Here is an 89761-nt window from a genome sequence, read left to right as displayed (position 1 = left end):
GGCATAAACATATTACCGAAGCTATGGATTTATACCTTAGGGGTATATCTGGTAGGAGAGCATTCTGTTTGCGCCGAAGCAGTATCGTGAGGTATTGTGGAGCGGACAGAAAAGAAAATGTAGGCATAAGTAACGATAAAGGGGGCGAGAAACCCCCTCACCGAAAGACTAAGGTTTCCTCAGCCATGCTAATCAGCTGAGGGTTAGTCGGGACCTAACGCGAACCCGAAAGGGGTAGTGGATGGACAATGGGTTAATATTCCCATACTTGCTCACACTAAAAAGGGGACGGAGTGACGTAGCTACTGGAGACTGACGGAATAGTCAAGGCCTAGCCTTCGGGCGAAGCTGCTGTAGTGAACTCGCTTCCAAGAAAAGCCGAAGTGAAGCAACCCGTACCAAAACCGACACAGGTAGTCGAGGAGAGAATCCTAAGGTGCTCGAGTGAGTCGTGGCTAAGGAACTAGGCAAAATAGTCTCGTAACTTCGGAAGAAGAGACGCCATCAGCAATGGTGGCCGCAGTGAAGAGGCCCAGGCGACTGTTTATCAAAAACACAGGACTCTGCTAAATCGAAAGATGCTGTATAGGGTCTGACACCTGCCCGGTGCTGGAAGGTTAAGGAAGGTGCTTAGCGTAAGCGAAGGCATTAACTGAAGCCCCAGTAAACGGCGGCCGTAACTATAACGGTCCTAAGGTAGCGAAATTCCTTGTCGGGTAAGTTCCGACCTGCACGAATGGTGTAACGATCTGGGCACTGTCTCAGCCACGAGCTCGGTGAAATTGTAGTATCGGTGAAGATGCCGATTACCCGCAATGGGACGAAAAGACCCTGTGAACCTTTACTATAACTTCGTATTGACTTTGAGTAAGTAATGTGTAGGATAGGTGGGAGGCTTTGAAGCCGGCACGCTAGTGTTGGTGGAGCCAACGTTGAAATACCACCCTTTACTTACTTGGAGCCTAACTTCTTTTTAGAAGGACATTGCGTGGTGGGTAGTTTGACTGGGGTGGTCGCCTCCAAAAGAGTAACGGAGGCTTTCAAAGGTACCCTCAGCACGCTTGGTAACCGTGCGTAGAGTGTAATGGCATAAGGGTGCTTGACTGTGAGACCTACAAGTCGATCAGGTGCGAAAGCAGGACATAGTGATCCGGTGGTTCCGTATGGAAGGGCCATCGCTCATAGGATAAAAGGTACTCCGGGGATAACAGGCTAGTCTCCCCCAAGAGCTCACATCGACGGGGAGGTTCGGCACCTCGATGTCGGCTCGTCACATCCTGGGGCTGGAGAAGGTCCCAAGGGTTGGGCTGTTCGCCCATTAAAGTGGCACGCGAGCTGGGTTCAGAACGTCGTGAGACAGTTCGGTCTCTATCTATTGCGGGCGTTAGATGTTTGAGAGGGCTTGATTCTAGTACGAGAGGACCGAATTGAACAAACCTCTGGTGTATCAGTTGTACCGCCAGGTGCACCGCTGAGTAGCTACGTTTGGAAGAGATAAGCACTGAAAGCATATAAGTGCGAAACTCGCCTCAAGATGAGACATCTTTTAAGGGTCGTTGGAGATGACGACGTTGATAGGCTACAGGTGTAAAGCTGGTAACAGCATAGCCGAGTAGTACTAATTACCCGTAGATTTATAGCCTATGGTTGCTATATAATTATTTAATGATTAAAAATTTAATGATTAAAAAATACAACAAGTTCTTTTGTGCGCAGACAAGGTTTTGTCTTTGTGAAAGTTTTTATCGATTAAAACAGGTAACAGATGTTAGTTATCAGGTAGCAGGGAAAACCTGCAACCTCTTACCAATAACCTGCGACCTTATATACCTTCTTTAGGGTGGTTTTAGCGGTGGGGCTCACCTGTTCCCATTCCGAACACAGAAGTTAAGCCCACCAGCGCCGATGGTACTGCGACAAGCGGGAGAGTAGGCCGCCGCCAGTTTTTATTTAAAGTCTCATACAGTTTTGTGTGAGACTTTTTTTTGTTATATACACCATCCTATAAATGATAAGTGATGAGTGATAAGTAATGGGTAATGGGTAATGAGTAATAGATGATAAATGATACAACTAATCTATGTAATTTTCCCTAATCCCTAATCCCTAATCCCTGATCTCTGCCATAAGCAATTCAAAGACGGTGAGCTCCGTAGGAGCGATCGGTTAATAGCATATGATATGATATGATATGATATGATATGATATGATATGAATGTTTTAGATTTATTTACCAGCCCTGTAAGGGCGAGCTGTTTATTTTCCCTTTACAACAACAGAGACAAATAGAAGGCTTAGCCAAAACTTAAACTACTTCCAGGCTGCTCCGAATACTCTTTTCAATAACGGATCCGTGCCATCTGGGTGATCTGTGCGAAACTAACTTCTTTTTTTACTGTCTTTACCTTCACGGGCTTCTTTCTCTATAAATATTAAGAACAGACTTTACTAAACATCTGCTTGATCTGCTCAATCTGCGAGAGCATTAACATACTGTTCAAAATAACCAGGTATCTTTATGTATTGACAAACGGATTGTTCTTGCCTAAATCCTAGTTTACAACTCTGTTTACCTTAATTCAATCTTCTCTCCTCTTGCTAAAATCTGTGTTATTGATGCAAATCTTCAACACTTTCATCTACCATCTTATTCCCGCTCCTGTAATTTTTTCTGAGACATAAGGCTGGCTCTTCCCATTTATATAGATATAACTACTCATTGTTGATAACTCCCTTTCCTTTGTAATCGACTTTAAATAAGCTCTTTATAAGATGACTTATCCACAATATGAACTGGAAATAAATTTTATGTTAACTAGATTTGTTTTGTGTAGTAATAAGGGTGTATCTTTGCCCCACTGAAAACGAGAGTAGACAGTAAGCGCAGAAGAGCTTTTAGATAAGCATTAAGTATTTAAAAAAGCTTTAAGAGGATAAGAAAGGATAGCCTTAAATTTTTAGAAATAAAAGTTGCCGGGTTTAAAAATTTTCCTATCTTTGCAGTCCGGTTAAACGGGGAGCAGAAGCGATAGCGATTAAGGTTTAGTAAAGAGGTTAAGGTTACTTAAAAAACTTTAAATTTTCTTTGAAAAACATTTGGTCATTTAGAAATAAATAATTACTTTTGCAACCGCAAATAAGGAGCAGAACGACAGAAAAAAGTTCTTTATAAAAGCGGAAAGAAAAAAGATCATTGACATACAATATAACAACCAAGTAAGGAAAAAAACTAAAGCGTTAAATAACTTTGAGAGGGTCAGGAAAAACATACAATGGAGAGTTTGATCCTGGCTCAGGATGAACGCTAGCGGGAGGCCTAACACATGCAAGCCGAGCGGTAGAGTTCCTTCGGGGACTTGAGAGCGGCGCACGGGTGCGGAACACGTGTGCAACCTGCCTTTATCTGGGGGATAGCCTTTCGAAAGGAAGATTAATACCCCATAATATGTTGAATGGCATCATTCGACATTGAAAACTCCGGTGGATAGAGATGGGCACGCGCAAGATTAGATAGTTGGTGAGGTAACGGCTCACCAAGTCTGCGATCTTTAGGGGGCCTGAGAGGGTGATCCCCCACACTGGTACTGAGACACGGACCAGACTCCTACGGGAGGCAGCAGTGAGGAATATTGGACAATGGGTGAGAGCCTGATCCAGCCATCCCGCGTGAAGGACGACGGCCCTATGGGTTGTAAACTTCTTTTGTATAGGGATAAACCTACTCTCGTGAGAGTAGCTGAAGGTACTATACGAATAAGCACCGGCTAACTCCGTGCCAGCAGCCGCGGTAATACGGAGGGTGCAAGCGTTATCCGGATTTATTGGGTTTAAAGGGTCCGTAGGCTGATGTGTAAGTCAGTGGTGAAATCTCACAGCTTAACTGTGAAACTGCCATTGATACTGCATGTCTTGAGTGTTGTTGAAGTAGCTGGAATAAGTAGTGTAGCGGTGAAATGCATAGATATTACTTAGAACACCAATTGCGAAGGCAGGTTACTAAGCAACAACTGACGCTGATGGACGAAAGCGTGGGGAGCGAACAGGATTAGATACCCTGGTAGTCCACGCCGTAAACGATGCTAACTCGTTTTTGGGTTTTTAAGATTCAGAGACTAAGCGAAAGTGATAAGTTAGCCACCTGGGGAGTACGTTCGCAAGAATGAAACTCAAAGGAATTGACGGGGGCCCGCACAAGCGGTGGATTATGTGGTTTAATTCGATGATACGCGAGGAACCTTACCAAGGCTTAAATGGGAAATGACAGGCTTAGAAATAGGCTTTTCTTCGGACATTTTTCAAGGTGCTGCATGGTTGTCGTCAGCTCGTGCCGTGAGGTGTTAGGTTAAGTCCTGCAACGAGCGCAACCCCTGTCACTAGTTGCCATCATTCAGTTGGGGACTCTAGTGAGACTGCCTACGCAAGTAGAGAGGAAGGTGGGGATGACGTCAAATCATCACGGCCCTTACGCCTTGGGCCACACACGTAATACAATGGCCGGTACAGAGGGCAGCTACACAGCGATGTGATGCAAATCTCGAAAGCCGGTCTCAGTTCGGATTGGAGTCTGCAACTCGACTCTATGAAGCTGGAATCGCTAGTAATCGCGCATCAGCCATGGCGCGGTGAATACGTTCCCGGGCCTTGTACACACCGCCCGTCAAGCCATGGAAGTCTGGGGTACCTGAAGTCGGTGACCGTAACAGGAGCTGCCTAGGGTAAAACAGGTAACTAGGGCTAAGTCGTAACAAGGTAGCCGTACCGGAAGGTGCGGCTGGAACATCTCATTTTAGAGCGTTGAAGAACGTTAAACAAAATTAGGTACTTCGGTACCATTGACTTATCTTAAAGTTCAAGCTTTAGTTTTTTATTTGGTTGATTTATATTAAAAAAATACACACCCACTAGAAATTAGTACAGGGAAAGAGATACAAGAGCCGAGAGCCAAGAACCAAGACGAATGAAAGTCTTGTATCTAGCATCTTGGATCTGAAAGTCCACAAGACAGTCTCGTAGCTCAGCTGGTTAGAGCGCTACACTGATAATGTAGAGGTCGGCAGTTCGAGCCTGCCCGAGACTACTAATTGAAAAGACGGGAAGATAAAAGAGCCAAGAGCCAAGACAACGAATTGAAAGTCTTGAATCTAGCATCTTGAATCTCTTAGTCTGACTAGAGGGGAATTAGCTCAGCTGGCTAGAGCGCCTGCCTTGCACGCAGGAGGTCAAGGGTTCGACTCCCTTATTCTCCACCAAGTTATAGAAATATAACAAGAATAGAAGATATTTATACATAAGATCAAAGGATTATAGCCGTTAGGGGCTAGAGCGTCCCGATTCATCGGGAAGGTCAAGGGTTCGACTCCCTTATTCTCCACAGTTTGTATTGGTATATTGGAAGTATGTATGCTCATAATGATGAGAGCCATCATTAATACATAAATACGATGTACAATAATACAGAAGATATTAAGATCATTGACATTAACGGTAAAGACATCACAAAGAGAAAACCGAGCGCATAAAAGCGCTTGAGTAACCAAAAATAGGAAAGAAATCGTTAAGGGCGTATGGCGGATGCCTAGGCTTTCAGAGGCGAAGAAGGACGCGGTAAGCTGCGAAAAGCTGCGGGGATCGGCACACACGAATAGATCCGCAGATATCCGAATGGGGCAACCCGTCATGTTGAAGACATGTCATCCCTTAGGGGAAGCAAACCCGGAGAACTGAAACATCTAAGTACCCGGAGGAAAAGAAATCGAAGAGATTCCGTAAGTAGCGGCGAGCGAAAGCGGATTAGCCCAAAAGCTTTTATATGTTTAATAGAATGTACTGGAAAGTGCAGCCATAGAGGGTGATAGCCCCGTATATGAAAGGCATATTTGAGTGATAAATGAGTAGGGCGGGACACGTGAAATCCTGTCTGAATATGGGGGGACCATCCTCCAAGGCTAAATACTCCTGAAAGACCGATAGTGAACAAGTACTGTGAAGGAAAGGTGAAAAGCACTTCGAATAGAAGGGTGAAATAGAACCTGAAACCGTACGCCTACAAGCGGTCGGAGCCCACAAGTTGGGTGACGGCGTGCCTTTTGCATAATGAGCCTACGAGTTAATGTTACTAGCGAGGTTAAGGACTTCAGGTCCGGAGCCGGAGCGAAAGCGAGTCTGAATAGGGCGCTTAGTTAGTAGTATTAGACGCGAAACCTTGTGATCTACCCATGGGCAGGTTGAAGCTCTGGTAACACAGAGTGGAGGACCGAACCGGTTGACGTTGAAAAGTCTTCGGATGACCTGTGGGTAGGGGTGAAAGGCCAATCAAACTGGGAGATAGCTCGTACTCTCCGAAATGCATTTAGGTGCAGCGTCGCAAATGAGTTTATTAGAGGTAGAGCTACTGATTGGATGCGGGGGTTTCACCGCCTACCAATTCCTGACAAACTCCGAATGCTAATAAATGTTCTGCGGCAGTGAGGGCATGGGTGCTAAGGTCCATGTCCGAGAGGGAAAGAACCCAGACCAACAGCTAAGGTCCCCAAATATATGTTAAGTTGAAGCAACGCGGTTGGACTGCATTGACAGCTAGGATGTTGGCTTGGAAGCAGCCATTCATTTAAAGAGTGCGTAACAGCTCACTAGTCGAGCGGTCCGGCATGGATAATAATCGGGCATAAACATATTACCGAAGCTATGGATTTATACCTTAGGGGTATATCTGGTAGGAGAGCATTCTGTTTGCGCCGAAGCAGTATCGTGAGGTATTGTGGAGCGGACAGAAAAGAAAATGTAGGCATAAGTAACGATAAAGGGGGCGAGAAACCCCCTCACCGAAAGACTAAGGTTTCCTCAGCCATGCTAATCAGCTGAGGGTTAGTCGGGACCTAACGCGAACCCGAAAGGGGTAGTGGATGGACAATGGGTTAATATTCCCATACTTGCTCACACTAAAAAGGGGACGGAGTGACGTAGCTACTGGAGACTGACGGAATAGTCAAGGCCTAGCCTTCGGGCGAAGCTGCTGTAGTGAACTCGCTTCCAAGAAAAGCCGAAGTGAAGCAACCCGTACCAAAACCGACACAGGTAGTCGAGGAGAGAATCCTAAGGTGCTCGAGTGAGTCGTGGCTAAGGAACTAGGCAAAATAGTCTCGTAACTTCGGAAGAAGAGACGCCATCAGCAATGGTGGCCGCAGTGAAGAGGCCCAGGCGACTGTTTATCAAAAACACAGGACTCTGCTAAATCGAAAGATGCTGTATAGGGTCTGACACCTGCCCGGTGCTGGAAGGTTAAGGAAGGTGCTTAGCGTAAGCGAAGGCATTAACTGAAGCCCCAGTAAACGGCGGCCGTAACTATAACGGTCCTAAGGTAGCGAAATTCCTTGTCGGGTAAGTTCCGACCTGCACGAATGGTGTAACGATCTGGGCACTGTCTCAGCCACGAGCTCGGTGAAATTGTAGTATCGGTGAAGATGCCGATTACCCGCAATGGGACGAAAAGACCCTGTGAACCTTTACTATAACTTCGTATTGACTTTGAGTAAGTAATGTGTAGGATAGGTGGGAGGCTTTGAAGCCGGCACGCTAGTGTTGGTGGAGCCAACGTTGAAATACCACCCTTTACTTACTTGGAGCCTAACTTCTTTTTAGAAGGACATTGCGTGGTGGGTAGTTTGACTGGGGTGGTCGCCTCCAAAAGAGTAACGGAGGCTTTCAAAGGTACCCTCAGCACGCTTGGTAACCGTGCGTAGAGTGTAATGGCATAAGGGTGCTTGACTGTGAGACCTACAAGTCGATCAGGTGCGAAAGCAGGACATAGTGATCCGGTGGTTCCGTATGGAAGGGCCATCGCTCATAGGATAAAAGGTACTCCGGGGATAACAGGCTAGTCTCCCCCAAGAGCTCACATCGACGGGGAGGTTCGGCACCTCGATGTCGGCTCGTCACATCCTGGGGCTGGAGAAGGTCCCAAGGGTTGGGCTGTTCGCCCATTAAAGTGGCACGCGAGCTGGGTTCAGAACGTCGTGAGACAGTTCGGTCTCTATCTATTGCGGGCGTTAGATGTTTGAGAGGGCTTGATTCTAGTACGAGAGGACCGAATTGAACAAACCTCTGGTGTATCAGTTGTACCGCCAGGTGCACCGCTGAGTAGCTACGTTTGGAAGAGATAAGCACTGAAAGCATATAAGTGCGAAACTCGCCTCAAGATGAGACATCTTTTAAGGGTCGTTGGAGATGACGACGTTGATAGGCTACAGGTGTAAAGCTGGTAACAGCATAGCCGAGTAGTACTAATTACCCGTAGATTTATAGCCTATGGTTGCTATATAATTATTTAATGATTAAAAATTTAATGATTAAAAAATACAACAAGTTCTTTTGTGCGCAGACAAGGTTTTGTCTTTGTGAAAGTTTTTATCGATAAAATCAGGTAGCAGATGGTAGCTATCAGGTAGCAGGGAAAACCTGCAACCTCTTACCAATAACCTGCGACCTTATATACCTTCTTTAGGGTGGTTTTAGCGGTGGGGCTCACCTGTTCCCATTCCGAACACAGAAGTTAAGCCCACCAGCGCCGATGGTACTGCGACAAGCGGGAGAGTAGGCCGCCGCCAGTTTTTATTTAAAGTCTCATACAGTTTTGTGTGAGACTTTTTTTTGTTATATACACCATCCTATAAGTGATGAATGATAAGTGATAAGTAATGGGTAATGAGTAATAAATGATAAGCAATAGCATCATCGTTCATTATCGATCACTTATTCTTTCCAGAGCAAATAAAAAATCGTTTCAGTTCTCATTTATGGCATTTCGATTTTCAATCATTCTTCAGAATTCTTAATTGGCTCCAATTGTGAAAACGATCTGTGTACTATATGCTGCTGCAGGAATTGTTACAGAAACACCACCTATCTCCAGCTGTACATTAATACCTGAATAGGTTACACTGTTACTGAGCCCTAGAACTCCAGTAAAGGTAATTGTTGAAAGTGTTGCGGCGGTTGCTTGCGGTATTTCTATATAATTAGCCGTGCCACCGTTAATTGTAGCAGTACATAGTACACAAAGGCCATTGATTGTTGCTGTACCTCCACTTCTTTTTGCGTAAAGTTTCAGAGAGCTGTTCCAGGAAGTAGGAACAAGTTGCATACTGATTCTGGCTCCGGCACTTGTAAGAAGATTCAGAAAGGATCCTGGTAAATTACCGGATAATGTTAATAAGCCTGGATTATCATAAGTCCCGGCATAATTAGTTCCTGCCTCTGTAATAGTGGGCACACTGGCAGTCCAGCTGGTTCCTGCAATATTTATAGTTTGTCCTTCAAGATAGCCACCAAATATTAAAGCAATGATATGCAGATACCTTTTTATGTGCTGTTCTTTAAGAAAGGGACTTTTAATTTTCATTTTTAAGTTTTATTCTGTAATGGTATAGGTGATGACGATGGCTGTATTGGACTGTGCCTGTAAATTAGCATATGTATTCGTAGCAAGTGAAAGTGTAAGGGCATGGCCGTTGTTAATCCCATTCCCTGTATATGCGCCTCCAATACCGGAAATAATAGTAACAGGAGTGGTTGTAAGGATAACCTGTCCTGAAGATGTCCCCAACGTCCCTGCACCAGCTCCGGAGGCTGCCGCGGCCTGAAGTCTTATATTGACTCCTGCTATCACTTTATTTACAGAGGCTGTAATTCTTCTGGTAAGTCCGCCGGGTGTAATGGCAGAAGTATAATTGAGCCATTTTGATGTATTGGGAGTTGGTGCTCCAAGCGCATTTCCTGCCTCAGTAGGAGCTGTAAAATTCAAACTAATACTTCCTGAAGGTTCAATGTCCATTAAAGTTACTACGGGTAAACTAAGGCTGACAGTAGTACTTGCAGTCTGGGAATAGATTGAACCGGATGCAATAAGCGATGCTGTTAATACTATGGAACGGATCAGAATCATTTCTTCTTTTTTATTTCATTATATCCTACTTTCAAGGATTCCTGTTGATATTTGATTTCTATCTGATGTTTGACAACGTTGATGGTCAACTTTTTTGTTTCTGAAGGATTTAAAGTAAACATAAATTTATCTGTAGAGATTTTATAACGTTTATCTAATCCATTACGGTAAACCTTAAGAGTCCAGTCTCCCGGCCGGAGATATGTGAAATCAAAATCTTCTTCTATGTAGCATACCTTACGGAATGTCTGATCATTATTGGTTGCTTCTACAATGATACTTTCTCTTTTCTTCTTTCCTTTTCCGGGTTGTAGCTGCTCAACATCTACCTGGTCCTTTTCTCCTGTTTCCAAGAATCTGACGTGCCCCTGAACATTGGCTGCAGTTGTTAATCCGAAATTAAAAGTATTTTCTTTATTCATCAGTGAAGGGGTAGCTGGAAAAGTTTGCGTCGGAATGTCATTAATTTCTGTTGTAGAACGGTCAATTTCAAGAAAATAGTTACCCGGAATAATATTTTTAAACATATAATTTCCATCTTTGTCCGTAACAGACAGATAACTTCCAAGCATTAATCTGATTCCTTCGGTCTTTTTGACTCCCAGGTTGCCGACATTACCCGACAGCGAAATATACTCAGCGGTTTTTTGCACCGGGATATTGGGGCGCCATGTATAACGCATAGAAAATATAAAATCCTTATCACCGATTTCTCCTCTTTGCAGTGCATATCTTCCTGAAAGGTCAAGTTCGTTTCCCGGAAATAACTGCTGGTGAAAAAGAAGCTCAAAGAGATTTCTGTCTTTAAAATATTCCTCAGGCATATAATTGTTCTGATAAAAAATGCTTAGGCTGCTCTTATCGGAGAAACGGCTTAATATCCTTGCCCCGTAATAAAGATTTTTTTGATTTTGAAGCTGATATCTGGAGCTGATGGCATAACTTCCAAAGATGTTAAAAGATGTCCGGAATTTTTGAAACGAAAGATTCGCGGAATAGAAACTGGAATTACCACTAAATCCCGTCAGATAATTATCCGTTTTACCAAACTGTCCATCAAGATTGACCTGAAATACCCCGATCTGCTGATTAATACTTACTTTGAAATAACGTTCATAATAGTCAAACTGCTTAGGCTCTAAACGGTCTTTATAAGCCTGATAACCATTATTAAGGATGATGAAACCACTAGGCAGATATTTGTACTGTACCCCATATTGAAAATATTTCCTGTAAGGTGCCGCAAGCAGCAGGGTATCTCTTTGAAAATTTTTAGCATCCTGCATATAATTGGCAAAGACACTGAATTTTTTCGATAGGTTATAGTAAATATTACTATTAAAGGTATTCGTATTGGTAAAATATCCTGCAAATTCAGGACTGGCTCTCATGTACATTAAGCTTCCGTTAAACTTTTGAAAAGTAGCTTCAGCCTGTAGTAAATATGCTGTTCCATCGGCCTTTTGTGTTGTGCTGTAAGCTAATTCTCCGGAAAGATTAATGTTTTTTGATACTTTGAATTTTCCTTTGGCATAGGGAAGATGAGCCTCCGAATCAAGTTTTACGTCTCCGTACCTGATTTCTTCCCTTCTGGGATTTTTGTAAAGATATCCTATAGAAATTTCAGACTCTTTACGGATTTTAAAGGCTGAATAAAAATTAAACTCATCTTTTATATCTCTGAAAAACCTGGGATGGTTATAGAACCCGCCAAAACTCACTTTATTAAAATCATACCGGATTTCTGCACCGCGCCCGTATCTTGCAAACTCTGTGAGGTAAGAGGAAGAATATGTTTTATCACCGAGATGAAGAAAAAGTCTGTCCCGTTTATAATTTACAAAATATTCCTCATACTGGGTGAAAGTGTTAAGCTCTACAGGATTATGGGTGACAGCCCTGAATTCAATCTGATTTTTATTGTCTTGATCAAGAGTTCCCTTACCGTAAATTTCACCCTGGAAACCGTTATGGTAAACTCCCATATTCTGCATTCCGATGAAAGATAAAGAAAAAGTAACAGGAAGCCTATGATAAATATCCTTCTCAGAAGGTTTTACGGATATAACCTGGGTGCTTGAATAAACATCCTGGTTTTCCTTGAGACTTCCTTGCGGATGTACCGAAAGATTTAGATTCTGAAATTCATTTTGAGTGAGATCCGGGCTCGTGACCTTGTGAATGGTGATGATTTTTGATTCATTGGGAGCCAGTACGAGTAATGGCTCATGGTCAACCACTGCATTTTTACTTTCCAGTGCAATGCTTTCAGTTACATTACCATTATTTTTTAAGAGAAAAGAAGCCCTGATCGTTTCTCCGGCTCTTACAAACTCGGGGAGTCCAAAATTGTAACTAAAAGATTTCTGCTTCCAGAAACTGTGATTTCTGAAGTTTTTGTAAAGGATATTCCGTTGTTTCGGTCAGTAATATTCAATGTGACAGAGTAAGTGCCCTGTCCTGTTTCAGATGCGACGCGTAATGGAACCAGATATGCTGATGTTTCATAAGGAGCAAGCTGAAATTCGCCTTTAGCTAAAATAGGATGAATAGATGCACTTGATGTACTGACTGAAATATCATACGTTTTGTTTTCTGCCGAATGATTTTCTAAAGTGAAGGGAACAGAAGTGGACATACCCGGCATTAAACTATCTTTTTTACTGGTCAATCGGTTGGATTGCTGTTGAGAAAAAATAAATACCGGGAATAATAATATGAAAATAAATAATGTCCAAGTTCTACTCATTTTTTACTTCTAATTCCACATTGAGGGCAAATGCATTCTCCTCTTCATCTGTAGCTATTATGGCAGCTCTGTATTTATCCGGAGGGATTGTATTGATATCAATGTAAAATGTTTTAGAGGTGTCTGGTAACAGTCCCATTGTTAAGCTTGAGTACGTTCCTACTTTTTCACCTGTTTTGCGATTATAGATTTCAATGGCGGCTGTAGGTTTACAATACAGATTACCATTGTTGGCAATAGCGATTTTAACCATTTTTTTCCTTCCTGTTTTTCCACTTTTACGCTTTCAAACTTAAGGTCCGGTTTGGCTTTTTCTGTTTCAAAGTCTGTAATGACCTGAATGGCATACCGTATAACAGAAGTGATACTTACCCCCGGTTTATTGTCGCTAGGCTTTATGTCTTCTACAGGTTCTACCATAATAACACTCCAATAACTTCCCGGATCCATTGCCTGATTCGGAACTGTTATTTCATAAAATACTTCAGTCTTTTCTTTGCCTTTAAGCGTAACCAGATTGGTATTGAGTTTCAGCCACTCTCCATTACTGCGTTTATTGGTATGTAGTGCTGTGTAATTGATCGTTCCATCAGCATGGTAGGTATAATCCTGTAAAAATATTTTTACACTTTGAGGATTATTACCCGTGTTTTCAATGGCAACTTTTCCTTTGTAAACTTTTCCGTTTTCTATTTTGTAAGAATGCGTAAGTCCGTTGAGAATCACAATGCCGGCACGTAAAAAGCAGAACTGCAAACTCAGGATGACCAAAATAAGAATACGCTTCATCATATATAAAATTGAGAGTTAAATCATAGTAATACAAAACCAGGAAGAAATTGATAACAACTTCTTCTTGTTTTGAATGAAAAATAGAACTTTAAATTCTAGTTATCTGAAATGGTATAAGTAACGGTAGCTACTACAGTGGCTGTTGCCTGTAAATCTGCGTAGGCTGCTACTCCCCCTGGGCCGCTTCCTGCAGCAAGTGCATAGGTAAGATTGTGACCGTTGTTGGCACCGTTTCCTGTATAGGCGCTTCCAATTCCGGAAATAATAGTTTGGTCAGCCGCACTTAAGGTCAGCAGACCTGCAGATGTTCCTAACGTTCCCGCACCTGATCCTGTTGCTGCAGCCGCAGTTACGTGGATGTCAACTCCCGGAATGATGGCGTTCATTTTTACACTCACGTTACGGGTAGGGTCTGCAACGGATTTAATGGAAGAATAATTAAGCCATAAAGTAGTGTTGGCTGCGGCAGGAATAATAGGGTTCCCTGCTTCTGTAGGCGCTGTAAACCCAAGAGTAATGTTTTTTGTGGCTGCTGGCTCAATATCTACCAGTGCAACTTCAGGAATAGAAACTGTAACCGTATGGTTATCTGTATTGGTATCCTGCGCACTTAGATTCCCTGATAAAGCAAGCGCAAATAGAGACGCTGCAATTGTTAAATTTAATTTTTTCATGACATTGTTAATTAGTTAAGTGAAGATAAGAAAATTCAGTATACTGTGAAAAAAATACACGTCATTTTTTATATGAGTGCTTATTTGTTATATGTAATGCATTATAGTGTAAAATAACTCAAAAAAACCTATACAATTTTTGTATAGGTTTTTATCAATATTATAAGCTTTTTTATGCCCAGTGCGGATCCGAAATGGAAATTTTTCCCGTTTCTGTTCTTCCGGCAAAATGCCAGATATGGTCGTTAAGTATTATCTTTAAATCGTACCAGCCTTTATTTTTGTTGAGATCAAGGGTTAATTTCTCTTCTGTTTGATGTAAAGAAACCGTCTTTTTATTATTCTCATACAAATCTTCCACTACCAATGAGAGATTCCCTTTTTTATTTTTGAAAATCAGCTCCGCTTCATTTTTTGAGCTGCTGCAGATCAGCTGAACTTCTATTTCAGGCATACTACTTCCGCTGAATTTTCTGAAAAAACCATTAGGCCCAAAAACTTCATAATCGTATTTTCCAGGATTCACGGGATGGAAAAGCTCCTGTTTTGAATACAGTGCATAGGAAAAATAATATCTGCCGCTGTTCAATTGCGTTCTGTCATAAATTAATAAAGGAATGCCTGCCTCTTTCACATTCGTCATTCTAATCTTCCCGTTTTCGAGATTGACATGGTAATGATAAGGAAGCGGGTTGGATGGTTTGGTTCCTTTCTCCTGAATGTCAAGTAAATTTTCATTCAGTTCATTTTCAGAATACCATTTCAGATGGGGAACAGGTTTACTCCTGGCAGCGTTGATGGTTTTTGCAAAATCTTTCTGATCAAGGTAATCCATTTTTGGAGCTTTGGAATTTGAAGAATTAAAGGCGGAAGTTAAATCTCCGCAAATAGTTCTTCTCCAGTCACTGATATTGTCAATTTTAATGTCTTTATTATATTTTTTCCGTATAAATTTCTCCAGAAACTGCAGAACAGAAGTATGGTCCGAAACTTCGGAATTCACAAAGCCGCCTTTTGTCCAGGGAGATGCGATAATCATCGGAACCCTATAGCCTAAGCCGACAGTTCCTTCTATTCTTTCATGATCTTTCAGAGGAAGGGCAGACATATATTCCTGGGATTTATCAACATATTCCACCCCTTCCTTACTATTCATATCTACAGGCTGGCTTGGATTGAGCGGTGGAGCAAAAGGAAGAACATGATCAAAATATCCGTCGTTTTCATCATAATTGATAATGAAAATTGTTTTTTTCCAGGTTTCAGGATCCTGGGTCAGTATATTTAAAACCTCTGAAATATACCATGCTCCATACCATGGCGATCCGGGATGATCGGAGAAATGTTCGGGAGCTACCAGCCAGGAAACTAATGGAAGTTTCTTCTCTTCCACATCTTTCCGGAACTGGAACAGCACATCTCCTTTCGGAACGACCAGTCTTTCCCCATTTTCATCGTTTCCGGTCTCCAGATTCCAGTAATCGGGATCATTGATATTGGTCGTAAAAGCTTTTTCGTGAAGGTTCTTTTCAAACTGAGAAAGTTTAGAATAATTTTCAGGGGTATATTTTTTCTGGTCTTCTTCCAGTTCAGCGATCATTGTTTCCAATCTTTTCTTCTGATCAGGATTTTTCGCAATCTCTTTTTTCAGGGAAACAATGATGTTAGGAATATTCTGATGGTAACCTTTTGAAAACTTAACGTTGAATTTTGAAAACCATTCAATCGGATTGTCTGTGAAATTACTCAGCCAGGCTTCCTGTTCGCCGGACATCCCTTTCGGAAGACTGATTTCGTTCTGGTAAATTTTCCATGAAACATTCTGTTCCTCTAAAATTTCGGGAAAGCTTTTCCAGTGTGCCTGTCTTGCCTTATCATAGTCAATATTTTCATTGTAGACATTGGCTTTTACCTTTCCGTTCTGCTGTTCACGGAGCGTTCCCGACCAGTGAAAAAGCCTGTTGGGCGTTGTTCCTGTAAGCGAAGAGCAGAAATATTGGTCGAATATCGTAAATGCATCCGCAAGCTGATAATAAAAAGGAAGGTCTTCCCGGTTATAATAGCCCAAAGTAAGCGGAATGTTTTTATAATCTTTATTTCCGGACGCTTTAAACTGAAGCCATTTGTCGTATTTTCCTTTATTTAAAGCTTTCTGCTGATCTGCCCATGAATGAGGCAGAGAGCTCATCCAGGTAGATTTTGTATTTCTAAGATCTAATCTTGCGGGGAAGCATATTTTCCGCCATCATCTTTCTGGAAAAAAACGGAATGGCCATCTTCCTTAACGAAAGCCCTTTTGTCAAGAAATCCCCTGACCCCTTTTAATGCTCCGAAAGCATGATCAAAAGAACGGTTTTCCTGCATCAGGATCACAACATGTTCGGCATCATAAAAGGTAGACATTGCAGCAGGTTCAATGGCCAGTGCTTTTAAAATAGCAGGGTGAAGAACACTCGAAGTTCCCAGCCCTGCCAGCAAAAGGCTTGATTTTTCTAAAAATTCTCTTCTGTTCATATTCAATCTTAATAAGAAATAAACCGCAAGTTAATTGGATTTTCCTGCGGTTTACATTTTTTATATTACTATTTATTTGTTACTGAAGCCACCACGGTTTGGAATTGATATTGTCATTTCCTCCGTATTGAGCCGCCAGTGCCGCTTTGAGGTTGGTGCTGTTATAATTATATTCTGCTTGCGGATACCTGAATCTGAACGGTGCAGAAACTCCCGTCTGTAAAGGATAGTTTGGATATCCTGTTCTTAAATAATCATAGTAGGATGTCCACTGGCTCTGGTGGAACATCGTCATATATTTCTGGGTCATAATTTTTTCCAGGCGGTTCTGAAACGGATCTGCATCACTGTAAACCACTAGTGGAGACGCCAGGTACTGATTCACATCAAACCCTGAAAAATATTGTCCCGGATTTTTTACGTAAGTCTGATAAAAGCTGAAGCTAGCTTTAACAGCATTGTCATAATGCGGTTTTGCCGATCCGGAGATCCATCCTCTGGCAGCCGCTTCGGCCAGTATAAATTCCAGCTCCGGATAGCTCAGTACAGAAGAAGGCTCATTGGTGGGATCTTTGTAAAAACGGTCATTGACTTTAGAAATATTTTTTGCCGTAATCAGAGCTGCATTGTCTGAATAGGAAGAAACGGGATTTCCTCCGTTGTAGCCTGTAAAATCGGTGATGGGTTTTCCGGCTTCCTTTGCGGCAGTAGTCTGTGCTGCAAAAGTGAAAAGACGCGGGTCCTGTCTTGCTTTAAAAAGGTTGATGAAATAATCGGCCATGTATAAACTAGATCCGTAGCCGCTGTTGTTAAACATGGTGTATCTGCTGTCCGCCGCATCGGCAAATTTAATCTCTCCATTATCTGCAATAGAGGTCATTAAAGCCTGGCTTCCTGCAATTGAAGCAAATTCATTGGCGACATTATAGCTTCCCAATGTCGTTTTTTTAGACATGGTGATTAAAATTTTAAGACGGAAAGAATTGATCAGCTTTTTCCATTTTGTGGCGTCGCCGTTATAGATAATGTCGCCTTCGATTTTATCATTGGAATTAATCAGGTCATTGGCTTCTTTCAATTCGGATAAAATTCCTGCCATTACTGTTTCCTGGCTGTCATATTTAGGCTGGGTAATTCCGGCTTCTCCTTTGGCGGCTTCGGTGTAAGGGATACTTCCGAATTTTAAGCTTAAATTAAAGAAATAATAGGCTCTGTAGAATTTGCCGATGGCACTGTAGTTCTTATTGTTGATCTTTTCGGCTTCCTGCATCATTTTTACCGTATTCAGAATACCTTTCGTGTATACTTCAAAGGAGGCATCGTTCCATTTCATATACTGGTAAGTATTTTCTCCATCCGTACCGATCATCATTCTGGAAGCATACATATTGTCGCCGTTTACCTGGAAAGCGTCTTTTGAAACATAGGTCAAAAGGACTTTGGGATCTACACTTGCCTGGTCATTAGGGTTTTCATTGATTTTGTCAAGGTCGGTTTCGCATGAGGCTAGGATCAGAAGTCCTGCCACAGCAATAGTCTTTATACTGAATTTTTTAGCGATTTCGCTGCAACATTTATATTATTTTTCATTGTTCAGGATGCTTATTAATTAAAATTTAAGATTAAAACCTATTCCTATCCATCTGCTGGAAGGGTCCTGGATATCATTGCTGTCTTTTTTGAGCTGATAATCAGGATCAGAATAAAGGTTTTTAGACTTTTTCCACATCGCCAGATTATAAGCGGAAATATTGGCTGTGAAATTTTTGATCATTCCTTTAGGATTCAGGAGGTACGAGAAATCGTATTCCAGAACTACAGATCTCAGTTTAATGAAAGTTCTGTCGAAAACATTCGCAAATAATTCACTTTCATCCTCCGTTACCCTTGCCTGATAAGGATAATTCTGTGCCCAGTCCTGAAAACTGATCGGTTTTGTATGTTGTGTGTAAGTTCCGGTAGCTGCATTATAATTTACCCCGTCCGGTACAAAATAGTAGGTTCCCGGATTGGCATATTCAAGATCCCTGTAGGCTGTTGAGTTCGGATGTTTTCCGCCCCACCACATTTTTTCCACGACCTGGGATCTCATGACGCCTCCTATGCTTCCGTCGATTCCGATATTCAGCGTAAACTTTTTATATTTAAAGGTATTGTTAAAGCCAAATGTCCAGTCCGGATTGAAGTGGCCAAGGTTACTTGGTGCATCGGCCCTTGTAGGCATACCTGTAGCAGCGTTCAGGATTACTTTTCCGTCCGGGGATTTCTTCCAGGTATAATCGTAGTAGCTGTCCATTCTTTCGCCAAGCCTGATGTTGTTGTAATTCGGCATATTGTCGTAAATGGAAGTCAGCTTTTGTTCATACGTACTCCAGTTGATTAAAGACCTCCAGGTAAAGTTGGTTGTTTTTACAGGAACTAATCCTAAAGAGATTTCCAGACCTTTCGTGGTATATTCGTTTCCGTTTACATACTGAGAGGTAAATCCTGATGAAGGTGCTGCCGGAAATTGCAGAATGTTGTTATAATCCAGCGTTCTGAAATAAGTAACATCCAAAGTAATCCTGTTTTTAAATAATCCAGCGCTCAATCCCAGTTCATAAGATTTCGTCTGTTCCGGTTTTAAGGAATTTTCAACATTGAGGATGGTAGGATAATTATACATCGGATTTCCATTGAAAGTAGCTCCTTCATTGTTCAGATAATAGTTTCTTATGGAATACGGCTGGAAATCATAGGCAACCTTGGCCCATGAAGCTGAAAGTTTTAAAAGATTAATAGCTTCCGGCATTTTAACAAGGTTTGAAATAACCGCAGTTACCGAAGCGGAAGGGTAAAAGTAAGACCTGTTGGCTTTCGGAAGGGTAGAAGACCAGTCATTACGCCCTGAAATGTTGATGAAAAAAGCATTATACAATCCGATGTCAATGGTTGAATAAGCACTGTAGATCAGCTTTTCTTTCAGATAATCGTAATATTTCACCGCTCCGGTTGAGTTTTCCAGCGTGTATAATTCAGGGATTTTTAATCCGTCTGTGGATGCATTATCCACATTGTTTTTATAATAAAAGGTAGAACCTCCGGCGTTGATCGTAAAATCAAAATTCTCCGATATTTTCTTCTTGTAGGTAGCAAGAATGTCGGAGTTCAGGTTCCATGTTTTGGTATCATTCAGAAGGTAACCTCCACTTCTCGGAGCGCTGTAGTTAAAATAAGAATACGGACTCAATATCTCTTGCTTGTTGTGGTTTTCCACAATGGATATCTTTCCTTTTACGGAGAAATCTTCAGTGGCCTTATATTCCAGGCCGGTTTGTGCATTGATGATATTGGTTCTGTTTTTATTTTTATAATATTCTGCTCCGAACCAAGGATTGTTGTACCATGCATAATTCCAGTTAGCCTGGGCGGTTCCTTCTTTTCCCGGGATCCACATATGGTTTTTAAGGTCCCTTCCGTCTACATCTGCTCCCATCCAGATCAGGATGGTGTACATATGGCCGCTTGGATTATATTCGTAGTTGGGAATATTGGGCGTGAAGGTTTGGTTGAAATTAAATTTAGTATCAAAAGTTAATTTCTCTCCCAGATGATTTTCAGACGAAAAGTTGACGCCGTAACGCTGCAGATACGAACTAGGAATCCTGTCATCATAATTCATGAAATTTCCGGACAGCCTGTAAATATCTTTATTATTTTTATAGCTTACCGCGAAACTGTTATTATTAATGACTGCAGGCTTTAAGAAAATATCTAAGTTATCATGATACTGCCAGTCTATAGGAACTCTTTCATATCTTGACTTGTCATTATATTGGGTTCCTGCTACTGCTCCGTACCACGGAATTACCTGGCCTGTCAGCTTATCCCTGATCGGGCTGTTCCATTGGGCAATTTTCAGTCCGGGAACAAATTTGGGTCCCCAGATCATATCACCGTCATTCACCCCGCCGTCGGCACCGTCCCAGAATTCGTACTTTCCGTGAGATCCGTTACCGTATTCGTTCTGGGTTTTCGGGAGGTTGGTAAATCCTGCCGTTATCATGGTATTTTGTGAAAACTCTACAGAAAAGCCTTTTTTCCTGGCATTTTTTGTCGTAATCAGGACGGCTCCGTATCTTCCTCTGGAACCATAGAGTGCAGAAGCGGTTGCTCCCTTCAGGACGTTGATATTTTCAATATTATTGGGGTCCAGATTCTGGAAAACTTCTTTTTCCACAATCACGCCATCGATTACGAAAACCAGATTGGAGTTCCCTCTCAGTGTAAACTGTGGCGCCTGCTGCATCCCTGTAGGATTGGAAACATTAAGACCAGCCACCTGTCCGGAAAATAAATTTCCTATACTTGGTGTGGTAATGGTCTCAAATTGTTTGGTTCCTACCTCCTGAGTCGCATAGCCTATCTTTTCCTTCTTTTTGGCAATCCCTAAAGCAGTAATCACGACCCCTTCAATCTGCTTTTCATTGGCTTTTTCAAAACAACAGAATACTGTCTTCTGGAAGAAACTTCTACAGTATACATGGAGAAATCCGGTGCATAAAACTCAAGGATGTCTTTGGGGTTGGCTGATATGGTGAAATTACCGCTTTCGTCGGTTATTGTTGTTTTTCCGGTGTTTTTGTCGGTGATGTTTACGCCGGAAACACTGGAGCCATTTTCGGATTTTACATTTCCGGTAATGTTGATTTCCTGGGCAGTGAGATAAAGGGGAGTAAAAAAACAGCAAAAGTAGCTAAAGTCTTCTTCATTTTTTTGAGAGCAAATTTAGCGGTGTACTGTTACCTGAATTTTAATGTGGTATTAAAATAAAAATACTTTTTTAATGTTTTTTAACATGAATATTTAACATAATAATAAAACTGAAAGGACTGCTTTATTTTAATATTCTTCTATGCAGGATTTTTTGACTGAATGCTAGTTTTTTTAAACGCAAAGTTTGAATTACTATGATTTATATTTTAGGGTGCAAAGACGGGAATCAATTTTAATTGATTCGATGAAGCTTGTAGATATAGAGCGCCCGCTTAATCAACGGCGAAGCCGATATCTCTGCTCTACTTAAAAATAATAGATTTCTATATAAAAGCTTTGCGTGAAAAAGAAAAAAGGAGCATAGATTTTATCACAAAGCTTTAATAAAGTCATCTTTAAGTATGCAAAGGAATTTTATTTACAATTAATTCCTGAATTTTTATACAAAAGAAACTCTTAAAACCTGCTCAGGATTCCCCAATGGATCTTGATATCATTGAACTTAAAAGGATTTCCAAATTCATTACCATTGGAAAGCTGGAAGCTCATGAGCCCGATAGGAATAAAGAAATTGAACCCGAGCCCTACACTGTAAAGTTTAGGTTTTACATTTAAAGATTTGTTATTGAGCTGCCCATATTGTCCGAAAAAGTCAAAAAATGCCTGGCTTCCAATGAGATATCGGTATTCTAAGCCTGCGTAATAGTAGAAGTCGGCGGCCAGGGATTTCTCATTGAAACCCCGCATGGAATTCCATCCCCCGAAACGGTACAATTCATTGGCAGAGAATTCAACCTTGGAGTCCATCATGGCGCCTTCCGCCTTTATATTGAGAAAATGGTTTCCGGAAATATGGTAGTTATGTTCACCGAAGAAATAAAACTGGTTCTGGTTGGCTTTAATATTATCCTTGGTATATGTGGTTGTCAGATAATCATAGCCGGCATTAATCCTTGTTTTGTAAATGAAAAGGTCAATATCCGTAGGTTCGGTCATTTCAAACCAGATCCCAAGCCCTCTTTTATTATAATCTTTGCCCTGAACATACAGCGTATCAATAATGCTGGAAGATTCAAGCGTTCCCCTTAGCCCGATCCTGTTGCGGGAATTGATATGATAATAAAAAGCCGGAAGGAACTTCACGTTGGCAAAAGTGGAATCCTGCCTGAAAATATTGACTTTCAGATTCATTCCGACATTAGATTTAAAAAGGTAAGGAATATCGGTCTGGAGATCAAAAGTCTGTCCCTTGTCCGGGTTTCTCTGCCAGTAAAGATTAACGGTCTCAAAACCATTGAACATATTCCTGAAGTTCACATTCAGGGTTCCGTTCAGGGTAAATTTTTCTGTTTTGTCGTTTCCAAAACCAATTACCCCGTCAAACGTATTGGTCTTTTTCTTTTCCATAAACAGGTAAATGCTTGTGGAGTCTTTAGTAAATAAAGTTTGAGGTGGTCGTTCAAGAGTGACAAAAGCATGGCTCTGAAAATTCTTGCTGATGGCCAGAAGATTTTTGTCATCATAGGTCTTTCCCTTGAATTCCTTTTCCAGGTTTTTCATAAACCTTTTTGGTACCCTTTCGTAGCCTTTTACCACAAAATTATCAATGGTTCGTTTGTCATTTTTGTTGACATCCAGTTCTATGACAGGGTAGCCGTTTTTCTGACCTTTATATTTGGATTTAAGACGGCTGAAAGAATATCCGTCATCTATATACCTTTTGTTGATGCTTTTCTTGGTTGAATCTAAATTTTTAGTGAAAAAATCTTTCTGGATTTTTAGTTTCAAGGCAACAGAATCAGAAAGGTTTACATAGGTTTCATTGAAGTTTTTTCCTTTGTCGTAGAAAATTTCCGTGCTGTCGCCTTTCACTTTTACATCCTTCAGCTTTGTGAAGAAATAATTGCTCTGGGATAAAGAATCCAGAAATTTTGCTGCAGAAAGAGAATCCTTTACTTTTTTCCTGACATTGGTTTCCGTATCAATAAGCCAATACTGCTTTTTCTGCGCTTGTACAAAAACGCAGAACAGGATAAAAAATATTTTCAGAAATAACTTCAATGTTCTGTTTGTTTAAACCATCGGATGTTTAAAATTGAAAAAGCAAAGCTGGTTTAATGATCTTAATAACTCAATATATCTTAATGGTTTAAAAGTATATTAAATAACTGAATTTAATCCAGTTTATTATATTTTTTCATCAGATTCTCATAGGTTCCCTGGGGAAGAATCCATTTCAGGGGAACGCCGATTTTCTGCCCGAATTTACCGAAATAATAATGGGCTTTCCATTTATTTTTATTCAAAAGATTTTCCACATAGGCTGCCACTTCAAGAGGATCGGTTCCGTCGCCCACATGCGAATTCATCAAGGTGTAAACTTTATCAAATATATTTTTGTAAGGTTCTGAAACCTGTGTTCTCACCCTGTTTTCCGCAATATTCGTTTTGATGTCACCAAGATGTAAGGAACATACGTCAATATTCCATGGATAAACTTCATATCTCATCGCTTCTGTTACCTTATCCAGGGCAGATTTGGAGGCAGAATAGAAGCCGCGGAAAGGAAGTCCCATTTCGCTGCCGATACTTGAAATATTGATGATCTTTCCAAATTTGTTTTCCCGCATTTTCGGAAGAACGGCACTCATCATCTGAACAGCTCCTACAAGATTCAGGTTGAACAACTTTAAAATATCTTCCTTTGTAGAATCTTCCACAGCGCCTACCATTCCCATTCCTGCATTATTGATCAGGACGTCGATCCTTGATTCTGTTTTTAAAACTTCAGCGATGGCATTCTGAACGGCAGTATTATCGGTAACATCGGTCGGAATAGAGGTGAAGTATTGGCTTTCCGTATGCTTCCGGCTTAAGCCGTATACTTTATGGTCTTTTTTCCGAAATATTCGGCGAGTACAAAACCTATTCCCGATGAGGTTCCGGTGATGATAATAGTCATTGGATTGTTTATGATTTTAGACTTTTGTTTTTTCCTCCGGCTGCTGTGTTTCAGCACAAACCGTATTTTCAGCAAATGTAAAAAAAGAAATAGGAACTCTATTATGTATTGGTATATAAAATTGCTCAGAAACAAAATCCGACCCTGTTTTCTGAATTTGATCTAAAGTTATTGATAAATTGTGGATAACTCTGTGGATAAGTAAGTGAGTGAAAATTATATGGAATCGGGTAAAAGTTTAGTTTTTGTTATTAAATAATTGATTATCAGTAATTTAAATATTTTAAATAAAGTTGGTGTTTTAAATCTGTTTTCCACAATCCTGAAATTGTGCATTTTGATCAGCGTCGGAATGGGGATAAGTCTCTTGTGAATATCTTTTGAAATAACCTTTTTTAGAATCACAGGAAGAATGCTTTTCGCCTATATTTTCCTGTTGAAAAATTTTTGTTTCAGATCATTGAAGTTTTCTCTGCAAGGCTGTTAAAATTCCAGGCCGGTATCCTCTCTCTGAATCATTCCCGTATCGTCCAGATTGCAGATACAGCCTTCAATGGTTTTATAGTTCCCTGAAATACGTGTTTTTTTTCTTTGTTGTCTGTAATGATGATTCCGGTGGCAAAGCTCCTGTTTTCGGCAAAGTAAGTTCTGTACAGCAGATACTTATAGCCATTATTGATAAAAGAAAGATTGTCTACTTCCATTCCTGCATTCTGTTTTCCTCCGCCTCTAAAATAAGAGCTGTATGTAAACTGCTTCCAGCTTTCTTTTGTCCTGGTCTTTGGGAATTCCATATCTATATGATCCTTGCTTCCGAATCTGTACTGGATATATTCATTCTTTTTATCTTTAACCAAAGTCATGATCTTCCCATTATTTGTTTTGAATGAGAAAACCGTTTCTTCATTGGGTAGCAGGTATTGAGCCCAGGTAAATAAAGGCATAAGAGAAAATAATACTATATACTTTTTCATGATATTACATTTTCACACTTTCATCAAGCCATAATATCGTTTAAATCTTTCCAGAACATAGGATAAGATTTTTCTACTACCTCTTCTTCTTCGATATTGAGTTCTTTAATGAGACAGAACGGGGCAAAGCTCATTGCCATTCTGTGATCCTGGTAAGTCCCGATGGAAATGTGCTCTACCGGTTCTCCGAAGCTTACAGATTTGATGGTAAGGTCTGTAATCTCTGTTTCAGTACCCAGTTTTTTCAGTTCATTATATAAAGCCTGCAGCCTGTCGGTCTCTTTTACCCTTAACGTTCCCAGTCCGGAAATATCAAATGGAATTTTTAATGCAGCAGCTGTTACGCAAAGCGTTTGTGCAATATCCGGGCAGTTATTCATATCCAGGACGATTTTTTCCGGGAAAATAAAATCAGGATCCGGCTGAAGGGTAAGCTTATGTTCGTCTTCCGTGAAAATGGTTTTAATTCCGAAAAATTCTTCATAAATCCTGGCAATGGCAGAATCCCCCTGGGTAGATTCTTTGTAAAAGCTTTTCAGATGGATGGTTTCTCTTCCCAATGCACAGATCGAGTAGAAGTACGAAGCCGAGCTCCAGTCGCTTTCCACTTCGTAATGTACTGCTGGGGATTCACTATTTGCATCAAACGGCTCCACTTTAATGGTATTTCCTTCAAAGCTATTCCTGATCCCGAATCTTGTCAGGATATCCAGTGTCATTTCTATATAGGATCTTGAAGTAACTTCGCCAACCAGGTGAATCTCCAGGCCGTTTTCAAGTTTCCCGGCAATCAGAAGAAGAGAGGTAATAAACTGACTGGATATATTGGCCGGAACATTCACCTGCTTTTGGGTAATCTTCCTTCCTGTGATCTTTAAAGGCGGGAAACCTTCGTTTTCCAGATACTCGATCTCAACCCCTAGGTCTTTTAGTGCGTTAACCAGGTTTTTGATCGGTCTTTCCTTCATTCTTTTGGAACCGGTAAGAATGGTTGTTTTCCCTTCGGATATTGAATAATAGGAAGTAAGGAAACGCATGGCTGTTCCTGCGTGGTGAATGTCTACGGTTTCAGTATTTTCAGACAGGGCTTTTTTCAGCAGCTGGGTGTCCTGGGAATTAGACAGGTTCCCGATCTGTATATTTTTGAATAAACTTTCCAAAATCAACAAACGATTCGAAATGCTTTTCGAACCGCTGATCTGAACTGTTTTTCCTGATGCTAATTTTGATTTTTCTAACTTCATTATTTCTTCTGTTAAAGACATCAGATGTTAGATTTCAGAAGTCAGAGTATAAAAAATCTGTTATCTGATGTCTGCGATCTGATATCTATATTATATTATTTCAACTTCTCGTTGTTCTGATGCCGGTCCTTGTCCCGGTCCGTTTTAATCTTCATTTTTTTGTCGAACGCTTCCTGCAGATTCACTCCGGTTTGGTTGGCTAAACATAAAGTAACAAACAATACATCTGCCAGCTCTTCACCAAGGTCTTTACTTTTATCGCTTTCTTTTTCGCTTTGCTCACCATATCTTCTGGCAATGATGCGGGCGACTTCGCCTACTTCTTCAGTCAGCATAGCCATATTGGTCAGTTCATTAAAATAACGGACTCCTATGGTTTTGATCCATTCATCAACCTGTTGCTGCAGTTGTGTGATTTCCATTATTGATAGGCTCCAAGAGTAGGGTTGGTTGTTCTCGATACATTCACAATGTCAAAAGGTACTGTCCCTGCTACGGTTACATTTCCTTTTCCTCTTGCCGGAGATGTGGTTTTTACCCTCAGGTTCATCTTCGCTGCAAAATAATTGAGGAATTGCGGATCTTCATTTTTAATACTCTGTATCACACGTACATTATTGTCGAAGGGAAAGCCGGCTTCCGGTACACCGGAATATTTTATCAGTGAATTCTGGATCAGGAACTCAAACTGCTGCCCCGGAGTCTGTTCGAAATTGACAGAATTATCCCTGTCTGAAAATACAATGCTGTTTTTTATATCAAGACGCTGAAGCGCTCCCTGTTCTGTGGTTCCAGCCGCATTTTTCCATTCATTGGTGGCTGTGATTCCGTTTCTGTTGAAGGATCCCATGGTTTTAGAATAATTTGCAATCGTAGCATGGGTATAGCTGTGGTTTCCACCTCTGAAAATCCCGATACATGATTCACCGCAATTGTTCATCACCAGGTTTTTGGCAGTAACTGTTGATCCTACGGCATAAATACCATATTCAAAGAAAGTATGGATGAATGAATTGCTGATATTGGCCGTATTCTGTTTCATATCAAACCCTCTTGTACCTCCGAAAAGTCTTGCAAAATTCATATTAAGGATAGAATTGGGCTCCATCCGGATAGAATTCCAGTTTTTAGGGATGGTGTCGTAGTAAGGATCATTTCTGTCTCCGCGCAGGATTACCTCATTGTCAAAAACTCCGTTGATATTCAGGGTTGCGCCGGAAGATACCTTCATACCGCTGTTTTTATGGAAGTAAACTTTAGTTCCCGGCTGGATGTCCAGGGTAATATTAGAATTGATGGTAAGATTTCCGTAGATGATCTTAGCTTTATTGTTATTCCATGTGGTGTGGGTAGAAATTACATTGGGATTGGTAGGTGTTTCGATGAAAAATTCAGCATCCTGTACCACTGAGAATAATGTCACATGCTGTTGACCAGCACCGCTGCTGAAAAGGATTTTGTCTTCGGCAATAGCTTCAGGGCCCGTGGCTTCAGGTGCTATTTCCACAAAAATATACATACTATCCTTCTTTCTTAATGGAACATCTTTGAAATCAAAGCCCGGCTTTCCGTCTACATTGATCCTGTATAGTGATGAGCTTCCTTTTTCCAGATTAATTCTCGGAATCAGAACGTCCTTGTCTTCATTATTATATACTTTTACAACATAAGTTTCGGAACGTACCTGGTGATAAACCGTATCGCAGAATACGGTATCCTTTGAGAAACTCAGCTGTTGTGAAGGGGCATCAAAGGTAATATCATCTTTATTACACGATACTGCTACAAGAAGCATCCAAAATGAAAAAGCCAGTAATAGTTTGAATTTCATCGAAATTAAAGTTTAAGATTCCAAATTTAACGAAAATACTTTGAATTTCTTATCTAGAAAAAATATTGAATTGGGTATTTGTATATTTGAAAAAATGTTGTACTTTTGCAACCTAAAATTAGCAGAGAAATATCATTACTATTTCGAAAGCAAACTTTAATTTTTTAAAAATTGTATTATGAAAAAAGGAATCCACCCAGAAAATTATAGACTTGTTGTTTTCAAAGATATGAGTAACGACGAGGTGTTTCTTTGCAAATCAACTGCAGAAACTAAAGATACTATCGAATATGAAGGACAAGAATATCCATTGATCAAAATGGAAATCTCTTCAACTTCTCACCCTTTCTACACTGGTAAAGTGAAATTAGTAGACACTGCAGGTAGAGTTGACAAGTTTATGAACAAATACAAAAAATTCGCTAAGTAATTTTTTGTTACCTGAAATATTAAGCCTTCCAATTTATTGGGAGGCTTTTTTATGTATAATAAGACATAATCTCGGATCATCCAGCCTTCAGATTCGGATTTTCTAATATTTCTTTCGGGCTATTTTTGTATTTTTGTTCTGAACAGAAATGAGAAGGAGAAAACTTTTATATTTCGTCTTCTAAATTCTGACTTCTAATTTTTAACCTTTACACAATGCAATTAGTATTTTCAGATGCCCAATACTGGGAAGATTTTCTTCCGCTTACTTTTACCCGTCCTGTTGCCGCCATGAGATGCGGAATCCTGACTTTTTCCGAACGATGGCAGAAAATTCTGGAAAATGATGAAGTTTCCTACTTCACTGAAAATTATCTTCAGAATAAATTTAGGAATCCCGAAGAAAAAGAGAGCCTTTTCCTGGTTACTAATTTTTTACCAACGGAAACGGTGATCCGGCAAATCAAGGAGCTTAAGCCGGGTGAAGCTCTTGTTTATGAAGATGAACTGATCGCAGCCAGGATCAATATGAAAGGATTCTCCCTGAACCAGATCGAAAAGATGACGGATATCAAAGAGGATTTAACTTTCTTCAAAAAACCTTCAGATCTGTTTACCTATAATCATCTTGCCATAGATTTTGACTTTAATCTGCTGACTGCCGGAAGAACTTCACAGGAATTATCTTCCACCAACGGATTTTTAGGGGATAAAAAAGACCTGTTCATTGAAGAGGGAGCCCAGATAGAATTCTCTACGATCAATACCAAAACCGGAAAGATTTATATTGGTAAAAATGCTGAGGTAATGGAAGGCTGTAACCTTCGCGGACCTATAGCACTGGGGGAAGATTCCAAGTTTAATCTGGGATCGAAAATTTATGGTGCTACAACGATTGGCCCACACTGTAAAGTAGGAGGCGAGGTCAATAACATCATCATATTCGGATATTCAAGCAAAGGGCATGAAGGATTTGTCGGGAATTCGGTGATAGGCGAGTGGTGTAATTTCGGTGCGGATACCAATTCTTCCAACCTTAAAAATAATTACAGCCCGGTAAAACTCTGGAATTACAGAACAAAAGCTTTCGAAGATACCGGTCTTCAGTTTGCAGGCCTCATTATGGGAGACCATTCCAAAACAGCCATCAATACCCAATTGAATACAGGAACTGTAGTGGGGGTTGCTTCTAATATCTTTAAACCCGGCTTTCCGCCAAACCTTGTGGAGAACTTCTCGTGGGGTGGAGGTAAAGATGATGAAAAATTTAAACTGGATAAAGCTTATGAAGTTGCGGAAAGGGCAATGGGAAGAAGAAAAGTGGCTTTAGCGGAAGAAGATAAAGCGATATTGAAACATATTTTTGATAACTATTAATATTGAAGGCCTCCGTTTCGGAGGCTTTTATACTTTTCCCACGGATCTCACGGATTACACAGATATTATATTTCTTAGCTTAGGTATTCATCATAAAAGAAAATTTTATTGAATCTATAATTAAAAAGAATCTGTGAAAATCTGTGATATCCGTGGGAATTAAAAAATCAGTATAACGCAAGCATGATTTATAATATTTCAAATTAAGAAAAAATAATTAGTTTTATAAACATCACAGAAACTCCTTTGTAAGCTGGTTTTATCAGAATTCAGAAGAAGGAAAAATATAAAATCATAATTTTTTTTTAAATGTAATGTAATAGAATTAAGATTTTAATTGTCTTACCTATAGAAACAAAACTCATGACCCAGGAAACTTTCAAGAATACGGTGTTTATTCTCAAAGACGAGATGTATCGTTTTGCGAAAAGATTCGTTATGAGCAGTGATGAGGCAGAAGATGTGGTGCAGGACCTGATGGTAAAATTCTGGCAGAAGAAAGAGGAGCTCGGGCAGTTTGGAAATTTAAAATCCTACGCTTTGAAATCCGTCCGGAACGAATGCCTGAACCGTCTGAAGCACCACGATGTGAAGTTGGGATTTGCAGATTTGCAGCTTCACCGCTCGGAATTGTACAGCATGGACATCAATAATCTGAAGGAGCATATTATAGGATTTATCAACCAGCTCCCGGAAAAACAGAAAATGGTAATCCATCTGAAGGACGTAGAAGAATATGAGGTCTCGGAAATCTCCGAAATGATGGAAATGGAAGAAAATGCAGTCAGGGTCAACCTGATGAGGGCGAGACAAAAAGTAAAAGAACAAATATCACAACTGATGAGCTATGAGCAAAGATCAATTTCAGAATAAATACGATGAAATCTTCCACGAGATAAAGGAAGAAAAGATGGAGTGGAGTTTTGAAGATTTTCTTCAGAAAGCAGAAGGCGGAGATTCAGAATCGAATGAAGCTCCCATTATCCCGCTTCAAAAGAATAAGCCTTCCTTTCCGAAATGGTTCTGGATGGCAGCCGGATTAGTGCTTCTTTTCAGTGTTGGTTTCTTGATGAACAATTACCGTATAGGAGTTGCTGAAAGAGAAAAGCTGGTAAAAGATGAGGTTTTAAAGCAAAAATCCAGGTTTATTGAAGAGAATAACGATCACCAGGAGCAGGTAGCGGTTAACCATACCGATTCAATTTCCGGAGCCAAAAAAGACTCTCTTTTCCAGGAAAATTCAGTAGCGGAAAAGGATGTGATGGATGAAATCCTGCCAAAAAGAGGAAGGCTGAAAAAAGAATCAAAGCCGAGATTTGTAGATAATTCCTCATATAAAACTAAGAAAACGTTGAATGATTCCACAGGTTACAAAGACTCTTATGTTATTGTAAACGGTAAAAGGATCGATAATGTAGATGAAGCAATCAATATCACTAAGTATTCATTCCAGGTATTTGCGAATAATGTCAGTGAAAAATTGGTTCAGCCAGCAGTGGTAAACGATGATTATTAAACAAAAAAATAGATTATGCTTCTGATCAGGCACAAATAATCAAGCTTAAATAAAAATTGACTCATGAAAAAAATGTTTATAATATTCGCGCTCGCTTTTTCCCACTTCTTTACCATGTATGGTCAGAGGGATAAATTTGATATGCTTTTCGACAGATATCAGGAAGTAGAAGGGGTTACCTCCATTAAAATTGCCAAACCCATGTTCGGGATGCTCAGCAGCCTTAATATTGACGATTCCCAGCTGGATCAGATTAAACCCCTGCTTTCGAAGATTAACGGATTGAAAATCCTTATTACAGAAAACCCTGAAAATATCAATACCACGGAAGGGCGTAAGGTTCAGGATAATCTTGCCAGGCTAAGCAAAGATGTTTCGGTCTATTTAAAAAACCTTAACTACAACGAGATCATGTCCGTTAATAATTCAGGAGCTAAGATTAAATTTCTTTCTTCCGATGCAAAGGACGGAATATTGGATGACCTTTTATTAAGTATCGACGGAGGAAAAGGTGAAAATATTCTGGTAATGCTGGATGGAAAGCTTTCTATGGATGATGTGAATAAGATCATCAATTCCAGCGAAACCAAAACCAATCCTGTAACCAATCTGAGAAACAGCCTTACTTCTGATAATACCTCCTCATACCTTAACGGAGAAGCAAGAAACGTAGGTGAATTCTCCGGAATTAATGTGAGTACAGGCGTTAACGTGGTTTTCAAACAGGAAAGCCCTACCAACGTAAAAGTAATTGCTGATGCGGATAAACTCCAGTATATTATCACAAAAGTTGAAAATGGAGTATTAAAAGTCTATGTAGATAATAAAGGAACAAAGAGCCTGAAGTTTAAGAACTTAAGCGTTAATATTTCTTCTCCGAGAATGGATAATATCAAAGTGTCTTCAGGAGCGAACTTCAACGTGGTGAACTCTATCAAAGAAAATAACATAGCTATTGATGTATCATCAGGAGCAAATGTAAAAGGAGATTTTAGGGTCGACAATACATTAGATATCGGGACTTCATCAGGGGCAAATATCAGAGCGGGAGTTACAGCGGGAACTATTACTGTAAAAGCATCAAGCGGATCCAATACCGCCATTGAAGGAAAAGCAAACTCAGGAATTATAGACATCAGCAGTGGAGCGCTCTGTAAAGCTGATGAGTTAAGATTAAATAATCTTGAGGCAGAAGCAACATCCGGAGGAAACCTTTCTGTGAATGTCTCTAACAGACTGAAAGTAAAAGCTTCATCAGGAGGATTGGTAAAATATAAAGGAAGACCGGAAATAGAATCCAATATCAGCAAAACATCGGGAGGAGCTCTAAAACCTATCGACTAAAAAATAATCACCATGAAAACTCTAAAAAACATTTTTCTAGGAACCTTTATCTTGTGGATGCTTCAGTCCTGCCTGCCTTCAGGAAGACCGAATATGGACTTTGTCAGACAGTCGGAGCATGATTTTAAAGGAGCAAAATTTGTCAGCTTCAATGTTCCTGTATTTATGGCAAAACCTTTTATTAAGAAAGCTTTGAGGGAAGATGGCGAAAGTGAAGAGGTGATCAATCTGATCAGGAAAGTTTCCAAAATAAAGATAATGACGGTAGATAACGGAAACAAAGACATGCTGAACGAATATTCCAAATATCTGAATAACAATGACTTTGAAGAATGGGCTACTATAAAGCACAACGGTGAAAACGTCAATGTAAGAGTAAAACAGAATGGTGAAACCATTAAAAATATGATGATCACTGTAAATTCAGATAAAGAACTTGTATTTGTAGATGTCAGGGGAAGCTTTACAGCAAATGATATTTCAAAAATGATTAACGCAGCTACTGATAAATAATTCATCACCAAACACTTATTTATTATGGAAAAACTCATCCGGGAAGTACGTATCCTGAAAATATATGCCGTTTCGCTTACCGTTGTGTGTATCCTGTTTTTCTTTTTGGATTTAAAAGCCAGAAAACCACCCAGCGATTTGAAGAAATAGATGTGGAACGAATCAATATCATTGAAAAAGACGGTACGCTGAAAATGGTGATCAGTAATAAAAGCCGTCAGCATCCTGGAATGTTCAATAAGAAAGAACTGAAACCGCGGGAAAGAGAAGCCGGAATGATTTTTTTAATGAGCTTGGAGATGAATGTGGAGGGCTTGTGTATGGCGCTGATAAAGACGGTTCGGGAATGGTGTATTCCGTAGATCAGAGAAATACAGACCAGATTATGCAGCTTCAGTATATGGAAGGAACCGGCAATAAAAAGAACAGGACCTATGGTCTTAAGCTTTGGGACAGGCCTGATGACTTTCCTTTAGAAGATATTATAAAATTTGAGGATTCTTTGAAAAAGCTTAATGATCCTGTTGCCTCAAAAAAAGCATATGCAAAACTGAGAAGTGAAGGAAAAATTACACAGGAAAGATTTTTTGCAGGGAAAACAGCGGATGGTGACGTAGGACTTTTTATTAAAGATGCCAAAGGAAATGTACGTCTTAAAATTTATGTGGATAAAAACAATCAGACGCATATAGACAAGCTGGACGAAAGCGGAAAGATTATTCAATAACTGAAAACAAGTAGTTTCATATACTAAATTTATTTTGTACCGAGAGACCGTTCCGAAAAAGAACGGTTTTTTTTCATTTAAGTTATTGATTATTAAATTTTATTTAAACTATTGAAAAGGATTTTCATATCTCGTCAAAATAGCCTAATTTTGCAAAGAAAGTAAAGATGTCTATTCATAACAAAATTGTAGAGACAGCCATCACTTTCGATGACGTTCTTCTAGTCCCTTCTTATTCAGAAGTTTTACCTAACCAGGTATCATTAAAATCAAGACTTACCGACAAAATTACACTGAATGTTCCGATAGTTTCTGCTGCGATGGACACAGTTACTGAGGGAGATCTCGCTATTGCCCTGGCAAGAGTAGGAGGTTTGGGTTTCATTCACAAAAATATGACGATCGCTGAGCAGGCGGCACAGGTAAACCGTGTAAAACGTTCAGAAAACGGAATGATCTCCGATCCTGTTACCCTTTCAAAAGACCATACTTTGGCTCAGGCTAAAGAAACGATGGCCAAATATAAAATTTCCGGCCTTCCTGTAGTGGATGCTGAAAATGTGCTGATCGGAATTATCACCAACAGGGATGTAAAATATCAGGAAAACCTTGATATGAAAGTTGAAGAGATCATGACCAAAGAAAACCTGATCACTTCCGATAAAAATACCAACCTTGAGAAAGCAAAGGAAATCCTTCTTAAAAACAGAGTTGAAAAACTTCCTATCGTAGATAAAGACAACAAATTAGTCGGATTGATTACCATTAAAGATATCGACAATCAGCTGGAATATCCTAATGCCAATAAAGATGAGAACGGACGCCTTATCGTGGGAGCCGGTGTAGGAGTAGGTGAAGATACTTTAGACAGAATTGAAGCTTTGGTAAAAGCAGGAGTGGATATTATCGGTATCGATTCTGCTCACGGACATTCAAAAGGAGTTCTGGATAAAATTGCTGAGATCAGAAGAGCATACCCGGACCTTGATATCGTAGGTGGAAATATCGTAACGGCTGAAGCGGCAAAAGATCTTATTGAAGCTGGAGCAAACGTTCTTAAAGTAGGAGTAGGACCAGGTTCTATCTGTACAACCAGAGTAGTTGCCGGAGTTGGAGTTCCTCAATTGTCTGCTATTTATAACGTATACGAATATGCAGCATCCAAAAACGTAACCGTTATTGCTGATGGTGGAATCAAGCTTTCCGGAGATATTGTAAAAGCTATCGCAAGCGGTGCAGGAGCAGTAATGCTGGGATCTCTTTTAGCCGGAACTGATGAAGCTCCGGGAGAAGAAATTATTTTCCAGGGAAGAAAATTCAAATCTTACCAGGGAATGGGAAGTCTTTCTGCCATGAAGAGAGGAGGAAAAGAAAGATATTTTCAGAGTGAGGCTAAAAAGTTCGTTCCGGAAGGAATCGAGGGAAGAGTACCACACAAAGGAAAATTAGAAGATGTAATCTTCCAGTTAACCGGAGGTTTAAGAGCTGGTATGGGATATTGTGGAGCCAAAGACATTGAAGCTTTACAGAAAGATACCAAAATGGTAATGATCACCGGAAGCGGATTAAAAGAATCTCATCCACACGATGTAATCATCACTCAGGAAGCTCCGAACTATTCTTTGTAAAATAAAATCAATTTAACAATAGAAGTAAGCTGTACACAATCTGTACAGCTTATTTTTTTAATATAAGTCTATTAATTTTAATTTTTTTTCAAATATTTTATTGGTAAAAAACAAAGTGTTATTTTATTTATAAATAATTGTTTTCGGTGTTAATAGTTGAAAATAATAAAATTTAATATGTAAAAATTATCGATTATAAATTCTAATAAAATAACTTTTTATTAAATATTGATAAAAAAGTGTAAAATATTAGTAACAAAAAACACTTTTTGTTACTAATAGAAGATATATTTTAATAAACTATCACTTTGCGAAGATGATTTTTTGTTAAAATTTTAAAAAAAATGAAATATTTGAAGCTATGAAGAAAATTTTCCTTTATGGGGCAATGCTATGTTCGCTTTCATTAGTTGCACAACAAAAAAAGATTGGTGTGACTTTGATGCTGAACAGCGAGTACACCAAAAACAGAATCAGGAAATCGATGAAATGATTCGCAATATCCGTAATCGTATTGTTAGTTCCAATCAAAACAGCAATGATAAGAATGGAAGTACTTTTAAAACAGTCAATGGAGTTTACGAAATTCCTGTGGTAGTACACGTAATAGCACCTACAGGGGCTGCTATCGGATCCACTTATAATAAGAGTGATGCCCAAATTCAGGCATGGCTGGATCGCTGTAATGCTATGTATGCCGGTACTTATCAATGGGCACAGGGAGTTCCTGCTGACTTTGGCGTTGCTGCTACGATGCCGATAAAATTAGTTTTGGCTAAAAGAGATCCTAATTGTAATGCTACAACAGGTATTATCAGATATAACGGAGGTACTCTTGCAGGATATGATGATTACGGAGTGAAGCGTAGCGGAACAAACGGGGTTACTACTGCACAGGTAAAAACAATTGCTCCGCACTGGCCGGAAGCTTCTTACTTCAACATTTATATTATGAATAAAGTAGATGGTGGAGGTCAATATGGAATTATGGGATGGGCAGGATTGCCTCAAAATCCGGATTCTTCCTATGAATCTTTTATGAAATCCTTTGTAGTTACTTTACAGGATGATATTACTTTAGCGCATGAATTTGGACACAGCATGGGATTACTTCATACCTTCGGTAATGCAGATCCGAATGCACCACAAGGAACAACAGATGTATCTTATTGTCCTCCACAGACCAATAATGACTGTACCAGAGATGATGATCAGGTCTGTGATACTGAAAGATCAAGAAGTTTACTGAATGATCCTGCTCCAACCAACAATAGCATGAATTATTGTACAGGTACCAACTATCAGGGAGTACAGTATAATATGATGAATTATACAAATCCAAAAGCATTTAAGTTTACCAACGGACAGCATGACAGAGCGGCTCTTTATTACTTTCTAATGAAAGGGGCATTGAGTACTTCACTGGGAGGAACAGCACCTTCTACAGCTTCTCCTATAGGAACACCTATTCCTGCATGCGCACCAAGTGGTTTGTCAAACCCAAGTAATTATTTTGTAGGACCAACTTTGGTGAAATTAGGAAATATTAATAATGCTTCAACCGGGTATTGGCAAAATGCTGCTAACTTCTATGAAGACTACACAGGGGCAAGTTGTTTAAGGGCTACATCAACTCAGCTTCTGGCAACAGCTACTCATAATCTTCAGGTAAATGTCTCAGATTCAAATAATGAAGTGAGAGCATGGATTGATTTTAATAATAACGGAACTTTTGAGGCTTCTGAACTTGTTGGTTCAGCTGATAATATCATTGCAGATCCTACTACTTTAATTGGTACTTTTAACGTAAGCTTTACAGCTCCTGCTTCTACAGTGCTTAATACTCCTTTAAGAATGAGAGTAATTGTAGATGATGAGAATCCTAATATTACCCCTTGTGGACAATTGAAATATGGGCAGGCTGAAGACTATACAGTGAAATTTGTTACTGTTTTAGGAACAAGCGAAGTTAAGGCTGATAATAACGATCTTGTTATCTATCCTAATCCGGTGGCAGCAGGTGATAAAGTATTCATAAAAGCTAAAAATGGTAAGAACCTGAAAGTTTCTATTTCCGATATGTCAGGAAGACTGGTAGCAAGCCCGTCTGTAACTGAAGAAGGAAACGGAGTTTATAAAGTAAATCAACAACTTGAAAAAGGAGTTTATATGGTTCAGATTTCCAACGGAAAAGACAGTAAGACCTCTAAACTGATCATTAAATAAGATTTTGATCATATAAAATAATAAATGCCTCCAGAAATGGGGGCATTTTTACATTACCCTGTCAGCTTATTTTAATATACTTAAATCTGGGTTTGATGACGCTGTTCAGGAACCTTCCTTTCGATCTGGCTTCCCTGAATTTTTCAGCTATTGATGCCGGCACTTTAAGATAATCATAAACAGCTCCGGACTGATAGATAATTCTTAATATCTCAGTCTCCGGAGTGTAAATATAGCTGTTGACGACACTTGATGGCATATGATATAATCAGCAAAAAATATTCCCAAAAAAATAGCTTTCAGAGAATTCCGAAAGCTATATCAATAATCAATTAATGCTATAAAGACATTACTTTTATTTTTTTACAAATTTAAACTCATAAGATTCGAAATTCGCAGTAATAATTTTCAGAACATAAACTCCTGCAGGAAGAAGGGAAACATTGATCCTTTGATCAAATTTATCAGATCTTACCAGCTGTCCGTCTGCACTATAGATCTCTACCTTCTGTCCGTTATCAATTCCAGAAATACGGATCACATCTGAAACCGGATTAGGGAAGATCTGGATTTTAGATTTTGTAACTTCTGATGTAGCTAATGAAGAACTGTGTACGTCTCCTGTCATGGTAGAATTGGTTCCCGTAAGGTTCCTCCGCATTGCCCGTTGGTTACGGTTGTATTTTCTACCCACGTTCCGAATGTATTGCTCGGAGGTCTCTGGCTGCCGGTATTTCCGGTTGAATTATAATAAATCAGCAAAGGGCTGGCAAAAGTTCCGTTTCCTTCATCGGCAAGAAATTCCCATCTCGTAAGGGTATTGTTCCACTGGATTTTAAATTCACAGGTTCCCAGCCCTCCACAAGGCTGGCCATCAATCGGTGTAGTGATATAGATGCCTTTATTGTAAGAATCCATTCCAGTTTTGTTGAATACAAAATTCTGGTTATCGAACAAATTATGACATCCGTTGAAAGTAATGGTCTGTGCCGCCATTGAACTTCCACATGCTATGATTAACAAGTAGAGAATTTTCATAACTTATTAATTAAAAGATGGATAGATCCCCTGTAAAGCTATAATGCATCTCATCGTAACAAACGGAGGTCTGTTTTCATGTGGCTGAGATCCTCCTGCCGGATTGATCATGGTAGCTTTCATGGTTGTATTGGCGTTCGTATCAGAATATTCTTTATCCAAAAGCTTTGTGTCTGCAGGGAGATTGCCTGTAGGCGTATTCTGATTGCCTTCTGCGGTTACAGCATTGACGGTATGACTATGAACAGGCATCTGTTGTTGCGTTAGTGTAACAGTTTCACTGCCACCAATTTCCCCTATTACATAATTCTGAGAAATGCCTGGCCCTTGTCCCTGGGAAACTAAAACTCTTCCTCTCATATCGGGCAGTGCAAAATTAGTTGTTCCGTTTCCTCCGTACGTTGTTCCAATTAAGGAGAAAAGAGCTTGGTTTTGTGATATTTGCAAAAGTTGTCCGTTACAGTCTGCCCATCCGTTTGGCGCCCTGTTGTAGGGTACAAAAGCGATCTGTCCGAGGAAAGGTTCTGATTGTGCTTTTAGGGTAGCGGTAAACGCACTCCCGATAAGCAGTGTGCATGCTAAAATTAAATTTTTCATAATGATTAGTTTAGTAATGTAAAATTATAAAATATTTTGTATAAAATAATTATACATAGAAAAAACCTTTCAGAATTCACTGAAAGGTAAGATTTTATTAATGTTGATTTCTATTATATTAGATTTTTTCTCTATTGCCCGAGCATCTTATGATATTCTGCAATATGAAGGTATCCTTCTTCTTTAATAGTGACATCAAGCTGATATTTTCCGGCTATTATATAAATGTCTTTAGGCGACATGCTTCCTTTTTTGCTGAGTTCCACACTCATGTCTTTCAGGAGGTCTAAATGAAGAATCAGGTCTTCTCTTGTTTTTTTGGCAAGATCCTGTATCAGCTTTTCAATTTTTTTATCGGTGATATCATGCTGCATACGGTGTGGATAATCTTCCAGGTTATAGGCAGCCTGATATTCTTCATCAAATCCGTATTTCCTGATATAATCAGTGGCAAGCACGGTCGCCTGTTCCCTGTCATGGCTTCTACCTATACTTGCATTATTTTCTCCAAATACAATTTCTTCAGCGATACCACCGGCAAGGTAAATTTTGATTTTGTCGAGAATACTTTCTTTAGTATCATGAATCTGGTGCGGGAAGGTAAATCCTGCGGCATAGCTGCTGGCAACCTTGCTTTTCAGCTGTAAAGGTGCGAAGCCTGTATAAAGTATATAGCAAACGGCATGTCCGCATTCATGAACACTGATGTTGGCTACTGCATCAAGCTGGTTGGACTGGCGGATACTGTCGATTCTTCCGGTGTAAGGAATCTCAATGATACGCTTTCCAATTTTCCCGGTAATGGTTTTCTGGTTTACCGGATAATCTATTTCAATGCTTTTATCATCATTGGTTATAGCTTCAAACAGAAATTTACTTAGATTCGTGTCGAGGATATCTACCACACTGCTGAATACAGGACGTACGCCCTGTACAGGGAAAACGCCGTTCCTATAGATAAGCTCATTAATGTTTTTGTTGATTTTTAAGCTGATGCCAAATTTTGTTTTGGTTTTGATTTTAAGATTGTTGATCTCCCTTTGGATCAGCTGCTGGAAATCTTCTGTTTTTAACGAAAAATAAATTAAATGAATATTTCCGAAACGGGCTACCTGCTCCGGACGGAATTTCCTTGATAGTGCATTTTTTATATCAACAACGGTTATTTTCTTTGTGAATGCATGGTAAATATTGGCATCTATGTCTGCTTCACTGGTTTCGCGGGACATCTGGAAAGCTTCATCCAGATTTCCACTGATGATGATCAGCATTTTGCTGTAATCTACCGGCTCATAGATCTTCTTTTCTTTCTGCTTTTTCAGGATTAGCTTGATCATATCCTCTTCCTTCATATCGATGATGCTCATCACATCATCTTCCATGCTGAGATATTTCTTAAGTTCTTTGGCATCCCATAGGTTCAGGTACGGATTTTCATCCATTTCCGTTTCACCGTTCATTTTTCGGCGTTCATTTTCTTTTTTGCGTAAAAGGTAAGAGAACAGGTAATGTTCAAGATCATCACGTTCTCTTTTGCTCAGTTTGCCGTCGCTTAAAAGTTCCCAGAAATCTGTAAATTTTGTCTGGGGTACCGGGGTGCCGTCGGGATCGATTGTGTTGAAACGCTGGATTTCATCGAAAAGGACTATGCTCGGTTTTTCATCGTTGAGGCGGTTGCTCTGGAAAATATCGGAAACGCTTTTGCTCCATGAGGTTTCATCGCTGTTGCTAAGCTCTATCTCTACAAAACGGTTCTGAAATTCAAGGAATCGCACTGTTTTTCTGACAAGATCTGTTTTTCCTACACCGGTCATTCCCCATAGATTGATTACTACGGGGCGGGTCAGGATTTCAGGCATGAGGTACCAGATCTGAATGTATTCCATTAAATCATCAATAATCTTATCAATTCCGATGAATTCTTTTTTCAGGAATATTTTGCAGTTGTCCAGCTTTTTCTTTTTCTTCCGGATTTCTTCTTTATCAATAATCATGCGTGAAAAATACGCTATTTTTTTAAATTATCCTTAAAATCATCAATCCTGAAATCCGTCAGGGCATTTCCTTTTTCAATTTTTTCTTTGGAATAAAGCCTGAAATCGTTTTCTGTTTTTTCTAACAGGTAGTCATAAGGGCCAACATGGGAAATGAGTTTGACCAGAACAGGAGAGATTTCCAGACAGATAAACAGTCCCATGATAAAAGCTGCTGCCAGACCTATGATTGCTGAATTTTTGCCCAGTTCATCCAAAGCCTGAAGCCTTGCCGCAAATCCATTGAATTTATCTTCGAAGGTATCTGAAGCTTTTCTTTCTGTTTCCAGGTTACTATACACCTTGGAAATTTCCTTATCTAAATATTCCAGCCTGGAAGCGTTTTGTTTCTGGAAATCTTCCAGGTCCTTACGGCGTTGTTCCTTCAGTTCCTGTTTACGTTTTGCATTGGGGCCGTAGCCTTCTTTTCCGCTGGTAAGCCCGGACTGTTTACCAAGAATTTCTTTTTCAAGCTCTACAGCTGCAGAGTCATATGCTTTTTGATACTGTACTGTTTTTTCGGCAATCTGTTTCTTTTCTGCCTCAAATGGCCCGCTTTGCTGCAGAATCCTGCCGTTCATTTCGCCCTGAAGCTGTTTCTTGTTTCTTTGGATGATGGTATTAAGCTGTTTATTGACCTCTTTTTCGAAGATTTTAAGCTCCAATGGCTTAGAGATAATAATTCCTAAGAATGTTGCTAAAATCAGTCGGGGTATTGACATTAAAATCTGATTCCACCACGTTCCTGTTTTCTTAATGGAAGAAACAATATAACGGTCTAAATTAAAGATCATCAGTCCCCACAGGATTCCGAATCCTACGGAAGTCCAGATATTATCAAATACGGTATACATAGCATATCCTGCGGATAAAGTCGCGAATATTGCCGTAAATAATACAATTCCTCCGATCCCTGAAAATTTATTCCATTCGCTTGGAGTCTTTCTTAAAATATGAATGTTTCCTCCGGAGCATACCATCAGAAACTTCTGGAACCAGTTTATTTTGTGATTCGCTTGATTTATAGTTTGTTGGTTTGTTTTCATAACTGAAAATTTATACAAATGTAGTATTAAAAATCATACCAATGTAAAAGATAGTATTATGTTTTGCCAAGTAATTATGTGTTTTTGTTTAATTGTTTGAATTTCATTAGGTTATTTTATTTTTAAAAGATGTCATGTTTTTTTGTTTGAAAAATCTTTATTTTTATAATAATGATATAATCATGAAAATACTAGAGATGGACTGTATGAAAAAAATAACCACTAAAATAGAAAACCCATTAAGTTTTAATGTCAGTCAAAAACTTCTTGATGGAAAAAATATTTTATATTTAAGTCTATCTGAAATTGGGCAAGGAGGTCCCGAGATTGGAAAATTATCTATTGATAATAAAATCATTAAGAACGAATTATTTGGGGGACCATTATTATATAGTAATGGTTTTATCTATGTACCTTGTTTTAGAAAAAAATGGTTTAACTCAGGATTTTATTTGGCTAAAATTAATGTCTCTACTTTAGAGACGACTTTAATTTCAGAAATGTATCAGATAATAGATTTGATAGAAATAGAAGATTCCACTGTTTATTTTTATAACAGTTTAGAACAAAATGAAATTCACAAAATTCCTTTAAAATAATAATGTTTCAGTTTATTTCACCCTCCCCGGATTCTGCTTCAGAAAACTATCCCATCCGCTATAAGATTTGGTATCTGCAATAGTTCCGGAGTTGAAATGATGACAAACGGCAACAGCCAGACCATCCGAGGCATCCAGATATTTGGTAGGAAATTCCTTTAGTTTTAAAAGGTTCTGAAGCATTCCGGCTACTTGCTCCTTACTGGCATTTCCGTTTCCGGTGATGGCCATTTTAATTTTTTTCGGAGAATATTCTGTAATAGGAATGTTTCTGTAAAGGCTGGCAGCCATTGCAACTCCCTGAGCGCGGCCCAGTTTAAGCATACTCTGGACGTTTTTACCATAAAATGGAGCTTCCAGAGCTACTTCATCAGGATGGTATTCATCAATTAATGCTAATGTTTTGTCAAAGATATATTTCAGCTTTGTTTCGTGGTTGGGATATTTTTTCAGGATCAGTTCGTGGATGGAGATCATTTCCATTTTACTTTTCTTCACGGAAATAATACCGAAACCCATAATAGCCGTTCCGGGATCGATCCCTAAAATTATCTTCTCTGAAATCATAGGCCAAAGATAAGGTTTATTAATGTTAAAATAGTGAGTTGCCCGTATCGGGATTTCCTAAATGTTTTTCAGCGATGGGAACCCATTTTCCATCGTGGCGGAGAAGTAGGATTTTGTCAACTGAAAATTTAGTTTTATAGATTTTGTCTTTATAAACTTCCAATGCCTTGATATAGTTTTCAAAAGTGAGATTTCTGTATCCTACCGTCATATGAGGGGTGAAAGACTTCTTACCAAAACTGAAATGCTGTATAACCTTTTGGTGTAAAAGACTTAAGTTTTCATTAGCTTCAGGATGTACAAAGATGACCGGGTTATTGGGATTTGGGAACCCTCCGAAGCCGTTCAATATGATTTCAAAAGGGGGAATGTCCGTATTTATTTTTTGAAAAGCGGTGTAGATATCAGCTTCAAGTTCCTGTTCTCTGTCAAAAGGGGGAAGTAAAGTAATATGGGCATCATTCTTTAATGCCATCGAATTTCCGTAATTCAGGGCGAGGTCTTGTTTAAAAATTTTAATCTCGTCGATGATTTCCTGTGGAGGATAGATCGCAATGAAATACATTTTTTTCATATCGCTAAATTACGGTTTTGCTTTAAGCTGCAGCAGGGTGTTTTCCAGGTTATCCGTTATCTTTTTGACTTCCACATGAGGTTTGAAAGCCCAGCTTTTGCCCTTTTCCTCATCCGCAATATTAGATAAGATAATAACCGATGTTTTAGTCTTTGGATAGTAAATATTCAGAGAAGGGGAACCCTTTACATAACCGCTGTGAAAATAGCTTTCAGGACTTCCGATACGGATCATAATCCCATAGCCATAACCCATTTTTCCCAGGATTGCATGATGCCTTTCCGAACTTTTGGAAACAAACTGCTTTAAGGTTTCGGGTTTTAAAATTTTTCCTCCATAAAGAGCAGTATTCCAGGTGTGAAGATCATCTATAGTTGAAAGAATACCGCCGGCAGGGGTTCCTATATCTTTTCCACCCAGTCGTTTAGGCATATCTGGAACAATAGAAAATTTGGAAGCATTACCCAGATAGGCGCTGGCGAAATTTTTACCTTCAAAAACATTTCCCGTGGAAGAATTCTTCATTCCTGCTTTTTTGAACAGTTCCAGAACATTTTCATCATATGACTTTCCGGAAACCTCTTCTACAATCTGCCCCAACGCATTAAACCCGTCATTGGAATAGAAAAAATCCGAGCCGCTTCTGAACATTAGTTTTCCTCCGAAAGTATTTAACCCTGAAGTATGATTTAAAAGCTGATGAATGGTGATATTCTCATATTCTTTATTTTGAAATGCCTTCAGATATTTGGATGCCTTATCGTTCACACTCAGTTTTCCCTGTTCCATTTGAAGAAGGATAAGCGTTGCTGTAAATTGCTTGCTTACCGAGCCTATGGCAAAAATTGTACTGCTGTCGATCTTAACTTTGTTTTTGAAATCGGAATAGCCGTTCTCTTTCCTGTATAGCTGCAGGGAATCTTTAAACACGGCAATACTTCCGTTAAAATTATATTTTTTGAAGACAGAGTCGATCTGTTGTTCCAGAAGGGTTTTCTGAAAAGCAGTAATGGTAGAATCTATCACTGTATTTTTGTCAACAGGTTTTTGGGAAACTTCAGTTTTACAGGAAAACAAAAACAAAGAAAGCAAAAGAAAGGTGAAATTTTTGATCACAGGTGTTTTATTTAAATTAAAAAGTTACTGAACAGGGAACAATATATACCTAAATATATGAAAAATCCCGTGAGGTCTCAAAGAGAAGCAAAATTTGTGCTAACGTAGCATGCTCCCTTTATAAGTATTTAATATTTTTGAATAAATAATTTTAGCCACGCCATCATGAAAGAATATTTGAAAAGCGATTCAGAACAAATTGATCATCTCCTGGAGATCATAAAAAAACAGGGAACCGGATACCTAAATACCCTTGCAGAAAGACCGACATCTGTAAACAATGACTTGATTTCAGAAGAAATGGATCTGCCGGAGTCCGGAGTTGGTACTGAATCAACTTTAAAAATATTCAATGAGAGGTTTGAACCCATTATGGTTGGATCGTCAGGACCGAGATATCTGGGTTTTGTAACCGGCGGCACTACTCCCGCTTCCATTGCAGGAGATTGGCTGGCCACAGTTTATGATCAGAATCCCCAGTCGGTAAAAGGACAGGGAGATATTTCAGCCGGTATAGAACTGGAAACCATAAAAATGCTGCTGGATCTACTCGGGCTGCCGGAAAATTTTCTGGGAGGCTTTGTAACAGGAGCCACCATGTCCAATTTTACCGGTCTGGCAGTGGCAAGGCAATGGATCGGGAAAGAGCTGGGAAAAGACTTTGCTAAAGACGGAATCTCCGGAACCATTAAAGTACTGACCGCCACGCCCCATTCGTCATCCATAAAATCCCTGGCCCTTCTGGGGATGGGAAGCGGCAATATCGTCAGGATAAAAACTGCGGGAGACAATCGTGAAGCCATCTGTCTGAAAGATCTTGAAGATCAGATCATACAGTTAAACGGTGAACCCTTCATTCTGATTTCGAGCGGAGGAACGGTCAATACCGTTGACTTTGATGATTTTTCAGAAATCCGGAAGTTAAAGGAGAAATATAAATTCTGGTGGCATATAGATGCGGCATTCGGTGGTTTTGCAGCCTGTTCAGACACTCATAAACATCTTATCGAAGGTTGGGAAGAAGCCGACAGTATTACGGTGGATTGCCATAAATGGCTTAATGTTCCTTATGAAAGCGCTGTGTTTTTTGTCAAAGAGCAGTACAGGATTTTACAGGTAGAAACCTTTCAGAATTCGAATGCACCTTATTTGGGAGATCCTTTGGATAATTTCGGTTACCTCAATTTTCTGCCGGAAAACTCAAGAAGGCTAAAAGCACTTCCTGCCTGGTTTTCCCTGATGGCATATGGCAGAAACGGATATAAGGCTATCATAGAAAATAATATTAAACTGTCAGAACAGTTTGGGCAGATGATTGAAGAAAGTGATGCTTTCAAGTTGTTAGCTCCGGTAAGACTGAATACCGTATGTTTTACTTTAAAAGATGATACAAAGCAGGACCAGGTCAATAGATTTCTGGAATCGCTTAATGAGACGCGAAAAGTATTTATGACGCCTACTTTTTATAACAGCCATACAGGAATAAGGGCTGCATTTGTCAACTGGCAGACTCAGGAAAAAGATATTGAACTGATATTTGACCTTATGAATAAAATAGCAGCAACGATAGGGTAGACCATTAGTTGTTATTTCAGAATAAGATCACAGAACCAGAAAACATATTCACCATCTTCATCTTCCGGGCCGGATTTTGGCTTCGGATAGGTTTTCTTTACAGTTTCTCCAACTTCAAAGGAAACAGGAGCTTTAAAAATGGGTCCGTCAAAAGTAAAGGTGTGAAATTCTCCATTTTCGCCACATGGATCAACATTTTTGGGAAGGTCATTGATAAAATCCTGATCAATGATTCTTCCTGCAAAACTTTTATCGAGATATGTTTCATTCACGCAGGTTACGATAGTTTTGAATCCAAGGCTCAGGAATTCATGAATAAGGTCAGTTGTGTTTTGCTTCCACAGGGAAAAACAGCTTCCATTCCGATGGATTTCAGCTGGTCTTCACGGTATTGTCTGAGATCTTCGAGGAAAATATCACCAAAAACGGACCGGGTAATTCCCAAAGACTGAATATCTGTCATCGTTTTACTCATGATATCACGGTATTCCTCCATAGACGGTTCTTTGGGAAGTTCCATTTTAATTAAAGGAATTCCCATACTTTCAGCCTGCTTTTCCAGTAAAGATACATGAACACCATGCATGGAAATCCGCTGAAACTCTTTATTGATGCTGGTCAGTAAAGTGGTAATTTCAGTTTTGTTTTCCTGCTGGATTTTATAAAGTGCAAGGGCAGAATCTTTTCCACTGCTCCAGTTGAATACGGCTTTCGATTTCATTTGAAAATAAAAAATCTCCCAAAAATAGAGAGATTCTGTGAATTATTATTTAACTTCTTTGATAGGAATAAATCCTCCATTGATGTAGTCAAGTTTTTGCTCAAACGGAACCGAAGTAGATTGTGAAGCCAGCAACCCGCCAATAATCCCGAAGAATGCGGAAGCAAGAACCACATCTCCTGTTTTTGCAGTTGATTTTATTTTTCCGGTAAAATAAAAATCTCCATCTCTTTTTTCAGCCTTCACGAGAGCATTTTCTACAGGCAAATAAATATATGGAGAACCATTATAAACAATGGCAAATACATCATTTTTTTTAATTTCCTTTTCTTTACCTTCTATTGTTTCGTAAAGTTTAATGATTTTATTGGTTTTTCCGTAGAATTTTGCACTGGAAATTGTTTTTTCAGACGGTTGAAGGTTTTTAAAAGAATTATAATCAGGATAAATTCCTTCCTTTAGTTCCGGAGAATTATATAAACTTAATTTTTGTTTTTCAATTTCATCAAAATTTTTGAGGTCATTAAAAGTGTATCGGTCTGTTTGTATTGCTTTTTTAGAAACGTTTCTGCTTATAAAGTCACTTACCATTTCGCTTCCTTTTTTCATTGTAGCTTTGGTAACATCCATAGATGAATGATCGATAACTGAATCTATTTTGTCGAGATAAGAATAAGTTCCGTCTTCGTTTTTAGCAAACAAATAAGCCTGGAAGTAACAATAACCGTGTTCACTAAAGGCTCCTGTAATTTCGGCAAAATACAACTGTTTTAGATACATTACAATTGTACCGTCATCTGTATTTTCACCATTAATGTTGTTTAATAGATTTTGGAATTGATCATTAAGATTGGTTGTAGGTACAACTCTTGCCTTAGTGTTGAATGCTCCTTTCTGAACAATTCCCAAAGATGTAGAGTCTATTCTGGCATCAATAAGTTTTATGGCTTTATAATAACTTTTGTCTAGTTTTTTATCAGGAAAACTGATTGAAAAATCCTCGGTTCTTTTTTGGGAATACATAGAAACCGAAAACATGATTCCTAATAAAATTAAAGTAGGTTTCAAAATTTTTTTCATTAATGTTGAGGTTATAAATTTTTCAATTGCTAAAATAATACTTATTAAGTTGAATCTAAATTAAAACCTCAAAGAAAATTCCTTGAGGTTTTAATTTGTAAATTATTGATACGTTAAGTAGCCAACAATTGTCTGTACGGCTACGGATTACATATTTCTTCTGTATTTACCGCCCACTTCAAACAAAGCATTGGTAATTTGTCCAAGGGAACAGTATTTTACCGCATCCATCATCACTCCAAATAAATTTTGCTGGTTGATGGCAGCGTGCTGTAATTGTCTTAAAGCTTCCGCAGACCTATCGGCATTCGATTTCTGGAAATTGTGTAGGTTTTCAATCTGAACCTGTTTTTCCTCCTCAGTAGAACGGATCACTTCTCCCGGACGAACGGTTGGAGAACCGTCTTTTCCAAGGAATGTATTTACCCCGATGATCGGGTATTCCCCGGTATGTTTCAGCCATTCGTAATGCATGGATTCTTCCTGGATCTTGGAACGCTGGTACATGGTTTCCATAGCACCAAGAACACCGCCTCTTTCCGTAATCCTGTCGAATTCTGCATACACCGCTTCTTCTACAAGATCTGTCAGTTCTTCAATAATAAATGAACCCTGAAGCGGATTTTCATTTTTAGCTAAACCTAATTCCTTGTTGATAATCAGCTGGATAGCCATTGCTCTTCTTACAGACTGCTCCGTAGGAGTGGTAATAGCTTCATCGTAAGCATTGGTGTGAAGAGAATTACAGTTATCGTAGATCGCATACAGTGCCTGAAGCGTCGTTCTGATATCATTGAAATCGATTTCCTGGGCGTGAAGAGAACGTCCTGAAGTCTGGATGTGGTATTTCAGCATCTGGCTTCTTTCATCCGCCCCGTATTTCATTTTCATGGCTTTTGCCCAGATTCTTCTGGCTACACGCCCGATTACTGAATATTCAGGGTCGATACCGTTGGAGAAGAAGAAAGATAGGTTCGGTGCAAAATCATTGATATCCATTCCTCTTGACAGATAGTACTCTACATACGTGAAACCATTTGCCAATGTGAATGCAAGCTGGGAAACAGGGTTGGCTCCGGCTTCGGCAATGTGATATCCTGAAATAGAAACCGAGTAGAAATTTCTTACTTTCTCTTTAATGAAATATTCCTGAACGTCGCCCATTAATCTTAAAGCAAATTCAGTAGAGAAAATACAGGTATTCTGCGCCTGATCTTCTTTTAAAATATCAGCCTGAACCGTTCCACGAACCGTTGCAATAGTTTTGGCCTTAATTTCAGCATAAACATCTGCCGGAATAACTTCATCTCCTGTGATTCCCAATAGCTTTAATCCCAAGCCATTGTTGGAAGGCGGAAGCTCGCCGTTGTATTTTGGTCTTTCTAAACCTTTATCATCAAATTTTGCCTTTAAAACAGCTTCAACTTTAGATTCAAGACCGTTTTCAGCAATATATTTTTCAACATTCTGGTCGATGGCAGCGTTCATAAAGAAAGCAAGCAGCATCGGAGCAGGACCGTTGATGGTCATTGAAACGGAAGTCAGTGCATTCACAAGATCAAACCCTGAATACAGCTTTTTGGCATCATCCAATGTTGCAATAGAAACTCCTGCGTTTCCTATCTTACCGTAAATGTCCGGTGGTAAAGCCGGATCCTGTCCGTAAAGTGTTACAGAGTCAAAGGCTGTAGACAAACGTTTTGCAGGCATTTCTGCAGAAACATAGTGGAATCTTCTGTTGGTTCTTTCCGGACCTCCTTCTCCTGCGAACATTCTTGTAGGATCTTCACCCGTTCTTTTGAAAGGATAAATTCCGGCCGTGTAAGGGAATCCTCCCGGAAGATTTTCCTGACCTTTCCATTTGATCAGGTCACCCCAGTCATTGTATTTTGGTAAAGCAATTTTCGGGATTCTCAGGTGGGATAAAGACTCTGTTGAGGTTTCCACCTTAATTTCCTTTCCTCTTACGAAATAGGAATAAAACTCTTCATGGAAAGCCTTTTTCGTGTCATCCCAGGTTTTCAGGAAGTCGATGTTTTCCTGTTGAAGCTCTTTTTCAGCCTTTTGATATTCAGCATCTAACGCTTCATTGGAAATGATTTTCTTTACTCCGTTAATATGATACATTTTTCTGGCAAGCTCAGCCTGCTTCTCAATGTTTTCATCATATATTCTGTTATTTTCTACAATTTCGGAAAGATAACGTACTCTTTTTGGAGGAATAATAGTTACTTCATCTGTGATTTCCTGTTCAACGAAAGCTTTCAGATCCAGGCCGGAAAACTTATCATTTACCTTTGAAATCAATCTGTTGTACAATTCAGTGGTTCCGTGGTCATTGAACTGGGATGCTTTTGTAGCATAAACCGGCATTTCATCCAATGGCTGCTCCCACAGTAAATGGTTTCTCTGGAACTGCTTTCTTACGGCTTGAAGCGCATCAAGTGCCCCTCTTTTATCAGATTTATTTAAAGCCACTAAATCTGCATAATCCAGCATGTCGATCTTTTCCAGCTGAGTTGAAGCTCCATATTCAGGAGTCATTACGTACATTGAAACATCTGCAAAATCAGATACTTCCGATCCGGATTGCCCGATCCCGGACGTTTCAAGAATAATGACATCAGGATGCGCTAATTTCAGCACATTTAATGCAGAGTGGATGAACGGAGAAACGGAAACGTTGTTTTCTCTTGTTGCCATTGAACGCATATAAACTCTCGGATCATTGATCGCGTTCATACGGATTCTGTCTCCCAAAAGAGCCCCGCCGGTTTTCTTCTTGGAAGGGTCGATGGAAATAATGGCGATTTTTTTATCAGGGTTTGAACGGATGAAACGTCTTACCAGTTCATCTGTCAATGAAGATTTTCCAGCTCCACCGGTACCTGTAATCCCGATGATAGGAATATTCAAATCTTTTGATTTTTCGTCAATGGCTTTTACCAGCTCAGGTTTTTCTTCCGAAAAGTTTTCAACGGCAGAAATAATTTTTGCAATACTGGTAGAGTTTTCGAAACTTATAGCATCCAAATCTTCTGCTGTAACCTCTTTTCCGGTTGCGAAATCTGATCTTTTTACCAGGTCATCAATCATTCCCTGAAGGCCAAGTTCACGGCCGTCATCCGGAGAATAAATCCTGTCGATTCCGTAATCCATAAGATCGGTGATCTCTTCAGGCAGGATAACACCGCCGCCACCACCAAAAATCTTGATCTGCGGGGAGTTTTTTCTCTTAAAAGGTCATAGATATATTTAAAATATTCATTGTGACCGCCCTGATATGAGGTTAGTGCAATAGCGTTGGCATCTTCCTGTATCGCTGTGTTCACCACTTCTTCAGCTGATTTGTCGTGGCCAAGGTGGATCACTTCACATCCTGTTCCCTGGATCACACGGCGCATGATATTGATCGCAGCATCATGCCCGTCAAATAATGACGCTGCTGTTACGATTCTTACTTTGTTGGTTGGAGTATATTTTTGGGTTTCCATAAAAAATCTAGAAAATTTCTGAATTTCCAAATATAACAATAAAATAAGAACCTTTTGATTTTGTTTAATTAACTGATTTTAAGCTGGTTATTTATGATTTGAAGATTCTTTTTTCTCCTGCTTAACAATCATTCGTTTAAAAAGATGAGTAAATTCTCTATTTTTGCATTATTATATATATGGTATGAAAAAGGCTTTGATGTATTTTGCTTTAGGAACAGTACTTAGCTTCCTTATTAATTATTTTTTTTACAGTTCTGAAAATATTGTTCTCGATATATATTATGCACTAGCCTTTGGGATAGCATGGGGAATTGCCTATTACTTGGATACTCCCAATTTCACGCTGCCTCAAAAGCTAGGTATTTCTTTTGCGGTAATGGGAATCCTGGTTTTAATAGGGACACTATTATTCAGTCTGGAACTTGCGATTCCTTCAATACTTAAATTTTCAACGGTTTTTGTTGCCTATTATCTGATTGCCAGCTTTCGCGGAAACAAGTCTTTACGTAATTAATGCATTGTTACGAAACTGATATAAGATAGTATCATAAGCATGAGGAGCAGGCCAATAAAATTGATTATAAACAAGACTGACCCCTTGGCAATACTTATTCTTTTACTGTTTTCGTAAACCCTGTGGTGGGCAACAAAAAAATAAGCAGAGGTATAAAAGAATAATGCTGTATAAGCCAATCCCATAATGATGCTCACTATTGTATAGTCTGGTAATACTGAATTGAGATGATTGCCAAGTATAAAAATTAATGTGCTTAATAAAAGAAAAGAGAAATAATGAAGGGTGAAAATCCCATGATCAAAGTACCACCATCTTTTCTTACTGTGAAAAAGCCATAGGAAAAAAGCAAATACAGGTAAATAGATGAAAAGAGCTTTAGGAAATGTATGGATAAAAGTATCTGCAAAACGGCCAATTATTTCTTTTCTTTTCAAGCCCCTGTCCTGTAAATGGAATATTTTCTCAGCAAAAGGCCGCAGAGATTTGTAATTTCTTCCTCCTTTTATGCTTAACGAATCATACTGCTTCATTGAAGTAGCTCCCAATATTGCGAATTGATCTTTTTGGGTGCTTAAAACCTCTTTTTTATCAATCAGATCTTCCAGGTTTTTCAATTTGGATATACTTTTGTTGACGATACTGTCATTTTTATTATTGCCTTCTACAAGTATTCCGCTCTTTACACTGTCAATTACTTTTGCAACTTTTTCTTTCTTGTCCTCTTTTTCTTTTTGTATAGAATGTTTTTCTGTTGCTTCATTATCTTTATCTTCTGACTTTGAAAATAGGGAAGGGACAAAAAAGGTGATGAAACTGATGAAAATATATAACTTAACAGGGGCGACATAGTGCTGCCTTTTTCCAGAAAGATATTCTTTAGTCAGTCTTCCCGGCTTGAAAAGCAGGTTTTTGATGGTTTGCCAAAACTGGCCGTCATAATGAGTGAAATCTTCTATGAAGTGGGTGAAAAGGAAATAGAACGGCTGTCTGGTTTCGGTATTCTCCTGTCCGCAGTGTGGACAGAATCTTTCTTCTACTGTATGTCCGCAATTCTGGCAGGTTTTGTCTTCTCTGATTTTTCCGTGGCTCATGGATAGGGGATATGGTTTTAGCGCAAATATAAAAATTTAGCGACATAAAATAATCATATCAGCAAGCTTTCAGGGAAATCTTTAATGTAAAGTTAATAAAGTAAGAGTTTAATACTTAAACTCTTTACTTTATCACCTGTGTTTTTAGAATCTTCGAAATGTTTTTTTCATCGGTCATCATTTTACAAGTTCTGTGCCAAAGGAGGCAGTTGATGAAATCTATTAAAATCAGGTCAAATTCAAGAGACGGTATAGATTAAATAAAATATGTTTTTGGGTTACAAAAATAATTTGTACCTTTGCACACCCTTTTAGGGGAAAATTATGTTTAATCTTTAACTAAAACGTGTGAATACATTAAGTTACAAAACTGTTTCAGCGAACAAAGCTACTGCTAATAAAGAATGGGTTGTGGTAGACGCTGAAGGACAGCCGTTAGGAAGACTAGCTTCTACGGTTGCAAAGATTTTGAGAGGTAAGCACAAAACGAACTTTACACCTCACGTAGATTGTGGTGATAACGTAATCGTTTTGAATGCTGGGAAAATTACGCTTTCCGGAAACAAGTGGGCTGATAAGACTTACATCTGGCATACAGGTTACCCTGGTGGACAGAAGTCTATGACTGCGGCTGAACTTCAGAAGAAAGATTCTTTAAAAGTATTGGAGAAATCTGTAAAAGGTATGTTACCTAAAAACAGATTAGGATCTGCTTTATTGAAGAACCTTTATCTATATGAAGGAACTGAGCACAAACATGAAGCTCAACAGCCTAAAACAATTAATGTTAACGAATTTAAATAATTAATTATGTCTATAGTTCACAAAATCGGAAGAAGAAAAACTTCTGTAGCTAGAGTTTATGTAAAACCAGGTTCTGGAAACATTACAGTAAACGGTAAAGACGCTAAAGAATATTTCTCTACAGACGTGATGGTTTACAAATTAAACCAACCGTTCATCCTTTCTGAGACTGTTGGTCAGTATGACGTTACCGTAAATGTTTTCGGTGGTGGTAATACAGGTCAGGCAGAAGCTATCAGATTAGGTATTTCAAGAGCTTTATGCGAAATCAATGCTGAATTCAGATTAGCTTTGAAACCTGCTGGTTTACTTACAAGAGACGCAAGAATGGTGGAAAGAAAGAAGCCAGGTCAGAAAAAAGCAAGAAAGAGATTCCAATTCTCAAAACGTTAATATCAAGATTCAAGATATCAGACACAAGATTCAAGACTTTGTTCTCAGATCTTGGCTCATGGTTCTTGGTTCTATTTTATCTAAACAAAAAAATTGCCCGTTACGTTTAGCATCCAAACGCTTCTCCCATCTAAAGAAGTTGTTGATTGTTTAAAAGACGGAAAGTAAACTAACAAAAACAGAAAACATGGCAAAAGCAAATGTAAAAGACCTTCTAGAGGCTGGTGTACACTTCGGTCACATGACCAGAAAGTGGAATCCAAATATGGCTCCATACATTTTTATGGAGAAAAACGGTATTCACATTGTAGACTTACATAAAACAGCAGTTAAATTGGACGAGGCGTGCAGCGCTTTGGAAAAATTAACTTCTGCAGGTAAAAAGTTCTTTTCGTAGCAACTAAAAAGCAGGCGAAAGAAGTAGTGGCTAAGCACGCTGCTGAACTTAATATGCCTTATATTACAGAAAGATGGCCAGGAGGTATGCTAACGAACTTCGTTACAATCAGAAAGGCTGTAAAGAAAATGAACTCTATCGACAAAATGAAAAAAGACGGTACGTTCGAAACTTTATCTAAAAAGAAAGATTACAGGTTGACAGACAAAGAGCTAACCTAGAGAAAAACTTAGGTTCTATCTCTGACATGGTTCGTCTTCCTTCTGCAATCTTCGTTGTAGATATCATGAGAGAACATATCGCTGTAACTGAAGCTAAGAAATTAGGTATTCCAGTTTTCGGTATTGTTGATACAAACTCTGATCCTAGAAAAGTAGACTTCGTTATCCCAGGAAACGATGATGCTTCTAAATCTATCGATATGATCTTAAACATCGTTTCTGATTCTATCAAAGAAGGACAGTCTCAAAGAAAAGCTGATAAAGAAAAATCTAAAGAAGAAGGAGAAGTAGTATCTGCTGATAAAGATGCTGATTTCGATGCTGAATAATTAAAGATTTTCTTTAATATAGGAAAAACGCTGGATTTCGGTCCAGCGTTTTTTTATTGATATCACGATTCAATTCAAAAAGAAACCCGCTCGGTAGAGCGGGTTTTTATCTTAATTACTGATCTTTATAGCATATGAAGTCGTAATAAACTTGTTAGCCTGATAAGACGAATTACAAAGCATTCCAGAGAGGCTGTAATTTTTGTTTTTAGGAACCATGGTGTAGCCTACTTTCCCGGAACCTATCGGAATTTTTTTAAAGAAACCACTGCTGCTCACCGTAAGAACCATATTGCAGGGGGATTTGTTTTCCACTGAAATAGAAGTGTTCGGGTTGGAGGGAGAATCCTCATTAAGAAGATCATTTAAAACGGCTGCCGTTTCAGGTTTATAGGTTTTAATAAGTTCAGCATATTCCCTTTCTGTATTGGCAGCAGAATTTCCGGTGTTTCCGGAAGCTGACGGATAAGAAGTTCTTATAGGATAGCTGCCATAGTATGAACTACAGCTTATAAGGCTAAATGAAATGATGGAGAAAGCGAATAGCTTTTTCATGCGGTTATTTTTTTGATCTTTTACTTTTTGAAGGGTTCGCGGGTACTATTTCTTTTGCTGCCTCATTGCTTATTGGCGGTTTTTTGGTACCCGGATTTTCAATGACTACAAATATACTTTTTTTATGTCTTTCTGAGAAGAGTACTTTACATCGCATACATTACTGTTGAGTGTATAAGCGCCTTTGTTGAGAACAATAAAATTCTCCCCGTGAGCAGGAACTGCCAGGTTATAGAAATCTTTTCCTTCAATTCTCAGGATGATATTGCAGTCCGAGTTATTCCTGAAGAGAAGTACAGCTTCTTTTTTGGTAATATCTTCATCAAACATAGCGTTCAGAAGCTTTACCGTTTTATCTTTATGCTGATCGGACGTTTCGGCAAGAAGCTTTTTAAACTCTTCTGCGTCATTGGAACCGGAATTTCTCATAAACCTGTTCGGAATATCCGTCATGACAGGTCTGGCCTCCATAGGTTTGGCTTTGGAAGCACCTTTTGTCCATTCCGAATTCTTTAAGGCAATAAGTTTGGGCTTTAGCACAAACTTTTTAGGGTCGTCAGGATGTGCATTCTTAAGGTACTCTTCGATTTCCCTGATGTTTGTGCTTTTTAAAATGTCTTTGGTTTTTTTCTGCGCCGAAGCAGTACCCGAAGCAAGGATCAGGAAGAGGAGGGTCGTTAAAATTTTTTTCATCAGTTGGTTTTTATTTCATCAGCTTATCCGGAATTTTATATAGGTTATAGTCTTTCCTTTAGCTGAGAAAAGTTCTTCATAATATGTCTTTATATCTCTCAGATGCTCCGTGTTGGGATCATATTCAGGAGCTCCGTAAATGTCGTGATGTGCGGAAATGATTTCATAGCCGGCACCCTGCAGATAACCTAATGTATAGCCATGCAGAAACTCCGAATCTGTTTTCAGATGGATAATTCCGCCCGGCTTCAGGAATTTTTTATACCTTTCTAAAAAGTCAGGATGGGTAAGCCTGTGCTTGGTTCTTTTGTATTTGATCTGAGGATCAGGGAACGTGATCCAGATTTCATCCACTTCATTTTCTGCAAAAAAATAATCTACAAGCTCGATCTGTGTTCTGAGAAATGCCACATTGGTCATTCCGTTTTCCACAGCTTCTTTAGCACCAAACCAGAACCTGGCTCCTTTAATATCTATTCCGATGAAGTTTTTTTCAGGGAAGGTTTTGGCAAGTCCTACTGAATATTCTCCTTTACCACAGCCCAGTTCCAGGACAATCGGATGATCGTTTTTAAAGAAATCCTTTCTCCAGTTTCCTTTAAGGGAAAAACCGTTTAAGGCATCTTCTCTTGTAGGTTGGATAACATTTGGTAAAATCTTGTTTTCAGCGAATCTTGCTAATTTATTTTTGCCCATCGAATTATTTATAAAATCCTGCAAAAATAGTGAATTTTGCATAGATTACCTTGCCTTTTAAAGATAAAAGACAGGTTTCAGAGCATATTTATAGGCTGTTTATTGTGTTGCGGAACTCCCTAAAGTAACCATAATGGCTTTTTCAATTGTTTTTTGGGAAGCATACTGGGCGCCGCAAACAAGGCTTGTGAAAAGATACTGTCCCTTATCTATAACAATTGTGCTGTCATCATGGGCGGGAACGGCAAGTCTGTATTTGGTATTTCCTACACTTTCCATTCTTACGATGATATTGCAGTCGGAATTATTTTTGATAAGAACAATGCTTGTTTTGCTGTTCGGGTCGTTATCAAAAAGTGAGTTTAATATTTTTACTGTTTTATTCTTATGCTCTACCGGATTTTCGGCCATCAGCATATTGAACTCTTCAGCTTCTGCATTAGGGATAGCAGCATTGGCCGCAGTATTCACAACAAACGTATTCTGGGCAGTACTTGGTGTATAAACTACCGTCGATTGTTTGGCGGCAAGTTCTGCCTTGTATTTGGCGATCTGCTTCTGTTTGATAATGGCATTCATTTCATCGAAAGTGATCTTGGTAGAAGGCCTTCTTTTCAGCAGGGCAAGCATTTCCTGCATATCCTTTACCTTCTGGTCGGCAGGGTGGGCATCTTTGATGTACTGCGTCATCATTTCCATGACCCTCGGTTTCAAAACAGATCTCCTGGGATCATCAGGGTGGGCATCTCTGAGAAAAGCATTAATCTCATAGATATTTTTACTTTTTAAAATATTGCTGTAGTCTTTCCCCCTTTTTTGGGCAGACACATTAAAAAACAGAACAGAAACAAACAGTAAAAGTAATTTTTTCATTAACAAATATTAAATTAAAAGCTGATGTTCTTTTTTAATTTATGTTTTCAGGCAATTAGTTTATGGTAATAACGAAATACTATTGTTTTTATTTTTTACACTTAATAGTCAGATAAATTTAAACATAATTTTAAATAAAAAAGAAATGTACATTATAAATTATCAGATAATATACATTTCTTAAAATATCCTTATTAAGGTTTTATTTAATAACTTCCTGAAGATTCGAGGTTTTAAGCCTTTTCTGATAGATCGGAAGATACTTTTCGATAGGAACTTTTATCGCCTCAAAATTACCGGAAAGTACATAAGCTTCAATGTTTTCTGAAGTATAAACGAACTGAAGGAAGTTGTCAATAAGATTATCCGGAATTTTAAACTTTGCAAAATAATCCTTACCAAGATAATTTTTGATCTGGGTTACAGAATTATTCATCCTTTCGTACGCCATATAGCGCTGTTTTTTCTTTCTGTCCCCCGAGAGGATATCATAGATGCTTTCCAGGCTGAAAGTAAGTCCTCCGTCCCTTAATCCGGCAACCGGAAGTTCCGGAGAAGTTCCGTCTCCTTTAGGTTCCGGAAGTCCAATCACTTTTTTGATAGCAAGGCCTTTGTCTTCTTTTCTTATAGAATTTACGTCATACCTGAGATTTCCTGTGGGCTTGAACCTGTTCAGTACAATCTCCTGGATTTCGTAGTAGGCAATTTTTAATTCAATGAGGTTTTTCTGCTGCATCATCTGTGGAGTAAGCTTTACATCTTTCCTTTCTGTGACAATGGAAGTAAAACGGATCACATCACCTGGAGCTGCCGGAATATTATAAGTACCGTTATAATCGGTAAGTACCGTTTTCTGGGTGTTCAGATTGGTTACGTAAACCTGGTTGAGATACAAGATCGAGTTGTCTCTTAAAAATACCTCTCCGGAATAGGTCTGTGCATTGATTTTTGCCAGAAAAATCAGCAGCAATAGGGTAATTAGCTTCTTCATATAATTGGGGCAAAATTACGTAGAAATACAGCAATTTATACCTATTTAGATAGTGATTACAGGTTAAAGTTATATTAAACTTTAACATTAAACTGTTAATGAATGTTATAAATGTTTCAATAGTAAAAAGATATGATGAAATTTAGAGTAAAATCATTCTATTCTTTATTTTTTACCAGGAGCCAGCTCGTATATTTTACAGAAGTGGAAGTGCCATATTCCGTCCAGGTAATAAAATACCAGTAAGTTGCTGTAGGAACAGGTCTTCCGCCCATTCTTCCGTCCCAGATGTATCGGTTGCTTGGGCTTCCCCTGAAAACTTCAGCACCATAACGGTCGAAAATTCTAAATTCCAGATTCGGATTGCTCATTAAAGCAGAATAATCGATCTCATCATTATGGCCGTCACTGTTAGGGGTGATGGTGTTAATCAGATTAATAATGGCAAACTGCTTATCTACTTCACCGCATAACTTAGAGTCTCTTACAAATACGGTATGGCTTCCTCTTGGTACATTGTAGAAAACATTGATGCTTTGCCAGTTCACTCCATCCAGGGAATATTCATAAGGAGGTGTACCGCCAATCACTCCGACTGTCACGGTAGAACCGTTAATTTCAATAGAGCTGATGGTAGGAAGAGGAGCTTCTGTAACATTTACATATTGTTTGTAAACACATCCGTTGAAGGTAAGCTCTACCCAGTAACTTCCAACAGGCACATTGGAAATAGAAGGAGAAGTTGCGCCCGTGCTCCACAGGTATTTTTCAAAGCCGGGACCGGCATCCAGCTTAGTCGTTGCTTTTGAACAGATAACCTGGTCCTTTAAAAGGTCTGACTTTTTAGGAGTTTTGATAGTGATTTTAACAGATCCTACTTCAGGACAAACCCCGCTTTTCTCAAATCTGATGTAATAGGTCTGTGTACCTGTAACGTTAACTGTACCTGATAAAGGATTGATATTATTCTGAGCATTACCCAGACTTCCGTAGAAAGTATAAGTTACAGCAGGATCTGTTGTAAACTGGGGAATGAATTGGGCAAGGTTGACCGCTTTTGTTCCATCAAGATCATCATCACAAATACTTGTAGCCACTGCTGATGTTAATAAAGTAACGCGGGCTCCGATACTGAACTGTAAAGGTTTCACAACAACGGCACAGCCGTCCGGGGATTCCACCCTGATGTAAATAGTGGTTGTAGCCGTATAGCTCCAGTTGTTGGGAAGTGTATTGTTGTTTCCTGCATTGGCATCAGCAAGAGAGGCATAATATCTTACGTTGGTAAAGTAATTGGGATTATTCAGTACGATACCTGTTATATTAGACAGGTTCACGGTGACTGTTCCGTCCATATTATCATCACAGAATATTCCGTTATAATTGTTTGTTATAATGGCCAGATTGTATAAAGAAAGAGTGATCTGGGCAATACTTTTACAGCCAAGATTGTTTTTTACTACTGCATATACAATGGTTCCGTCCGGTGCAGTATAAGCATTGGCGGTGGTAATAAGTGCACCGGGATTTTCTGTCTGTGCGTCTGCCAGGGTAGGATAGTAGGTAATAGTGACCGGTGAGTTGTTGGTCACATTCGCAGAAGTGAGATCGAAGGTTCCCTGTCCGTTGATATTACACGCATGTAGCGTAGCGTTCGTTACAATAAGCGGAATAATATTGATGTTAACGGTTACGGTTTCACAGTCTGTAAAAACAGGATCATCCCCGCAGAAGGTATAGGTGAAAGTATCTGTTCCGGTAGTCCCGGGTGTATTGACGGAATAAGTAATAATGCCGGTCACAGGATCTATGACTGCCGTTCCCAATGTAGGGGCATTCACAATAGCAACAGTGGAAGGAACTGGTGTCTGTGCAGAGCTGCTGAATGTAGGAGTAATGGTTTTTGTGTTACAGACATTATAGGTGGATGTGGTCAGTTTTGTACAGTTCAGTACTTTAAACTGTTCTGTGACCAAAGGAGCACATCTTCCCATGGTAACCGAGCACGTATAATATCCGGACTGTGTGGGGTTGATGGATGGTCCTGTAGCTCCGGGGATAAGGGTCCCATTGACATACCACTGATAGGTATCATAAATTACCGGGTCTACCGTAAGTACAATTCCCGGAACACAGTTTCCTCCTGATCTTAAAATAACAGGCTGTGTAGGGAAACCGGCAAAAAAGCCTCCGTATCCTACAGCATTACTTCCTGCAGTAATCCCAGCAGTAACAGCCTTGTCGGAAATTACGGTAATCGTTCCGGTTACGTTAGGAATGCCATAGGTCACCCAGTTATTGGTACCTGTCATGTTGAAAGGACCTGTAGTTGCCGGCGGAACCACTCCATTGACCGTAACATTGGCACCTTTTTCCGTAATAAGATTCAGTTTTGTAGGAATATTAAGGATTCCTAATGGATTAGCTGTGGAATGCACAAAGTTTTCATCAATAAACCCTAATTCATTGATCTGTTTGGGAAGATAGCAGTTCAGGGCCGGAATAAAGTTGAATCCTCCGGTTGCCACTTCACTTCCCGACACGGAATCCCCTGCCAGAACCTGGTAAACATATGCATTTTTGGACGTTTTAAGATAAAGGTTATAATGCGATGCTCCCTGCAGTTTATATTTTGAGTTCGGAACGATATAATATTGTCCTGCATTTAAAGTAGCAATAGGAGGAATTTCATCATTCACAAAAACCTGGGTATTGTCTTCCGTAGCAATAACAATGGCACCCTCCATATTGGATCCTACGCTGCCGTTTCCTTTGACCAGGGCAAACTCACTTCCAAGTCTTTCAACAGGGACAGACTGATCCATCAGAATATCAGAGCTTGAAGGGAAATTTCCGGAATATTGCCCGTTGAAATTTCCATTGGTCACATTTACCGGTTTATTAGCAGTAATTTTAGCACCAATAAAACCATCTGTATTTGTAGAACCTGAACCGTCTATAATATAAGACTGCCCTTTATTAAGGGTAAATGTCATGGTAGGGTTGGTAGCGCCGGTGGTTCCGTTGGAAAACTGTACCGTTGGCTTATATCCGCTTATTGTAACTGTTGTGTTGTCCTCAGTGGCAAGAACACTGGCCATAAAGTTTAAGATGGGATTAACGACCGTTATGGGAGCATTGGCGGCATAAAAATTCTTTCCTGTGGAAGGTATCCCTTTAGAAGTGATAATCTCTGCATGATTGAATACGGAAAACCTGAGGTTGGCATAGAAAGGGAAATCTGCTTGTAGATGGAGTCCTTTTGTAGTGGGAGTAAACAGATCTGCCTGAAGGGTTGTTATGATATATTTTCTGAGAACATCAAATTTCTGGGGATTGTTTTTACTGATGGTTACTGTACCGATCAGAAGGTTGTTATTGTAAATATTTACAGGGAAGGGAGTTGTTCTGTTGGTAGATAAATATAATTTCTGATAGGGACTGGGGCTTCCACTTCTATCTATCATGGGAGCAAACCAATGTTCTCTGTCCAATTGACCGAAGGCCAAGGTGAAAAAAGAAAGTATAAATAAAAAAGATAAAATTTTTTTCATTCAGCGGAGGGAGTTTAACACAAATTTAATAATAAAATGGATTTATACCTCCAAAAAATAATAAAAAAACCGCGATGGTAAAATCGCGGTTTAAATGGTCAGTTTTTCAGGAATTATTCTCTGCTTTTCACAAGAATCCAGCCTGTATATTTTACTGCGGTCTGTTTTCCGGAAGGCTCGTTCCAATGAATTTCGAACCAGTAGTTGCCGGTAGGGACTCTTTTGCTTCCGCCTAAAGTTCCATTCCATTTATAGCCGTTTGATTTGTCTCCCTGGAATATTTTGCTTCCGTATCTGTCGAAAATGGCAAACTCTAAATTCTTTTTACCGGCCAGTAAAGAATAATCCAGAACATCATTTACCCCGTCATCATTAGGAGTAATAGCATTGATCAGGTTAGGAATGGTAATTTCCACTTTAATAGGATCACAATTATAGCTGTCTTTTACATACACTGCAGATATACCTCTTGCCACATCAGTAAAAATGTTGGAATCCTGCCACTGGATATTATCCAATGAGTATTGGTATGGAGGATTTCCGCCTATTGCATATACTGTAACTGTGGTATTTGAAATATCAATGCTGGAAACAACAGGCTGTTCGGAGGCATATACTTTTACGGTCTGCTGGGTGATACAGTCGCCGGTTTTCAGCTTTACCCAATAGGTTCCGACGCCAACGTTACTGATAGTCTGTGTAGTGGCTCCGGTACTCCATTCATAACCATTGAATCCAGGTCCTGCGTCAAGCGTTGTTTTATCTTCCACACAAATAATCTTATCCACAAGAACGGCAGAGGTTACAGGAGGAAGAACGGTAAGGGAAACTTCTGCAATTCTGTAGCAGCCATTCGCATTAATTACTTTTACGTAGGCAACTCCTGTAGGGGCAATATAATTGGCAGGGTTTAAGATTTCATTCGTACTGTTGTCTGCATCCGTAGGGGAAGGATAATATTTTTTGGTAACTCCTGGCTGTGTAGTAACTGAGGCATTGGTAAGGTTAAATAAACCGGTCGCCGGATTGGCTTCCAGATAACATGCTCTTAAAGAAGCATTGGTAACGATCGGGCTCTCGGAAACCGTTAAATTCAATGTTACTTCTTCACAGTCTGTAAAGTCGGGGTTATTTCCGCAGAATTTGTAAACAAAAGAGTCAGGTCCCACATAATTATAAGCAGGAGCATAGCTGATAACCCCTGTAGCAGGATCTACAACCGCATTACCATTAACAGGTGGTGTAACGATGATCACGCTGCCCGGCACTACAGACTGGGTGGAATTGGTAAAAGTGGGAACAATCAGCTTAACCCCATCACAAACCGTTTGATTTAAGGTTGTTTCCGTAAGACAGGTGAATACTTTATACACAGGAGTGGTTATAGGCGGGCAGGAACCTACCGTTATCTTTACAGTATAATTGCCTGATTGTGTAGGAATATAGGAATTGTTTACAGCTCCGGTAATAGGAGTATTGTCCCTGTACCATTGGTAAGAGTCAAAACTGTCATCTACTTCCAGTACAATTCCGGGAATGCAGTCACCGGTTTGTTTGGCAATCACCGGAATGGAGGAGAATCCGGCGAAATATCCGCCATACCCTACCACACCGCTTCCGCCGGAGATTCCTGCAGTTACAGCTTTTGATGAGGTAATCGTAACATTCCCAGTAACATTCGGGACAGAATAAGACACCCATGATGAAGTTCCCAATACAGGATAAGGCCCCTGTGCTGCAGGAGGTGTGCCGCCGTTTACGGTAACCGCTGCCCCGGTTTCTGTGAGAATGTTTAATTTAACATTATTGGTAGTAGGAGGCAGGATATTAATATTTCCTATTTCATCAATTTTTCTGGGAAGATAGCAATTCAATGGGGGAATATAATTGAATCCCACTGTGGCATTACTGTTGGCAACACCCGCCAGCAGCTGGTACACATAAACGTTTTTGGTCGTTTTAATGTACATGTTGTAGTGATTATTACCCTGGTTGATGTAATTATTGTTGTTGAGTTGGTTCACCCTGTAGCTTTCTCCTTCATTTAAGGTTATTGCCGGTGTTGCTCCATTGTTGATGAATACCTGTGTGCCCCCTTCTGTGGCAACAATCAGGGCGTCTTCCATTCTTTCGCTGATATCTCCGTTTCCTTTTACAAGAACGAATTCATTTCCCAGTCTGTCTGTAGGTACGGACTGGTCCATTACGATATCTGCCCCGTCAAAAAAGAACCCGGTGGAATAATGGCAAACTGCCCGTTAAAATTTCCGTTGGTCACAGAAATAGGTTTGTCAGCCTCTATTTTGGCACCGATGAAGCCTTCTTTGTTTCCTGCCTTATCACCGACTCCTTCAATGATATAGGACTGGCCTTTATTGAGGGTGAATGTGAGGGACGGATTGGTTACACCAGTCCATCCATTGCTGAATTCCACATTGGCAGAATAGTCCGATACGGTAACTATAGTATTGTCTTCCGTCGCCATGATACCGGTAGTGAAATTCAGTGCAGTCACAGGATTTTCTATGGGCGAAACTACTGCATAAAACTTTTTACCGATTCCTGCTTTTCCTTTGGAAGTCAGGATTTCACCATGGCTGCTTACAGAGAATCTGAAGGTTGCAAAATAAGGTTTTGTCCCTTTTGTGTACAATCCTTTGTTTACCGGAGCAAACATTTCGGAAGTATTGCTGACGATGATATTTCCTAAAGGGATAGGGAATGTCTGGGGAGCACCTTTGGCGACCGTTACTGTCCCCAGCAGAATGTTGTTGCTGTAAATTTCTACAGGAAACGGAGTAGTGGAATCCGTAGAAAAATATAATGCCTGTTGAGGGCTGATAATGTTGGTACTTCTTGCTGCCATCGGCGCGAACCAATGTTCTGTATCTCTTTGCGCAAAAAGCGGATTAGCTGCTGTGAACAGCAAAAGAAAAGTTAGTAAAAAAGTTTTCATACATGTGGGAATTAGGATTGGCGCAAAAATAGGAGAATATTTTCAGTGAGATTGTAAAATGTCTAAAAAAATCCTGATTTTTTGTCAAAAAAAACCGCGATTTCAAATCGCGGTTAATTATTTAATGCCTAAAGATGGTTTATTCAATGTTTTTAACTAAAATCCATCCTGTGTAATAGACAGGGGTTTTTTCTTTGTTGGATTCATTCCAGTTGATATGATACCAATAGGTTCCGGTTACAAGCTTTTTGTCATAATGTTTTCCGTCCCATTTATAATTGTTGAATTTGTTTCCGGTGAAAATCATGTTTCCGTATCGGTCATAAATTACAAAGGAAAGGTTTTCTTTATAAGCCAGCTCGCTGTAATCAATAAAGTCATTTTTATTGTCACCGTTAGGAGTAATAGCATTTACCAGGTTAGGAACCGTTACTTCCACTGTAGTAGGATCACAATTGTAAGCGTCTTTTACATAGAAAGTATGCTGACCTCTGGTAAGTCCTGTGAATATATTGGAATCCTGCCAGTTGGTTGGGGTATCCACCGCAAATTTGTATGGAGGTTTTCCACCGTCTACAATTACTGTTGCCGTTGTATTGGATATTTCAATCTTGGTGATTACGGGATCTTCAGCTTTTCTTACTCTTACAATTTGAGGAAGTAAACATCCGTTTTTACCCAGAATTACAGTGTATTCTCCAATACCTACATTTTGAATGGAAGAAGTTGTAGCTCCTGTATTCCATAGATAAGAATCGTATCCGGGACCTGCATCCAGATTTGTAAGGCCGTCTGCACAGATATACTGGTCAACAAGAACCGGTGATTTTTTTATCGGAAGAGCAATCAGCTGAATTTTTGCAGTTGCTGTACATCCTTCGTTGGTTGTAACTTTTACATAAACATATCCTCCGGCAGACGGATAATTTGTAGGAGTAGTAATCTCATTGGTACCTGCAGTAAGGTCAGCCATCGTAGGATAGTATTTTTTTATTACTGCATTATAGTCGGTAACGCTTGCTTTAGTAAGATCAAAATAAGCGTAAGGATCTACATCATACTGGCATGCCTTAAGTATGGCGTCTCTCACTACGAAAGGTACTACGGTAAGATTTAAAGTAACCTGCTCACAGTCGATAAATTCAGTAGCATTACCACAGAACTTATATACGATCTGATCCGGACCATAATAGTTGGCTGTAGGAGTGTACGTAATAGTTCCGTTTGAGTTTACTACAGCGGTACCATGCGTTGGTGCAGTAATAATAACCAGTGTACCTGGTACCGGAGTTTGTGTTGAAGAAGTGAATGCCGGCGTAATTACCTTTGTGGAACACGCACTCAGAGTTTGGGTAGTCAGTTTTAAACAGGTATATACCTTATAGATAGGGGTTGTAACAGGAGGACATGTACCCATGGTTACTTTTACGGTATAATTTCCTGAAGTTGTAGGTGAATAAGTATTGGCTGTTGCACCCGGGATAGCGGTTCCGTTTAAAAACCACTGATAACCTTCATAGGTGTCATCCACCTCAAGAATGATACCCGGAGCACATTCTCCTGATTTTTTTGAAATGACAGGGATTGATGAGAATCCTGCAAAGTAACCGCCATATCCTACAGCACCACTACCAGCGGAAATCCCTGCGGTAACTGCTTTTGAAGAGGTAACGGTAACGTTCCCTGTCACATTGGGAACCGAATAAGATACCCATGCGGTAGTTCCTGTTACAGTAAAAGGACCCTGTACTGTTGGAGCAGGGGCTCCGTTCATTGTAACATTAACAATTGCACCTGTCTCGGTAAGGATATTTAATTTTACATTTTTAGTACCGCTGGAATTGGTTTCAGGAAGCTCATTGATCAATCCTATTTCGTCAATTTTCCTTGGCAGGAAGCAGTTCAAAGGTGGGATATAGTTGAATCCTTCTGTTGCTGAACTGTTTGGAAGTCCTGCAAGAAGCTGATATACATATGCATTTTTAGAAGTTTTAATATGCATATTAAAGTGAGAACTTCCCTGGTCAATATATGGGAATATATAAGTATTGTTGGGTCCCTGGCCCACTCTTACCCACTGGCCCTCATTCAGGGTTTGAATCGGGGTGGTAGAGCCGTTAAGAAATACTTCTGTATTATCTTCTGTTGCTATGATTAATGCATCTTCATCTCCGTCATCACTGTCACCGTTTCCTTTTACAAGGACAAACTCGTTTCCAAGCCTGTCTGTTGGTACAGATTGGTCCATAACAATATCTGAACCGGCCGATCCTGCACTTGGAGGAAGGGCAAACTGACCATTAAAGTTACCGTTAGTTACAGATACCGGTTTATCGGATACTATTTTGGCACCGATAAAACCTGTGGCATTGGTTCCTACATTGTCTCTACCTTCGATGATATATGCCTGCCCTTTATTAAGGGTGAATGTCATTGTTGGATTGGTTGTTCCGGTAGTCCCGTTAGTAAATTGTAATCCCGGGCTATATCCGGAAACGGTAACGGTAGTATTGTCTTCCGTAGCTAAAACTCCGGTTGTAAAATTTAAATAAGTAATGGACTGTCCGGTCATTGGAGAAGCGGCAACATAGAATTTTTTCCAATACCTGCTTTTCCTTTTGACGTTAATATTTCTCCGTGGCTGGTAACACTAAACCTGAAATTTACATAATATGGCTTTGTCCCTTTAGTATAAATCCCTTTACCAATGGCAGTAAACATTTCTGTAGGCAGATTGGTAATCATCGTTGCCGTTGTTATGTCAAAGGTTTTGGGATCACCCTTCATAATGGTTACTGTTCCAAGCAATGCTCCATTACTGTATATCTCTACAGGAAAAGGTGTGGTTGAATCCGTAGAAAAGTATAAAGCCTGTTTTGGAACCGACAAAGCAGAAGGTTTTGCCGCCATAGGAGCAAACCAGTGTTCCGTATCCCTTTGTGCAAAGAGCGGATTAATTGATAAAAGAAATAATACTAAGCTGAGTAGAAATCTTTTCATGTGTGTGGAATTAGGATTTCTACAAATTTAAAATAATATTTGAAATAGTGTTAAATAAATATAACAAAAGTTAAAAATTAATCACGATTTTTAATCAAAAGCCATCCGGAATATGAAACTGGTAATTTCGTGTCAGGCTCCGTCCATGTGATTACGTACCAATACGTTCCCGTAGGAAGGTTTCTTCCGTTTACTTTTCCATCCCAGATATAGTTCTTGTCGGATGATTTGTAAACTGATAAACCGTAGCGGTCTGCCACTTCTATTTTCACATTCTGCTTGATCCTTAGATCAGAATAATTAAGAACATCATTCAGTCCGTCACCATTTGGTGTGATGGCATTAACGAGATTCAGGATCAGAAATTCTTTGGTCACCGGAAGGCATCCGTCTGAACCGATTACAAATACCTGATGTATTCCTCTCGAAAGCCCGATGAAAACATTGGAAGTCTGATAATTCATTCCATCCAGGGAATATTGGTAAGGAGGTGTTCCTCCGGTTACGTAAATGGTTGCTGTAGAGCCTGATGTCTCAATTTTGGTAATGATGGGAGCTTCAGCAGTATTTACACTTACACTCTGGCGGTATACACATCCGTTGAATCCAAGGTCTACATAATAAGTTCCGGCCCCAACCGTGATGCTTGGCGTTGTAGCTCCGTTGCTCCACAGGTAAGATGAGAATCCCGGGCCTGCATCAAGTATCACTTTTTGATCTGAGCACACCATCTGGTTGTGAAGAGAACCGGACTTTTTAGGGGTTTTTAAAGTAAGCTTAAGAACTCCTGTGTTTGGACATTCTGAACTGTTCTGAAATCTAACATAATAGGTATGAACAGACGTAATATTCTGGGTAGAAGAAATGGGATTTACTCCCGCCTGGGCATCTGCCAGTGAAGTATAAAATGAAAGGATCACTGTGGGATCTGTGGTAAATAAATTCTTGTAATCATTAAGATTGGCTGTTTCAGATCCGCTGAGATCATTGTCGCAGACATCCGCTGCTGCAGAGTTTGTTATTAAAGTGATTTTATTTCCGATTTTAAAATTGATCTGCCCAAACGCCGGCGGACAGTCGCCAACATTGGCTGAAACCCTTACATAAACAGTAGTATTGGCTGTATAAGTCCAGTTGGCAGGAAGAGTGTTGTTGTTCCCTGCAATTGCATCTGCCTGAACAAGATAATATCTTACGGTGAAACTGGCAGGGTTGGTAACAATCTGTGGTGTTACAGTGGCAAAGTTTACACTTATGATTCCATCAAAATTATCGTCACAGAAGCTTGCATTGAAATTGCCGGTATTTATGTTGGGTGAAGAATTGAGTGTCAATGTAATCTGTGCCGTTTTGGTGCATCCGAATGAAGAAGTAACATTAGCATAGATTGTTCCCGCAGGCCCTGAATAGGTAGCCGGGTTTGTAATCTGTCCCGTTAGATTAGCATTGGTATAATAAGTTGCTGTAGTACCTGAGTCCGGACTTAGAATAGCCGTTGTAAGATCGAATATTCCGTTACCATTGGTATTGGCGCAGGAAGATAAGGCGGCATTCTGGGTCTGCAGAACATCAATATTCATGATTACTTTGAAATATTCAAAATCGGCAGGATTTCCGTTTCCATCGATATAATAAGTAAAAGAATCGGAAGTGTCTGCTGTAAGCCCTGCATTGGGGGTATACGTAATTTGTCCCGTTGAAGAATTCACTGTTGCCGTTCCGTTGGCAGGCTGCGAAATGACGCTTGTATGTGAAGGAACAATGGCCTGGGTAGAACTGGTAAAAGCAAGACTGATTGTTTTTGTATTACAGGATCCAATATTATAAATCGTTGTTGTAATTGGCGGGCATTTAGTATGATAATAATTGTCTGTAAGTAATGACCCGCAACCGCTTTTCGCAACAGAGCAAGTATAATTTCCTGTTCCGTACAATTCAGGGTCTATAGAATAAGATGTAGCTCCTGGAATAAGATTTCCGTCAAGATACCACTGATAAGAGTCATAAGAGTTATCCACCTGTAATAAAACTCCTGTATAACAATCTCCTGTTTTTGAAATTACTGGAACTGATGAAAATCCTGCAAAATATCCTCCATAACCTACTGCGCCACTTCCGGCTGCAATTCCTGCAGTTACAGACTTGGTTGAATTCACAGTTACAGTGCCTGTAATGTTGGGGACTGTATAGGTTACCCAGTTTGGATTTCCATTCACAGGATAAGGTCCGTTTGCAATAGCAACAGGATTCCCATTTAAGGTAACTGTTGCTCCGGTTTGAGTAATAATATTTAATCTGGCATTAAAATTCTGACTTCCAATCTGATTGATAAAACCAATTTCATCCACTTTATTTGGCATAAAGCAGCTTAAAGGTGGAATAAAGTTCATTCCGCCTGTCGCATATTCATTGCCCCCTGTTGTGCTGGAAACCCCTGCCAATAATTGATATACATAAATATTGTTATTAGCCGAAATGCTCATATTATAATTGTCACCCGCTCCATGCTGTACATAATTTATGCTGGGAACCATGTAATATTGTCCTTCATTTAATGTAATGCCTGTAGGAATTCCATTGACGGTAATGTTAGTGCCGTTTTGTGTGGCAACAACCAAGGCGGTTTCCATTTCAGAAAGGATTGTTCCGTTTCCTTTTACGACAACAAACTCTTTTCCTAATCTCTCAATAGGGACTGCCTGATCCATCAGAATATCATTGTTAGTAAAATTTAAGCCGGTATAAATTCCGTTACAATTTCCATTTGTGACAGACACAGGCTGTGATGCCTGAATTTTTGCGCCAATCAACCCGTCAAGATTATCCATGGAATCTGTACTTAGGGCATCCATAATATAAGATTGTCCTTTATTTAATGTAAAAGTCCTGGTAGGGCTTGAAGTCCCGTCTGAAAAAACTACATTTGGATTGTAGCCGGAAACAACTACGGTAGTATTATCTACAGTTGCGGTAATTCCTATGGTGGAGTTTACATAAGCTGCTATACCTGTTAATGGAGCCAATCCTACGTAAAATGTTTTTCCAAGTCCCGCTAAACCTTTTGAAGTAATAATTTCAGCGTGGTTGGGTACAGAGAATCTGTAATTAGCAAAGAATTTTTTAGGTCCCTTTACATTTAAACCCATCGAATTTGGGGTAAAAAGATCTGATTGATTATCTGTAATTAAAAAATTATTGGGAATACTGACCTTAGCCGGATTTCCCTTACTAACTTGAATCGTTGTATAAAGTACATTATTGTTAAATATTTGAACATTAAACGGAGTTGTCTCGTTCGTCGAAAGATATAAATATCCCTGAAGTCCTATCATTCCAGATTTTGAAGCCATCGGTGCAAACCAATGATCGGTATCAAGCTGTGCATTAAATAATAAACAAAGAAAAGTACAGATGGTTAGTAGAGTTTTTTTCATTTTTCTCAATAAGGGATGCAAATGTAAGTATTAAAAATCAATATTTTACATAAAATTTAATGATGGATTTCCATAATGTTTACTATTGTTGAATATTTAATATTTTTTAATGTTGTCTGAAACTTGATATTGATAAATAAAAAATCCCGGTGAAATTCACCGGGATCTGTATGATTCTTTGTAAGATGATTAAGCTAAGCTTACTCTTATGAAACCTGTTACTTTAAGGTCAGCGTTTACAGATTTTACATAGTCAGCTACAGAAATAGAGCTGTCTTTGATGAAATCCTGGTGCACCAAAGTGTTGTCTTTGTAGAATCTCTGCATTTTACCTTTAAGGATATTGTCGATAATGTTTGCAGGCTTACCTTCTTCAGTAAGTTTATGTCTTTCGATTTCCAATTCTTTGTCGATTGTTTCCTGAGAAACTCTGGTTTCGTCAAGAGCGATCGGGTTCATAGCAGCAGCCTGCATAGAAACAGATTTAGCCACTTCGTCAGCTCCGTCTACCTTAGCAGAAAGTGCAGTGATCGCAGCGATTTTGTTTCCAGCGTGGATGTAAGCACCAAGGTAAGGTCCTTCGATTCTTTCGAATGCTCCGATCTCGATTTTCTCACCGATAACTCCTGTCTGCTCGATTAATTTATCAGCAACAGTAAGTCCGTGGAAGTCTGTAGCTAAAAGTTCTTCTTTAGTAGCTGCGAAAATAGCCATTTCAGCTAATTCGTAAGCAAGCTCGATGAAATCTTCGTTTTTAGCAACGAAGTCAGTTTCGCAGTTTAGAGAGATGATCACCCCTAAAGTGTTGTCTTCGTTTACTCTTGCAATTACTGCACCTTCAGAAGATTCTCTGTCAGCTCTGTTGGCAGCAACTTTCTGTCCTTTTTTTCTAAGGATATCTACTGCTTTTTCGAAGTCTCCTTCTGCTTCAACTAAAGCTTTCTTGCAGTCCATCATACCTGCACCTGTTTGGTTTCTTAATTTTGCTACGTCTGCAGCAGCTGGTGTATAAGACATAATATGTATTATTTTTTTATTTAAGATTAGTATTAATTTTTAGCTTAATTTTAAAGCAGTGCAAAGATAATGATTTTAATGATAAACTAAAAAATGACTTTTCACGTTATTGATATATTTAATACTATTTTAAAGACTTGATTAATGAAAAAATCTTTCTACTTATATTTCTATGCATTTTTGCCTTAGGTTTCTCCCAAAAAAGAAAAAAACGAAATCCAAGGCGGTCGTAGAAAAAGAAACGGTAATCATCTACACGGAGCAGGATGCTGAGGCTTCCAGAGAGGCCAGAGTGATTGCCGGTTTCCTGAAGCAGAACCCCGGACATGCCAAAACCGATTATTTTAAAAGAAAACTGATTGAAATGATTATGGCTGATAACTCTCCTGAAGCCAAACCTACCATTAAACCGATCAGTAAAGAGAAAATAGAGAAAATAGTTCAGAATAATGAACTGAACAGCGGTAAAGTAATAGCGGCCAATAAAACATCCGCTGAAAATAAGAACACAGATAAAGTAAATGATGCTATCAATGCTTTGAAAGAAGAGAGACTGGCGAGCGTTGGTTCGGTAAGTTCGGCCAAAACTGCCGGGGTTTCAAAATCAGAACCCAGTGAAGCTAATAAAAAGACTGCAGCAATGCTTACCCATCTCTTCAATAATGATATGAACAAAAATGAGGCTTACGTCAATATCAAGAACAGATCCAGCTGTAACCTGGTGGTGAAGATAAGCGGGAAAAAATATTATAATTTAACCGTTCCTGCAAAAGGGCAGAACTTTATTCTGATAGATAAAGGAGAATATGTACTGACGACAATGGTATGCGATGCAAAATATTCTTCAATAAAGAAAGTAACCCAGGATATTGAGATTGCACTCAACGTAGCTGATTAAGATCAATTAAAACTAAACTATAAGTAAAAACGGTTAAGAAATTTTCTCTTAACCGTTTTTTATTTTTATCCTTTAAACTGTCCCATTGCAATGAATTTCTCCTGCCTTTGGGTTTCAAGTTCCTGTCCTGAGAACTTTGAAAAAGCTTTAATATTCTGTAAAATAGAATGCTTAAGATTCAGGTAAGCAACTTCAGGGTCATATTGAGCACCTCCAAGAGGTTCTTCAATAATACCGTCGATGAATTTTTCTCTTAAAGCATCCTGTGGGGTAAGGTTCAATGCATTGGCTGCATCTTCCTTGTGATCCCAGTTTCTCCATAAAATAGAAGAGCAGCTTTCCGGTGCAATTACGGTGTACCATGTATTTTCAAGCATGTATACTTTATTTCCCACACCTATTCCCAATGCTCCGCCACTTGCTCCTTCACCTATGATATAAGTGAAAATAGGTGTTTTAAGCTGAACCATTTCAAAAATATTTCTGGCAATTGCCTCTCCCTGGCCTCTTTCTTCAGCTTCCAGCCCTGGATAAGCTCCCGGTGTGTCTACTAAAGTTACCACAGGAATCTTGAATTTTTCAGCAAGCTTCATCAGTCGTAAAGCTTTTCTGTATCCTTCAGGATTCGGCATTCCGAATCTTCTGTGCTGTCTTTCTTTGGTTGTTCTCCCTTTCTGGGTTCCGATGATCATTACTTTCTGACCATCCAATGTAGCTAAACCACCAATCATTGCAGGGTCGTCTGCGAAATTTCTGTCTCCGTGAAGTTCCAGGAAACTTCCTTTGTCTACCATTCCATTGATATAGTCAATTGTATAGGGACGATCCGGATGACGGGATAGTTGTACTCTCTGCCAAGGGGTAAGGTTTCCGTAGATTTCTTTTTTCTTTTCCAAAATCTTATCCTCAATCTGGCTGCATGCTAATTTTACATCAACACCACTTTCTTCTCCTACTAAAGAACAAGTCTGAAGTTGATCCATCAGATCTTTTATAGGAAGCTCGAAACTTAAATATTCCATTTCTTGAAGTAAATTAAATCTTTCAAATTTATGAAAAATTATGAAAAACTATTTAAAATTATTGATAGCATTGTTTATTCGGGAGATAGTTTCCTCTTTTCCAATCAGTTCCATGATGTCCGGAACGTCAGGGCCTTTCAGTTCTCCTACTAAAGATAAACGCAGCGGCATCATTACTTTTCCCATGCCGAGGCCTTTGTTTTCCGCGAAATCGTGGACTGCCTGCTTCAGGATTTCTGAAGTAAATTCAGTAGTGTTAAGATTTTCTGCCAATTCACCTAAAACAGCAGATGTTTCTTCGTTCCATGCTTTTTTCGATGCTTTTTCATCATAAGAAAGGGGTGCTTCGAAGAAAAATTTTCCGTTTTCATAAATGTCTTTAGGGAAAGTAGCTCTTTCTTTCATCAGACCGATGATCTTTACCAGTTTTTCATCAGAAACACCGGAAAGGTTAATATTCGTATTTTTTAACAGCTGCAAAAGCTCATCGTCCGATTTCATCTGGATATACTGATGGTTGAACCATTCTGATTTCTCTTTGCTGAATCTTGCACCGGCTTTATGCACTTTATGAAGATCAAATTCTTTTGCCATTTCTTCCAGCGACAGGACTTCTTTGTCGTCTGCAGGAGACCAGCCCAGTAAGGCTACCATATTGATGAACGCGTCAGGAAGGTATCCGTTTTCTCTGTATCCTTTTGAAACGGCTCCTGTTGCAGGATCTTTAAAATCCAGTGGAAATACCGGAAACCCGAATTTGTCACCGTCTCTTTTGCTTAATTTCCCGGAAAGTCCTTTCTTTAAAAACTGCTTTACGGAAGCGGTTAACGGATTATCTTTATCATTTTCGCCCAGCATGGATTTAAATCTCGGACTTTTTACTTCCGAAAAGAAAGATTTGATAAGCTCTGCTGATTCATCAAAAGAAAACTGACTGTTTTTCAAAACAAATTCTTCTGCAAAAGATTTTGTAATACCGTCGATATTGTCTTTATTGATTAAAGTTGATACATCAGGCTTCAGGATCAGGGATAGGTGTGCGAACTGCGGAGCTTCCCAACCCATCGCTTCATATAGTAGGGTGTGAAGTCCTAAAGACGGCAGCCATTCTTCACCACGGATCACGTGGGAAATTTCCATTTCATGGTCATCAATGATGTTGGCAAAATGGTAAGTAGGCATTCCGTCGTTCTTCACAAGAACTTTGTCGTCCAGCGTATTGGTATTTACAGAAGAATGTCCGCGGATAATGTCTTCAAGATTAAGGGTTCTGTCTACCGGCATTTTGAATCTTACCACATAAGGTGTTTTTTCATCCAGCAATTTTTGAACTTCTTCTTCGGAAAGTGCAACACTGTTTCTGAGGCGGTTTCTGGTTTTATTATCATAAGAGAAAACTTCGCCGTTGGCTTCAAATTCAGCACGGATGGTATCCAGCTCTTCCGGAGTATCGAAAGCGATGTAAGCGTAGTCTGTTTTCAGGATCTGCTCTGTATATCTGTCGTAGATGTCTCTTCTTTCAGATTGTCTGTAAGGAGCAAATTTTCCTCCTTTCTTAGGACTTTCATCAGGAATGATTCCGCACCATTCTAAAGCTTCCTCGATGTATTCTTCAGCTCCTTCTACATATCTTGCCGTATCTGTATCTTCAATACGAAGCACAAATTCACCACCCTGGTTTTTGGCAAAAAGATAATCATATAATGCGGTTCTTACGCCTCCCAAATGCAAAGGTCCTGTAGGACTTGGAGCAAAACGGACTCTTACTTTCTCCATTTCAATAAAAATTTTTGCAAATTTACTTAAAATTACCTGAGTTCGGGGTAAGAAAATTAAGATTAAAAGGCTGAAAGCCTGAAGAGGAAGACTGGAAGTCTTATTTATATTATTTTTACACTGATTCTTTTCTATAATGCAAATTTATTTCCCACAGATTTCCGGATTTGCACAGATGTTTATGTTATATTTTAATGAAATTGTTAAAATGATGCTCTATTATTCATGTAAATCCGTGCAATTCGTGGTTGGGAAAAATTAATAAACTTCTTTCTTCATCCTCAAACCTTCTATTTTATTTAAGCATCAGCAGTTTAAAGAATAAAACCGGATTTTTATACTTGACCTTGTATTTTTCTTTTTTCCATTCCGTTCGCAGTCTCTCTTTTTCAGACTCAGAATCTGTTTCGGACAAAAGGATTTCATACTTGAAATGAATAAGTTTCAGCTGGTATTTTTTATAAAGCTCCTTGTCAGCTTTGATGTAATCGAGGTATTTGTGAGTTACTTTTTCATAGGAATCTTTCATCAGCTTCCAGTTTCTTGAAAGGCTTGTGAAAAGAATCCTGTAGTAAAACAGTTTTTTATCGATAAAGCCTATTTTGTATCCTTTGGAGGTGAGTCTCAGGTTCATATCCCAGTCTTCCGTATTGATATTTTCATCAAACGGATATTTCACCAGAAGCTCTTTTTTTACAAATGTTCCTACATTGGCCGTTTTATTTTCAGAAGCATTTTCATGGAAAAAGCGGTCAAGGGTATCTATAATCTGTTTTTTTCTTTTGGGGTGTAGGCATCTGTCATTTTATCTTCAGACTGATAATATTTATAGCCATCTGAAAGGATAAAATCTACCGGATTCTCCTGAATATATGAGACCTTCTCTGCGAGGTGGTTTTCTGTAAACCAGTCATCTCCCGAAAGCAGGGAAATATATTCTCCCGAAGCATGTGAAACTGCAATATTTATATTTTTTGCTACTCCAAAGCTTTCAGTATTCCGGATTATCTTATAATGCTGGTCAAATTTCGAAAGGACATTTTCCGCATTTTCAAATGTCTTATCCTGGGAAGCATTATCCAAAAGAATGATTTCATAATTGGGATACGACTGCGAAATGGCGGACAAGCATGCCTGCTCAATGAACTTTTCATGGTTCATGGTAATGATGATGAGGCTTACAAGCGGCGGATTGTTCATTGTTTTGGATCGAATTGTTAAAATTAAGGATATATCCTGTAAATAAAATAATAATATTCATCAGGTGATTCTCTTACCGTCTTAAATAAAGTAATGGATAATTCAGCAGAGGTTATGGTATTAACGGATGATATTTTATATTGTTGTGGAGATTACTGCATCATACTGTATATTTTAGTTAAAATAATATCTTCAACATTATCTACAGGGATACCGCTTTGTCCGTAAATGAAGAAACTTTCATATCCCTCATAGTTAGGAGCAACTTTTTTTATGTGCCATTTTACAGGAAGATAACTTGATACATCATTGGAATATCCTAATACCGTTAATTTCATAGGGTTGAAGTGATTGTATAGGTCTATGGCATATTGAGAAACGGCTTCCCGGCTCAATGCGATAATATTCCAGTCACCGATCTTTAAAATCTGTATATAAACCGTTGCAGATTTATCAAGTGTACCGGATGTGTACTGATGAATAATTCTATTGGCCCATCTTAAATTTCTTTCAGAGACTTGGTCGTATTTTCCTAAGTTGGCATTTTTAATACTCACGGCCTTATTGAAGGTGAAATTATTAAGAGGTACAGCAATGGAGTCAAATTTAACAGTGATTTCTCCGGTAACAGCGGATGATGATACAGAAAATAAATTATTGAAATCCTGAGTCAGTTTATTTGCCGTTTGATCGGGAGTATCTGTTTTATAAGGATTAATATCTCCTGCGCATCCCTGCATAAGCTGTATATTGCTAATGTTCTTTAACGTACCGAGTTTATCTCTTGTAGCCCCTACATAGTTCGATGAAATGGTAACAAAATCACGGGCCGGACTATTATGCCAGACAGGGTGGGTACTTGCACTCATAATGACACCATTTACAGTATTTGTGGTATTTTGCTTTGCTATTACCATGGTGATATTGTTGTCTAAATCTTTAGAAATATCTGCCCTGTTGTATCCTATGTTTGTTTTGCCTCTTACGAAACTCAAGTTGCTTTCTTTTTATTGTTAATGGCATTTTGTGTAGCCGTTAAAACAGAATTTTTTACAATATCAAGATATTTGGGATCAGGGTTGCGGTAGAAATCCTGAAGGCACGAGTAACTTTGAGATAGAGGGGCATAGTGGGTATGGGAGCAATTGATTAAAATTGCATTTTCATCAATATTAAATGTATTTTTTATTTCTGTCTTTATTTTACGTGAAAAAGAATAATTAATTCCACATAAATCCAAAGTAATAATGAGTGCCTTTTTTGAATTTTTTTCAAAATAAGATGCATAGGCATAAATAGGGGTCTGGCTATGTTGGGCGTAGTAAAATTTATTTTTGTTGGAAGTTGCGTATAATTTATTGTTAGTAAAGGTAATATTGGATAAATACCTACCGTAAGTTGTCTGATTAGGAGTTCCGATTTTTGACCAGGTTTCGTCAGGGGTTGAAACACTTCTTATCCATAAATCATTATCATATTTAGACAAAGCAATCAGGTTAGTTCCATCATTGGTTAAGGATCGTACAGAATTGGCTTTTCCTATATTTTTCCAAGGGATATTAAACGGGCTGCTATCTCTTACCCAGAGAGTGTTATTTTTCTTGGTTCCATACAGTTTATTGTTAAGAAAAGTAAGACCGGTAGCTTCATAGGCAAATCCGATATTGGTCCATGGGTTGTCATTTCCATCTGCATTTCTCATCCACAGCTTATTGTTTTTATCTGTGCCATAAAGTTTGCCGTTTCCATAGGTCAGTGCGGTTACATAATAAGCCGTTCCTATCGAAACCCAGTTGGGTGCACTGTTGTTAATATCAGCCTGCCAAAGTTTGTTATCACTTGTAGCCATATAAAATTTTGTATCGGAAGAGCATATAGCAACAGCATTTTGTGCTATACCGGTTTCCTGGAAACTGATACTGAATCTTCCTTGTTTGGGATCGCCGAAGCCAGCCAGAGGAGAAGACAATATGGTAGTGTTTGGATTGATAGATTCTTTCGAAAATCCTACTAAATAGTTTTGTCCGAAAATAAAATTCTGAAGTAGAAGAAGGGGTAAGAAACTCGCAAGAATCTGTACTTTAGCTCTAGACATTGTTAATTCTCTTTTACAATTTTCTGTTCAAAAACTTCTTTATTTTCATAAGTACCCTTAAGAAGATAGATTCCCGCTGGTAAATCGGAAATGTCAATAGAGTTTATATCTGAGTAGGTTTTTAACAGCCTGTTATCCGTACTAAAGACCTGAAGAGATTTAATGGTTGTTTCTATATTAAGTTCTCCGGATGTTGGGTTAGGGTAAAATAATGATTGGCTTTTTTCAGATACCGGTTTTCCCTGAACAGATACATTATCTATAAACCAGTTATTGCCATCATCATCTTTTTTCACAAAAGCAATATAAATTTGCTTATTATCAAATTTTGAAATGTTGATCTTTTTCAGGCTGAAGTTTTTGCCAAATGATGCATCGGTATAAGATGCGACTGTTTGAAACTCATCACGATTGAGTTGGGAGTCTGTGGATATTTTTATTTCGTATTTTGTAGAATTACCGGTAAATGAGTTGTGTTGCGAAAATACTAGAAAATTACCCTTATAATTAGTTAAATCTATTTTCGGACTAATAAGCCAGTCTTCATTTAATTCACCTGAATTTTCATATCTTACAAAGAAACACTTATCAGAACCATCTTTATTCAGACTCTCTAATTGCCAATTGTTAAAATCATCTCCTGCATCGTTTTTACCTCTTAAAACGGCCCACTCTTCAGGAACTTTTGAGAGATTATAATTGTTGAAATTATCAGAAAACTGCCCGTAAAAAAAGAGCTGAATAATAGAAGACCTGTAAAAATCAATTTCATACTTGTGTGTTTTCTAGATAATATATGATTTATAATTAAAAAAAATCAAAAAAAGTGATCTCACATAAAATCAATTTTTGACCTGCGAAATTTACATTATTTTTAAATACTACAGAAAACAAATAGGAATAAATTAAAATAAAAGAATATATTTATTTTTCATTCAAATATTTGACTTATAAAGTGATATGATCAGGTTTCTTTAAAGTTGTTTCTTATATTAATAAAGTTGATAAAGAGGAGTTATTGTTTTTTAGGAAGCGGACTATGGGTGATTTTGAATTTCAGTAGAAGGCAAGTTAAGCAATCGCTCCAGATACTCATTAAAAATTTCAGGATCCAATCTGTAATCCTCATGGAAGCCTTCATAATCCTGCGGATAAATATAGAAATAAAGGTCAAAGCCTGCTTGTTTGGCCAAGGTAGAAAAGATCGCAAAATCCCCCATACGGAACTGAACCAGCTCAGTCCTTTGGCTCCTTCATTGGCGAATAATACATTTGTCCAGGCTGCACCGCTTGGGCCAATAATATATTCGGCATTGTTGACCAGATAGATTTGCTCATGAATGTTCAGATCTTCAAAAAAGACCTCTTCAAAACCATGCTTTTGGACCAATGCCAGAATTTCTTCTTCATTATATTTTCTATACTGGGATCTTCTGGAAATAAAGATTCTTTTAACAGGCTGAATGCGGACTTTAGCAAGATCCAGATTGTCAAAGGCTGTTTTCCGGAGATATTGAAGCGACGATTTAGACAGTTTGGTAAATCCGGCTTCGTAGGTCATTCCCGGCATAATATTCGGGACTGCATAATTGTTGCTGGTGATATGCCAAAGCTTTTTAAAGCGGTAATAATTTTTTTCGTGGCTGAGGAATACAATTTTATAATCCCTCAAAAAGAACATAAGCAGGTCCTTCAGGTTTTCAACCTTCTGCACATCTTCATCTATAACGATAAGCTTATTTTTAGCATCAGGAATATGTTTGAAATACTCAAATTTTGAAAGGATATCTACCAGAAAATGATAATAATTGAAAGTAAACGTTCCACCCATGAAAATAGCTTCCTCATCATAATAAACCTCTTTATAGTTCTTCACCTTGGCCAGAGTCATCGAATGCTGCAAAAGATTGTTGGTATTGTAGACATACGTGATCCTGTCGTCGTCATGCCATCTTTCATAGTAGATCTTCTCTTTTTTAAGATCTAAAAAATAGGTAGAATTCGGGATACAGAGAACATTCTGAAGGGCAAAAATCTCTATGGGGTTTTTAGGAGCTTTTATAGAAGCCTGAGTAATAGTATCAAATGTTTTAGGCAGAAACAATTCTGACTCTTCTTTGTCACTGATCGTAATTCTCTCCGTACAGTTTTCAGAAGGGATAGAATCCAGCGGTAAAAAATCCGTGACAAGTCTTTTGGCTTTCCTGAAAAAAGACTTGATATAATATTTTTTTCTAAGTGCTTTAAGCTGCTTTTCTAAATGTTCAATTTGTTCCTTCGCATTCATATTCTAAAACTTAGGATAAACTAAGAAATACGGTCATTATTTCCGGCAAGTATAAATTGTATTCTATAAAATACCGTTATAATAACTCAGGGTTTCATCTGCCATCTTATCAATACCGAATTGTGATTCTATTAATTTACGGGCATTTACTGAAATCCTGTTTCTCAGCTCATCGTCTTCAAAAATAAGACTTATCTTTTCGTGGAAGTGATCTTCCCCGGCAATCAGACCATTTACATGTTCCTCTATAATTTCTTTAAAGGAATCTATTGCAGAACACACCACAGATTTCTGCATAGCCATTACCTCAAGCAAAGATAAGCTAAAATTTTCACCTTTGGAGGGGAAGCAAACAACCTCTGCTTGGCCAATAAGCTCCACAATTTCCACGCCTGGTTTGTTTCCGTAAAAATGAATTGAATCCCTGGTTTCCGGATCCTGTATGTTTTCGGTTATATAATCGGGGTAGTGGTTGGGTTTTCCAATAAAATGGAGCGATGCTTCGGGATATTTTTTTCTTAGTTTAATAAATGCATTAATTAGGGTTTCCGCACCTTTCTCGTAGGATACATTGCCTAAATAGAAAACAGATTGCCGAATTACCTCTGCATTCCCGGAAGGTTTGTAGAACTTTTCATCAATACCATTGTAGATGAGTTTGGGGTTTTTAATATCGAAAAGGCTTTTATTGATCGTCTCATTGTACTTGGATATCACAATGATGTTTTTCGAGCTTTTAAAGGCCTCCTTTTCACAGAAAACTCGTCCTTTATGAACTTTTTTATATCCGAAATACTTTTCCAGAACAGACCAGGAACCGTGGCATCTGATCACATAAGGAATTCCTTTGGGAATAGAAAGTGCCAGACCGTCGAAGTCATGGGTTTCTGCGATGTCAAAATGAAGATTATTTTTTCTGATCCAGGCACTTATTTTCTCCGAAATTATTTTTTTCTCCGACAGATAGGTTTTAAAATGAATTTTTTCAAGAGCCTTTATTTTTCCGGTAGCCGATCTTAGCAGCTCAAGAAGAGGATTAGCTTTAAAAATATCTTTTATGGAATGGATCTTTATACCATTCTCTTCTATATCAAATTCATGTTTTGAGATCAGGAAAACATGCACCGAAATACCTCTCCTGACAAGCTCTGCGCACAAATTCTTATAAAAAACACCTGTACCGCCTACTTTGGGAGTTCGGGAAGACTGGTATTCCCGGGTTACAATAAGTACATTTTTTATTTCTGTCATGGATTCAGTTTAAATACGGTATTCACCCAATGGTCAAGCGTATACTTGTTATAAACTTCTTCAGGCAGTTTTTCGTATGGCGTATTGAAAAAATCTTTGCTTACATTTCGGAAATTTTTATCCAGAACCAGGATATTATTAGGATTGTAAAAATCATACGTTTTGATTGTAGGATTGTCCGTGATGATTTTCTTTTCCAGCGCCATAGCTTCAAATATCCTGAAGCTGAGCCCGGTCTGGTTCGCACGCATCAGATCAAGAATCACTTTGGTATTCTTGTAATATTCAGGCAGTGCATGATGAGGTATTTTTTTCTTCCGAACTTTAAAATATCGATGTTTTTGGGATCAATGATCTGGTTCAGTTTGTTTTTCCAGCCTTTTTTGCCTACCATGTAGACCTCAAATTTTATTTTCAGAGGAAGCAATCTGTTGATCAAAAGATTCAAAGCAGAGAGCCTTTTTTTATCATAGGATGTAATGTAGAACAGATCCAGCTTGGGATGTTGTTTTTCGGCAGGAATATGGTCGAGGTAATTATAATTGGTGATCTTTTCGAAACCGAAATTTTTCACATCATTATCATCAAAAGAAAATATAGTATCAAAATGATGAAGGTGAGTTGCGGGGTTTCTCGCCATGCTGTCATAAAGATAGGCAATATTCCGGTCCGTGTATTCCCTGATCTTCTTATGGATGTTTTCCTCAATAGCTTCAGGATTGATGACCAGGATCTGATCCTGTTTGCCGATTTTTTCCAGAGATTCCAGTATGAAACTTTGTCTTTTGTGATATTTCGGGTTTTTGCCCAGAAAAATCTTGCTGAAAGTGTTTTTTATACGCTCACCAGTGTTTTTATGGGTAAAGGCTCCGATGTTGATATGGCATGCCTCAATGCCTTTATCACTCAGTTTTTCCACTATGTGTTCATCATAATGCCAGAAATCGAAGCTGATTAAACAAATTTTCATACTGCAAAAATAAAAATTTCATAATTAAATTTATATTTTTGATGAAAACCCTGAGCGGAATGCAAAAGAAAATTCTTATTGATGCCGAAAGATTAAAGTACCCGAAGTCGGGAATTGCCAACGTATGTGTTTCATTAATAAAGGGTCTGGACGAAAAAGCCTCTGGTTTTGACTATACTTTTTACGGTCCGAAAAAAATATTCCACAGACAAAAAAAAGTTTAATATTATCGGCTGGAAGTTCTGGCAAAAGAAATTTCCGGTCAATATCAGGCTTTTTTCACTAATTCATACCACTCATCAGCTTTCTGAATATTTTCATACTATAAAGAAAGGGCAGAAGAAAGTGGTGACGCTCCATGATCTTAATTTCTTACACGATAACAGCTCAGAACAGAAAGTAAATAAAAGCAAGAAGCTTGTTCAGAAGAATATCGGGAATGCGGATGCAATAGTCTGCATTTCAGAGTTTGTGAAGGATGATTTTCTTAAAAACAAGAAACTTTTCAAGCTGAAAAACGATGTTAAAATTGAAGTGATCTATAACGGGCTCATTTTTCCTGAAAATACAGGATTCAGTTCCCGCAGCAATTACAGTTTCATCGGTAAGAAATATATTCTGAATATCGGGGTCCTTTTTCCAAAAAAGAACCAGGAAGTGCTCCTGGATCTTATCTCAAAAAACGACAGAGATCTTGTACTGATCACTTCCTCTGTAAAATCTGCCTACAAAGAACAGTTTTTGGAAAAAATCAAAACACTCGGGCTGGAGGGGAGAGTGCATATTTTAGAAAATGTAGATAATAATGAAAAATATTTCCTTCTGGAACATTGTGAGTCCTACTGTCATCCTTCACTGGCAGAAGGCTTTGGAATTCCGCCTGTAGAAGCCATGTACTTTGGGAAGCCTGTTTTTCTAAGTAAGTTAACGAGTCTTCCAGAAATTGGAGGAGACCTGGCTTTCTATTTTGATGATTTTTCGGCAGAACATATGCAGCAGGTTTATGCATCGGGAATGCAGATTTATGGCTCCGGAAAAGAGGAATACGCCTCAAAATTAAAAGGCAGGGCAATAAAATTCGGGTATATTGAAATGGTAGCTGCTTATGAAAAGCTTTACAGCGGGCTGCTGACTTAGAATTTGATTTTTCCGAGTCTCAGTTTCCACTTAAATACATTGAAACTGTCGCCTCCTTTGATATCGATCCTTTTGATCTCAAATTTATTTTTCCACGGATAATAGGCAATATTGTTGCCGATGCGTACTGCAGAAGTAATTCCTGCATTTTCGAGGATAGAGAAAAATTCTTTTTTCTGCTTACCTTTTTGGGAAACTTACCATACGGATACGCGAGTACCTTTGTAAAGGGAATAGCTTTTTCCTCCAGGGTACGGATATTTTTATGAAGATCATCTGCCGCTTCCTGTAAGGAGATTTGAGAATAATTCCTGTGGGCATGGCTGTGCAGGGCTATTTCAACCAGTTCGGGATTAAGGGATTTAATCTCGTCAAAGGTCATCAACTGGCGGTTTTCTTCTTTTTCACTTTTCTCGATAAGCTCGGTTGGAACGAAGATGGTGGCTTTCAGTTTATATTTTTCCAGTAATGGAATAAGGTATTGAAGATTATTGAGATAACCGTCATCAAATGTCAGGATAAGCTTATGTTTCAGCTGGCTGCTGGTATTCAGGTCGTTAAAAAATAAAGTGTTGTAATTGCTTTTAATGTATTTAAACTGACTTTCAAGGTTTTCTGCTGATACAGTAAGGAGATCTCTGCCCGGAATTTCTTTCTCCGGCAGTACTTTATGATACATGAGAATACGAACACTTTCTGTTTTTGAAAATCCTAGCGTCCTTTTGATGAATCTAAGCATGGTTATCTGAATTTTATAAAACGCAGGTTCTATAACGATCTTACGGCTTATAATAATTCCAATGTTTTAATTGAATGACTGATTTTATGTTGATAAGTCTACAAAAAAAGAGATCTGTTACAACCTTCAAAAATAATTAAATATCAGATGCATAAGCTTAAAAAAAATTAAAATAATGTTTAAGCCTGTGAATATGCCTGTGCTGAGAATTAAAAATTAGCCGGAAGCTCTACAGTCCGGCTATTGTATTTAAATAGATTAATTATTTGAGTCTGAGAATCTCATTGATTTTTATGTACTTCAGGAAAGTGTAAAATGCTCCGGTTATGGAAATATAAAATCCTGCAACGCCGTCGAGAAAGCCAAACTTGAAAAAATACGTTTTCATGAAATCAAAAAAAGGCGAAAAGATAATCTTAAAAAGAGATACCGATTTCCCGTTGGAAACTTTTTTTCAGCCATCAGCTGTGTATAGCTGTTGATTTTTTCAATATGATGGGCAATACTTTTATAGGTGTAATGATCGATATTTCCGGGCAATTTTCCCTTTTTATCCTTTGTTATAAAGCACTCATGGACCAGGTCGTCGGTGTATTTTCCATGTCCTTTTTTGAAAAACCTTTCTCTCCATACGTTTCCCCAACCGCCATACTTGATGGTTTTTTTCAGCAGGATATTGTTGAAGTGGATCTCATAAACATTATAAGGAGGGTTAGGATTGTTCAATATTTCCTTAATGGCATCTACTGCCTTCAGGTCCGGAACCTCATCAGAATCAAGGAACAGGATCCATTCTCCCGAAGCTTCAGACAAGGTATAGTTTTTCTGGCAGCCGAAGCCGAGAAATTTTTTTGAATAAATTTTACCTTTGGAAACCCGGTGCAGATTTCTTCGGTTTTGTCTGTGGAAAAAGAATCAACGACAATAATCTCATCGGCTATCTCATAGATGCTCCTGATACTTTTCTCAATGATTCTTTCCCCATTTAAAACAATATAACAGACTGATAACTTCATTAATGAAATTCTGTAATAGTTTTTTCAATGATTTTGACGCAGTCTAACAGCTGCTCTTCTGTAATCACCAAAGGAGGTGCCAATCTGATGATATTTCCGTGGGTAGGCTTCGCAAGAAGGCCGTTTTCTTTTAGCTTTAAGCATAAGTCCCATGCTGTAGAGCTGTCCGGAGTATCATTAATTAAGATAGCATTTAAAAGACCTTTTCCTCTTACTTTGGTAATCAGGTTGCTTTTGCCAATTATTTTTTCAATTTCAGTTCTGAAAAGCTTGCCCAGCTCTTCTGCTCTTTCAGATAATTTTTCATCTTCAACTACATCCAGAGCCGCCACTGCGACTGCACAGGCAATTGGATTTCCTCCGAATGTAGAACCATGTTGTCCCGGTTTGATCACATTCATGATATTGTCATTGGCCAATACCGCGGATACGGGATACATTCCTCCTGAAAGGGCTTTCCCTAAGATCAGGATATCAGGCTGCACGTTCTCGTGATGGCAGGCAATCAGCTGTCCTGTTCTCGCAATACCGGTCTGAACTTCATCTGCGATAAACAGTACGTTATGCTTTCTGCAAAGTTCAGATGCATTTTTAAGGAAACCTTCGTCCGGAACGTAAACACCGGCTTCACCCTGAATAGGTTCTACCAGGAATGCGGCAATATTTCCTGCCTCTCTGTTCAGTACTTCTTCCAGTGCGGCAATATCGTTGTAAGGAATTTTTATAAATCCGGGTGTAAAAGGCCCGTAATTCTGATTGGCATCAGGATCATTGGAGAAAGAAACAATAGTAGTGGTTCTTCCGTGGAAATTGTTTTCGCAAACGATGATTTTGGCTGCGTTTTCTGAAATTCCTTTTACTTCATAGCTCCATTTTCTGGCTAATTTTACGGCAGTTTCCACTGCTTCGGCTCCGGAATTCATAGGAAGTACCTTGTCAAATCCGAAAAGAGTAGTGATTTTCTGTTCATATTCTCCCAGTTTTGAATTGTAAAAAGCTCTTGAAGTAAGGGCCAGTTTCTTAGCCTGTTCTACCAGCGCTGATACAATTCTGGGATGAGAATGTCCCTGATTCACAGCAGAGTAAGCGGAAAGGAAATCATAATATTTTTTGCCTTCCACATCCCATACAAAAACACCTTCTCCACGGTCCAGAACTACTGGAAGAGGATGATAGTTGTGCGCTCCGTACTGGTCTTCAAGGTCAATAAA

Annotated in this window: 75 protein-coding genes, 3 tRNA genes, 5 rRNA genes and 3 pseudogenes (1 of these 86 running past the window's edge); 27 read left to right on the top strand and 59 right to left on the bottom strand. The window is 38.9% G+C overall.

What is annotated here, in order from left to right; genetic code table 11:
* The 8 genes from N4G44_RS19105 to rrf (N4G44_RS19070) form a co-directional block, all read left to right on the top strand.
* Positions 1–1643, top strand: a 23S ribosomal RNA gene (locus N4G44_RS19105); the annotation flags it as partial.
* A 193-nt stretch (positions 1644–1836) separates the two neighbouring features.
* Positions 1837–1945 (top strand): 5S ribosomal RNA (gene rrf, locus N4G44_RS19100).
* A 1324-nt stretch (positions 1946–3269) separates the two neighbouring features.
* Positions 3270–4787 (top strand): 16S ribosomal RNA (locus N4G44_RS19095).
* A gap of 216 nt (positions 4788–5003) precedes the next feature.
* Positions 5004–5077, top strand: a tRNA-Ile gene (locus N4G44_RS19090).
* A gap of 95 nt (positions 5078–5172) precedes the next feature.
* A tRNA-Ala gene (locus tag N4G44_RS19085) sits at positions 5173–5249 on the top strand.
* Positions 5250–5298: 49 nt separating this feature from the next.
* Positions 5299–5371, top strand: a tRNA-OTHER gene (locus N4G44_RS19080).
* Positions 5372–5544: 173 nt separating this feature from the next.
* Positions 5545–8303: ribosomal RNA gene (locus N4G44_RS19075) — 23S ribosomal RNA — on the top strand.
* Between the two features lie 194 nt (positions 8304–8497).
* Positions 8498–8606 (top strand): 5S ribosomal RNA (rrf, locus tag N4G44_RS19070).
* 221 nt (positions 8607–8827) lie between these two features.
* Here the strand turns inward: rrf (N4G44_RS19070) and N4G44_RS19065 are convergent.
* From N4G44_RS19065 to N4G44_RS18980, 18 genes and pseudogenes are all read right to left on the bottom strand, one after another.
* Positions 8828–9397, bottom strand: coding sequence for a hypothetical protein (locus N4G44_RS19065; RefSeq protein WP_474929006.1), 570 nt, complete (start codon positions 9395–9397; stop codon positions 8828–8830).
* A gap of 9 nt (positions 9398–9406) precedes the next feature.
* Positions 9407–9940: a hypothetical protein gene (locus tag N4G44_RS19060; protein ID WP_474929004.1), complete on the bottom strand. Its 534-nt coding sequence runs from the start codon at positions 9938–9940 to the stop codon at positions 9407–9409.
* Positions 9937–12180 (bottom strand): hypothetical protein, encoded by a 2244-nt coding sequence (locus tag N4G44_RS19055; RefSeq protein WP_474929002.1) that lies wholly within the window; start codon positions 12178–12180, stop codon positions 9937–9939. The genes N4G44_RS19060 and N4G44_RS19055 overlap by 4 nt, the downstream gene beginning before the upstream one ends.
* Before the next feature lie 86 nt (positions 12181–12266).
* Positions 12267–12611 carry a COG1470 family protein gene (locus N4G44_RS19050; RefSeq protein WP_474929000.1) on the bottom strand — a complete coding sequence of 115 codons (345 nt, stop codon included), beginning with the start codon at positions 12609–12611 and terminating at the stop codon, positions 12267–12269.
* Positions 12612–12681: 70 nt separating this feature from the next.
* Entirely contained in the window at positions 12682–12828 is a 147-nt protein-coding gene (locus N4G44_RS19045) for a hypothetical protein (RefSeq protein ID WP_474928998.1), read from the bottom strand.
* 20 nt (positions 12829–12848) lie between these two features.
* Positions 12849–13481, bottom strand: coding sequence for a WxL protein host-binding domain-containing protein (locus tag N4G44_RS19040; RefSeq protein WP_474928997.1), 633 nt, complete (start codon positions 13479–13481; stop codon positions 12849–12851).
* A 95-nt stretch (positions 13482–13576) separates the two neighbouring features.
* On the bottom strand, positions 13577–14155 hold the full coding sequence (locus N4G44_RS19035) for a hypothetical protein (RefSeq protein WP_474928995.1): 579 nt from the start codon (positions 14153–14155) through the stop codon (positions 13577–13579).
* Positions 14156–14327: 172 nt separating this feature from the next.
* Positions 14328–16343, bottom strand: coding sequence for an alkaline phosphatase family protein (locus N4G44_RS19030; protein ID WP_474928994.1), 2016 nt, complete (start codon positions 16341–16343; stop codon positions 14328–14330).
* A 26-nt stretch (positions 16344–16369) separates the two neighbouring features.
* Positions 16370–16669 carry an alkaline phosphatase family protein gene (locus tag N4G44_RS19025; RefSeq protein ID WP_474928992.1) on the bottom strand — a complete coding sequence of 100 codons (300 nt, stop codon included), beginning with the start codon at positions 16667–16669 and terminating at the stop codon, positions 16370–16372.
* 79 nt (positions 16670–16748) lie between these two features.
* Positions 16749–18197, bottom strand: coding sequence for a SusD/RagB family nutrient-binding outer membrane lipoprotein (locus N4G44_RS19020; protein ID WP_474928990.1), 1449 nt, complete (start codon positions 18195–18197; stop codon positions 16749–16751).
* Between the two features lie 81 nt (positions 18198–18278).
* Positions 18279–21113, bottom strand: a complete 2835-nt coding sequence (locus tag N4G44_RS19015; RefSeq protein WP_474928988.1) for a TonB-dependent receptor plug domain-containing protein — start codon at positions 21111–21113, stop codon at positions 18279–18281.
* Entirely contained in the window at positions 21110–21301 is a 192-nt protein-coding gene (locus N4G44_RS19010) for a hypothetical protein (RefSeq protein WP_474929053.1), read from the bottom strand. The genes N4G44_RS19015 and N4G44_RS19010 overlap by 4 nt, the downstream gene beginning before the upstream one ends.
* Positions 21302–21880: 579 nt before the next feature.
* On the bottom strand, positions 21881–23485 hold the full coding sequence (locus N4G44_RS19005; protein ID WP_474928986.1) for a BamA/TamA family outer membrane protein: 1605 nt from the start codon (positions 23483–23485) through the stop codon (positions 21881–21883).
* Positions 23486–23598: 113 nt separating this feature from the next.
* Positions 23599–24386, bottom strand: a pseudogene (locus tag N4G44_RS19000) (SDR family oxidoreductase).
* Positions 24387–24901: 515 nt separating this feature from the next.
* Positions 24902–25360 carry a hypothetical protein gene (locus N4G44_RS18995; RefSeq protein ID WP_474928984.1) on the bottom strand — a complete coding sequence of 153 codons (459 nt, stop codon included), beginning with the start codon at positions 25358–25360 and terminating at the stop codon, positions 24902–24904.
* Positions 25361–25383: 23 nt separating this feature from the next.
* Positions 25384–26604, bottom strand: coding sequence for a 3-phosphoshikimate 1-carboxyvinyltransferase (locus N4G44_RS18990; protein WP_474928982.1), 1221 nt, complete (start codon positions 26602–26604; stop codon positions 25384–25386).
* Between the two features lie 95 nt (positions 26605–26699).
* Positions 26700–27026, bottom strand: coding sequence for a nucleotide pyrophosphohydrolase (locus N4G44_RS18985; RefSeq protein ID WP_040997695.1), 327 nt, complete (start codon positions 27024–27026; stop codon positions 26700–26702).
* Positions 27026–28435, bottom strand: a complete 1410-nt coding sequence (locus N4G44_RS18980) for a hypothetical protein (RefSeq protein WP_474928979.1) — start codon at positions 28433–28435, stop codon at positions 27026–27028. The genes N4G44_RS18985 and N4G44_RS18980 overlap by 1 nt, the downstream gene beginning before the upstream one ends.
* A gap of 178 nt (positions 28436–28613) precedes the next feature.
* Here N4G44_RS18980 and N4G44_RS18975 point away from each other — a divergent pair, with 178 nt between their 5' ends.
* The 11 genes from N4G44_RS18975 to N4G44_RS18925 all read left to right on the top strand — a co-directional run bounded on the left by N4G44_RS18975 (position 28614) and on the right by N4G44_RS18925 (position 38195).
* Positions 28614–28865, top strand: coding sequence for a type B 50S ribosomal protein L31 (locus N4G44_RS18975; RefSeq protein ID WP_040997690.1), 252 nt, complete (start codon positions 28614–28616; stop codon positions 28863–28865).
* A gap of 215 nt (positions 28866–29080) precedes the next feature.
* Positions 29081–30241, top strand: coding sequence for a GlmU family protein (locus N4G44_RS18970; RefSeq protein WP_265129344.1), 1161 nt, complete (start codon positions 29081–29083; stop codon positions 30239–30241).
* A gap of 363 nt (positions 30242–30604) precedes the next feature.
* The gene (locus N4G44_RS18965) at positions 30605–31114 is read left to right on the top strand and encodes an RNA polymerase sigma factor (RefSeq protein ID WP_040997687.1); all 510 of its coding nucleotides are present in this window, start codon (positions 30605–30607) and stop codon (positions 31112–31114) included.
* On the top strand, positions 31089–31757 hold the full coding sequence (locus tag N4G44_RS18960; RefSeq protein ID WP_265129345.1) for a hypothetical protein: 669 nt from the start codon (positions 31089–31091) through the stop codon (positions 31755–31757). Before N4G44_RS18965 ends, N4G44_RS18960 begins: the two co-directional genes overlap by 26 nt.
* 72 nt (positions 31758–31829) lie before the next feature.
* Positions 31830–33101, top strand: a complete 1272-nt coding sequence (locus tag N4G44_RS18955) for a DUF4252 domain-containing protein (protein ID WP_474928976.1) — start codon at positions 31830–31832, stop codon at positions 33099–33101.
* Between the two features lie 12 nt (positions 33102–33113).
* Entirely contained in the window at positions 33114–33614 is a 501-nt protein-coding gene (locus N4G44_RS18950; protein WP_474928974.1) for a DUF4252 domain-containing protein, read from the top strand.
* A gap of 24 nt (positions 33615–33638) precedes the next feature.
* Positions 33639–33764 carry a hypothetical protein gene (locus tag N4G44_RS18945; protein ID WP_474928972.1) on the top strand — a complete coding sequence of 42 codons (126 nt, stop codon included), beginning with the start codon at positions 33639–33641 and terminating at the stop codon, positions 33762–33764.
* A 2-nt stretch (positions 33765–33766) separates the two neighbouring features.
* On the top strand, positions 33767–33976 hold the full coding sequence (locus tag N4G44_RS18940; RefSeq protein ID WP_474928969.1) for a hypothetical protein: 210 nt from the start codon (positions 33767–33769) through the stop codon (positions 33974–33976).
* Positions 33931–34341 (top strand): hypothetical protein, encoded by a 411-nt coding sequence (locus tag N4G44_RS18935; protein ID WP_474928967.1) that lies wholly within the window; start codon positions 33931–33933, stop codon positions 34339–34341. The genes N4G44_RS18940 and N4G44_RS18935 overlap by 46 nt, the downstream gene beginning before the upstream one ends.
* Positions 34342–34508: 167 nt before the next feature.
* The gene (gene guaB / locus N4G44_RS18930) at positions 34509–35969 is read left to right on the top strand and encodes an IMP dehydrogenase (protein WP_474928964.1); all 1461 of its coding nucleotides are present in this window, start codon (positions 34509–34511) and stop codon (positions 35967–35969) included.
* Between the two features lie 489 nt (positions 35970–36458).
* The gene (locus N4G44_RS18925) at positions 36459–38195 is read left to right on the top strand and encodes a GEVED domain-containing protein (RefSeq protein ID WP_474928962.1); all 1737 of its coding nucleotides are present in this window, start codon (positions 36459–36461) and stop codon (positions 38193–38195) included.
* Between the two features lie 61 nt (positions 38196–38256).
* On the opposite strand, the gene N4G44_RS18920 is transcribed toward N4G44_RS18925, so the two are convergent.
* The 6 genes from N4G44_RS18920 to N4G44_RS18895 form a co-directional block, all read right to left on the bottom strand.
* The gene (locus tag N4G44_RS18920; protein WP_040997675.1) at positions 38257–38454 is read right to left on the bottom strand and encodes a KTSC domain-containing protein; all 198 of its coding nucleotides are present in this window, start codon (positions 38452–38454) and stop codon (positions 38257–38259) included.
* 96 nt (positions 38455–38550) lie between these two features.
* Positions 38551–38856 (bottom strand): T9SS type A sorting domain-containing protein, encoded by a 306-nt coding sequence (locus N4G44_RS18915; RefSeq protein ID WP_474928960.1) that lies wholly within the window; start codon positions 38854–38856, stop codon positions 38551–38553.
* Positions 38820–39233, bottom strand: a complete 414-nt coding sequence (locus N4G44_RS18910) for a hypothetical protein (RefSeq protein ID WP_474928958.1) — start codon at positions 39231–39233, stop codon at positions 38820–38822. The genes N4G44_RS18915 and N4G44_RS18910 overlap by 37 nt, the downstream gene beginning before the upstream one ends.
* A gap of 6 nt (positions 39234–39239) precedes the next feature.
* Positions 39240–39830: a phage tail protein gene (locus N4G44_RS18905; protein ID WP_474928956.1), complete on the bottom strand. Its 591-nt coding sequence runs from the start codon at positions 39828–39830 to the stop codon at positions 39240–39242.
* 131 nt (positions 39831–39961) lie between these two features.
* Complete coding sequence (locus tag N4G44_RS18900; protein WP_474928954.1) at positions 39962–41824, bottom strand: AAA family ATPase; 1863 nt, start codon at positions 41822–41824, stop codon at positions 39962–39964.
* Between the two features lie 14 nt (positions 41825–41838).
* On the bottom strand, positions 41839–42909 hold the full coding sequence (locus N4G44_RS18895) for a DUF4407 domain-containing protein (RefSeq protein WP_474928951.1): 1071 nt from the start codon (positions 42907–42909) through the stop codon (positions 41839–41841).
* A gap of 182 nt (positions 42910–43091) precedes the next feature.
* Here N4G44_RS18895 and N4G44_RS18890 point away from each other — a divergent pair, with 182 nt between their 5' ends.
* Positions 43092–43508: a hypothetical protein gene (locus tag N4G44_RS18890; RefSeq protein ID WP_474928949.1), complete on the top strand. Its 417-nt coding sequence runs from the start codon at positions 43092–43094 to the stop codon at positions 43506–43508.
* A 12-nt stretch (positions 43509–43520) separates the two neighbouring features.
* On the opposite strand, the gene ruvC is transcribed toward N4G44_RS18890, so the two are convergent.
* Genes ruvC through N4G44_RS18875 form a run of 3 tightly spaced genes read right to left on the bottom strand, consistent with a single transcriptional unit; the run spans position 43521 to position 45765 of the window.
* Complete coding sequence (gene ruvC, locus N4G44_RS18885; protein ID WP_474928947.1) at positions 43521–44075, bottom strand: crossover junction endodeoxyribonuclease RuvC; 555 nt, start codon at positions 44073–44075, stop codon at positions 43521–43523.
* A gap of 25 nt (positions 44076–44100) precedes the next feature.
* Positions 44101–44649 (bottom strand): 2'-5' RNA ligase family protein, encoded by a 549-nt coding sequence (locus N4G44_RS18880; protein ID WP_474928945.1) that lies wholly within the window; start codon positions 44647–44649, stop codon positions 44101–44103.
* Positions 44650–44658: 9 nt separating this feature from the next.
* Positions 44659–45765, bottom strand: a complete 1107-nt coding sequence (locus N4G44_RS18875; RefSeq protein ID WP_474928943.1) for a serine hydrolase domain-containing protein — start codon at positions 45763–45765, stop codon at positions 44659–44661.
* Positions 45766–45942: 177 nt separating this feature from the next.
* Here N4G44_RS18875 and N4G44_RS18870 point away from each other — a divergent pair, with 177 nt between their 5' ends.
* Positions 45943–47340: a pyridoxal phosphate-dependent decarboxylase family protein gene (locus tag N4G44_RS18870; protein WP_474928941.1), complete on the top strand. Its 1398-nt coding sequence runs from the start codon at positions 45943–45945 to the stop codon at positions 47338–47340.
* A gap of 11 nt (positions 47341–47351) precedes the next feature.
* Here the strand turns inward: N4G44_RS18870 and N4G44_RS18865 are convergent.
* From N4G44_RS18865 to N4G44_RS18850, 4 genes and pseudogenes are all read right to left on the bottom strand, one after another.
* A pseudogene (locus N4G44_RS18865) lies at positions 47352–48061 on the bottom strand (Dph6-related ATP pyrophosphatase).
* A gap of 45 nt (positions 48062–48106) precedes the next feature.
* Positions 48107–49141 carry a hypothetical protein gene (locus N4G44_RS18860; protein WP_474928940.1) on the bottom strand — a complete coding sequence of 345 codons (1035 nt, stop codon included), beginning with the start codon at positions 49139–49141 and terminating at the stop codon, positions 48107–48109.
* 147 nt (positions 49142–49288) lie between these two features.
* Complete coding sequence (locus tag N4G44_RS18855) at positions 49289–52300, bottom strand: methylmalonyl-CoA mutase family protein (protein ID WP_474928938.1); 3012 nt, start codon at positions 52298–52300, stop codon at positions 49289–49291.
* Complete coding sequence (locus N4G44_RS18850; RefSeq protein ID WP_474928936.1) at positions 52234–52635, bottom strand: cobalamin-dependent protein; 402 nt, start codon at positions 52633–52635, stop codon at positions 52234–52236. The genes N4G44_RS18855 and N4G44_RS18850 overlap by 67 nt, the downstream gene beginning before the upstream one ends.
* Positions 52636–52819: 184 nt before the next feature.
* On the opposite strand from N4G44_RS18850, the gene N4G44_RS18845 reads away from it, so the two are divergent.
* Positions 52820–53152 (top strand): hypothetical protein, encoded by a 333-nt coding sequence (locus N4G44_RS18845; protein ID WP_474928934.1) that lies wholly within the window; start codon positions 52820–52822, stop codon positions 53150–53152.
* On the opposite strand, the gene N4G44_RS18840 is transcribed toward N4G44_RS18845, so the two are convergent.
* Positions 53149–54246: a DUF3667 domain-containing protein gene (locus N4G44_RS18840; RefSeq protein WP_474928933.1), complete on the bottom strand. Its 1098-nt coding sequence runs from the start codon at positions 54244–54246 to the stop codon at positions 53149–53151. The two genes, N4G44_RS18845 and N4G44_RS18840, sit on opposite strands and share 4 nt — an antisense overlap.
* Before the next feature lie 348 nt (positions 54247–54594).
* Between N4G44_RS18840 and rplM the strand changes: the two genes are divergently transcribed.
* From rplM to rpsB, 3 genes and pseudogenes are all read left to right on the top strand, one after another.
* A complete protein-coding gene (gene rplM / locus N4G44_RS18835; RefSeq protein WP_034706094.1) occupies positions 54595–55050 on the top strand; it encodes a 50S ribosomal protein L13 in 456 nt (151 codons plus the stop codon).
* 6 nt (positions 55051–55056) lie between these two features.
* Positions 55057–55443: a 30S ribosomal protein S9 gene (gene rpsI / locus N4G44_RS18830; protein ID WP_007843277.1), complete on the top strand. Its 387-nt coding sequence runs from the start codon at positions 55057–55059 to the stop codon at positions 55441–55443.
* Positions 55444–55630: 187 nt separating this feature from the next.
* A pseudogene (rpsB, locus tag N4G44_RS18825) lies at positions 55631–56390 on the top strand (30S ribosomal protein S2).
* A gap of 111 nt (positions 56391–56501) precedes the next feature.
* On the opposite strand, the gene N4G44_RS18820 reads toward rpsB, so the two are convergent.
* From N4G44_RS18820 to tsf, 12 genes are all read right to left on the bottom strand, one after another.
* The gene (locus tag N4G44_RS18820; protein ID WP_474928929.1) at positions 56502–56945 is read right to left on the bottom strand and encodes a DUF6759 domain-containing protein; all 444 of its coding nucleotides are present in this window, start codon (positions 56943–56945) and stop codon (positions 56502–56504) included.
* A 105-nt stretch (positions 56946–57050) separates the two neighbouring features.
* Complete coding sequence (locus N4G44_RS18815; protein ID WP_474928927.1) at positions 57051–57638, bottom strand: DUF6759 domain-containing protein; 588 nt, start codon at positions 57636–57638, stop codon at positions 57051–57053.
* Between the two features lie 18 nt (positions 57639–57656).
* Positions 57657–58334 (bottom strand): tRNA (guanosine(46)-N7)-methyltransferase TrmB, encoded by a 678-nt coding sequence (gene trmB / locus N4G44_RS18810; protein WP_040997637.1) that lies wholly within the window; start codon positions 58332–58334, stop codon positions 57657–57659.
* A 99-nt stretch (positions 58335–58433) separates the two neighbouring features.
* Positions 58434–59207 carry a DUF6759 domain-containing protein gene (locus N4G44_RS18805; protein ID WP_474928925.1) on the bottom strand — a complete coding sequence of 258 codons (774 nt, stop codon included), beginning with the start codon at positions 59205–59207 and terminating at the stop codon, positions 58434–58436.
* 202 nt (positions 59208–59409) lie between these two features.
* Positions 59410–60198: a hypothetical protein gene (locus N4G44_RS18800; protein ID WP_474928922.1), complete on the bottom strand. Its 789-nt coding sequence runs from the start codon at positions 60196–60198 to the stop codon at positions 59410–59412.
* 158 nt (positions 60199–60356) lie between these two features.
* Positions 60357–63665 carry a T9SS type B sorting domain-containing protein gene (locus tag N4G44_RS18795; protein ID WP_474928920.1) on the bottom strand — a complete coding sequence of 1103 codons (3309 nt, stop codon included), beginning with the start codon at positions 63663–63665 and terminating at the stop codon, positions 60357–60359.
* Positions 63666–63865: 200 nt separating this feature from the next.
* Positions 63866–65956 carry a T9SS type B sorting domain-containing protein gene (locus N4G44_RS18790; protein WP_474928919.1) on the bottom strand — a complete coding sequence of 697 codons (2091 nt, stop codon included), beginning with the start codon at positions 65954–65956 and terminating at the stop codon, positions 63866–63868.
* Complete coding sequence (locus tag N4G44_RS18785) at positions 65956–66708, bottom strand: hypothetical protein (protein ID WP_474928917.1); 753 nt, start codon at positions 66706–66708, stop codon at positions 65956–65958. The genes N4G44_RS18790 and N4G44_RS18785 overlap by 1 nt, the downstream gene beginning before the upstream one ends.
* Before the next feature lie 139 nt (positions 66709–66847).
* Positions 66848–69280 (bottom strand): T9SS type B sorting domain-containing protein, encoded by a 2433-nt coding sequence (locus N4G44_RS18780; protein ID WP_474928916.1) that lies wholly within the window; start codon positions 69278–69280, stop codon positions 66848–66850.
* Complete coding sequence (locus N4G44_RS18775) at positions 69277–69708, bottom strand: hypothetical protein (protein ID WP_474928914.1); 432 nt, start codon at positions 69706–69708, stop codon at positions 69277–69279. The genes N4G44_RS18780 and N4G44_RS18775 overlap by 4 nt, the downstream gene beginning before the upstream one ends.
* A gap of 77 nt (positions 69709–69785) precedes the next feature.
* A complete protein-coding gene (locus tag N4G44_RS18770; protein WP_474928912.1) occupies positions 69786–73142 on the bottom strand; it encodes a T9SS type B sorting domain-containing protein in 3357 nt (1118 codons plus the stop codon).
* 189 nt (positions 73143–73331) lie between these two features.
* Positions 73332–74159 (bottom strand): translation elongation factor Ts, encoded by an 828-nt coding sequence (gene tsf / locus N4G44_RS18765; RefSeq protein WP_048502805.1) that lies wholly within the window; start codon positions 74157–74159, stop codon positions 73332–73334.
* A 172-nt stretch (positions 74160–74331) separates the two neighbouring features.
* Between tsf and N4G44_RS18760 the strand changes: the two genes are divergently transcribed.
* Positions 74332–75057, top strand: a complete 726-nt coding sequence (locus N4G44_RS18760) for a DUF6759 domain-containing protein (RefSeq protein WP_474928910.1) — start codon at positions 74332–74334, stop codon at positions 75055–75057.
* Between the two features lie 65 nt (positions 75058–75122).
* Here the strand turns inward: N4G44_RS18760 and N4G44_RS18755 are convergent, their stop codons facing one another.
* From N4G44_RS18755 to N4G44_RS18705, 11 genes are all read right to left on the bottom strand, one after another.
* Complete coding sequence (locus tag N4G44_RS18755) at positions 75123–76079, bottom strand: acetyl-CoA carboxylase carboxyltransferase subunit alpha (RefSeq protein WP_040997623.1); 957 nt, start codon at positions 76077–76079, stop codon at positions 75123–75125.
* Positions 76080–76127: 48 nt separating this feature from the next.
* A complete protein-coding gene (gltX, locus tag N4G44_RS18750; protein WP_474928908.1) occupies positions 76128–77855 on the bottom strand; it encodes a glutamate--tRNA ligase in 1728 nt (575 codons plus the stop codon).
* Between the two features lie 295 nt (positions 77856–78150).
* A complete protein-coding gene (locus N4G44_RS18745) occupies positions 78151–78534 on the bottom strand; it encodes a hypothetical protein (protein WP_474928905.1) in 384 nt (127 codons plus the stop codon).
* 83 nt (positions 78535–78617) lie between these two features.
* Positions 78618–79055, bottom strand: coding sequence for a glycosyltransferase family 2 protein (locus N4G44_RS18740; protein WP_474928902.1), 438 nt, complete (start codon positions 79053–79055; stop codon positions 78618–78620).
* Positions 79056–79207: 152 nt separating this feature from the next.
* Complete coding sequence (locus N4G44_RS18735; RefSeq protein ID WP_474928899.1) at positions 79208–80050, bottom strand: hypothetical protein; 843 nt, start codon at positions 80048–80050, stop codon at positions 79208–79210.
* Complete coding sequence (locus tag N4G44_RS18730) at positions 80047–81150, bottom strand: hypothetical protein (protein ID WP_474928898.1); 1104 nt, start codon at positions 81148–81150, stop codon at positions 80047–80049. Before N4G44_RS18730 ends, N4G44_RS18735 begins: the two co-directional genes overlap by 4 nt.
* A 2-nt stretch (positions 81151–81152) precedes the next feature.
* Positions 81153–81893, bottom strand: coding sequence for a choice-of-anchor J domain-containing protein (locus tag N4G44_RS18725; protein WP_474929051.1), 741 nt, complete (start codon positions 81891–81893; stop codon positions 81153–81155).
* Positions 81894–82165: 272 nt separating this feature from the next.
* Complete coding sequence (locus tag N4G44_RS18720) at positions 82166–83437, bottom strand: glycosyltransferase family 61 protein (RefSeq protein WP_474928896.1); 1272 nt, start codon at positions 83435–83437, stop codon at positions 82166–82168.
* A gap of 63 nt (positions 83438–83500) precedes the next feature.
* The gene (locus N4G44_RS18715; protein WP_474928894.1) at positions 83501–84688 is read right to left on the bottom strand and encodes a glycosyltransferase family 4 protein; all 1188 of its coding nucleotides are present in this window, start codon (positions 84686–84688) and stop codon (positions 83501–83503) included.
* Positions 84685–84981, bottom strand: a complete 297-nt coding sequence (locus N4G44_RS18710) for a WaaS/CpsH family glycosyltransferase (protein WP_474929048.1) — start codon at positions 84979–84981, stop codon at positions 84685–84687. Before N4G44_RS18710 ends, N4G44_RS18715 begins: the two co-directional genes overlap by 4 nt.
* The gene (locus N4G44_RS18705) at positions 84951–85658 is read right to left on the bottom strand and encodes a WaaS/CpsH family glycosyltransferase (RefSeq protein ID WP_474928892.1); all 708 of its coding nucleotides are present in this window, start codon (positions 85656–85658) and stop codon (positions 84951–84953) included. The genes N4G44_RS18710 and N4G44_RS18705 overlap by 31 nt, the downstream gene beginning before the upstream one ends.
* 168 nt (positions 85659–85826) lie before the next feature.
* Here N4G44_RS18705 and N4G44_RS18700 point away from each other — a divergent pair, with 168 nt between their 5' ends.
* Positions 85827–86795, top strand: coding sequence for a glycosyltransferase family 4 protein (locus tag N4G44_RS18700; protein WP_474928888.1), 969 nt, complete (start codon positions 85827–85829; stop codon positions 86793–86795).
* Positions 86796–86814: 19 nt separating this feature from the next.
* Here N4G44_RS18700 and N4G44_RS18695 read toward each other — a convergent pair whose 3' ends face one another.
* The 4 genes from N4G44_RS18695 to rocD form a co-directional block, all read right to left on the bottom strand.
* A complete protein-coding gene (locus N4G44_RS18695; RefSeq protein ID WP_474928886.1) occupies positions 86815–87534 on the bottom strand; it encodes a polysaccharide deacetylase family protein in 720 nt (239 codons plus the stop codon).
* Positions 87535–87918: 384 nt separating this feature from the next.
* Positions 87919–88347 (bottom strand): glycosyltransferase family protein, encoded by a 429-nt coding sequence (locus N4G44_RS18690; protein WP_474928883.1) that lies wholly within the window; start codon positions 88345–88347, stop codon positions 87919–87921.
* A complete protein-coding gene (locus tag N4G44_RS18685; protein WP_474928881.1) occupies positions 88287–88550 on the bottom strand; it encodes a glycosyltransferase in 264 nt (87 codons plus the stop codon). Before N4G44_RS18685 ends, N4G44_RS18690 begins: the two co-directional genes overlap by 61 nt.
* Positions 88550–89761 carry the 3' portion of an ornithine--oxo-acid transaminase gene (gene rocD / locus N4G44_RS18680; protein ID WP_474928877.1) on the bottom strand. The gene runs 36 nt beyond the window's last position, so only the last 1212 of its 1248 coding nucleotides appear in the window; the start codon falls outside the window, past its right edge; the stop codon is at positions 88550–88552. The genes N4G44_RS18685 and rocD overlap by 1 nt, the downstream gene beginning before the upstream one ends.

The sequence above is a fragment of the Chryseobacterium sp. GTID13 genome (assembly GCF_056172655.1).
This window is presented reverse-complemented; position numbering and strand designations above follow the sequence as displayed.

Excerpts from the sequence above, each read along its gene's own strand:
- N4G44_RS19065 (WP_474929006.1), bottom strand. The coding sequence starts at position 9,397 with ATGAAAATTAAAAGTCCCTTTCTTAAAGAACAGCACATAAAAAGGTAT.
- N4G44_RS19060 (WP_474929004.1), bottom strand. The coding sequence starts at position 9,940 with ATGATTCTGATCCGTTCCATAGTATTAACAGCATCGCTTATTGCATCC.
- N4G44_RS19045 (WP_474928998.1), bottom strand. The coding sequence starts at position 12,828 with ATGGGACTGTTACCAGACACCTCTAAAACATTTTACATTGATATCAAT.
- N4G44_RS19040 (WP_474928997.1), bottom strand. The coding sequence starts at position 13,481 with ATGATGAAGCGTATTCTTATTTTGGTCATCCTGAGTTTGCAGTTCTGC.
- N4G44_RS19035 (WP_474928995.1), bottom strand. The coding sequence starts at position 14,155 with ATGAAAAAATTAAATTTAACAATTGCAGCGTCTCTATTTGCGCTTGCT.
- N4G44_RS19030 (WP_474928994.1), bottom strand. The coding sequence starts at position 16,343 with ATGAGCTCTCTGCCTCATTCATGGGCAGATCAGCAGAAAGCTTTAAAT.
- N4G44_RS19025 (WP_474928992.1), bottom strand. The coding sequence starts at position 16,669 with ATGAACAGAAGAGAATTTTTAGAAAAATCAAGCCTTTTGCTGGCAGGG.
- N4G44_RS18995 (WP_474928984.1), bottom strand. The coding sequence starts at position 25,360 with ATGAAAAAGTATATAGTATTATTTTCTCTTATGCCTTTATTTACCTGG.
- N4G44_RS18990 (WP_474928982.1), bottom strand. The coding sequence starts at position 26,604 with ATGAAGTTAGAAAAATCAAAATTAGCATCAGGAAAAACAGTTCAGATC.
- N4G44_RS18985 (WP_040997695.1), bottom strand. The coding sequence starts at position 27,026 with ATGGAAATCACACAACTGCAGCAACAGGTTGATGAATGGATCAAAACC.
- N4G44_RS18980 (WP_474928979.1), bottom strand. The coding sequence starts at position 28,435 with ATGAAATTCAAACTATTACTGGCTTTTTCATTTTGGATGCTTCTTGTA.
- N4G44_RS18975 (WP_040997690.1), top strand. The coding sequence starts at position 28,614 with ATGAAAAAAGGAATCCACCCAGAAAATTATAGACTTGTTGTTTTCAAA.
- N4G44_RS18970 (WP_265129344.1), top strand. The coding sequence starts at position 29,081 with ATGCAATTAGTATTTTCAGATGCCCAATACTGGGAAGATTTTCTTCCG.
- N4G44_RS18965 (WP_040997687.1), top strand. The coding sequence starts at position 30,605 with ATGACCCAGGAAACTTTCAAGAATACGGTGTTTATTCTCAAAGACGAG.
- N4G44_RS18960 (WP_265129345.1), top strand. The coding sequence starts at position 31,089 with ATGAGCAAAGATCAATTTCAGAATAAATACGATGAAATCTTCCACGAG.
- N4G44_RS18955 (WP_474928976.1), top strand. The coding sequence starts at position 31,830 with ATGTTTATAATATTCGCGCTCGCTTTTTCCCACTTCTTTACCATGTAT.
- N4G44_RS18950 (WP_474928974.1), top strand. The coding sequence starts at position 33,114 with ATGAAAACTCTAAAAAACATTTTTCTAGGAACCTTTATCTTGTGGATG.
- N4G44_RS18945 (WP_474928972.1), top strand. The coding sequence starts at position 33,639 with ATGGAAAAACTCATCCGGGAAGTACGTATCCTGAAAATATATGCCGTT.
- guaB (WP_474928964.1), top strand. The coding sequence starts at position 34,509 with ATGTCTATTCATAACAAAATTGTAGAGACAGCCATCACTTTCGATGAC.
- N4G44_RS18925 (WP_474928962.1), top strand. The coding sequence starts at position 36,459 with ATGATTCGCAATATCCGTAATCGTATTGTTAGTTCCAATCAAAACAGC.
- N4G44_RS18920 (WP_040997675.1), bottom strand. The coding sequence starts at position 38,454 with ATGCCATCAAGTGTCGTCAACAGCTATATTTACACTCCGGAGACTGAG.
- N4G44_RS18915 (WP_474928960.1), bottom strand. The coding sequence starts at position 38,856 with ATGCGGAGGAACCTTACGGGAACCAATTCTACCATGACAGGAGACGTA.
- N4G44_RS18910 (WP_474928958.1), bottom strand. The coding sequence starts at position 39,233 with ATGAAAATTCTCTACTTGTTAATCATAGCATGTGGAAGTTCAATGGCG.
- N4G44_RS18905 (WP_474928956.1), bottom strand. The coding sequence starts at position 39,830 with ATGAAAAATTTAATTTTAGCATGCACACTGCTTATCGGGAGTGCGTTT.
- N4G44_RS18900 (WP_474928954.1), bottom strand. The coding sequence starts at position 41,824 with ATGATTATTGATAAAGAAGAAATCCGGAAGAAAAAGAAAAAGCTGGAC.
- N4G44_RS18895 (WP_474928951.1), bottom strand. The coding sequence starts at position 42,909 with ATGAAAACAAACCAACAAACTATAAATCAAGCGAATCACAAAATAAAC.
- N4G44_RS18890 (WP_474928949.1), top strand. The coding sequence starts at position 43,092 with ATGAAAATACTAGAGATGGACTGTATGAAAAAAATAACCACTAAAATA.
- ruvC (WP_474928947.1), bottom strand. The coding sequence starts at position 44,075 with ATGATTTCAGAGAAGATAATTTTAGGGATCGATCCCGGAACGGCTATT.
- N4G44_RS18880 (WP_474928945.1), bottom strand. The coding sequence starts at position 44,649 with ATGAAAAAAATGTATTTCATTGCGATCTATCCTCCACAGGAAATCATC.
- N4G44_RS18860 (WP_474928940.1), bottom strand. The coding sequence starts at position 49,141 with ATGAAAAAAATTTTGAAACCTACTTTAATTTTATTAGGAATCATGTTT.
- N4G44_RS18855 (WP_474928938.1), bottom strand. The coding sequence starts at position 52,300 with ATGGATTACGGAATCGACAGGATTTATTCTCCGGATGACGGCCGTGAA.
- N4G44_RS18850 (WP_474928936.1), bottom strand. The coding sequence starts at position 52,635 with ATGGAAACCCAAAAATATACTCCAACCAACAAAGTAAGAATCGTAACA.
- N4G44_RS18845 (WP_474928934.1), top strand. The coding sequence starts at position 52,820 with ATGAAAAAGGCTTTGATGTATTTTGCTTTAGGAACAGTACTTAGCTTC.
- N4G44_RS18840 (WP_474928933.1), bottom strand. The coding sequence starts at position 54,246 with ATGAGCCACGGAAAAATCAGAGAAGACAAAACCTGCCAGAATTGCGGA.
- rpsI (WP_007843277.1), top strand. The coding sequence starts at position 55,057 with ATGTCTATAGTTCACAAAATCGGAAGAAGAAAAACTTCTGTAGCTAGA.
- N4G44_RS18820 (WP_474928929.1), bottom strand. The coding sequence starts at position 56,945 with ATGAAAAAGCTATTCGCTTTCTCCATCATTTCATTTAGCCTTATAAGC.
- N4G44_RS18815 (WP_474928927.1), bottom strand. The coding sequence starts at position 57,638 with ATGAAAAAAATTTTAACGACCCTCCTCTTCCTGATCCTTGCTTCGGGT.
- trmB (WP_040997637.1), bottom strand. The coding sequence starts at position 58,334 with ATGGGCAAAAATAAATTAGCAAGATTCGCTGAAAACAAGATTTTACCA.
- N4G44_RS18805 (WP_474928925.1), bottom strand. The coding sequence starts at position 59,207 with ATGAAAAAATTACTTTTACTGTTTGTTTCTGTTCTGTTTTTTAATGTG.
- N4G44_RS18800 (WP_474928922.1), bottom strand. The coding sequence starts at position 60,198 with ATGAAGAAGCTAATTACCCTATTGCTGCTGATTTTTCTGGCAAAAATC.
- N4G44_RS18795 (WP_474928920.1), bottom strand. The coding sequence starts at position 63,665 with ATGATAGATAGAAGTGGAAGCCCCAGTCCCTATCAGAAATTATATTTA.
- N4G44_RS18790 (WP_474928919.1), bottom strand. The coding sequence starts at position 65,956 with ATGGACCAGTCCGTACCTACAGACAGACTGGGAAATGAATTCGTTCTT.
- N4G44_RS18785 (WP_474928917.1), bottom strand. The coding sequence starts at position 66,708 with ATGAAAACTTTTTTACTAACTTTTCTTTTGCTGTTCACAGCAGCTAAT.
- N4G44_RS18780 (WP_474928916.1), bottom strand. The coding sequence starts at position 69,280 with ATGACCGGACAGTCCATTACTTATTTAAATTTTACAACCGGAGTTTTA.
- N4G44_RS18775 (WP_474928914.1), bottom strand. The coding sequence starts at position 69,708 with ATGAAAAGATTTCTACTCAGCTTAGTATTATTTCTTTTATCAATTAAT.
- N4G44_RS18770 (WP_474928912.1), bottom strand. The coding sequence starts at position 73,142 with ATGAAAAAAACTCTACTAACCATCTGTACTTTTCTTTGTTTATTATTT.
- tsf (WP_048502805.1), bottom strand. The coding sequence starts at position 74,159 with ATGTCTTATACACCAGCTGCTGCAGACGTAGCAAAATTAAGAAACCAA.
- N4G44_RS18760 (WP_474928910.1), top strand. The coding sequence starts at position 74,332 with ATGCATTTTTGCCTTAGGTTTCTCCCAAAAAAGAAAAAAACGAAATCC.
- N4G44_RS18755 (WP_040997623.1), bottom strand. The coding sequence starts at position 76,079 with ATGGAATATTTAAGTTTCGAGCTTCCTATAAAAGATCTGATGGATCAA.
- gltX (WP_474928908.1), bottom strand. The coding sequence starts at position 77,855 with ATGGAGAAAGTAAGAGTCCGTTTTGCTCCAAGTCCTACAGGACCTTTG.
- N4G44_RS18740 (WP_474928902.1), bottom strand. The coding sequence starts at position 79,055 with ATGAACAATCCGCCGCTTGTAAGCCTCATCATCATTACCATGAACCAT.
- N4G44_RS18730 (WP_474928898.1), bottom strand. The coding sequence starts at position 81,150 with ATGTCTAGAGCTAAAGTACAGATTCTTGCGAGTTTCTTACCCCTTCTT.
- N4G44_RS18720 (WP_474928896.1), bottom strand. The coding sequence starts at position 83,437 with ATGAATGCGAAGGAACAAATTGAACATTTAGAAAAGCAGCTTAAAGCA.
- N4G44_RS18715 (WP_474928894.1), bottom strand. The coding sequence starts at position 84,688 with ATGACAGAAATAAAAAATGTACTTATTGTAACCCGGGAATACCAGTCT.
- N4G44_RS18705 (WP_474928892.1), bottom strand. The coding sequence starts at position 85,658 with ATGAAAATTTGTTTAATCAGCTTCGATTTCTGGCATTATGATGAACAC.
- N4G44_RS18695 (WP_474928886.1), bottom strand. The coding sequence starts at position 87,534 with ATGCTTAGATTCATCAAAAGGACGCTAGGATTTTCAAAAACAGAAAGT.
- N4G44_RS18685 (WP_474928881.1), bottom strand. The coding sequence starts at position 88,550 with ATGAAGTTATCAGTCTGTTATATTGTTTTAAATGGGGAAAGAATCATT.